This is a genomic window from Hydrogenophaga sp. RAC07 (assembly GCF_001713375.1).
Classification (GTDB): Bacteria; Pseudomonadota; Gammaproteobacteria; order Burkholderiales; family Burkholderiaceae_C; genus Hydrogenophaga.
Genome location: NZ_CP016449.1, coordinates 1,011,496 through 1,123,313, shown reverse-complemented (window position 1 = coordinate 1,123,313; position 111,818 = coordinate 1,011,496). Strand labels below are relative to the sequence as shown.

The window sequence follows — 111,818 nt, the reverse complement described above, 5'->3', positions numbered from 1 at the left end:
CTGCACGCCCAGCTGTGGTTCGGGCGGGGCAGTGTGCCCAAGGTGGCGAGCATGAAGCAGCAGCTGGCCGCGCAGGAACTGGCGAACCGCGATGCGCAGCAGCGCAACGCCCAGCTGGTGAGCGAGGTGCGCGACCTGCAGGAGGGCCTGGACATGGTCGAGGAACTCGCCCGCGCGGAGCTGGGCATGGTCAAGCCCAACGAAATCTTCGTGCAGATCGCGCAGAACAAGCGCTGACACCATGGCGGCCATCACCGTCGCCTTGCTCGGCGGCGAGTCCAGCGGCAACACCACCCTGGGCCTGGCCCTCACCCGACAACTCAACGCCCTGGGCGTGAGCGCCGTGCTGGTGCCGGAGCACCTGCGCGCGTGGTGCGAAAGCGCAGGCCGGGCACCGCTGGTGCACGAGCAGGCGGCCATTGCCGCCGAACAAACCCGACTGATCGACGTGGGAGCGCAGAGTGGCGCGCAGGTGGTCATGGCCGACACCACCGCGCTGGTGGTGGCGGCGTACAGCGAGCGGGTGTTCAACGACCGCTCGCTGTTGCCCGTCTCACTGAAGGCGCAGCGGCGGTTCAACCTCACCCTGCTGATGGGCCTGGATCTGCCGTGGAAAGCCGACGGCCTGTTCCGCGACGGGTCCGGTATGCGGGCCGACATCGACGCCGTGCTGAGACAAGAACTGCAGTCGGCCGGCATCCCGTTCCAGACCGTCTATGGACCTGCAGAGGCGCGGCTGCAGCACGCGCTGCGTGCCGTGGGTGTGTTGCTGGGCCGCCCGCTGGTGGCACCTGACCCGCTGCTGGAAGCCGGCACCGGCCGATGGACCTGCGAGAACTGCAGCGACCCCGACTGCGAACGCCGCCTGTTCAGCGGGCTCGTGTCCCGGCACGCAGCCTGAACTGCCGCCTCAGTGCTTCTGGTCGCTGGCCGGCGGCTGGATGTCAGGCTGCAGGAAGACCTGGGCCGCGTCCACCGGATCAAACCGGTACTGCGCGCCGCAGAACTCACACCCGACCTCCACCTGCCCCTGCTCGCTCAAGATCGATTCGATCTCGTCTCGGCCCAGGCTGCGCAGCATGCTGCTCACACGGTCCCGCGAACAGGTGCAGGCAAAACGCGGCCCGGTTTCACCCACCATGGGCTCGAAGCGGCGCACGTCCTCTTCCCAGAACAGGCGGCGCAGAATCGTGTCGGCGTCCAGTGTCAGCAGCTCCTCGCGCTTGAGGCTGGAGGCGAGGATGGCGATGCGGTTGTAGTCCTCGTTCAGGCCGATCTGGTCTTCGTCGCGCGCGCCCGACTGCCCGGCGAGGTTGCCACTGCCCTGCAGCGGCAGGCGCTGGATCAGCAGACCGGCGGCCACGTGTTCGTTGGCGGCCAGCACCAGGCGCGTGTCGAGCTGCTCGCTCTGCAGCATGTAGTGCTCGATCACCTCGCTGAGCTTCTCCAGCTTCTCGCGCTGGTCACCAAACAGCGGCACCACGCCCTGGTAGGGCGCCTGGCCGGGCAGGCGGTCCTTGGGGTCGAGCGTGATGGCGCAGCGGCCCTGGTTGGTCACGTTGACCATGTGCGAGAGCGGCGCGCCTTCCCCCACGTCACCGATCACGGTGGCGGTGGCGCGCAGGCTCAGGTCGGGCTGCACCTCGGCCACGGCCAGCTTCACCGGCCCGTCGCCCATGATCTGCATGATCAGCGCGCCGTTGAACTTGATGTTGGCCTGCATCAGCGTGGCCGCGGCCGTCATCTCGCCCAGCAGCTCGGTCACGGCCGCGGGATAACCGCCACCGTCCTTGTGGCGCTGCAAAATTTCTTGCCAGGCATCGGTGAGGCGCACGAGCATGCCGCGCACCGGCAGGCCTTCAAAGACGAATTTGTGGAGTTCGGACAAGCGGGGCTTTCGGGGATCGTTCGAAAAAACGCAATCGTGGCAGATCGGGTTCAGCCGACCTTTTTCAAGGTCTTGCGAAAGCGATCGGCGTTGTCGGTGTAGTGCTTCGCGCTCATGCGCAGTCCTTCGATCTGCTCGGGCGTGAGCGACCTGGCCACCCGCGCCGGGCTGCCCAGGATCATGCTGCCGTCGGGAAACTCCTTGCCTTCGGTCACCAGCGAACCCGCACCCACCAGACAGTGTTTGCCGATCTTCGCGCCGTTGAGCACCACCGCGCCAATGCCGATGAGCGAGCCGTCGCCGATGTGGCAGCCGTGCAGCATCACCTGGTGGCCCACCGTCACGTTCTCGCCAATGGTCAGCGGCTGGCCCACGTCGGCGTGCAGCACGCTGCCGTCCTGGATGTTGCTGCCGCGTCCGACCGTGATGGTCTCGGTGTCGCCGCGCACCGTGACGCCGAACCACACGCTGCTGTCTTCTCCCAACACCACGTTGCCGATGACCTGCGCGTTCTCGGCCACCCAGGCCGAAGTGGCCACGCGTGGGGCCATGCCGTCGAGTTCGTAAAGGGCCATGTCTGTTGTCTCCGTTGGCGAAACCTAGAATTGTAGGGATGCAAGCCCCCGCCGACCTGTCGCCCCCGCCTTCCGTCTCCCTGCGCGCAGGCGCCCTGCAGGCGCTGTGCACCGGCGAGCCGGACCAGAAAGTGACGGCCACCCACGCTCTGTTCGAGGCACTGCAAGCAGGCCGCACGCATCTGGACCCCGCCGAGCGCCTGGCACCCGATCCCAACGCACAGCTACCCGGCCGCCCCGCGCGGCCTGTGCTCATTGCACCGGTCGACGTGCCCCAGCGCTCGCCCTTCACGCCTGAAGGCTTCGCCATGCTGCTGCACGCGGTGGCGCACATCGAATTCAACGCGATCGATCTGGCGCTGGACGCCATCTGGCGTTTTCCCGACATGCCCACGGACTACTACACCGATTGGCTGGGCGTGGCGCATGAGGAAGCCATCCACTTCGGCCTGCTGCGCGCGCACCTGCAAAGCCTGGGCCACGACTACGGCGACTTCGCGGCGCACAACAGCCTGTGGGAGATGTGCCTGCGCACCCAACACGACGTGACCGCGCGCATGGCCCTGGTGCCGCGCACCATGGAAGCGCGCGGACTGGACGCCACACCGCCCATGCAGGCGCGCCTGCGCAAGGTGGGCACACCGGCTGCACTGCGCGCGGTCGAGATCCTCGACGTGATCCTGCGCGACGAAATCGGCCACGTGGCGGTGGGCAACCGCTGGTACGGCTGGCTCTGCGCGCAGCAGGGGATCGAGCCGCTGGGCCACTACCGACGGCTGGCGCGCGAGCATTCGGCGCCACGGCTCAAGCCACCGTTCAACGAGCGGGCGCGGCTGGCGGCCGGGTTCAGCGAAGCCGAGCTCGCCGCGATGCACCAGGCCTGAGCCCCGATAATCGGGGATGACTTCCGCACCCCCGACCGCTTTCAGCACCCTACCCCTCTCGCCCGCCACGCTGGCCAACCTGGAGCAACTCGGTTATCTCGAGATGACCCCGATCCAGGCAGCCGCGCTGCCGCCGGCCCTGCTGGGCAAGGACATCATTGCCCAGGCCAAGACCGGTAGCGGCAAGACCGCCGCCTTTGCCCTGACCCTGCTGGCCAATCTGAACGCTCGCCGCTTTGCGGTGCAGACCCTGGTGCTGTGTCCCACGCGCGAGCTGGCCGACCAGGTGACCACCGAGATCCGGCGCCTGGCGCGCGCTGAGGACAACATCAAGGTCGTCACGCTGTGTGGCGGTGTGCCGTTGCGCGGTCAGCTGGCCACGCTGGAGCACGGCGCGCACATCGTGGTGGGCACACCGGGCCGCATCATGGACCATCTGGAGCGGGGCAGCCTGCCGCTGGACGCGCTCAACACCCTGGTGCTGGATGAGGCCGACCGCATGCTCGACATGGGCTTCTTCGACGACATCGTGACCGTGGCCAAGCAGTGCCCCAAGACACGCCAGACGCTGCTGTTCTCCGCCACCTACCCCGAAGGCATTGCCAAGCTGAGTGCGCAGTTCATGCGCGAACCGGTCACGGTGAAGGTAGAGGCGCAGCACGCGGGTGCGCAGATCGAACAGCGCTGGTACGAGGTGAAGGACACCGAACGCCTGGATGCGGTGAGCAAGCTGCTGGCGCACTTCCGCCCGGCCAGCACGCTCGCTTTCTGCAACACCAAGGCGCAGTGCCGCGATCTGGTGGCCGTGCTGCAGGCGCAGGGCATCAGCGCGCTGGCGCTGTTTGGTGAACTGGAGCAGCGCGAGCGCGACCAGGTGCTGGTGCGCTTTGCCAACCGCAGCTGCTCGGTGCTGGTGGCCACCGACGTGGCCGCCCGCGGTCTGGACATCACCAGCCTGGCCGCGGTGATCAACGTGGACGTGACGCCCGACGCCGAGGTGCACATCCACCGCATCGGCCGCACCGGCCGCGCCGGCGAAAGCGGCCTGGCGCTCAACCTGGTCAGCATGGACGAGATGGGCAGCGTGGGCAAGATCGAACAGCTGCAGGGCCGCGAATCGAAGTGGCATCCCCTGAGCGAACTCGTGCCCACCGGCAAAGGCCCATTGGTGCCGCCCATGGTCACGCTGCACATCCAGGGTGGGCGCAAGGAAAAGATCCGCCCCGGCGACGTGCTGGGCGCGCTCACCGCCGACCTGGGTTACACACGCGAGCAGGTGGGCAAGATCAACGTGAACGAGTGGTCGACCTATGTGGCCGTGGACCGCAACATCGCCGAACAGGTGGCCAGCCGCCTGAACGACGGGCGCATCAAGGGCAAGAGCGTCAAGGTGCGGGTGCTGGAGGACTGAACTGCAGGGTTCACGTTCCGGCGGGTGGCCGGGCGGCTTGGCGCACGACCCGATCGAGCACCGCATCCAGCTCACTGGCCTCCACCGGCTTGCTCAGCACCGCGGCAAACAAGGTCTCCACCACATCGCCATCGGCCTCGTCCAGATTGCCGCTCAACAGAACCACCGGTGGCGGTTGCCCCATGGAGCGGATGCGCTGACCCAGACCCAATCCATCAAGCCGGGGCATGGACAAATCGGTCAGCACGACGTCCCAGCGTTGGGTGGACTGCACCAGATAGCTCCAGGCTTCTTCGCCGTCCCGCGCGCGCGTCACGTTCCAGCCTTTGCGTTCCAGCAGGGTGCTCCACGATTGCCGAACCAGCTGGTCATCGTCGACAAACAGCAGTTCGCGCCTGCGTTTGTCCGGCGACGGGTCTTTTGCGGGGGCCGGCGCTGATTCGGCGTCTTCGCAGGCGGGCAAGTAAAGACTGAAGGTGGTCCCCTCGCCGACGACGCTGTTCAGACCGATGTGTCCCCCGTGGTGGGCGGTGATGCCCTGCGCCACCGACAAGCCCAAACCGGTGCCACGCCCCACACCTTTGGTGGTGAAAAAGGGTTCGAAGACACGGTCGGCCACCTCGGGCGGCATGCCGGGTCCGAAGTCCCGAACCTCGATCGTCAGAAAGCGTCCCCGGACCAGTTTCGCCATGTCGGCGGGCAACGACCGGGCGCTTGCGGCGGGAAGGATGACCTCGTCGATGGTGATCTCGATCCGCCCTTTGCCCTCCAGGGCGTCCGCCGCATTGATCAACAGGTTCACCAGCACCTGCTGCAGTTGCGTGGGATCGCCTTCAACCAGGTCTTGTTCCACACGTTGGATGGTCGCGATGTCGCACTCGCGCGTGAGCCCTGCGCTGACCAGCCGGCGGGTGTCTTCTACCAGGGTTCTCAGGTGCAGGCGCTGCAGCTTGGGTGCTGTCTTGCGGCCAAACGCCAGCAGCTGGCGGATCAGCCCGTCGGCGTACTTGGTGGCCTTCAGCGCCTGTCCCAGCGACTCATGGCCCGGGTGCTTCTCCTCCAGGTCCTCCATCGTGAGCCGCACCCAGCCCGTCACGGCAGCCAGCGAGTTGTTGATGTCGTGGGCGATGCCTCCCGCCAGCCTGCCCAGGGCTTCCGATTTCTGGCTCTGCATCAATTGCGCCTGAATGGACTCCTGCCGCTCGAAAGACAGCCTCTGCTGTTGCGCATCCGATTGCACCCGCTGCAGCAGCCCGTTGACGCCACGGGCCAGCGAGCTGATCTCGTCATTGCCTTGCACGAGCACCGGGGGCGCTGCCGTCGGCCCGTCCCGGGTGATGACGCCGATGTCGCTGTAGAGGCGCTGGAGCCGTTTGAGCAAAAAGTGGTCGAGGATCAGCACCAGCAGCAGGCTGGCCATCAGAGATGTGATGGCAACCATCATCATGCCCTGCCAGTTCAACGCTTCGCCTTGCTCCTGCAGACGCCGGTCCAGACCGAGGATCAGCTCCGCCACCGGGCGACCTTCGTGGTCTTGCAGCACCGCGTGCAGGTCGTCCAGATCGGCATTGGCCCGCTGAACATGAAACTGCTCCCCCGAATGTGCGGGCAACTCGAACGAGAGGCGCGCTGGCATCATCAACACATCGGCCAGGCTGTCCACCTCGGCCTGGTCAAAGCGGCGCACCATCACCATGACACCCTGTGCCGCCCCCTCCTCCACATCCGGCTGACGGACCGCCGCCGCGATGACGATCTCCAGTTCACCCTCCACCACACGAAGGGTCTGCAGCACCGCCTTGGGATCCTTGCCTGACAACACCTGCAGGGCCAGTTCTCGCAAGGGCGCAATGCGCTCGTCGGTCATCCTGGAGAGCCGCTCTGCGCTCTCGCGCTTCACAGTGGACAGCACGCGGCCCTGGCGGTCGATCACCAGCACATCCGAGATGCGCAGGTAGCCCATGTTGTCGGTGTCGAAGTTCTCAGTCAGGAAGCTGGGCCGTTGGCCGCGGACGAACTCCACGGCGTCGTCCCAGTAGGCGTAGTCCTGGGTCGTGGCGCTCAAGCCCTGCACTTGCTGGTTGAGCACGCGTTTTGCCCGCTCCCCCTCCCGCTCTGCGTGTTCCGTCTCCAGTCGGGAGAACGAATCCTGCACGATGGTGCGCACGCCCACCAAGGCTCCGCCCGCGCACACCGCGACCGCCAGGAGGATCAGCCCCCAGGCCTTGTGTTGTAGTTTCATGGTTCGAGTATCGGCATTTTGAGTCACCAGCGGAGCGGTGCGTGGCCAGCAGATGGACAATCCGTGAACTGGTCGACAATCTCGCCATGAACGACCAGACCTCCACCCCCAACACCCGCCCCACCCTCCCCGACCGCCTCTCCATCGACGCCCGCAGCCCGCACCACGTGGCCGCCGTGTTCGAGCACGACATCGGCATCCGCTTCAACGACAAGGAACGTTTCGACGTGTCCGAGTACTGCATCAGCGAAGGCTGGGTGAAGGTGCCTTCGGGCAAGACGCTGGACCGCAAGGGCCAGCCGCTGCTGATCCAGCTCAAGGGCCGGGTCGAGGTGTTCTACAAATAGAGACCAAATGCGCTGAACGCATGGCTGCTGGCCGACTCGAACCCGACCTATGCGCCGCAGAACCCTTTTGTCAGCCGCCTTGTGCGGCACCTCCACGACCCTGGCCTGGGCCCGGGCACCCGAGGCCGACGACCCTCCGTCAAAACCCCCGGGCGTCACCGTGCCCACCGCTGTGCTGCAAAGCTCGGTGGCGCAGCGCTTCCCCATCCGTTACCCGGTGCAGGGCCTGCTCAACCTGGACTTGCAACCCCCCACGCTGAGCCTGTTGCCCGCGCAGAACCGCCTGCGCGCCGCGATGGAGGTGGACGCCGCTGGCCCGGCGCTCAACCGAAGCCACCGGGGCACGTTCGATCTGGACTTTGCGCTGCGCTACGAGGCCAGCGACCGCACCTTGCGCGCGCACCAGTTGCGCATCGACCGGCTGCGTTTTCCCAGCCTGCAACCCGGCGTGGTGGAACTCCTCAACACCTACGCCCCCGCGCTGGCCGAACAGTCATTGCGCGAAGTGGTGTTGCACCGCCTGCAACCGCAAGACCTGCGCATGGCCGACGCCATGGGCATGCAGCCGGGCACGATCACGGTGACCGACGCGGGCCTCGTGATCGGCTTCGTGCTCAAGCCCTTGTGACCCCCGGGCGCACAATCGCCCGATGAAAGTTCCTCCCCGACTCCAGTCCCTCGTTGAAGAGGGTCTCATCGACACCGTGGTGCGCCAGCTCATGAGCGGCAAGGAAGCCATGGTCTATGTGGTGCGCTGTGGGGACGACACCCGCTGCGCCAAGATCTACAAGGAAGCGAACAACCGCAGCTTTCGCCAGGCGGTGGACTACACCGAGAACCGCAAGGTGAAAAACTCGCGCCAGGCGCGCGCCATGGCCAAGGGCACGAAGTTCGGGCGTGAATCGCAAGAGGCCGCGTGGCAAAGCGCCGAGGTGGACGCGCTTTACCGCCTGGCCGCGGCCGGCGTGCGGGTGCCCCAGCCGTTCAACTTCGCCGACGGCGTGCTGCTCATGGAGCTGGTGACCGATGCCGACGGCGACGCGGCACCGCGTCTCAACGACGTGGCGTTCACGCCCGGGCAGGCCCGCCAACACCACGCCACGCTCGTCGGCGAGGTGGTGCGCATGCTGTGCGCGGGCGTGGTGCACGGTGACTTGTCGGAGTTCAACATCCTGCTGGCGCATTCGGGCGAGGATGGCAGCGACGATTTCCCCGTGATCATCGACCTGCCCCAGGCGGTGGACGCCGCCGGCAACAACCACGCCCAGCGCATGCTGCTGCGCGACGTGGCCAACCTGCGCGACTTCTTCGGCCAGTTCGCGCCCGAGCTGCTCAAGACGCAATTCGGCGCCGAGATCTGGAGCTTGTACCAGAGCGGTCTGCTGAGCAACGACACGCCACTCACCGGCGGCTACGAGCGCGCACCGGGCGCGGTGGACCTGGGCAGCGTGATGCGCGAGATCGACGACGCGCGCGACGAAGACACGGCGCGCCGCCTGCGCATGGCGCAGACGTAAAGCAGGTCTTTACACCGAGTACCCGTGGGGCCGTGTAAGGAATGCCGGCTGTGGTCGACTCACAACCATGAACATGCCGTCCCACCCCACCCGTCGCCAGACCATGAAACTGCTCGCACTGCTTGGCCTGGGCTCTCAGGTTGCCGCCCCCGTGGCCCAGGCCCTGGCCGCCACCGACCCCTGGAAACTCAGCGAGGCCGAGTGGAAGAAGCGTCTGACGCCGGCCCAGTTCGACGTGCTGCGCGAAGAAGGCACGGAGCGACCGGGCAGCAGCCCGTTCAACGCCGAAAAGCGCAAGGGCGTCTACCACTGCGCGGGCTGTGACCTGCCGCTGTTCTCGTCCGACACGAAGTACGAAAGCGGCACCGGCTGGCCGAGCTTTCACACGCCGCTGGCGGGCGCGCTGGGCACCAAGACCGACTACAAAGCGATCTTTCCCCGCACCGAATACCACTGCGTGCGCTGCGACGGCCACCAGGGCCATGTGTTCAACGACGGCCCCAAGCCCAGCGGCAAGCGCTACTGCAACAACGGCGTGGCGCTCACCTTCAAGGCGGCGGCATGAGCGCGCGCTGGCTGGGCAGCCTGTTGCCCCTCATGACCTCGGTGCTGTTCTTTGCCGGCGCGGCGCACGCTCAGACCGCTCCCGTCACCGCCAAAGCCACGTTCGCCGGTGGCTGTTTCTGGTGCGTGGAGGCCGACTTCGACAAGATCCCCGGCGTGATCTCCACCACCTCGGGCTACATCGGCGGCACGACGGCCAACCCCACCTATCAGCAGGTGTCTCGCAACGGCACGGGCCACGCCGAAGCGGTGGAGATCGTGTTCGACCCGACCAAGGTGAGCTACGCCACGCTGGTTGAAAAGTTCTGGCGCACCATCGACCCGACGACGAAAGACCGCCAGTTCTGCGACACCGGCAACCCTTACCGCACCGCCATCTTCACGCACGACGCCGCACAGGCCGAGGTGGTGAAACGTTCGCTGGCAGCGCTTGAAAAATCCAAGCCGTTCAAGGAGCCGATCGTCACGCAGGTGGTGCCCGCCAGCACGTTTTATGCGGCCGAGGACTACCACCAGGACTACTACCTGAAGAACCCGATTCGCTACAAGTACTACCGCACGAGCTGCGGGCGCGATGCGCGCCTTGAACAACTCTGGGGTCCGGTCAAAAACTAACCCCGCGGATGGTGCTGCGCCACGATGGTCTTGAGGCGTTCGCGCGCCACGTGGGTGTAGATGGTGGTGGTGGAAATGTCGGCGTGGCCAAGCAGCATCTGCACTGCGCGCAGATCCGCGCCGTGGTTGAGCAGGTGGGTGGCGAACGCGTGGCGCAAGGTGTGGGGCGAAATGGTTGCAGTGATGCCGGCGGCCAGCGCGTACTTCTTCACCAGCTGCCAGAACATCGCGCGCGTCATGGCCTCACCCACGCGTGATCCTCGTGAGGTGACGAACAGGTCTTCGCTCTGCAAGCCGTTCAGGATGTCGCCGCGCCCCTGCCCCAGGTAACGCTGCAGCCACTGCCCGGCCACCTGGCCAAAGGGCACCAGCCGTTCCTTGTTGCCCTTGCCGGTGATGCGCAGCACCTGCTCGTTCATGGCCACGTGCCAGGTCTTGAGGGTCACGAGTTCGCTCACGCGCAGGCCGCTGGCGTAGATCAGCTCCAGCATGCATCGGTCGCGCAGGCCCAGCGGTGTGCCCACATCGGGCGCGTTGATCAAAGCCTCCACCTGCGCTTCCGACAGGGTCTTGGGCACACGCATGGGTTGGCGCGCGGGTGAAAGACGCAACGTCGGATCGGCGGTGATGAATCGTTCGCGCAGCGCCCATCGGAAGTAGCGCTTGAACACCGTCAGCCGGCGGTTGGCCGTGGTGGCGCGCGACTGGCTGTGGCGCTCGCTGAAATAGCCGTTGAGATCGGCTTCGGTGGTCTGCGGCAGTGTCTTGCCCTGCCCGGCGAGCCACTGGCCCAGCAAAACGAGATCACGCCGGTACGCGTCCAGCGTGTTGCGCGAGAGGCCCTCTTCGAGCCAGAGCGCGTCGACAAAAGCCCCGGCAAGGTCCTCGCTGGTCGATGCCAGGGCCTGGGTCATCACTCCAGCTTGAGCTTCTGCTTGGCGACCACTTCCTTGTAGACCTCGAACTCCGCCTTGATCTGGGCGGTGAACTCGGCCGGCGTGTTGGCCACGATCAGCGAACCGGTTTCCTCCACGCGCTTTTTCACGGCGGGATCGTTCAGCGCCTGGCGGGTGGCGTTGGACACCTTGTCCACCACCTCCTGCGGCAATCCCTTGGGACCGATCAGCCCGTAGTAGGCCATGCGGTTCACCGCCTCCAGCCCCACTTCCTTGAACGTGGGCACATCGGGCAGCACCGACACCCGCTGGGGCGCGGCCACCACGATGGCCACCAGGCGGCCCGCCTTGATGTGCGGCAAGGCGGAGGGCAGGTTGTCAAAAATGATGGGCACCTGCCCACCAATGGTGTCGTTGAGGGCCGGGCCGGCACCGCGGTAGGGAATGTGCGTGATGAAGGTGCCGGTCAGGCTTTTGTAAAGCTCGGTCTGCAGGTGGCCGATGCCGCCCGTGCCCGAACTCGCGTAGCTGTACTTGCCCGGGTTTTTCTTGAGTTCGGCCACGAACCCCTTGTAGTCCTTGGCCGGAAAGCTCGGGTGCACCGCGATCACGTTGGGCGTGGCCGCGATGTTGATGATGGGCGTGAAATCGGTGAGCGTGTTGTACGGGATCTTGGTGTTGATGGCCGGGTTCGCTGCGGTGGTGGACACCGTGGCCATGCCCAGGATGTAGCCGTCGGGCGCGGCGCGCGAAAGCTCCAGCGCGCCAACCACACCGCCGCCACCGGCCTTGTTCTCCACGACCATGCTCTGGCCAAGCGCCTTGCCAAGCGACTCCGACATGACGCGCGCAATGATGTCGGTGGTGCCACCGGGTGCAAACGGGACTTGCAGGCGAATGACCTTGTTGGGATAGGCCTGGGCCCAGGCGGAACCACCCACCACCACCGTGGCGGAGGCCAGACCGATTGCAACCAGTTGACGACGAGAAACCATGAGACTTGCTCCTTGCTTGAGACATCGATGAAGGTGGACCGGGGTCGGCCCTGTCCGCGCGACCGGGGTACGGCTGCGCGATGCGAGCCTGCAATGTAGCTGCTGGGCAAGCGCATGACCATGGGACAACTACATAAGTGGAAACCCCCGAACACCGTAGGGAGCACGCTATGCTCCCCCGGTGAATTTCGCCCAACTCCTCTTCCCCGACTTCTCGCTCATCCTCTGCGGCTACCTGATCTGCCGCTTCACCGCCCTCAACCGCAAGGTGTGGGAGCAGGTGGAGAGCCTGGTTTACTACTTCCTGTTCCCGGTGCTGCTGTTCCACAGCATCGTCAAAAGCCCGCTCGACCTGAGCCAGGCCTCCAGCCTCATGGGTGCGGGCTTCACGCTGGGCCTGTGCGGCATCGCGCTGTCGTACTCGCTCCCGCACTGGCCGTGGATCGGCAAACACCTGGACGTGCGCCTGCACGCGGCCAGCGCCCAGGTGGGCTTTCGCTTCAACTCGTTCATCGCACTCGCGCTGGCCGAGAAGGTGGCCGGGCCGCCGGGCCTGCTCATGATCGCGGTGCTCATCGGCGTGTGCGTGCCGTTGTTCAACGTGGGCGCGGTGTGGCCCATGGCGCGCCACGCCAACAAGGGATTCATGCGCGAGCTGGTGCGCAACCCGCTGATCGTGGGCACGGTCTCGGGCCTGGTGGCCAACCTGCTGGGGTTCTCGATGCCGTTCTGGCTGGAGCCCACGGTGAACCGCATCGGCCAGGCCTCGCTGGCCTTGGGCCTCATGGCCGCGGGTGCCGGCATGCAGTTCGGCATGCTGGCCAGCGCCAAGACGCTGGGTGGGCTGGTGCTCGCCGTGAAACACCTGAGCATGCCGGTGATGGCGCTCGGGCTGGCCCTGCTGTTCCGCCTCGACCCGACCCAGACCACCATCCTGCTGATGTTCTCGGCCGTGCCCACCGCGTCCAGCTGCTATGTGCTGGCCGCGCGCATGGGCTACAACGGACCTTACGTGGCCGGGCTGGTCACGCTGTCCACCTTGCTGGGCATCGCGAGCCTGCCGCTGGCGCTCGGCGTGCTGCGGCCTCTGGCTGGCGCATGATCCACCTCCTCTTCTGAAAGCCACCATGAACCCCATTCGCTGTTTCACCCCCCTGTCCTGCCTGGTGCTGGGACTGCTGTCCGCCACCTCGGCGGTGCACGCACAAGCCATCGGCGAAGTCGACACGGTGTTCAAGCTGTTCGGACCCGACCACAAGATCGTGGTGGAGGCGTTCGACGATCCCAAGGTCCAGGGCGTCACCTGCTACGTGTCGCGCGCCAAGACCGGTGGCATCAAGGGTGGGCTGGGCCTGGCCGAGGACAAGTCGGACGCCAGCATCGAGTGCAAACAGGTGGGTGCCGTGTCGTTTGTGGGCGACCCCATGAAACAACAGGAAGTGGTGTTCACCGAGCGCACGTCGTTCCTGTTCAAGAAGCTGCAGGTGGTGCGCATGGTCGACAAAGCCCGCAACACGCTGGTCTACCTGAGCTACTCCGACCGCGTGATCGAGGGCTCACCCGACAACAGCATCACCGCCGTGCCCCTGCCCGCGGGCACCACCATCCCCATGCGCTGATTCAGCGCGGCGGCGCCACCAGGTCGATGCGGCGCTGCAGGGCTGCAGCCGCGGCGGCATCGCCTGCGGCTTGAGCGCGTTGTTGTTGCACCTTCAGCCAGGCCAGCAGGGGCCGACGCCAGCCGCGCGCCGAGGCGGTGTCCAACGCGGTGGCAACCACGCCGGGAGTGGCACGGCCGCTGCGAAACAGCACGCCGGCGGCCACGAGTTGCGAGAGCGGGTCCTGGATCGCGACCAGCGCCGCGTCTGGCGCCGCGTTGCCGACCAGACCGCGGTGCACCTCGGGCAGCAGCGCTGCATCGCCCGCCTGCGCCGTGCCCGCCAGGTAACGCGCGTAGGCCTGCTCGGCCGGTGCTGCGTCCTGCGCAAGCGCATCAAAACCGGCACAAGGCTCCACCACCAGACTGGCCACCCGCGTGGCACAGCGCAGCAGCTCCAGCCGCGCCACCAGCGCCACCTGGCCCGTGCGCGCCACCTCGGCACGCGCCCGGCCGAACTCCGCCGCCTCGATGCGGTTGTCACCGCTGAGCCAGGCCTCGGTGGCACGTTCGCTGCTGCCTTTGGCCTCGGCCGGCCAGTCGGGTGGGGGTGGGTTGCTGGAGCAGGCGGCGAGCGCCATCAAGCCACACGCAACGACGGAGATTCGTGTGTTCATGGAAGCTTGATCTCGGTGTCGCGAGCGAAAGGCCACTTGCGGTTGATGTCGTTGATGAGCCCGTCGACCTTGCGCAGGCTGGACTCGACCTCGCCTCGCAGCACGCCCAGATCGGTCGTGGCTTCGCGCGTGTTGCTGGCAATGCCCTGGGCCTCCACCAGCACCGCATCCACCTTCTGCAGGCTGACCCTGGCCTCGGCGAGCAACCCATTGAGTTGCTGCACGGTCGCGCGGGCGTCCGTCACCAGGCCGCCATCGGCAGAGCCCTGGCCGAACACCTGTTTGTTCGCATTGCTCACCAGGCTGTCCATGCGCTGGGTCAGCGTTTCCGCGCGCGCCAGCAAGGCATTGGCGCGCTCCACCGTGACCACCAGTTTCCTGGCGTCCTCGTCGTTGCCCATCAACACACCCATGGCGCCCTGCGGACCCTTGAGCCGCTCGGTGGCGCTCTGCACGTTGTTCAACGCGGTGTCCAGCGCAGCGTCCTTCCTGGTCAGAGCGGCCACGTTCTCCAGCACCTCGCGCATGCTCGCCGCGAGCTTCGGGATCTCGGCCGCGGTGTCGCCGCGCAGCACGGTGCGTTCCGCCCCGTCGGGCAGCGCCGGGTCGTCCAGCACGCCGCTGTAAGCGCGGATGCGCGTACCGCCCACCAGGCCGCGCTCCATGGTGAAGATGCTGGAGGTCCGCAGCCACTTGGCGTCCTTGCTCGGCACGTCGATCAGGATGCGCGCCGTGCCGTCCGCGCCCAGCTCGATGCGCCCCACGCGACCGATGGGAAAACCGGCGAAGGTCATGTCCATGCCCACCACCACGCCCTCGGAGTCGTCGGAGATCAGCACCAGCCGCTGCGTGTCTTCGAACATGCCGCGGGCGTACATCACATAGAGCGCCGAGCCGACCACCAGCACCAGCAAGGCCACGAGCAGGAGCGCGGCCTTGAACTCGAGGTTCTTGACCTCCGGGGTCTCGGCGGACCTGGAATCGTCGGGTGTGAGGTTCATGGGAGATCAGTAGTAGTTGCCGACCAGCGACATGATTTCGATGAGCAGCACAACAGAGAACAGGCGCGCGAACTCCGAGATGTCGCTGCGTTGCGCGTACAGGCCCTGCGCATCCTGCTGCGCACTGCCGGCCAGCGGCACCACCGCCACGGCCAGACTGAAGAAGAGCGTCTTGAGCGTGAAGATCAGCGTCACCGCCGGCGTGAACACCTGGCCCACGCTGCGCGTGTAGCCCGGCAGGCCCCAGTGCGAAAAGCCGTAGACCGTGAGGTAGGTGAGCACCAGTGCGATCACACAGCTCAGCGCCGCCAGCATCAACACCGAGAACACGGACGCCAGCGCGCGGGGCAGCAGCTCGGTGATCAACAACACACCCTGGCCCAGCTCCTGGCCCGTGCGCTGGTGGGCGGACAGCCGCTCGCGCACCTGCTGTGCCCCCGGCATGGCGTAACGCGCCGCGACAAACATGGCGGCGTACAAAGGAATGAGTTCGAGCACCAGTGTGCGCACCAGCACACCCAGGGCGTACTGCGACAAACCGTAGCTGTAAGCCGTTGCCACCACGATGCGGATCAGCACCAGGCTGATGAGCGCCGAGAGCACGAGGAAGCCGGTGAGCAGCGGCGCGGTGGCCTGGACAATGTGCAACAACACCGTCTCGCGACGCGGCCCCGTGGCGTAGCTCGACGGTGTGAGTGCCACCACCAGAATCTGCGCACCCAGCATGACCACCTGCCACCAGGTGAACCACCACAGACGCGCCCGATGACCCCAGCGGGTCATGAGCGTGTGGCTGGCAGAGACGGGGTTCATCGGCCGATGATAGTCCGCGGTTGTGAAGGATTTGCCATGTCCGCGGTGTGCAAAGGTGACAGCAGGCTGGTGAAAACGCGCATGGTCAAACCGGTTGGTTGGGCTTCAATCAGGCCACCGGCCCCAGCCGCCGACCATCCTTTCAGGAGCCCATGCATGTCCTCGACCCTTCCGCCGGTGGTGCGGCGCCAGACCATCGCCGACGCCCTGCACCGCACGGCCTTGCGCCTGCCGAACAAAACGGCCATCGTCTGCGGTGAAACCGCCTGGAGCTACGCCGACTTCGACGCCCTGGTCAGCCGCCTGGCCGCGGGGCTGGCCCACCTGGGCGTGGCCGAGGGCGACAAGGTGGCCGTGCTGGCGCGCAATTCCCACGGTTTTGCGGCCCTGCGTTTTGCCCTGGCGCGCCGTGGCGCGGTGCTGGTGCCGATCAACTTCATGCTCAAGGCCGACGAGGTGGCTTACATCCTGCGCCACGCAGGCGCCAGAACCCTGGCCACCGACAGCGGCCTGACAGCGCTGGCGCGTGAAGCCGCCGCGCTGGACACGGTGGTGGAGCGCTTCATCTGGCTGCCCAGCGAAGACCCCACCGAACCCGACCCGGCCATGCACCGCTTCGACCACCTGGCCGCCAGCCCCGACCCGATGCCCGAGGTGGACCTGGGCAGCTTCGACCTGGCCCAGATCGTCTACACCAGCGGCACCGAGTCCACGCCCAAGGGCGCCATGCTCACGCACGATGCGGTGCTGTGGCAGTACGTGAGCTGTGTGATCAACGCCGAGATCGCCGAGGTGGACCGGGCACTGCATGCGCTGCCGCTCTACCACTGCGCCCAGCTCGACGTGTTCTTTGGTCCGGCCATCTACATCGGCAGCAGCAACGTGATCACGTCCAGGCCGGTGCCTGAGAACCTGCTGGCGCTGATCGAAAAACACCGGATCACCAGCTTCTTTGCGCCGCCCACGGTGTGGATCGCGCTGCTGCGCTCACCCCTCTTTGATGCCGAAAAACTCAAGAGCCTGGTCAAGGGCTACTACGGCGCTTCCATCATGCCGGTGGAGGTGCTCAAGGAGCTCGCGGCGCGTCTGCCCGGCGTGCGGCTGTGGAACCTGTACGGCCAGACCGAGATTGCGCCGCTGGCCACCATGCTCGGCCCGCAGGACCAGCTGCGCAAACCCGGCTCGTGTGGCAAGGCCGTGCTCAATGTGGAAACACGTGTGGTCAACGACGCGATGGACGATGTGGTGGTGGGCGAGGTCGGCGAAATCGTGCACCGCTCACCGCACCTGATGCTGGGCTACTTCAACGACCCCGAGCGCACCGCGGCATCGTTCGAAGGCGGCTGGTTCCACAGCGGCGACCTGGCCCTGATCGACGACGAGGGCTACATCACCGTGGTCGACCGCAAGAAGGACATGATCAAGACCGGCGGCGAAAACGTGGCCAGCCGCGAGGTGGAGGAAATGATCTACCGCCTGGGCGGCGTGAGCGAGGTGGCGGTGATCGGCCTGCCCGATGCCAAGTGGGTGGAAGCGGTCACGGCGGTGATCGTCGTGAAGGCTGGCCAGCAACTCACCGAGGCCGAGGTGATCGCGCACTGCAACCAGCACATGGCCAGTTTCAAGGCGCCGAAGCGTGTGGTGTTCACCGACAGCCTGCCCAAGAACCCGAGCGGCAAGCTGCTCAAGCGGGAACTGAGGTTGCGTTACGCGGGTTGAGACTGCGCCAGGGCCCAGGCCACATGCTCGCGAACGATCGGGCTCGGGTGGTCGGCACGCCCTTGCAAGGCAACTTCCAAGACGGGATCGGACCGCACCCGCAGCGCATTGCCCATGGCCACGGCGATGTTGCGCAACCAGCGCTCATGGCCTATGCGCCGGATCGCACTGCCTTCGGTGCGCCGCAAGAACTCCGCTTCGCTCCAGGCGAACAGTTCGATCAGCGTTGATCCCGACAGCCCCGCGCGTTCGTCGAAGTCGGGCAAGACCGAGCGCTGCGCGAACTTGTTCCACGGACACACGAGCTGGCAGTCGTCGCAGCCGTAGATGCGGTTGCCCATGAGCGGGCGCAGTTCCAGCGGAATCGGCCCGGCGTGTTCGATGGTGAGGTAGCTGATGCATCGCCGCGCGTCCACGTGCTGTGGGCCCGTGATGGCCTGCGTGGGACACACGTCGATGCATGCGCTGCAACTGCCGCAGTGTTCGCTGACGGCCTCGGTGTGCGGCAACGCCAGGTCCACGAATATCTCGCCCAGAAAAAACATCGAGCCCGCCTCGCGGTGCAGCGCCAGTGTGTGTTTGCCACGCCAACCGATGCCGCTGCGCGACGCGAGCTCCACCTCGAGCACCGGGGCCGAGTCGGTGAACACGCGGTACCCGAAGGGACCGATGTGTGCCGCGATGCGATCGGCCAAGGCCTGCAGCCGGTTGCGCAGCACCTTGTGGTAGTCCCTGCCGCGCGCATACACCGAGACCACGGCCTCTTGCGGCCGGTCCAGCCGTTCCAGTTCGATGGCTTGCCAGCCCTCGGTCGTGGCCCGCGGCAAATAGTCCATGCGCGCGGTGATCACGCTCAAGGTACCGGGCACCAGCTCGGCCGGGCGGGCGCGTTTGAGGCCGTGCGCGGCCATGTAGCCCATGTCACCGTGACATCCAGCCGACAACCAGGCCATCAAACCGGGCTCGGCAGCCGACAAATCCACACCGGCCACGCCGATTTGGGAAAATGCAAGCTCCTGGCCCCAGGCCTGAATCTGCGAGACGAGTTGAGCGGCATCCAAAGCGACATTCATGTGAAGGGCATTGTAGGAACCCCCTCGGCTCCTGCGGCGCCGGCGTCCGCGCTGCAACCCTGGCAAGGCCGGTGGGCCACCGAAGAAGACACCCAGGCCTTTGCACAACGCCTGGCCCTGTCGCCCGCCATCGCCCACGCCACGATCACGCTGCAGGGCGATCTGGGCGCCGGCAAGACCACGCTGGTGCGCCACCTGCTGCGCGCACTCGGTGTGCGCGGTCGCATCAAGAGCCCCACCTACGCGGTGGTGGAGCCGCACAGCGCGATGGACTGCCCGGTGATGCCCGCGGGCGAGCCGCTGTCGGTGTGGCACTTCGACTTCTACCGTTTCAACGACCCACGCGAATGGGAAGACGCGGGCTTTCGCGAACTTTTTGCCAGCCCGGGTCTCAAGCTGGTGGAGTGGCCCGAGCGCGCTGGCGCGTTTCTGCCGGCGGTCGATCTGCAGATCGACATCCAACCCGACGACATGAACCCCCACACCGACCCGGAACACGACAGCGCGCGCACCGTGCGCGCCACCGCCCTCACCCCCACCGGCCTGCGGCTGCTGGAGGCACTCGCGTGACGGGACCTGTGAGCCGCCGCACGCTGCTGCGCACCGGCACGCTGGTGCTGCTGCTGGGCGTGCAACACATCGCGCGCGGTGCCAGCGTGCTGGCGGTGCGCATCTGGCCGGCCGAGGACTACACCCGCGTGACCATCGAGTCCGACGGTGAACTCAAGGCACAGAAATTCTTTGTGACCGAGCCGCCGCGCATGGTGGTGGACATCGAAGGCATCGACCTGCTGCCCGGCTTGCGTGAACTGGTGGGCAAGCTGAAGTCGGACGATCCGAACATCGGCAGCATCCGCGTGGCGCAGAACGCCCCCAACGTGGTGCGGCTGGTGATCGACCTCAAGCAGGCCATCAAACCGCAGGTGTTCAATCTGGAGCCGGTGGCCGCGTACCAGCACCGCTTGGTGCTCGACCTGTACCCGGTGAACGCGCCCGATCCGCTGGAACAGTTGATCGCCCAACGCATGAAAGACCTGGACGCGGCCAGCGAGCGCGCCGCGCGCCTGCTGGGGCTGGAGATGGGTCAGGTTGCTGGTGGACCGGGTGCGAACGACCGTGTGACGGCGGCCAACCCGGCGGACGATCCCCTGGGCGCCTTGATCGCGCAGCGCGCCAGGCCCGGTGCCAAACCAAGCGCCCCGATGGGCGACACGGGCACGGCGGTGGCTGGCGGCGCCACCTCCGGCAGCCCGGCCAAGCAGCCCCCCGGGAAACCCGGCAAGACCGAGCGCCTGATCGTGGTGGCGCTGGACCCGGGCCACGGTGGCGAAGACCCCGGCGCCATCGGCCCCAATGGAACGCATGAGAAAAAAGTGGTGCTGCAGATCGCGCAGAAGCTGCGCGACCGCATCAACGACACCCGCGTCAACGGCAACCCCATGCGCGCCTACATGACGCGCGACAAAGACTTCTTCGTGCCGCTGCAGGTGCGGGTGCAAAAGGCACAACGCGTGCAGGCCGACCTGTTCATCAGCCTGCACGCCGACGCGTTCTACACGCCGCGTCCCCAGGGCGCGAGCGTCTACGCACTCAGCACCAAGGGCGCCAGCAGCGCAGCAGCGCGCTGGATGGCCAACAAGGAGAACGCCGCCGACCAGGTGGGCGGCCTCAACGTGAAGGCCAAGGACGCCACGGTGCAGCGCGCCCTGCTCGACATGAGCACCACCGCGCAGATCAACGACAGCCTCAAGCTCGGCAGCGCCATGCTCGGCCATGTGAAGCGGGTCGGCAAGCTGCACAAACCGCGCGTGGAACAAGCCAACTTCGCGGTGCTGCGTGCGCCCGACATCCCCAGCGTGCTGGTGGAAACCGCCTTCATCAGCAATCCCGACGAAGAAGCCCGCCTCAACGATCCGAAGTACCAGGACGACCTGGCCGACGCCCTGCTGCGCGGCATCGTGGCCTACTTCAGCAAGAACCCGCCGCTGGCGCGCAACCGCCAGATCTAGACCGGATAGATCAGCGAGTTCAGCACCATCTCGCTGTCGTACACACAGGTGCGGCTCTGCAGCTTGAGGCCGTTGTCGGTGTTCACGAACGCGTCGATGTAGCGGCCCACCTGGTAAACCTCGCTCACGCTGCCCGGCTTGGTGCGAAACACCGCGTAGTTCGCTTCGGCCCGGATCGGGTCGTCGGCCGTGCCCTCCCCTGCGTGCGTGATGCGTGCCGGACTCACCACGTGGCGGGTGTAGTACGGCCCGTGGTAAATGGTCTGGCTGGTGCCGTAGATGCGGTCGCGCAGCATGCCCTGGCTTTCCAACGCGAGCAACGCCAGCGGCAGGCCGCGGTCGAAGTTTTCACGGGCCTGCACCTTGTAGCGGGCGTCTTCCACGAAGCACTCGGGCCATTCGTTGAAGCGGCGGTCGTCCAGCGTGGCCGCGTAGGCGGCGTTGAAGCGGTCCACTGCGTGGTGCAGCAGCAGGCTGTGCAGGTCCTGGTCGATCATTTGCATGTCATTCCCCCATGGCCTTGCGCCAGTAGGCGTACATCGACCGGATCAGCGTTTCGGTGACCATGTGTTCGGTGGGTGGCTGGCCCACGTCGTCGCCCCGGCCGCCCAGCTCCACCAGCGTGGTGCCGCCCTCGCCCCACTGTTTGAATCCGTCCTGGCTGAACTCGATCACTTCGCCGTCGTCGGCGCTCACAAAGCCGGCCGGGCCGAACAGGTTGGCCTGGCGCAGGCGGCGCTGCGTCATGTCCTCGGTGTCGTCGGCAAAGCCGAAGTGCGTCCACACAAAGTCGAACTCGCCCGCCCCGCGCGGCACGATGTGGCGCGTGCTCAGTGAATTGACCTGCTGCTGGACGATGAGGCTGGGGAACAGCGTGATCATGGTCACCGTGGGCGTGATGGTGGTCCCGGGGTTCGAGGGGTCGTCCACCGTCCACCAGACTTCGGGCACCACGTCGAGCAGGCGCGTGTCGTGCAAGGCCATGTCGGCCTTGAAGCTGGTCACGCCTTCGGTCACGCTTTTGTTGGCGCCGCCGTCGTTGCGTCTGGAGATCATCACCGCATGCCGGCCGTGTTCGTCCATCACCATGCGGCTTTTCTGGTCGGCGCGCCACAGGCCGAAGGTGACAAACCAGGTGTGCAGCAGGCCCGGGTGGTACGGGTCCTTGATGTTCTCCATCATCAGTTTCCAGTTGCCTGGAATGCGCTGGCGGTTGTAGCCCAGCAGCTTGAGTTCGCGGCCCTTGAAGATGCGGTCCAGCCAGGGCATCACATGGGGGCCGATGTACTGCTCGAAGGGTTCGGCATCCATGCTGAAGGTGGCGAACACCAGACCGTGCAGCACAGCCACGCGCAGTTTGGTCAGGCCGTTCTGGCTCAGGTCGAAGTCTTCGGGCATGCCGCCGTTGACACATTCGCCGTCCTTCACGCCGTCCTTGAACGGCAGGCCGGCGAGGTCGCCGTTGAGCTTGTAGGTCCACTGGTGGTAAGGGCACACAAAGCTGCGCGCGTTGCCGGTCTGGCCGTCCATGGGCGGCTGGCAAAAACGCACGCCGCGGTGCGCGCAGCGGTTCTCCACCACGCGGATGCCGGGGTCGGTGGCGCGCTCTTTGGGTGCCACGCGGTCGCGCACCATGATGACCTGGCGCTCACCGAGCCAGCTGAGCTTGTAGTCGCCGGTGTTGGGGATTTCGATGGCCAGACCCACGTAGGACCAATGTGGCCCGTAGAACAGGCGCTCGAGCTCACGCTGGTAGAGGTCGGGGTCGGTGTAGGCCCAGAAGGGGATGCGGCTGGTGCCGCGGTCGTGCCAGCGCACGAGGGCTTGCGGTGCGTTCATGTCTCCTCACGCGTCGTCTGTGTGTGGAGATAAATGATAAGCCTACTGATCAATTGCTGTTGCGCCGGTGGTCGGGGGCTTTTTCTCCGGCTGGTCCGGTCATCGGCAGCCATGAGCAAGGCTCCACGTTCACCTCAGGCTCGTGAGCGCACGGCGCTCTGCGCAGCGAAGTAAAGGAGGAGGGGCCGAAGGCCCCGGGGGACATTCGCGGAGCAGGGCGCCGTGCGCTCACGAGCCCGCGAGGTCCAGGCACACAACAAAACAAAAGCTCAGCCTGCGTCCCGCAAAGACTGCTGCCGGGCCCGCCAGGCCCCGAAGATCGCAATGAGCCCGGGAATGAAAATCATGGCCCAGATGATCTTGCTCAGGTTGGTCTGCACCCACGGCAGGTTGCCGAAGAGATAACCCGCGCCCACCAGCCCCACCACCCAGATCAACGCGCCCACCACGTTGTAGGCCGTGAACTTCGTGCGCGTCATCTCGGCCACACCCGCCACAAACGGCGCAAAAGTGCGGACAAAGGGCATGAAGCGCGCCAGGATGATGGTGATGCCGCCGTATTTTTCGTAGAACGCGTGCGCCTGGTTGAAGGCGTTGCGGTTGAAAAGTCTGGAGTTCTCCCACTGAAATACCTTCGGCCCGAAATAGCGGCCAATCGAGTAGTTGGTCTGGTCACCCAGGATCGCCGCGGCCACCAGCAGCCCCATGGCCAGCGGCAGGCTCATCAGCCCTGCGCCACACAAGGTGCCCACCACGAACAACAAGGAGTCGCCCGGCAGAAACGGCATGACCACCACGCCGGTCTCGGTGAAGATGATCAGGAACAGCAGGGCGTAGACCCAGGCGCCGTAGTTCTGCACGAAGGCCTGCAGGTGCTGGTCGACGTTGAGGATGAAGTCGATGAGAAAGGCGAGGATTTCCATAGCGGCCGATTATCCCTGCGCCCTACAATTTGCCCGTGACAACCCCACCCAGCACCTTCCAGCCGCCCCGCCGGCCCATCCGCGAACTCCCCGATGAACTGATCAGCCAGATCGCCGCTGGCGAGGTGGTCGAACGGCCGGCTTCGGTGGTGCGGGAGCTGGTGGACAACGCGCTGGATGCGGGTGCCACGCAGATCACGCTGCGCCTGCAGGCCGGCGGCGTGCGGCTCATCAGCGTGGAAGACAACGGCTGCGGCATCCTGCGCAGCGAACTGCCCAATGCGCTCAAGCGCCACGCCACCAGCAAGATCGCCAGCCTGGCCGATCTGGAGGAGGTGGGCACCATGGGTTTCCGGGGCGAGGCGCTGGCCGCCATCTGCTCGATCGCCGAGGTCTCGCTGCTCACGCGCGTGGACACGGCCGACGAACCCCACGGCTGGCTGCTCGACGGCCGCAGCGGCGAGCTGCAACCCACGGCACGCGCGCCCGGCACCACGGTCGAGGTGCGTGAACTCTTCTTCGCCACACCGGCGCGGCGCAAATTCCTGAAGACCGATGCCACCGAACTGGCGCACTGCATCGAGGCGGTGCGCCGCCACGCGCTCGCACGGCCCGAGGTGGGCTTTGCGATCTGGCACGAAGGCAAGCTGGTGGCGCAGTGGCGCGCCGTGGCCGGTGGCGGCATGGACGCGCTGCGCCAGCGCCTGGCCGATGTGCTGGGTGAAGACTTCGTGCAGCAGGCGGTGGCGCTGAACTGGCCGCTGGAGGCGCCCGATGACGAGGGGGCTGGGCGCCTGCGCGTGTGGGGCTTTGCGGGCGTGCCCGACGCGGCGCGCTCGCGCGCCGACTGGCAATTCGCCTATGTGAACGGCCGCTACGTGCGCGACAAGACCATCACCCATGCCGCGCGCAGCGCGTACGAAGACGTGCTGCACGGCCACCGGCAGCCGGTGTATGCGATCTTTGTTTCCATCGACCCGGCGCGGGTGGACGTGAACGTGCACCCGACCAAGATCGAGGTTCGTTTTCGCGATGGCCGTGAGGTGCACCAGGGTGTGCGGCACGCCGTGGAAGCGGCGCTGGCGGTGCCGCGCTCGGCTGCGACGCCCGAGGCAGCGAACGTGGAACCTGCACCGGCCTGGACACCGCCGGCACGGCAGACGCCGTTTTCGTTCGCGCCGCGGGAGCCCGAGGTGGGGCACCGGGTGAGTGATGTGGGGGCCTTGTGGGCGTACGGGTCTGGAGGGGCAACGACCAGCTCGGCCCGAACGGAGACGGGCTCCTCCGAACCGCAGACCGTCGCCACAGGCGACACACTCCCCGTTCGGCCTGAGCCTGTCCAATCCCTCACCCCTCCTCCACCCATGCCCTCCGGCGACTGGCCGCTGGGCCGCGCCATCGCGCAGCTGCAAGGCGTCTACATCCTGGCCGAGAACACACAAGGCCTGGTGGTGGTCGACATGCACGCCGCCCACGAGCGCATCGTTTACGAGCGCCTCAAGCAGCAGCTCGACGACCAGCAGGTGGCCAGCCAGCCGCTGTTGATCCCGGCCACGTTTTCTGCCACACCCGACGAGGTGGCCACGGTCGAGGATTGCACGGAAGTCCTCGGGACCCTGGGACTGGAGATCACGGCACTGTCGCCCAAGACGCTGGCCGTGCGCGCGGTGCCCACCACACTGGCCCAAGGCGATCCGGTGGAACTCGCACGCAGCGTGCTCGCCGAGCTGGGTCAACACGATGCGAGCACCGTGGTGCAGCGCGCCCGCAACGAGCTGCTGGCCACCATGGCCTGCCACGGCGCGGTGCGTGCCAACCGGCGCCTCACGCTCGACGAGATGAACGCACTGCTGCGGCAGATGGAAGTGACCGAGCGCTCCGACCAGTGCAACCACGGCCGCCCCACCTGGCGCCAGGTCGGCATGAAAGAGCTGGACGCGCTCTTCCTGCGCGGTCGCTGAACAGCGGGATGCCGGACCGCCGGTCGGGAATCTGGCGGGAATTCCGGCCTCCGGCCATGATCGCCCGGCACGCTGGCATGAAACCTGCGCGCAGCGAAGACTGAACTTTTTTCCCGGCAAGCCCCTCCATCACCGTCATGAAACGCCTGATCGCCCTTCTGCTGGCCACACTGGCCCTGCTTGCCGGTTGCGCCACGCTCGACGAGAAACAGCGCGCCTGGATCTTCCAACCCTCCGACCGCAGCTGGGCCGGCGGCACCTACGCGGCCGAGAGCATGCAGGACGTGTGGATCGATTTCACCTCCAGCGTCACCGGCAAACCCGTCAAGCTGCACGGTCTCTGGGCGCAAAACGACAACTTCACCGAGCGCGCGGATGCACCCGTGCTGCTGTATCTGCACGGCGCCCGTTTCAACGTCACCGGCTCGGCCTTCCGCGCCCAGCGCATGCAGGAGCTCGGCTTCTCCGTGCTGGCCATCGACTACCGCGGCTTCGGCAAAAGCACCAATGAACTGCCTTCCGAGGAGTTGGCCTACGAAGACGCGCGCACGGCATGGAAATGGCTCGGTGAGAAGTACCCCGGCCGCCCGCGCTACATCTTTGGCCATTCGCTCGGTGGCGCCATCGCCATCGAACTGGCGGCCCAGGTGCCCGACGAAGCCGGCACGGTGGTCGAAGGCACCTTCACCTCCATCCCCGATGTGGTGAGCACCTTCAAGTGGGGCTGGCTGCCGGTGTCGCTCTTGATCACCCAGCGCTTCGAAGCGGTCAAGCGTGTGGCCGAGATCGGCTCGCCGCTGCTGGTGGTGCACGGTGGTGCGGACCGCCTGATCCAGCCGGAGCTCGGACGCAAGCTGTTCGAGGCCGCCACGGGCCGCAAGGCCTTCGTGCTGGTGGAAGGTGGTTCTCACCACAACACCAACTCGGTGGGTCAAGCGCAATACCGGGTGGCGCTGGCCAGCCTGTTCGGTCTGCGGCCCGATGTGCGGGTGGTGAAGAACTGAACGCTGCGCCCGGGCTTTCGCGCAGGGTGTTCTGCTACCCTCGACCGGATGCCCGCCACGCTGACTTCTTCTCCCACATCACCGGCCATGTCGCCCGGCCTGGTGGTGCTCACACTCTCCTTGCTGCTGGGCCTGCAGCCCATCGCCACCGACCTCTATCTGCCCGCCCTGCCCGCGCTCACCGAGGGCTTTGGCGCGGCCATGTCGCAAGCGCAACTCACGCTCACCGCGCTGCTGCTGGCGTTCGGCGTGTCCCAGATGTTCTGGGGGCCGCTGTCGGACCGGTTCGGTCGCCGTCCCATCCTGTTGATCGGCATGAGTGCCTTCGTGGTGGCCTCGGTGGGCAGCACCTTCTCGCCGTCGATTGAACAGCTCATCGTCTGGCGCGCGGTGCAGGGCGCGGCCATGGGCGCGGGCGTGATGTGTGCACGTGCCGTGGTGCGCGACCTCTACGCACCCACGGAAGGCGCGCGGATGATGTCCAAGGGCCTCACCGGCCTGGGCGTGATCGCCTGCGCCAGCGCGCCGCTGGGGGGCTTCTTGTCCGACCTGCTGGGCTGGCGCCTGTCGCTGATGGCCGTGGCCGTGTTCGGCGCCATCACGCTGGCCGTGATCGCCTGGCGGTTCAAGGAAACGCTGGCCGCGAAGAACCCGCGGGCGCTGCAGCCCGGCATGCTGCTGGGCACCTGGGTGCAGATCGCGCGCCATCCCACGTTCTGGGCGTTTGCGCTGCTGTCCGCCGCTTCGTACTGCGGCCTGTTCACGTTTCTGGCCGCCTCTCCTTTCGTGTTCATCCAGGTGCTGGGTCTGTCGAAAACCGCCTACGGCCTGACGATGATGACGATGTCGCTGAGTTACATCGTCGGCACCTTCATCTGCCGGCGCCTGCTGCTGGCGTTCGGCGTGCGCCGCACGGTGGCACTGGCCGCTGTGCTCACCTTGGCGGGCGGCACCAGCATGGGCGTGCTGGCGCTGCTGGAGGTGCGAAGCGCCTGGGCCATCATGCTGCCGTTCTACTTGTTCATGATGGGCCACGGCGTGCACCAGCCCTGCGGCCAGAGCGGAGCCGTCGGGCCGTTCCCGCAAGCGGCGGGCGCGGCCTCCGCACTCGCGGGTTTCATCATGATGATCGCGGCCTTTGTGGTGGGTGGATGGCTGGGCCAGAGCCTCGCTGCCATCCAGGCCGGCACCGGCACCGTGCTGCCGCTCACCAACGGCATCTGGTTCTGGAGCGTGCTCATTGCGCTCGCCGCCTGGACGCTGGTGCAGCGCTTCGGCGAAAGCCGGCCCGGGCCCGAGCGCCTGGCACCCGCCGACGTGACGCAAGGCTGACCCAGACCATGGCCCTCGTGTCCTGCATCGGCCTGGCTGGCCCCACCGCCAGCGGCAAGAGTGCGGCCTCGCTGGCCATCGCACAGCGCTGGCCGGTGGAAATCATCAGCGTCGACTCGGCCCTGGTCTACCGCGGCATGAACATCGGCACAGCCAAGCCCACGGCCGCCGAGCTGGCCCAGGTGCCGCACCACCTGATCGACATCCTCGACCCGTTGCAGAGCTACAGCGCCGCCGACTTCGTGCGCGACACCACGCGCCTGGTGGGCGAGATCAACGGCCGTGGCCGCACCGCCTTGCTGGTGGGCGGCACCATGCTGTATTTCAAGGCGCTGCTCGTGGGTCTGGACGACATGCCGCAGGCCGACGCTGCGGTGAGAGGAGCGATCGATGCGCGTGCTGCAACGCTCGGCTGGCCCGCGCTGCACGCCGAGCTGGCGCGGGTGGACCCGGTGACCGCCTCGCGCCTGCCGCCTTTCGATTCGCAGCGCATCCAGCGCGCGCTTGAGGTGTTCGAGGTTTCGGGCAAGCCGCTCTCCAGTTTTCAGACCGGGCGCACGCACAACCCCGACAGCCCGCTCGCACCCGAGCACCTGATCTCGCTGGAACCCCATGACCGCGCCTGGCTGCACGCGCGCATCGCGCAGCGCTTCGACGCCATGCTGGCCGAGGGCTTCATCATCGAAGTGAAGCGCCTGCGCGCGCGCGGCGACCTCTCCACCGACCTGCCCTCCATGCGCTGCGTGGGCTACCGCCAGGCCTGGGATCTGCTCGATGCCTATGGCAACACACTCAAGCCGGCGCAGGTCGCCGAGCTGCGCGAACTCGGCGTGGCGGCCACGCGCCAGCTCGCCAAACGCCAGCTCACCTGGCTGCGCTCCATGTCACAGCGCAAGGTCATTGCGTGCGACGCGCCCGACGCACGGGCGCGCGTGCTCGAATCGGTGCAAGCCCTGCTGGGCGCACCCATGTGATCTGCATGTCCCTCATCGTTGAACAGCTCGGCAAACGCTACGGCACCACCACCGTCTTCAGCGGCGTGAACCTCACCGTGGCACCGGGCGAGTTCATCGCCATCGTGGGCGAATCGGGCGTGGGCAAATCGAGCCTGCTCAACTGCCTGGCCGCGTTGGACGACTGGAGCGAAGGCCGCATCAGCCACGCCGGCGTGGACCTCGGTGGACTCAGCGACACGCAGCGCGCGCACTGGCGCCGGGAGCATCTGGGTTTTGTGTTCCAGGCCTTTCACGTGCTGCCGCACCTGGACGTGGCGCAGAACGTGGGCCTGCCCCTGCTGCTCCTGGGCCGGCCCGACACCGCGCGTGTGCAGCAGATGCTGGACGCCGTGGGCCTGGGCGATCTGGGCGCGCGATTGCCGGCCGAGCTCTCGGGCGGTCAGTTGCAGCGCGTGGCGATTGCCCGCGCGCTGGTGCACCGCCCCGGCCTGCTGCTGGCCGACGAACCCACCGGCAACCTCGACCCGGGCACCGCCGCGCAGGTGATGGGCGTGCTGGAGCAGCAGGCCCGCGAGAGCGGCGCGGCGCTGGTGCTGGTCACACATTCAACAGCCGCCGCCGCGCGCGCGCAGCGCGTGCTGCACCTCACCGCCAACGGGTTGCAGCCCGCCTGAGGTTCTCAGACCTTGAGGATCACGTCGTGGTCGGGCGCGAAGCAGGTGTGCAGCGGCAGCAACGCACCGCCCAGTGCACGCGCGTCCGAGCCGATGCTGCCCAGCTCCAGGCGCGGGCGGTGCAGGCCCTCCCAGTTGTAGGCCGCCAGCGCCGCGCGCGTGGCCTCGCACAGGGCGCGCAACAGGTCGGGCGCCACCGCGCCGTCCATCACCACCGCCTCGACATCGAGAAACGCCGTGCCCGAGACCACGCACTGCGCCAGCGCCGGCGCGGCGCGTGTCATCCACTCCTGGCTGTACGGCAGCCAGGGCGATTGCAGGGCCCGCGCGTCGTAGGCCGCCATCGGGTCCAGGCCGTGCTGGCGAAAGCGCTGCTCCAGGTCCCACAGCGAGGCTTCGCCAATGAGTTGCGGCGCCAGCTCTCCGCCCTGCGCCACGCGCAGCGGGAGTGATGCCACCGCGCCCGCGTTGCCGTGGATGCCGCGGTGCAGGTGCGAGTCGAGCACCAGACCACCCCCCACAAAGGTGTCCATGAACAAGTAGAGAAAACTGCGGATGTCGCGCCCGCGGCCCTGCAGCAGTTCGGCCACACAGGCGGCCGAGGTGTCCTTGGCAAAATTCACCGGCAGCTCGGTGAGCTTCTGCACCTCGGCGCCCAGGTCGATCTGGTTCCAGGCTTGCGATTGTTCGGCCGTGAGGCCCAGCATGCGGTGCCAGCCCCCCAGTTGGAACGGTGCCGCCACGCCCACACCCACCACGCGGTCGCTCAGCGGGCCGAGTTTCTTGAGCAGTCGGTTGAGGTTGGTCTTGATCGCGGGCAGCAGCACCGGGATGTCGGGGAAGGCGTAGTCCAGCACGAGGCGTTCGCGCACCTGTCCGGTGAAGTCCACCAGCAGCCAGTCGGCGCTTCGCCGGCCGATCTTGATGCCGATGGCGAACGCGCCGTCCGGGTGCAGGCCCAGTGGCACCGAGGGCTGGCCCACGCGCCCGCGCACGGGTGCCTCACGACGCAGCAACTGGTCTTCGTCGAGCCGCGCGGTGATCAGGCCGATGGTCTGGGCCGTGAGCCCGGTCAGGCGCGCGATGTCGGCCTTGGCCAGGCTGCCGTGCACGCGCAGCGCCTGCAGCACCACCCGCTCGTTGAACTGGCGCATGCCCACCTGGTTGGAGCCGCGCGGGCGCAGGCGCGGCTGGTCACCCGGTTCGGTGTCGGGCAAGGCTTCGGCGGCGGCGTCTTCGTTGTTCACTGCGTCGGGTTCGGTGTCGGATTCAGGTGCGCAAAGTGTCGCCGATGACACCCTTGCGCAGGATGAAGTTGCCCCAGGGCTGCAGCTCGCCGGTGACGACGATGGCGTAGGCCCTTTTCACGCGCTCGTAAAACGCGAACCGCTCCACCGCTTCGGCCTGGTCATCACGCAGGCCTTCAGCGGCCAGCACGGAGAGCGTCTCGCGCTGCAGGGCCGACCTGTAAGGCGCCTCGGTGCCGCCCACCTGCATGTAGGCCACGGGCTGCGGCACGTCGGCCGCCAACGGCAGCACGCTGGCCACGGCCTGCACCGTGCGCGCCATGCCCACGCCCGGCAGGCGCAGCACGGTCTTGCCCGCGCCCAGGCTCATGGCGGTGAAATTCGCGTCGGCCAGCACCAGCGCGTCGTCGTGGCCCATCTCGGCCAGCAACTTGAGCAGCTCGGGGCTGAGCAGGGGATCGATGCCTTTGAGCATGGTCAGGCCAGTGCCTCGGCAGGCAGTTCTTCGGCCAGCTTGGCGCCGGTCATCACGGCCACGGTGTCGCTCATGCTGATCACCTTGGGGTTGACCACCGCCGCGCGTTTGCCCAGGCGCGCGATGTGGATGCGGTCGGCGATCTCGAACACGTGCGGCATGTTGTGGCTGATCAGGATCACCGGCAGGCCCTTGTCGCGCACGCGGCGGATCAGCTCCAGCACCATGTTGCCCTCCTTCACGCCCAGCGCGGCGGTGGGCTCGTCCATGATCACCACGTGCTGCGCGAAGGCCGCCGCGCGCGCCACCGCCACACACTGGCGCTGGCCGCCCGAGAGCGTTTCCACCGCCTGCGTCATGTAGCGGATGCCGACCTTCAGATCGTTCATGCGCGAGATGCTCTCGCTCAGCATTTTCTTTTTGTCCATCATGCGCAGGAAGCTGCCCAGGAAGCCTGGGCGCAGGATCTCGCGGCCAAGAAACAGGTTCTCGGCAATCGTCATGGCCGGGGCCACGGCGAGGTCCTGGTAGACCGTTTCAATCCCGGCGCGGCGCGCGTCGATCGGGCTCTTGAAGTGGATGGGCTGGCCGTCCAGAAAGATCTGGCCTTCGTCGGGAATGGTCGCGCCCGACAAGGCCTTGATCAGGCTCGATTTGCCGGCGCCGTTGTCGCCGATCACGGCCAGGATCTCACCGGCGCGCAATTCGAAGTCGGCGCCGTCGAGTGCGGTGACCTGGCCGTAGCGTTTCACCAGGCCCCTGGCCTGGATCACCAAAGGTGCATTCGGGTTCATCAGCGCACTCCTTTGCGGGACATCTGATCCGTTGCGACCGCGAGGATCACCAGGATGCCGGTGACCAGGATCTGGTAGACCGAACTCACGCCCATGAGCGTGAGGCCGTTGCGGAACACACCCACGATGAGCGCGCCCACCAGCGTGCCCAGCAGGATGCCGCGCCCGCCAAACAGGCTGGTGCCGCCCAGCACCACGGCGGTGATGGCGTCGAGGTTCTCGGTCTGCCCGGCATTGGGGTCACCCGCGCCGATGCGCGCCACGCTGAGCATGGACGCGATGCCGTAGAACACGCCGGCCGCCACGTACACGCCCAGCAGCACCTTGTCGGTGGAAATGCCGGTCAGCCGTGTGGCCTCGGGGCTGTTGCCCACCGCATAGATGTGGCGTCCGGGCGCGGTCTCGCGCAAAGCGAGCCAGGTCACGAGGTAGAGCACCAGCATCAGGATCACGCCGTAGAGCACGTTGGTGCCGCCGATGCGAAACGACTGGCCCAGCCAGTTCATGCCCTCGGGGATGTCGGTGATGGTCTGCGAGCCGCTGTAGAGCTGGGTGATGGCAAACGCGATGTTGAGCGTGCCCAGCGTAACGATGAAGGGCGGCAGCTTGGCCTTGGTCACCAGCAGGCCATTGACCAGGCCGAACAGCGCGGTGGCGGCTATGCCCAGGGCAATGGCCACCGGTGCCGAGAGCCCGAAGTCGGCCGCCATCTTGGTCATGACGATGCTGCCCAGGGCCATGATCATCCCGCACGAGAGGTCGATGCCCGCGGTCAGGATGATCAGCGTCTGGCCAATGGCGATCGTGCCCACCACCATCACCTGCTGCAGGATCAGCGAGAAGTTCTGCAGCGTGAGGAAGCGGTCGCTTTGCGTGGCAAAGAACGCGCAGGCCAGCAGCAGGGCAATGAACGGCCCGAGCGTGCCCATGGGGGGTAGTTTGGAAGCCAGGGTTTTCACGACAGTTCTCCCAGATGGAACTCGGTCACCGCGCCGAAGCAAGGTCCGCAGGAGTGAAGTGCCCCCGACCAGGGGCAGCAAGGGTCCGGCTCCGCCGGCCCAAGGTGCCGTCCCCCCTCCAAGCCGAAGGCGCCAGAGAGGGGGGAAGCCGCGCAGCGGCGCAGGGGGGAGCACCTCACTTCACACCCCAGCAGAGGTCCATGCCGGTTTTCACGTCCTTGCTGTCCACACCGGCCACCGGCTTGGCCGCGATCAGGGTCACGCCGGTGTCGGTGTAGCCGCTGACCTTCTTGCCGGTCTTGGCGTATTCCACGCCGGCGGCGACACCCATGGCGGCCATGCGCAGCGGGTACTGCTGCGAGGTGGCGGCGATCACGCCGGCGCCCACGTCCTTGATGCCGGCGCAGCCGCCGTCCACCGACACGATGACCACGTCCTTTTCCTTGCCGGCGGCCTTGAGTGCCTTGTAGGCGCCAGCCGCAGCGGGTTCGTTGATGGTGTAGACCACGTTGATGCCCGGGTTCTTCTGCAGGCAGTTTTCCATGCCGGTCTGGCCCTTGGCCGCGTCACCGAAGCTGTCGGCCATGCACACCACCTCGGCCGGCTTGGCCAGGTCGTTGCTCTTGACGTCCAGCGACTTCAGGCCGTAGCCCTGGAGAAAACCGTTGTGGCGCTGGGCGCCCACCGGGTGGCCGGGGAACAGGTCGAGCGTGGCGATCACCGGGGCCTTGCCGCCGAGCGCGGCCTTGGCGTACTGGCCGATCAGCACACCGGCCTTGAAGTTGTCGGTGGCGAAGAGGCCGTCCACCGCGCTGACGGGGTCGGTCGGGCTGTCGAGCGCGATCACCATCACGCCCTGCGCCTGCGCGCGCTTGATGGCCGGGATGATGGCCTTGGCGTCGCTGGGGGTGAGCAGGATGGTCTTGGCGCCGGCGGCGATCATGTTTTCCATGGCGGTCACCTGGCCGGCGTTGTCGCCGTCGGTCTTGCCCGCCGCCGTCAGCAGCTTGGCGCCGAGCTTTTTGGCCTCGGCGTCGGCGCCCTCTTTCATCTTCACGAAGAAGGGGTTGGAATCGGTCTTGGTGATCAGGCCGATGACGGGCTGGGCCTGTGCGTGGGCCGTTGAAGCGGCCAGGGCGAGCACGGACAAGGCACAGGCTGTTGAAGCGAATGTGAATGCGCGGAAGGTCATGTTTGTCTCCTCAGGTGGAAGGAATCGGTCAAGGATCACGCCGCCAGACACTTGGGGTTTTCACGAGGCCCGTTGCGGTGTGGTTGGACTATATTTCGACTCAGGTTAATAAATCAACTGGATTTAGTTATGGTTTTCCCTAGCATCCCCGGAGCCGTTCAAGTCGCCACCGCTGGCGAAGCCCTCATCGATCTGATCGAAGACGCCGACGGGCGTCTGCGCCCCTGCGCGGGCGGCGCGGTCTACAACCTCACGCGCGCCCTTGGCCTGCAAGGGGTGGGCACGCTCTACCTCAACCCGCTCGCGGCCGATCGCTTCGGCCGACTCCTGGCCAACGGCATCGCGCAGGCCGGCGTGACGCTCGCCCAGCCGCAACCGGCGCACGAGCCCACGTCGCTCGCGGTGGTGGGTCTGGACGACCAGGGCAAGGCCAGCTACAGCTTCTACCGTGAGGGCGTGGCCGACCGGCAGGTGACGGCGCAGGGTTTGATCGCCGCCTGCGAAGCCCATCCGGGCCTTCGCATCACCGTCACCGGCTGCCTGGCGCTGGCGGCCGAGGACAGCGCCCACTACCTGCCCTGGCTGCGGGCCCAGCGCGCCGCAGGGCGCCTGGTGGTGGTGGACGCCAACCTGCGCCCGGCCGTGGTGCCCGACATGGATGCCTACCGTGCCAGCGTGATGGCCGCCCTGCAGCAGGCCCACCTGATCAAGGTGAGCGACGACGACCTCGACACGCTGGGCATCGATGGCGCAGACGCCATGCACCAGGCCGGCGCGCTGCTGGCCAGCACGTCCGCGCAGTGGCTGGCGCTCACCCTGGGCGCGGGCGGTGCGGTGCTGCTGACGCGCGATGGCCGGGCCTGGCACAGCGCCGAGTCGGCGCCGGTCACGGTGGTCGACACGGTGGGCGCGGGCGACTGTTTTCTGGCCGGTCTGCTGGTGGCTTTGCTGCAGCGCCCGGCCATGCACCACGCCACCCGAGCCGACGAACTGCGGCTGGACGCCACCGACGCGAAACACTTGCTGGCGCACGCCGTGGCCAGCGCCAGCCTGTGCGTGATGCAAACCGGCTGCACCCCGCCCAGCCTGGCCGAGGTGGTGGCCCGCACCACGGCCCAGCCACCGGTTTTTCGCACCCTCTGACTGGGCGCGCGCCGCTTCGGCGGTTAAGGTGGAGGCAACGCCCCATGCCCTGCCGGGCAGGCGTTGGCATCCTGTACCCGTTATGTAACTTAATTACATTACGATCCCGTTTTATCAAGTAACTTGATTAGATCCATGGTCACCTCAAGCCCCACCGCCGCCACCTCCGCCCCCCAGGTTCCGCTCGACCTGGTGATCTTCGGTGGCGCGGGCGACCTCTCGGTGCGCAAACTGCTGCCCGCGCTCTACATGGCGCACCTGCACCACAACCTGCCCGAGGCCACGCGCATCCTCGCACTCGGTCGCCAGCCCTGGGACCGCAACACCTTCACCGCCTTCGTCGACGACAAGGTGCGCGGCTTCATCGACGCCGAAGCGCTGGACGACGCGGCCTGGACCGCCTTCAAGGACCGGCTGGGCTATGTGTGCCTGGACGCGACACAACCCGCCGACTTCGCGGCCCTGGGCGCGGCGCTGCAGAACGGCTCCGACCGCGTCTACTACCTGGCCACCGCCCCCACGCTGTTCACCGGCATCTGTGCCCACCTCGCCAGCGCCGACCTGATCGATGCGCGCTCGCGCGTGGTGCTTGAAAAACCCCTCGGCCACGACCTGGCTTCGGCGCGCCAGATCAACGAGGAAGTTGGCCGCTTTTTCAGCGAGGCGCAGACCTTCCGCATCGACCACTACCTCGGCAAGGAGACGGTGCAGAACCTCATGGTGCTGCGCTTCGGCAACACCATCTTCGAACCGCTCTGGCGCAGCCCCTACATCAAGAGCGTGCAGATCACGGTGGCCGAATCGGTGGGCGTGGGCAGCCGCGCCGGCTTCTACGACGGCACCGGCGCGCTGCGCGACATGCTGCAGAACCACCTGTTGCAGCTGCTGTGCATCGTGGCCATGGAGCCGCCGGTCTCGCTCGACCCCGACGCTGTGCGGGACGAAAAGCTCAAGGTGCTGCGCTCGCTGCGCCCCATGACCGTGGCCGACGTGGCGCGCGACACGGTGCGCGGGCAGTACACCGCGGGCGCCTCCAACGGCGACAAGGCGGTGGGCTACCACCAGGAAGACAACGTGCCGCCCGACAGCGCGACCGAAACTTTCGTGGCCCTGCGCGCCCACATCAACAACTGGCGCTGGGCCAACGTGCCGATCTTTCTGCGCACCGGCAAACGCATGGCCGAGCGTCGCTCGGAAATCGTGATCGAGTTCGCCGACCTGCCCTACACCATCTTTCCGGACGCACCACGCCAGCCGGTCAACCGGCTCATGATCCGCCTGCAGCCCGAAGAACACGTGCAGCTGCAGATGATGGCCAAGGAACCCGGCAGCGGCATGCGTCTGCGCCCGGTGAGCCTGAACCTGGACCTCGAATCCGCCTTCAGCGCGCGCCGCGCCGAAGCCTATGAGCGCCTGCTCATGGACGTGATCAAGGGCCGCCTCACGCACTTCATGCGCCGCGACGAACTCGAAGCCGCATGGACCTGGGTCGAGCCCATCCTGGACGGCTGGAAGAACCTGAACGAGAAGCCCAAGGCCTACACCGCAGGCAGTTGGGGCCCGGCGGCCTCGTCGGCCCTGATGGCGCGCGAAGGCTCGGCCTGGGTGGAAGAATCATGAAAGAGCACGCCTGCAACTCGGCCGCCGAGCTGGCCTGGCAACTCGCCGACACCATCGCGCAAAGCCTGCACCTGGCCATCAACCTGCGCGGACACGCCGTGCTGGCGGTCTCGGGTGGCAAGTCGCCCATCGCGCTGTTTGAAGCGCTGCGCGTGCTGCCGCTGGAGTGGAAACGCGTGACCGTGCTGCTGGTGGACGAACGCTGCGTGCCGCACGACCACGCCGACAGCAACACCGCGCTGGTGCGCCAGCACCTGCTGAAAGACGACGCTGCAGCGGCCACCTTCGTTCCCTTCTTTGACACGCTGCCCGACACGCTGGATGAACCAGCGCTCATCCGCCTGGTGGACGCCGCCAACCGCCGCCTGGCCACCCAGCCCTGGCCGATGGACATGGCGGTGCTCGGCATGGGCGACGACGGCCACACCGCGTCGCTGTTCCCCGGCGCGCCCGGTCTGAACCAGGCGCTGTACAGCAGCGGCCCGGTGGCCTGGGTTCGCCCGGCCACGGCGCCCCACGCGCGCCTCACCCTCACCCTGCCCGCCCTGCTGGCCACGCGCGAACTCGCGCTGGCGATCAGCGGCGCCAGCAAGCTGGCCGTGTTCCAGCAAGCCCGCCTCGGCGCCGACGAAGCCCTGCCGGTGTCGCTCATCCTCAACCAGCACCAGACGCCCGTGAGTGTCTGGCTTTCTTGATGACCACCCCCGTCGCTTTGTCACTGCGTGTAGCCGCATCCCCCCTCCAGGGGGCAACACCTGCGGCCGGGCAAAGCCCGTTCCGCGGTGTTCACTTGAATTGAATCGGAGACATCATGACCACACTGCACCCGACGCTGCAACGCGTCACCGAACGCATCATTGAACGCAGCGCCTCCACCCGAGCCGCCTACCTGGCCTCCATGGCCGCACAGCGCAAGACCGGCACCCAGCGCGCCGGCATGGGCTGCGCCAACATGGCCCACACCACGGCCGCGCTGCCGGCGTCCGACAAGCTCAAGATCCACGCCGAACGTGCGCCGCACCTCGGCATCGTCACCGCCTACAACGACATGCTCTCGGCCCACCAGCCCTACGAGACCTACCCGCAGCAGATCCGCGGCATCGCCCACGGCCTGGGCGTGACGGTGCAGGTGGCCGGCGGCGTACCCGCCATGTGCGACGGCGTCACCCAGGGTGCGTCCGGCATGGAGCTCTCGCTGTTCTCGCGCGACGTGATCGCCCTGTCCACCGCGGTGGCGCTCTCGCACAACGTGTTCGACGCCGCACTGTTCCTCGGCATCTGCGACAAGATCGTGCCCGGCCTCTTCATGGGTGCGCTGCAGTTCGGCCACCTGAGCAACGTGTTCGTGCCCGCCGGCCCCATGACCTCGGGCCTGTCCAATGACGCCAAGGCCAAGGTGCGCCAGCAGTACGCCCAGGGCCTGGTGGGGCGCGAGGCCCTGCTCGAATCGGAAGCGCAGGCCTACCACAGCCCCGGCACCTGCACGTTCTACGGCACCGCCAACAGCAACCAGATGCTGATGGAAATCATGGGCCTGCACCTGCCCGGCGCGTCGTTTGTGAATCCCGGCACACCGCTGCGCGATGCGCTCACCGCCGAGGCCGTGAAGCGCTCCGTGGCCAACACCGGGCGCACAGGTGAACCGGCCATCTGCATGGCCGACATCGTGACCGAAAAAACCCTGGTCAACGGCATCATCGGCCTGCTCGCCACGGGCGGTTCGACCAACCACACGCTGCACCTCGTGGCCATGTCGCGCGCCGCCGGTGTGCTGGTGGACTGGGACGATTTCGCCGAGCTCTCGCACGTGATTCCGCTGCTGGCGCGTGTGTACCCCAACGGCAGCGCCGACGTGAACCACTTCCACGCCGCCGGCGGCATGGGCTACCTCATGCGGCAGTTGCTTGACGCCGGACTCTTGCACGCCGACGTGGCCACGGTCATGGGCTACGGCCTGCAGGCCTACACACAAGAGCCTTGGCTGGACGATGGCCAACTGGCATGGCGCCCGGTGCCCACGCAGAGCGGCGACACCTCGGTGGTGCGCCCGGTGGCCGAGCCCTTCAGCGCCGACGGCGGCCTGCGCCTGCTGCAGGGCAACCTGGGCCGCAGCGTGGTGAAGGTGTCCGCCGTGAAACCCGAGCACCGCGTGGTGCGTGCTCAGGCCGTGGTCGTGAGCGACCAGCAAGACCTGCTGGCGCTGTTCAATGCCGGCGAACTCGAGCGCGACTTCATCGCCGTGGTGCGCTACCAGGGCCCACGCGCCAACGGCATGCCCGAGCTGCACAAGCTCACGCCGCCGCTGGCCGTGCTGCAGGACAAGGGCTTCAAGGTGGCGCTGGTCACCGACGGCCGCATGTCCGGCGCCTCGGGCAAGGTGCCCGCGGCCATCCACCTCAGCCCCGAGGCCCTGGCCAACGGCCCGATCGCACGCGTGAAAGACGGCGACTGGATCACGCTGGACTGCGAGCGCGGCGTGCTCGAACTGGAGGTGGACGTTGACACCTTCAACGCGCGCGAGCTGCACCACCCCGACCTCAGCGCCAACCAGCACGGCACCGGCCGAGAGCTGTTCGCCATGTTCCGCCAGCACGCCAGCGTGGCCGAGCTCGGCGCATCGCCGCTGTTTGGCTGAACCCCAAGGAACACCATGACCACCTGCTTCACCCGCCCCGCTTTCACCTCGCGCGTCGTCCCCGTGATCGTGCTCAACGACGCGGCCCACGCCGTGCCGCTGGCCCACGCCCTGTTGGAAGGCGGCATCGATGTGATGGAGATCACCCTGCGCTCCAACGTGGCCCTGCACGCCATGGAAGCCGTCGCGCGCGCCGTGCCGCAGATGCACCTGGGTGCCGGCACCGTCACGCGTGTCGCCGAAGTCAGGCAGGTGGTCGCGGCCGGCGCCAGCTTCGCCCTGTCGCCGGGCTGCACCGACGAACTCGTGCACGCCGTGCGCGAAGCGAACCTGCCCTTCATCCCCGGTGTGATGACACCCGGCGAAGTCATGCGCGCACGCGACCACGGCTTCACGCTCATGAAACTCTTCCCCGCCTCGCAGGCCGGTGGCATCGGCATGCTCAAGGCGCTCGGCGCGCCGCTGCCCGACGTGCGCTTCTGCCCCACCGGCGGCGTGAGCGTGGACAACCTGCGCGACTTTCTGAAACTGCCCAATGTGGCCATGGCCGGTGGCTCGTGGCTCACCCCGGCCGATCTGCTGCGCAACGGAGACTGGGCCGGCATCACGAAACTGGCGCGCGAGGCCACCGCGATGGCCGCGCCCAACTGAGAGAGACGCCATCCATGAAACTGCCCACCACCCTGCCCGCCTGGCAGCAACTGCAGACACTGGCCGCCAGCCCCACGCCGCACCTGCGCGAACTGCTCACCGACAGCCACCGCGAGCACCGCATGGGCTTGACTGCCGCGGGCATTGCCCTGGACGCCAGCCGCCAGCGCCTCACACCAGCCATCCAGCAGGCACTGCTCGCGCTGGCCGAACAATCCGACGTGGCGGCGCAGCGCGACGCCATGTTCCGCGGCGACACCATCAACACCACCGAGGACCGCCCGGTGTTGCACGTGGCACTGCGGGGCGACCCGCTGCACGCCGGCCCCTGGGGCAATGCGGTGCAGGCCGATGTGCAACGCGAGCTGGCGCGTGTGTGCGACTTTGCCCAGGCGCTGAACGCGGGCGCCGTGCTCGGCTTCTCGGGCGAGGCCATCACCGACGTGGTGAACATCGGCATCGGCGGCTCCGACCTCGGCCCGCGCATGGCCATCGAGGCCCTGGCCCACCTGGCGGCCCCGGCCGTGCCCGGTGTGCGCGTGCACTGCGTTTCCAACCCCGACGCGTGGGCGCTGTGGAGCGTGCTGCGTGGTCTCGACGCGAAGCGCACCCTGCTCGTGGTCTCCAGCAAGACCTTCACCACGCAGGAAACGCTGACCAACGCCGCCAGCGCGCAACGCTGGCTGACCGACCACGGCTGCCCACCCGAGGCTTTGTCCAAACACCTCGTGGCCATCACCGCGAGCCCGGCACAGGCCGCCAGGCTGGGCTACCCGAGCGAGCGCACCTTCTTGTTCTGGGACTGGGTGGGCGGGCGCTACTCGGTGTGGTCGGCGCTGGGCCTGCCGCTGGCCATCGCCGTCGGCGCTGAAAACTTCCGCGCCTTCCTGGCCGGTGCGCGCGCCATGGACGAGCATTTCTGCACCGCACTGCCCGCGCAAAACCTGCCCATGCAGCTGGCGCTGACCGGCATCTGGAACCGCAACTTCCTGGAGATGCCCACCCAGCTCATCGTGCCCTACGCCTCGCGGCTGGCGCGCTTCACCCCCTTCGTGCAGCAGATGGACATGGAGTCCAACGGCAAGCGCACCCACACCGACGGCACGCCGACCACGGTGGACACCGGCCCCATCGTCTGGGGAGGCCTGGGCATCGACGGGCAACACGCCTACTTCCAGCTCATCCACCAAGGCCGACACACCGTGCCGGTGGATTTCATCGGTGTGCTGAACGAAGACACGCCGCTGCCCATGGCCGCCACGCACCACGGCGTCGTCAACCTCAACCTGCGCGCCCAGGCCCAGGCCATGGCCTGCGGACGCTCGCTGCAGGACACACAAGCCGCGCTGATGAAGGACGGCATGAGCGAAGCCGACGCGGCCGCCATGGCGCCGCACCGCACGTTCGAGGGCAACATTCCGAGCAACCTGCTGTGGCTCGACCGGCTGGACCCGATGCGCCTGGGCGCCCTGATCGCGCTGTACGAACACAAGGTCTTCACCCAGGCCGCGATCTGGCGCATCAACGCGTTCGACCAGTGGGGCGTGGAACTGGGCAAGACGATGGCCAAGGCGATGGAACAGCGCAAGGTTTGACACAGATCAAACCCGCCGCGATGGCACGCGGCGGGTGATTGAGTTTGCTCAGTGGGCGCGGCGAAGGCCTGCCTAGAGTGGATTTCGCAAGGGCAATGGCCCGTCTGCAAACCAACCGCTCTGGAGCCAACATGCACCCACGTCCCACCCCCCTGTCCGCCGCCCTGCTGGCCCTCGCCGGCTTCACCCTGTTGAACGTCTCCGGCTGCGCCACGCCACCGCCAACGGCCGAGCGCATGGTGATCTCACCCATGGGCACTGTGCTCACCTACCACCGCAAGAGTTCGGGCAGCCTGGGCACCTACGACGGCAAGGTGGTGTGGACACACACACCGTCCACCTGGCAGGGCAAGCCGGTGATTTCGTTCGGCGCACCGCAGGCCGGCACGGCGCTGCACGATCCCGTGAGCTTTGCGATGCTGGCCAACCTGACGCCCGACGGCAAACCCTTCATGGCGTTCGATCCACCGATCGACTACGCATGGCCGCTGACGGTGGGCCAGACCTGGAGCACACAGTACATGGTGACGGTCTTCGCCAGCGGCGCCCGGGTTCCGATGAGGCGCGATTTCAAGGTCGAGGCCTTCGAAGACGTGACCGTGCCGGCCGGGACCTTCAAGACCTGGAAGATTTCCTGGAAAGACAGCACGGGCGAGACCGAGACCCGCTGGATCAGCCCGGCGCAAGGCATTGCCACGGTCAAGCGCCACGTCGAACGCCCCACCACCCACGCGCAGGGGCCCGGTGTGCTCGACGCCGAGCTGCTGTCGCGCGACCTGCCCGCAAGATGATCCGCCCGACACCATGAAAAAAGCCGACCCCAAACGGGGTCGGCTTTCTCAGACCAGCGCTCGGGCGTTTACTTCGCGCCGCGCGCCTTGGCCACCGCCGCCTGCGTTTCCTTCCACAGGTCCATGCCCACGTTGGTGGCGATGGTGGCGTTGATGCGGGTGAGCTGGTCGCGCATGCGGCCGGCTTCAGCGGGGCTGAGTTGGTTCACCTGCATGCCCTTGCCCTTGAGCTCGGCCAGCGCCTTTTCGGCTTCGGCGCGCGTGTCCTTGCGTTCGAAGTCGCGACTCTTCTTCGCGGCGTCCATCAGCACCTTTTGCTCGTCCTTGCTGAGCTGGTCCCAGTACTTCTTGCTCACGGTCACGATCCAGGGACTGTAGACGTGGTTGGTCACCGTCAGGTACTTCTGCACCTCGTAGAACTTGCTGGAGAGGATGGTGTTGTACGGGTTCTCCTGGCCATCCACCGTCTTGGTCTCCAGCGCGGTGAAGAGCTCGGAGAACGGCAGCGGCACGGCGTTGGCGCCCAGGGTCTTGAAGCTGTCGATGAAGACGTTGTTCTGCATCACGCGCAGCTTGATGCCGTCCATGTCTTCCAGCTTGGTCACCGCGCGCTTGTTGTTGGTGAGGTTTCGGAAACCGTTTTCCCAGTACACCAGGCCCACGAGCCCCTTCTCCTGCAGCTTGTCCATGACCTTCTGGCCCACCGGGCCGTCCAGCACCACGTCGGCCTCTTGCGCGTTGTTGAACAGGAAAGGCGTGTCCCACAGCGCCATTTCCTTGGTGATGCCCACCAGCGTGGCGGTGGAGCCCACCATCATCTCTTGCGCGCCGCCGATCAGGGCCTGCTGCATCTGCACGTCGGAGCCCAGCGCGGCCGCACCGATGGCGCGGATCTTCATCTTGCCGCCCGAAGCTTTTTCAACTTCTTCGGCGAACATCTTGGTGGCGCGGCCCTGGTTGGAGATTTCGTTCAGGCCGTAACCGAAACGGATGATGCGAGGTTTGATGTCTTGCGCGAGCGCTGCGAAGGGCGCAGCGAAGGCGGCCGCGGCGGTGGCGGCGATGAGGGTGCGACGGAACAGGGTCATGACAGTCTCCTTGGAGTGGTGAGGGGTGAAAGGGTGAGGGATCAACGCATCCACGCCACGGGCGCGGTGACGATCTGCGGAAACACGATGAACAGGGCGAGCACGAGGATGTAGGTGAAGAGAAACGGGTTCACGCCCTTGATGACCTGGTGCATGGGCAGGCGCCCGACGCCGGCCACCACGTTGAGCACCGTGCCCACCGGCGGCGTGACGAGGCCGATGGCGCCGTTGAGCACGAACATGAGGCCGAAGTACACCGGGTCGATGCCCGCCTTGACGGCGATGGGCAGCATGACCGGCGCGAAGATCAGGATGGTGGGCGTGAGGTCGAGCGCGGTGCCGATGAGCACCAGCACGATCATCATGGTGACCATGAGCAGGCGCGGGTGTTCCACCAGCGGGCCGAGCCAGCCGGTGAGTGTGGACGGCAGGTCGGCCAGCGTGATCATGTAGCTGGCCACGGCCGCGCCGGCACACAGGAACATGACCACCGAGGTGGTGCTCGCCGCGCGCACCAGCACGCCGTACACCTCGGGCAGGCGCATTTCGCGGTGCACGAAAAGCGCAATGGTCAGCGCGTAGGCGGCGGCCACCACGGCGGCTTCGGTGGGCGTGAACACACCGCTCTTCATGCCGCCAATGATGATCACCGGCATGAGCAGGGCCCAGAACGCGCGGGCGGTGAGGCGCAGGCGCTCGGCCATGGGCACCGGGGGCGAACTGGTCAGCGTCATCTTGCGCAGCACCACGCGCCACGCCAGCACCAGCGCCACACCCATGATCAAGCCGGGCACGATGCCCGAGATGAACAGCGCGGAGATCGAGGTGTTGGTGGTCACGCCGTAGATCACGAAGGCCATCGACGGCGGGATGATCGGGCCGATGACACTGCCCGCGGCAATGAGGCCGGCGGACGAGGCCACCGGGTAACCGTGCTTGCGCATCATGGGCAGCAAGATGGCCGACATGGCCGCCGCGTCGGCCAGCGCCGAGCCGGACATGGCCGAGAGCAACACCGCCGCGCCGATGGCCACATAACCCAGCCCGCCGCGCACATGGCCGACCCAGGCCTGCGCCATGTCGATGATGCGTTTGCTGATGCCGCCCGTGTTCATGAGCTCACCCGCGAGGATGAAGAAGGGCACGGCCAGCAGCGGAAAGCTGTCGACACCGGCCACCATGTTCTGGGCCAGCAACTGCGTGTCCCAGAAATCCATCACCCAGGCCATGGCGGCCCCGGTGAGCAACAAGGCAAACGCCATGTTCATGCCGATGCCCATGAGCACCACCATGCCGGCGATGAAGACCACGAAGGCCATTGCTTCAACGGTCATGGTCCTACTCCATCTCGGCCTGGTGGCCCAGGTCGAGCGGCGTGCGCCGCACGATCTCGATCAGCACCATGAGGCCGATGGCCAACGAACACAGCAGCGCGGGCAGCGGCAACAGCGCCACCGGGTAACCGAGCACCACCGAATTGCTCTCCATGCCCACCACCACCTGCTGCCAGGCGCCCCGGCCCAGCAACACACAAGCCAGCAGCACCAGCAGGCGGATGGCCAGCGTCGCGGTGGCGAACAGCGCGGGCTTGTCGCGCAGCGCCCCCACCAGGCTGGTGAAGGCCATGTGCTGGCCCAGCGGGTAAGCGGCGGTTGCGCCCAAGAACACCATCCACACGAACAGCAGGCGCGAGAGTTCTTCGGTGGCGTTGATGCCGCTGTTGAAACCGTAGCGCAGCACCACGTTGCCCAACACACACACCACCATGCCGGCCAGGCACAGCGCGAGCAGGGCTTCGGCCCCGTGTTTCAAAACATGGCCCGATTTCATGAGCGGCTCTCCAGGGTGGCGGGGGCGGGTGCGCTGCGCACCCAGCGCACCACGGCCGAGCCCAGGTCTTTCAACGGTTGCGTGGCGTCCAGGCGCAACACACCGGGTTCAAAGCGCGGGTCTTCCAGCGCGGCGAACTGGCTGGCCACCAGGCTCACCGGGAACAGGTGCGCGGGTCGCGCAGCCACGCGGGCACGGGCCTGGTCTTGCGTGAGGTCGAGAAACACGAAGCGCAGGCCGGGGGCGGCGGCGCGCAGGCGCTCGCGGTAGCGCTGCTTGAGCGCCGAGCAGGTCAGCACCACGCCTTGTGGATGCGCCTGCAACTGCGTGGCCAACGCCTCCAGCCAGGCCGCGCGGTCGTCGTCGCTCAGCGGCGTGCCGCTGCGCATCTTGGTCACATTGCTCTCGGAATGAAAGTCATCGCCTTCGAGCAGCGGCAGGCCCAGCGCCTCGGCACACCGCTGACCCAGGCTGGATTTGCCACAACCCGCCACGCCCATGACGACGAGGGAGCTGTTTTCGGGCAGGTTCTTCATTTGGTAGCGCTATCCCATTGGGCTAAAAAAGGAGCGAATCGCGAGGGTGGCTTCGCCGTGGTCCGTCGGTTGCCTCCCCGAGAAACACCGACCATTCAGGGTAAATTCGGGTGGCGCAGGGCCTTGGACAGCGCTATCCTAACGCCACACGATCCGCACCAAATACCGGGAAAACCCTTGGAACCGACCGAACGCAAGCGCCGCCACAGCGGGCGCACCACCCTCAGCGACGTGGCGCTGGCCGCCGAAGTCAGCCCCATCACCGCCTCTCGCGCCTTGCGTGGAGAGCGCGGCGTGGCGGCCGATCTGGTGGAGCGCGTCAAGCGCGCGGCCGACCAACTCGGCTACGTGCCCGACCCCGCCGCGCGGGCGCTGGCCTCGCAGCGCAGCACGCAGGTGCCGGTGCTGGTGCCGCTGTTGTCCAACGCGCTGTTTGTCGATGTGCTTGAAGCTGTGCACCGCACCCTGCTGCCCCACGGCTACCAGCCCATGATCGGCGTGACGCACTACGAGCCGCAAGAAGAAGAACAGCTGCTGCGCAGCTACCTCGCGCACCGCCCGGCCGGCCTGCTGCTCACCGGCTTCGATCGCACCGAAGCCGCGCGCCAGATGATCGCGGGCAGCGGCGTGCCCTGCGTGTATTTGATGGAACTCACGCAAGCGCCCAACGTGTACTGCGTGGGCTTCTCCCAAACCGAAGCCGGCCACGCCATCACCGAACACCTGGTGCAACGCGGCCGCCAGCGCATCGCCTTTGTGGCGGCCCAGCTCGACCCGCGCACCCTGCAGCGAGCCGAAGGCTACCGCCGCTGCCTGCGCGAGCACGGCCTGTACGACGCCAGGCTCGAATTGTTGAGCCCGCAACCGTCGTCGATGCGGCTCGGTGGTGAGCTGCTTGAGGACCTGCTGCGCACCCGCCCCGAAGTGGACGCCGTGTTCTTCTGCAACGACGACCTCGCGCAAGGTGGACTGCTCACCGCGCTGCGCCTGGGTGTGGACGTGCCCGGCCGCATCGCGGTGGCCGGCTTCAACGACCTCTCGGGCAGCGACCAGATGGTGCCGCCGCTGACCACCGTGCGCACCCCTCGCAAAGCAATGGGCGAGGCGAGTGCGCAGATGCTGCTGGGCTTGATGCGCGGGGAGGTGCCCGCCGCGAACTCGGTGGATCTGGGCTTCGAACTGCTGGTGCGGGGAAGCAGCTGACGCCTCGTCAGCCTCCGCGGGCGCAAACTCTGCGCCGATTCCTAGGGTAAATACCGACTTTCAGATGCAAGAGAGTACGCAAGACACCCTCTTGCGTACAAACCGCGCGTGCAGCCTTGGCCAGAATCCGTCCACGGTCTGCTGAAGGCCGTCGCATCCGCTTCCCACCAAAACGCAGGAGACACACCGTGAAATTCCGCCTCGCTTCTGTTCTGGCCGCCGCCCTCCTGGGCGCCGGCTTCGCACACGCCAACACCGAGCTCGTCATTGCCACCGTGAACAACGGCCACATGATCGAGATGCAGAAACTCGGCAAGGTCTTCGAGACCGCCAACCCCGACATCAAGCTCAAGTGGGTCACGCTCGAAGAAGGTGTGCTGCGCCAGCGCGTCACCACCGACATCGCCACCAAGGGCGGCCAGTTCGACGTGATGACCATCGGCATGTACGAAGCGCCGATCTGGGGCAAGAAGGGTTGGCTGCAGGAATTGAAGACCGGTGGCAGCTACGACGTGGACGATCTTCTGCCCGCGATCCGCAGCGGCCTGTCGATCGACGGCAAACTGTTTGCCGCGCCGTTTTATGGCGAAAGCTCGATGCTGATGTACCGCAAGGACCTGGCCGACAAGGCCGGCGTGCAGGTGCCCGAGCGCCCGACCTGGGTGCAGATCAAGGACCTCGCGGCCAAGATGCACGACCCGAAGAACGGCGTGTACGGCATCTGCCTGCGCGGCAAGCCGGGCTGGGGCGACAACATGGCGTTTCTGACCACGCTGGTCAACACGCACGGCGGCCAGTGGTTCGACATGCAGTGGAAGCCGCAGATCGACACCAAGCCCTGGAAGGACGCGATCACCTTCTACGTGGACCTGCTGAAGAACTACGGCCCGCCCGGCTCGTCGGCCAACAGCTTCAACGAGATCCTGGCACTGACCAACTCCGGCAAGTGCGGCATGTGGATCGACGCGACCATCGCAGCCTCGTTCGTGAGCGATCCCAAGCAGTCCAAGGTGGCCGACCAGATGGCGTTTGCACAGGCCCCCACCGCCGTCACACCCAAGGGCGCGAACTGGTTGTGGTCGTGGAACCTGGCCATTCCCGCCGGTTCGAAGAAGGTCGACGCGGCGCAGAAGTTCATCACCTGGGCAACGAGCAAGGACTATGTGCAGCTGGTGGCCAAGACCAATGGCTGGGCCAATGTGCCCACGGGCACGCGCAAGAGCACCTACGCCTCGCCCGAGTTCCAGAAAGCGGCCCGCTTCGCAGCCGCCGAGAAGGTGGCGATCGACTCGGCCAACCCGACCGACTCGACCCTGCCCAAGAGCCCGTACGTGGGCGTGCAGTTCGCCGCCATTCCCGAGTTCCAGGCGATCGGTATCGCGGTGGGACAGCAGATGAGCGCGGCACTGGCCGGCAAGACCACGGTGGACGCGGCGCTGAAGGCCTCGCAGGTGGCGGCCGAGCGTGAGATGAAGAAGGCCGGGTACTACAAGTAAGCCCGGGGGGCTGTCGGCTCCCTCCCCCGCTGGGGGAGGGTTGGGGTGGGGGCACGCTGGCAGAAGCTTTGTCGGCGAAGTCCTTTGCCCGGAGACGGCCCCGCACCCCTGCCCTCCCCCAGCGGGGGAGGGAGTCTTCGCAAAAGCGTCTGTCGTCTTCAGGGTCTCACCATGAACCGCCTGCTTCCCCGCCTGCTGCTCACGCCCGCCGTGGCCACGCTCTTCCTCTGGATGATCGTGCCGCTGGTGATGACGATCTATTTCAGCCTGATCCGCTACAACCTGATGCAGCCGGATGTGACCGGCTTTGCCGGGCTGGAGAACTTCGAGTACTTCGTCACCGACGCCTCGTTCGGCACCGCGGTGCTCAACACGCTGCTGTTGCTGGGCAGCGTGATCCTGATCACCGTGGGTTTCGGCACGGCCATCGCCCTGCTGATCAACGAACCCTTTGCCGGCCGCGGTCTCGTGCGCGTGCTGCTGATCTCGCCCTTCTTCGTCATGCCCACGGTGAACGCGCTGCTGTGGAAGAACATGATGATGAACCCCATCTACGGCGTGCTCGCACAGGTGTGGACCTTCTTCGGCGCCACCCCGGTGGACTGGCTCACCGATCACCCGCTGTTCTCCATCATCGTCATGGTGTCGTGGCAATGGCTGCCGTTTGCCACGCTGATCTTCATGACCTCGCTGCAGAGCATGAACCGCGAGCAGCTCGAAGCCGCGCGCATGGACGGCGCCACCTGGCTGCAGCAACTGCGCTACCTCTACATCCCGCACCTGGGCCGCTCGGTGGCGGTGGTGGTGATGATCGAAATGATCTTCCTGCTCAGCGTGTTCGCCGAGATCTACACCACCACCGGCGGAGGCCCGGGCGACGCGAGCACCAACGTGGCCTTCCTGATCTTCAAGCAGGCGCTGCTCAATTTCGACGCCGGCGTGGCCTCGGCCGGAGCGCTGTTCGCGGTGGTGCTGGCCAACATCGCGGCCATCTTCCTGATCCGCATGGTCGGAAAAAATCTGGACAAGTGAGATCAACCCATGGCACGCGAATCCACCTTCACACCCGCCTACGCGGTGCGCACCGTAGCCGCCTGGGCTGTGGCCCTGCTGCTGTTCTTTCCACTGGGCTGGCTGCTGCTGACCGCATTCAAGACCGAGCTGCAGGCCATTGCGATCCCGCCCGAGCTGTTCTTCAAACCCACGCTGGAGAACTTCCACGAGGTGCAGGAGCGCAGCGACTACTTGCACTACGCCTGGAACTCGGTGGTCACGAGCGTGGTGTCCACCCTGCTCGGTCTGGCCATTGCGGCGCCGGCGGCCTACGCCATGGCCTTCTTCAAGGGCAAGTACGACAAGGACATCCTGATGTGGATGCTCTCCACCAAGATGATGCCGGCCGTGGGTGCGCTGGTGCCCATCTATGTGCTGGCACAGAAGAGCCACCTGCTCGACACGCAGCTCGGTCTCATCATCGTGTTCACGCTGTCCAACCTGCCCATCATGGTGTGGATGCTGTATTCGGGCTTCAAGGAGATCCCCAACGAAATCCTGGAGGCCGCGCGCATGGACGGCGCCACGCTCTGGCAGGAAGCCACCAAGGTGCTGCTGCCGCTGTCGCTGGGCACGTTCGCCTCCACCGGCCTGCTGTGCCTGGTGCTGAGCTGGAACGAAGCCTTCTGGAGCCTGAACCTGAGTTCGGCCCAGGCCGGCACGCTGGCCACGCTGATCGCCAGCTACTCCAGCCCCGAAGGCCTGTTCTGGGCCAAGCTGTCCGCCGCTTCGCTCATGGCCATTGCGCCCATCGTGGTGTTCGGCTGGTTCAGCCAGAAACAACTGGTCCAAGGCCTCACCTTCGGCGCCGTCAAGTAAACCTCTTCAGGACACGAACCATGGCTTACCTGGAACTCAAGGGCATCGAAAAATTCTTCGGTGAACACCGCGCCATCAAGGGCATCGATCTGGACATCCAGCCGGGCGAGTTCATCGTCTTCGTCGGGCCCTCGGGCTGCGGCAAGTCCACGCTGCTGCGGCTCATTGCAGGGCTGGAGCACATCGACGGCGGCACCCTGCGCCTGGAAGGCCGCGACATCACGCACCAGCCATCGAGCAAGCGCGACCTGGCCATGGTGTTCCAGAGCTACGCGCTCTACCCACACATGAGCGTGTTTGAAAACATGAGCTTTGCGCTCAAGCTCGCCAAGGTCGACCCCAAGGTCATCCAGGACAAGGTGCAGCGCGCGGCCGACATCCTCAACCTCACGCCCTACCTGCAGCGCACCCCCAAGGAGCTCTCGGGCGGGCAGCGCCAGAGGGTCGCCATCGGCCGCGCCATCGTGCGTGCGCCCAAGGTGTTTCTGTTCGACGAGCCGCTGTCCAACCTGGACGCCGCGCTGCGCGGCCAGACCCGCGTGGAGATCGCCAAGCTGCACCGCGACCTGGGCGCCACCACCATCTACGTGACACACGACCAGGTGGAGGCGATGACACTGGCCGACCGTGTGGTGGTGCTGCGCGACGGTGTCATCGAGCAGGTGGGCACACCGCTGGAGCTCTACGACCACCCGGCCAACCAGTTCGTGGCGCAGTTCATCGGCACGCCACAGATGAACGTGTCGCCGCTGCAGCAGATGCCTGCGCTGATCCAGCAGCAGGCGCCTGCAGGCGCGGTGGGCGGCTCCATCGGCCTGCGGCCCGAGAACGTGGTGGTGAACCCGGCCGGCCGGGGTGCCATCAAAGGCAAGGTGGACCTGATCGAAGCGCTCGGCGCCGAAACGCTCATCTACCTGAGAACCGCCGAAGGGGCGCCGCTGGTGGCGCGCCAGAGCGAGCGCACCACGCTCACCCCGGGCGAGGCCGTCACGCTGGACATCGCCACCGACCACGCACACTGGTTCGACAACGCCGGCCGTGTGGTGGGCCGCACCGCCGCTCAAGCCACGTCATGAGCCCTGCACAAGCCTTGAAGGGCCAGGTGGCCGCCGTCACGGGCGCCGCATCGGGCATCGGCTTCGCCAGCGCCCAGGCCCTGCTGGCGGCGGGCGCCCGGGTGGTGCTTGTCGACCGGGACGCGCAAGCCCTCACCAAAGCCTGCGAAACCTTGGGCGCCGACGCGCTGCCGCTGGTGCTGGACCTGCTGGACCCCGTGCAATGTGCGTCCATGCCCGAGCGCATCCTCGCACTTGCCGGCCGGCTCGATGTCTTTCACGCCAACGCGGGCCTCTACGTGGGCGGCGACCTGATCGATGCCAGCGACGATGCCATCGACCGCATGCTCAACCTGAACGTCAATGTGGTCATGAAGAACGTGCGCGGCGTGCTGCCCCACATGATCGCGCGCGGCAGCGGCGACATCATCGTCACCAGCTCGCTGGCGGCGCATTTCCCCACGCCGTGGGAGCCGGTCTACGCCTCCAGCAAGTGGGCCATCGACTGCTTTGTGCAGACCGTGCGACGCCAGGTCTTCAAGCACGGCATCCGCATGGGCGCCATCTCGCCCGGGCCGGTGATCACCTCGCTGCTGGCCGACTGGCCGGCCGGGAAGCTGGCCGAAGCCAAGGCCAGCGGCAGCCTGATCGAGGCCTCGGAAGTGGCCGACGTGGTGCTGTTCATGCTCACCCGCCCGCGCGGCATGACGATTCGCGACGTGGTGATGATGCCCACCAACTTCGATCTCTGACCCTGTCTTTCATCACCCACCATGCACACCATCCTGCACCTGGGCCTGGGCTCGTTCCACCGCGCGCACCAGGCCGTCTACGTCCACCAGCTGCGCCAGCTCGGGGACACCCGCTGGGCCATCGCCGCCGGCAACCTGCGCCCCGACATGCTGGACACCATCGCCGCGCTGCAGGCGCAGGGTGGCGCCTACACGCTGGAGACCGTCACGCCGCAGGGCAAGCGCAGCTACACGCGCGTCACATCCATCGAGCGCGTGCTGCCGTACCAGGACGATCTGGCCCCGCTGGTCGCAGTGGCCACCGATCCGGCCACACGCATCATCTCCTTCACCGTCACCGAAGCCGGCTACTACCTCGACGCGCGGGACCACCTGGACTGGGCCAGCTTCCCCGACCTGAGCGCGGACCTGGTGGCCGTGAAAGCCGGCCAGGCCGGCCACACCCTCTATGGCGGCCTGGTCACCCTGCTGCGCGCGCGCATGAAGGCTCAGGCCGGCCCGGTGACGCTGATGAACTGCGACAACCTGCGCCACAACGGTGAGCGCTCGCGCGGTGGCCTGCTGGAGTTCATCGAGGCACTCGGCGACGCCGCCCTCAAGGTCTGGGTGCTGGCCAACACCAGCAGCCCCAACGCCATGGTGGACCGCATCACGCCCCGCCCCACGCCCGATGTGGTCGAGCGCGTCACGGCCGCCACCGGCCAGCACGACCCCGCTGCCCTCATGGGCGAGAGCTTCATCCAGTGGGTCATCGAAGACAACTTCGTCGCCGGCCGGCCCGAATGGGAACGGGTGGGTGTCGAGATGGTCGCGTCGGTCGATGCGTACGAAGAAGCCAAGATCCGCCTGCTCAACGCCACCCACTCCTGCATTGCCTGGGCCGGCACGCTGATCGGCTGCCGCTACATCCACGAAGGCACACACCATGCGGTGATCCGCCGATTCGCCTACGATTACGTGACCGACGATGTGATCCCCGTGCTGGATACCCCCGAGCATCCCTGCCCCATCAACCTGCCCGACTACCGCGATGTGGTGCTCGATCGCTTCAGCAACCCTGCCATCGCCGACACCAACCAGCGCGTGGCCATGGACGGCTTCAGCAAGATTCCGGGCTTCATCGCGCCCACCATCCGAGAGCGGCTGGCACGCGGTGAAGCCATCGAGAGTGTGGCCATGCTGCCGGCACTGTTTCTGGCCTACCTGCAGCGCTGGCATGCCGGCCAGATTCCTTACACCTACCAGGACCAGGCGATGAAACCCGAAGCCGCCCATGCCATGTGTGACGCATCCGATCCTGTGCAAGCGTTCTGCGCCGACACGACACTGTGGGGTGAACTGGCGGGCGATCCGCGGCTGGTGGACGCCGTGCGTCGCGCCCGTGACCGGGTGGGTCGTTTCGTCACGGCCCACACCGGCGTGAGCGCCACAGCGGCCTGACCAGAACCCCGGCACCCGCAAGCTCCATGACCGTCCGCAGCCGCACCGCTCCGCGCCAGATCAAACCCGAGCTGGAACACGAGCTGGCCCGTTCGCCCAACCTGGGCTACGAGTCCTCGACCGACGTGGGGTTCGTGCGTTGCCTGTCCCACGGTTTTCCCACGCCGCTGGCCCGCTGGCATTACCACGACGAGTACGAGCTGCACCTGATCACCGCCACCTCGGGCAAGGTCTTTGTGGGGGACTGGATCGGCCCCTTTCAGGCCGGCCAGCTTGTGCTCACCGGACCGCGCCTGCCGCACAACTGGGTCAGCATGGACATGCCCGAAGGCGGCGTGGACCTGCGCGATCTGGTGATCCAGTTTTCACACGAACCGCTGGTGCGCGCGAGCGAAACCATCCCCGAACTGGCCGAGGTGTTGCCGCTGCTGGAACGCGCCAAACACGGCATCGAATTCTTCGGCATGTCCGAATCCGCCGAAACCCATTGGTACAAGGTCAAGAACACGCGGGGCCTCAAACGCTTCACCGCCTTCTGCGATTTCCTGAGCGACCTCGCCGCCTGCACCGACTACCGCCTGCTCTCGAGCGTGCAGCTGCAGAGCACCGACGACGACGCCTCGCTCGACCAGATCGACGCCGTGGTCAGCCGCATCACCGACCACCTGGCCGACGAACATTCCGCCGCCGCACTCGCCGCCGAGTTCGGGATGAGCGAGAGCAAGTTCAGCCGCTTCTTCCGCAAGGCCACCGGCAACACCTTCACCGACTTCGTCAACCGCGTGCGCATCAGCCGCGCCTGCCAGCTGCTGATGGACACCGACCAGCAGGTCACCCACATCTGCTACGAGGTGGGCTTCAACAACGTGGCCAACTTCAACCGGCGATTCCTCGAAATCAAGGGCATGACGCCGAGCGAATTCCGCCGCCAGTCGCTCACCCGCTTCCGGGGCGCTGCCTGAAACATGTTTCTCGGTCTCGACCTCGGCACGTCCGAACTCAAAGCCCTGCTGCTCACCGACACCCACGAAGTGGTGGGTACCGCACGCTCACCGCTGACGGTGCAGCGCCCACACCCCCTGTGGGCCGAACAAGCACCCGCCGACTGGTGGCGTGCGCTTGAAGACGTGATGGCCCAACTGCAGCAGACCCATCCCGCGGCGCTCGCCCGCCTGCAAGGCGTGGGCCTCTCGGGCCAGATGCACGGCGCCGTGCTGCTCGACGAACACCAGGCCGTACTGCGCCCGGCCATTTTGTGGAACGACGGCCGCAGCGGCGCGCAGTGCGGGCAACTGAGCGCCGCCGTGCCCGGGCTGGCCCGCATCACAGGCAACCTCGCCATGCCCGGCTTCACCGCGCCCAAGTTGCTGTGGGTGCGCGAACACGAACCCGCCATCTTTGCCCAGGTGCACCGTGTGCTGCTGCCCAAGGACTGGTTGCGCCTGCAACTCACGGGCGATGCCGTGAGCGAGATGTCGGATGCTGCCGGCACGCTCTGGCTGGACTGCGCGCGGCGCGACTGGTCCGACACCTTGCTGGAGGCCTGCGGTCTCACACGCGAGCATGTGCCCCGCCTGGTGGAAGGCAGCGAAGTCTCGGCCTTCCTCAAACCCGATCTCTGCAAGCGCTGGGGCCTGCCCGCGCGCGTGCCGGTGGCCGGTGGCGCGGGCGACAACGCCGCCAGCGCCGTGGGCATGGGCCTGGTGCGACCGGGCGAAGGTTTTGTGTCGCTCGGCACATCGGGCGTGGTCTTCGTCAGCAGCGACCGTTTCCAGCCCAACCCGCAGCGCGCGCTGCACGCCTTCTGCCACGCGCTGCCGAACCGCTGGCACCAGATGTCGGTGATGCTGAGCGCGGCCAGCGCGGTGAGCTGGGCCACCAGGACACTCGCTTTCGAGAACGAAGCCGCGCTCCTCGAGGCGGCCGCGCGACTCACACCCGACGAGCGCGCTGCGGCGCCGCTGTTCCTGCCCTACCTGAGCGGCGAACGCACGCCACACAACCAGCCGCTGGCCTGCGGCGTCTGGTTCGGCATGACGGCCGCACACGGCCGCGAGGCCCTGGCCTACGCGGTGGCCGAGGGCGTGGGTTTCGGCCTGCGCGACGGCCTGCAGACCCTGAGCACCACCGAGCCGCCCCTGCAAGCACTCTCGCTGGTGGGCGGCGGTGCGCGCGACGCGTGGTGGGCGCAGCTGCTGGCCGACACGCTGGGCCTCACGCTGCGCGCGCACGCCGGTGGCGAGACGGGAGCGGCGTTGGGCGCGGCGCGCCTGGCCTGGCTGGCTTGCGGCGGCGCGGTGGACGCCGTGTGCACCACGCCGCCGGTCACACGCAGCTTCGAGCCCGACGCCACGGCGCACACCGCACTCGCACTGCGGCACACACGCTTTCAGGCGCTGTACGCCGCGCTGCTGCCGCAGTTCCTGGCCACGCGCTGACGCGGTGGCGGTAAGCTGCGGTGCATCCCAACCACCCGGAGACACCATGCCTGCTTACCTCTACGGCAACATCGAAGTCACCCGCCCCGACCTGTACGAGGAATACCGCCGCGAGGTGCCGGCACTGATCGCCGCGCACGGCGGGCGCTACTTGGTGCGCGGTGGCGCCGTCAGTGTGCTGGAGGGCAGCGGCGTGCCGCAGCGCCAGGTGATCCTGGAGTTCCCCGACATGGCACACCTGCAGGCCTTTTACACATCGCCCGATTACCAGCGCCTCGTCAAGATCCGCCAGAGTGCGTCCACCGGCACGCTGTTGGCCATCGAAGGCTGTTGAGACGGTTTCTGCCGTGCGGGCGCTTTGCCTGGACACAGCTGGTTACGTCCCTCACCCCTGCGCGGCACATGCAGCGCACACCGATCCGGGACAATCTCCCCCCATGCCCAAGCTTTACCTTCGCCGCGCGGTGCTCACGCTGGCCGTGATGCCCGCCGCCTTCATGGCCCCTGCCCTGCAGGCCTCGCCCTTCGATCTGCCCCCTCTGGACAGCATCGTCAACTACCAGCCCAAGCTGCCATTGCAGGTGTTCACCGCCGACGGCGTGGAGATCGCGCAGTTCGGCACCGAGCGGCGCGAGTACCTTCCACTCTCGCGCACGCCCAAGCTGCTGCAGCAGGCCGTGTTGTCGGTGGAAGACGCACGTTTTCGTGAACACAACGGCGTGGACCCCCGGGGCATGGCGCGCGCGCTGGTGGCGGCGGTCACGGGCGGGCGCAAGCAAGGTGCGTCGACCATCACGCAGCAACTGGTGCGCACCATGCTGCTCACGCGCGAGTTTTCTGCCGAGCGCAAGGCCAAGGAAATCTGGCTCGCGCTCAAACTGGAAGACGAACTCTCCAAAGACCGCATCCTCGAGATCTACCTCAACGAGATCTTTCTGGGCCAGCGGGCCTACGGCTTTGCGGCAGCCTCGCAGATCTACTTCGGCAAGCCGCTGGACAAACTCTCGCTGGCCGAAACCGCGATGCTCGCCGGCCTGCCGCAGAACCCCTACTACGCCAACCCGGTGGCCAACTTCGAACGCGCCACCGCACGCCAGCGCGTGGTGCTGGAGCGCATGCGCGCGACCGATTCGATCACCGACGCACAACTGGCCGCCGCACGCGCCGAAAAGCTGAAGATCCGCACGCCCGGCCTGCGCAGCGTGCACGCGGCCCATGTCGCCGAGATGGCGCGGCGCGCGGTGGTGGAGCGCTTCGGCACCGAGGCGTATTCGAACGGCTTGCGCGTCACCACGTCATTGCGTGCGGCAGACCAGCGCGCCGCCCATGCTGCCGTTCAGCGGGGAGTGCTGGCGTTTGACCGTCGCGGCGCGTGGCGCGGACCGGAGGACATGGAACCGCTTCCGTCGGGCACGGACTCGGAAGTGGAACGTGCCGCGGCCGAAGCGCTGAAGGATCATCGCGATGACGAGACCTTGCGCGTGGGCATCGTGCTGGCTGCCAGCCCCAAGGCCATGCAGGTGCAGTTGTCCAGCGGTGAACGGATCACCCTGCAAGGCGAAGGCCTGCGCTGGGCGCAGAAGGGGCTGGACCCCAAAGCCAAGGCGCCGCTGAAGATCGCGCGCGGCGCCATCGTGCGGGTGGTGAGCGCGGGCAAGGTCAAGGGCAAACCGGCCTGGGCCATTTCGCAGTGGCCCGAGGCCGAGGCCGCGCTGGTCGCCATGGACAGCCAGACCGGTCGCGTGCGCGCACTCGTGGGCGGCTTCGACTTCACCAAGCAGCCTTTCAACCATGTGACCCAGGGCTGGCGTCAGCCGGGCTCGGCGCTCAAGCCTCTGCTGTATTCGGCGGCGCTCGAAGCGCGCGTGATGCCGGGCACGCTGGTCGACGACCTGCCCTTCACCGCAGCGAACGGCTGGACCCCCACCAACAGCAACGGGCAATACGCCGGCCCCATCACGCTGCGCCAGGCATTGGCCCAGTCCAGCAACATCGCCAGCGTGCGCGTGCTGCAGCACACCGGCACGCAGGTCGCGCGCGACTGGACCGCCCGCTTCGGCCTGGACCCCGCACGCCAGCCCAACGACCTCACGCTGGCGCTTGGCACCGGCAGCGTCACGCCGCTGCAGATGGCGCAGGCCTACGCCACGGTGGCCAATGGCGGCTGGAAAGTGGCACCGGTGGTGGTGGAGAAGATCACCGACGCGCAGGGCAAGGTGCTGTTCGAGGCGCCCCCACCCGAGGCCCTGACCGAGTCCAACCGCGCGATTCCCGCGCGCAACGCGTTCGTGATGTCGAGTTTGCTCAACGAGGTGACGCGCAGCGGCACCGCCGCGCGTGCACAGGCCACGCTCAAACGCCCCGACGTGTACGGCAAGACCGGCACCACCAACGACGCGGTCGACGCCTGGTTCACGGGCTACCAGCCCAGCCTGGCCACCGCCGTGTGGGTGGGCTACGACAAGCCGCGCAGCCTGGGCGGCGGTGAGTCTGGCGGGCGTATCGCGCTGCCGATCTGGATCGACTACATGGGCGCTGCGCTCAAGGGCACGCCCGTGGCGCGGGCTCCCGCCGCGCCAGACGGGCTCACGCGCGTGGGTGAGGACTGGATGTACGCCGAGTGGCAGGGCAGCGGCTCGGTGGCGCAGATTTCGGACCAGGGTGGCGTGCAGTACGCCCAGACACCGGGTGAGTCGATTGGCGAAGCTCTCAGCAGCTTTGGCGCCTGGCTGAGAGGAGAACGCTGACCTGCGTGGAGGCTGCTCCGCAGCCACAAAAAAGCCGGCTCTTCAAGCCGGCTTTTTTTGTCTGCGAAGCGGCTTGATCAGCCTGCGCAGATGCGCGCTTTGGCTTCCGCGTACTCGCGCTTGAAACGCGCCACCAGGTCGGCCGCCGGCACCACCTCGCGGATCGCGCCGATGCCCTGACCGCAGCCCCAGATGTCTTTCCAGGCCTTGGCCGCGTTGGCGCCTTCGCCGGTACCGAAGTTCATCTTGCTCGGGTCGCTCTGCGGCAGATTGTCGGGGTCCATGCCGGCGTTCTGGATGCTGCCCTTGAGGTAGTTGCCGTGGATGCCGGTGTAGAAGTTGCTGTAGACGATGTCGTCCGAATTCGACTTCGTGATCATCTCCTTGTATCCGTCCACCGCACGCGCTTCTTCGGTGGCAATGAAGGCCGAGCCGATGTAGGCGAAGTCGGCGCCCATGGCCTGCGCGGCCAGGATGGCACCTCCCGACGAGATGGAGCCGGAGAGCGCCACCGGGCCGCCGAACCACTCGCGGATCTCCTGGATCATCGCGAACGGGCTCTTCACGCTGGCGTGGCCGCCGGCACCTGCCGCCACCGGGATCAGGCCATCAGCGCCCTTCTCGATCGCCTTGTGTGCGAACACGTTGTTGATCACGTCGTGCAGCACCACACCACCCCAGCTCTGCACCGCCTTGTTCACGTCTTCGCGGGCGCCCAGGCTGGTGATGATGATCGGCACCTTGTACTTGGCGCACAGCTGCATGTCGTGCTCCAGCCGGTCGTTGCTCTTGTGCACGATCTGGTTGATGGCGAACGGTGCGGCCTTGTTGTCCGGGTTCGCTGCATCGTGCGCGGCCAGGGCCTCGGTGATCTCGGCCAGCCATTCGTCGAGCTGCGAGGCCGGGCGCGCGTTGAGCGCAGGCATGGAGCCCACCACGCCGGCCTTGCACTGGGCAATGACGAGCTTGGGGTTGCTGATGATGAACAGCGGCGAGCCGATCACCGGGAACTTGATGTTCTTGAGAACCGGGGGCAGGCTGCGGGCGGGTGCGGTCATGAAGTCTCCGTCGGGTGTGTTGTGGGTCAGAACGATTCGATGGCCAGTGCGGTCACGGCCTCGGCCCCTTCGACGATCGCATCGCGCGTGCCCGGGGCGCGGCTGAGGATGTGGTCGGCGTAGAAACGCGCGGTGGTGATCTTGGCCTGCATGAAGGCGGTGTCCTGTCCCTGGGCCGACAGGTCTTCGGCCACCATCAGCGAGCGCGCCAGCTGCCAGCCCGCCATGAGGTTGCCCGCGAGCATGAGGTAGGGCACGCTGCCGGCAAACGCGGCATTCGGGTTGCTGCGGGTGTTGGCGGCGATGAACTCGACCACGTCCACAAACGCTTCGCGCGCGGCCTTCAGGCGCTTGTGCACCGCCTTGGCGTTGGCGCTGTCGCGCTTTGCAAGCTCCGCTTCGGTCTTCTCGATCTGGGCCGCAATGGCCTTGGCACCGGTGCCGCCGTCACGTGCGGTCTTGCGACCCACGAGGTCGTTCGCCTGAATCGCTGTGGTGCCTTCGTAGATGGTGAGGATCTTCGCGTCGCGGTAGTACTGCGCCGCGCCGGTTTCTTCAATGAAGCCCATGCCGCCGTGCACCTGCACGCCCAGGCTGGTGACTTCCAGACTCATTTCGGTGCTGTAGCCCTTGACCAGCGGCACCAGGAATTCGTAGAAGGCCGCGTTCTGCTTGCGCGTGTCGGCGTCGGGGTGATGGTGCGCGGCATCGTAGGCGGCAGCGGCCACAGCAGCCATGGCGCGGCAGCCTTCGGTGAACGCGCGCATGGTCATGAGCATGCGCTTCACATCGGGGTGGTGGATGATGGGCGCGGCCGCCGGGAGCGTGCCGTCGACCGGGCGGCTCTGCACGCGGTCCTTGGCGTACACCACGGCCTTCTGGTAGGCCCGCTCGGCGATCGCAATGCCCTGCACGCCCACGGCGTAGCGCGCTGCATTCATCATGATGAACATGTACTCCAGGCCCCGGTTTTCCTGGCCCACGAGGTAACCGACCGCGCCACCGTGGTCGCCGTACTGCAGCACGGCGGTCGGGCTGGCCTTGATGCCCATCTTGTGTTCGATGCTCACGCAATGCACGTCGTTGCGCGCACCCAGCGAGCCGTCCTGGCCGACCATGAATTTGGGCACCACGAACAGGCTGATGCCCTTCACGCCTTCGGGCGCGCCGGTCACGCGCGCGAGCACGAGGTGCACGATGTTCTCGGCCATGTCGTGTTCACCGTAGGTGATGTAGATCTTGGTGCCGAACACCTTGTAGGTGCCGTCGGGCTGCGGCTCGGCGCGGCTGCGCACAGCGGCCAGATCGGAGCCGGCCTGCGGCTCGGTCAGGTTCATGGTGCCGGTCCACTGGCCGCTCACCAGCTTTTCCAGGTAGACCGCCTTGAGCTCGTCGCTGCCCGCGGTGATCAGCGCTTCGATCGCGCCGTCGGTGAGCAGCGGGCACAACGCAAAGCTCATGTTGGCGCTGTTGAGAATTTCGCCGCAGGCCGCACCGATGGTCTTGGGCAGGCCCTGGCCACCAAAGTCGGTCGGATGCTGCAGGCCCTGCCAGCCGCCTTCGGCGTATTGCTTGAACGCCTCCTTGAAACCCGGCGTGGTGGTGACCTTGCCGTCCTTGAAGCTTGAGGGGTTCTTGTCGCCCTCCCAGTTCAGCGGCGCGATCACGCCTTCGTTGAGCTTGGCGCACTCTTCCAGCACGGCTTGTGCAGTCTCCAGGCCAGCGTCTTCAAAGCCCGGCATCTGCGCCACCTGGTCGATGTGCGCCAGGTGTTCGATGTCGAACAGCATGTCTTTGAGGGGGGCGGTGTAACTCATCGTCTTGTCTCCAGGGAATTCACGGGTGCAGATACGACAAGGGCATCGCGAACGATGCCCTTGTGTTGGTCAGTGGGCTCAGAGTGCCTTGATCAATTCGGGCACGGCCTCGAACAGATCGGCCTCCAGACCGTAGTCGGCCACCGAGAAGATCGGTGCCTCGGGGTCCTTGTTGATCGCCACGATGACCTTGCTGTCCTTCATGCCGGCCAGGTGCTGGATGGCGCCCGAGATGCCGGCGGCGATGTAGAGCTGGGGTGCCACGATCTTGCCGGTCTGGCCCACCTGCCAGTCGTTGGGCGCGTAACCCGCGTCCACCGCGGCGCGGCTGGCACCGAGCGCCGCACCGAGCTTGTCGGCCAGCGGGGTCATCACGTCGTTGAACTTCTCCGCGCTGCCCAGTGCCCGGCCACCCGAGACGATGATCTTGGCGGCGGTGAGCTCGGGGCGATCGCTCTTGGCGATCTCGCTGCCCATGAACTTGCTCTTGCCGTCATCGGCGGCTGCGGCTGCCGTCTCCAGCGTGGCGCTGCCACCGGTGGAAGCTGCGGGGTCAAAACCCGTGGTGCGCACGGTGATGACCTTGGTGGCGTCCAGGGCCTGCACGGTGGCAATGGCGTTGCCGGCGTAGATCGGGCGCTCGAAGGTGTCGGCGCTGAGGACCTTGGTCACGTCGGACAGCTGGGCCACGTCGAGGTGGGCGGCCACGCGGGGGGCGATGTTCTTGCCGCTGGCGGTGGCGGGGAACAGGATGTGGCTGTAGTTCGCGGCGATGGTCAGCACCTGAGCGGCCACGTTCTCGGCCAGGCCGTGTTCGAAACCGGGGGCGTCGGCGTGGATCACCTTGGCAACGCCGGCGATCTGCGCGGCAGCGGCTGCTGCACCACCGGCGTTGTGGCCGGCGATGAGCACGTGCACATCACCACCGCATTGGGCGGCGGCAGCGACGGTGTTGAAGGTCGCGCCCTTGACGGAAGCGTTGTCGTGTTCGGCAATAACGAGTGCGGTCATGTATCGGTTCCTCAGATCACTTTGGCTTCATTCTTGAGCTTGTCCACCAGGGCGGCCACATCGGCCACCTTGATGCCCGCACCGCGCTTGGGCGGCTCGCTGACCTTGAGGGTCTTGATGCGCGGCGTCACGTCCACACCGAGGTCTTCGGGCTTGACGATGTCGAGCTGCTTTTTCTTCGCCTTCATGATGTTCGGCAGCGTCACATAACGCGGCTCGTTCAAACGAAGGTCGGTGGTGATGACGGCCGGCAGCGAGATGGACAGGGTCTCCAGACCACCGTCGACTTCGCGCGTCACCGTGGCTTTGCCATCGGCCACTTCCACTTTGGAAGCGAAGGTGGCTTGAGGCAGACCCGCCAGCGCGGCGAGCATCTGGCCGGTCTGGTTGCAGTCGTCGTCGATCGCCTGTTTGCCCAGGATGATCAGGCCGGGCTGCTCTTTGTCCACCAGGGCCCTGAGCAGCTTGGCCACGGCCAGGGGCTGCAGCTCCGCGGTAGTTTCCACCAGGATGGCGCGGTCGGCGCCGATGGCCATGGCGGTGCGCAGGGTTTCCTGGCACTGTGTGACACCGCAAGAGACGGCGATCACCTCGGTGACCACGCCCTTCTCTCTCAAGCGCACGGCTTCTTCCACCGCGATCTCGTCAAACGGGTTCATGCTCATCTTGACGTTGGCGATGTCCACGCCCGTGCCGTCGCTCTTGACTCGCACCTTGACGTTGTAATCCACCACGCGCTTGACGGGGACGATGACCTTCATGTTGGGTTGCTCCTGCTGTTGTGGAAAGGGACGTGCGAATTGACGTGCACGTCAACTCGGGGATTGTATGCCCCACCCCTTGTCGAGGATGGTCTGGCGAGGGACAAATCGGGGGACTTCGGAAAAAAGAACGGTCGTGCTTTTTAGGGATTATAGAAGAACGACCCGAAGCCACAAAGCCCTTATTTCCTGGCGACCTTGCCTCACCCCTGCGCATTCACCGACCGGCGGGTCGGCGAATTCGGGTAAGCCATGAGATGCCGAACACGGGAACTGGCCTACATTGAATCCGCTGATTTGTTTATGTTGAACAACCATCTTCCGGCCCCTCTTCGCACCCGCACTCAGGAGTTTTCGCATGAAGTCACGTTCCCTCGTTGCACTGGCCCTGTCCTGCGCTCTGCTCGCCAGCGGCGTGGTATCGGCGCAGACGGTGTTCACCGTCTCCAGCTGGCTGCCGCCCAGCCACACGCTGAGCACATCGCAAAAGACCTGGTGCGACATGCTGGAGAAGGAAAGCACCGGCCGCATGAAGTGCAACATCCTGCCCAAGGGCGTGGTGGCCGCACCCGGCACCTTTGACGCCGTGCGCGACGGCCTGGCCGACATCTCCTACACGGTGGACGGCTACACGCCCGGCCGTTTCATCAACACCCAGGTTGCCGAGTTCCCGTTTCTGGGCAACAACGCGGTGGCCACCTCGATCGCTTACCAGCGCATCTACAGCAAGCACTTCGCGCCGCTGGGCGAGCACCGTGGCGTGAAGGTACTGGCCGTGTTCACGCACGGCCCAGGTGTGATCTTCAACAGCAAGAAGCCGGTGACTTCGGCCACTGAGGCCGCGAGCCTGAAGTTCCGCATCGGTGGCGGCAACATCAACGAGCTCTCCAAGGCCATGGGCTGGAACACCACGCTCAAGGCCGCACCCGAGTCGTTCGAGTTGCTCTCCACCGGCGTGATGGACGGCACCTTCTTCCCCGACGAGTCGATCGCCTCCTTCAAGCTCAGCATGATCAAACACGCGACCGATTTCCCCGGTGGCCTGTACAACACCAGCTTCGTCTTCATGATGAATCCCGCCAAGTACAACGCCCTGTCGGCGCAGGACAAGGCCGTGGTCGACAAGCTCTCGGGCGAACCGGCAGCGCGCCTGTTCGGCGAGGGCTGGGACAAGGTGGACGCGGCCAGCCGCGAACTGCAGAAGAGCCAAGGCGTGGCACGCATCACCGCCGACAAGGCCTTCGTGAAAGCCGTGATGGACAAGCAGGACTATCTGGAAACCAAGTGGGCGGCGAGCGCCCAGGTCAAAGGCCTGAACAACCCCAAGGCTGTGCTGGCAGAGTTCCGCTCGGAAATCGCCAAGGTGAAATAAACCCCGGCCACACCCGTGGCCTTGTCAGGCCGGCTGAGCAGTTCGCACAGCCGGCCTTGTCACATCAAGAAGCATCATGCTCAAGACGATCGATCGTGCTTTGCGCTGGTCCACCGGGCTCATGGCGGCCGTGGCCTTGTTCACCATCATGTGGCTCACGTTGGTGGACGTGACCGGGCGGCGCTTCTTCGACCATTCGGTGCCCGGCGGCCTGGAGATCACCGAGATCCTCATGGTGATCGTGATCTTCGGCGCGCTGCCCATGGTGTCGTGGCGCAACGAGCACGTGGTGTTCGACTCGCTTGATGCCTTCATGCCCGACTGGGTGCGCAGCATCCAGGCGCGCCTGGTCAACCTGATCTGCGCGGGCGGCTTTGGTTTCCTCGCCTACCTCATGAGCACACGCGCCGACCGCTTTGCCGAGTACGGCGACACCACCGTGTACCTGCAGGTCTCCATCGCACCGGTGGCCTGGATGATGTCGCTGTTCCTGGCCATCACGGCGGCGGTGCACCTGCTGTTCGTGTTCGTCGTGGTGCCGGTCCCCTCGCCCCACCATCCCCCACCCGCCGAGCTGCCGGCCGATCTGGACGGAGCTGCGCGATGACCGAAGCGGCACTGGGTTTTCTCGCCGTCTTTGCGATGGCCTTTCTGCGCATTCCGCTGGCGCTGGCCATGGCGATTGCCGGCGTGGCGGGCCTGGGCCTCATGCGCGGCTGGCAGCCCGCTTTTGCGAGCACCAGCCAGGTGATCTTCGAGACCGGATTTGCTTATGTGTTGTCGGTGATCCCGCTGTTCATCCTCATGGGCAACCTGGTGGCGCGCGCCGGCATGGCGCGCGAGCTCTACACCGCGGCCAACGCCTTTGTGGGCCACCGCAAAGGCGGCCTGGCCATGGCCAGCATCATCGCCTCGGGCGGCTTCGGCTCCATCTGCGGCTCGTCGATCGCCACCGCCGCCACCATGACGCGCGTGGCCTACCCCGAGATGAAGCGCCACGGCTACAAGGACACGCTGGCCACCGGCGCCATCGCATCGGGTGGCACGCTGGGTATCCTGATTCCGCCTTCGACCATTCTGGTGATCTACGGGATCATCACCGAGACCGACATAGGCAAGCTGTTTATCGCGGGCGTCCTGCCCGGGCTGGTGGCCATCGTCTGCCTGTGCCTGGCGGTGGTCTACATCACCTGGCGCGACCCGCTCGCCGGCCCACCGGCCGAACGTTTCAACTGGACGCAGCGTCTGGCCGCGGTTCGTGGCATCTGGGGCGTGGCTGTGCTGTTCGCCTTGGTCATCGGTGGCATCTACGGCGGGGTGTTCACCGCCACCGAGGGCGCGGGTGTGGGCGCTGCGGGTGCGTTCTTTTTCGCCCTGTTCCGCGGAGCGCTCACGCCGCGCGTGTTGCTCGACATCCTGGTGGAGAGCACCCGCACCACGGCCATGCTGTTCACCATCCTGATCGGGGCGATGGTCTTCACCAGCTTCATCAACTTCACCAGCATGCCGGGTGACCTGCGCGACTTCCTCCTGCAGTTCAGCCCCCACCCCATCATGGTGGTGGTGGTGATCATGACGATCTACATCGCGCTTGGCCTGGTGATGGAAGAGCTCTCCATGGTGCTGCTCACCATCCCGGTGTTCTTCCCGGTCATCACCGGTCTGGGCTTTGATCCAGTGTGGTTCGGCATCCTGATCGTGACCATCGTGGAGATCGGCATGATCTCGCCTCCAGTGGGCATGAACCTCTTTGTCATGAACTCGCTGCTGCCGCTGGTGAAGCTCAAACACATCTTCCAGGGCGTGTGGCCGTTCGTCATGGCCGACATCGTGCGCCTGGGCATCCTGATTGCTTTCCCAGCCATCGCACTCTGGTTACCGGGCTTCATGAACCGCTGATGCCGTTTCTTCCGGTCCGGCGGGTGGACGCTGGATGTGCAGCACCCGCTGCGGGTACGGGATCTGGATCTGGTGTTCGCGCAGCGCCTGCAACACCTTGCGGTTGATCAGCGAGCGGATGTTGAGGGTGCCGTTTTCCGGATCTGCGATCCAGTAGCCCAGTGTGAACTCCAGGCCATCGGGGCCGAAGTTGGACAAGGCCACCGACGGTGCGGGGTCCTTCAGCACGCGGTCCTGGGTCAAGGCCGCATCTTTCAACAGGTCCATGACCTGTTCCACATCGCTTTCGTAGCCCACCGACACCACCGTGGACTGCCACAGCCGGTCGTCGGCGAGTGACAGGTTTTCCACCCGGTTGATGATCAGCAGTTCGTTGGGCACGATGGACTCACGCCCCGTGGTGGAGCGGATCACGGTGTAACGCGCGTTGATGTCGGTGATGATGCCTTCGAAGTTGTCGACCCGCACGTTGTCGCCAATGCGCATGCTGCGCTCGGCCAGGATCACGAAACCGCTCACGTAGTTGGACGCCAGCTTCTGCAGGCCAAAGCCGATGCCCACGCCGATGGCACCGCCCAGCACCGACAGCGCGGTGAGGTCGATGCCCACGGCCGACAGCGCAATGATCAGACCGAAAAACATGAGCAGCGCGCGCGTGGCGTTGCTCACCGCCTTGCGCAGCGACAGGTCGCCACCCACCGCCTTGCGCAAGAGGCGCGTTTCGATGGCGGACGACACCCACAGCGACAGGATCAACACCGCGCCGGCGGTGAGGATGCCTTCGATCATGGTGCGCAGGCTCAGCGTCGAGGCACCGATCTTCCAGGTGATCTGGTCCATCTCGGCCAGCACCACCGGCAGCAAGCCGCTGACCCACAGCACCATGGCCAGCCACGCCACCCACGAAATGGTGCGCTCCAGCACCCGCACCCAAGGCGCCGTGGCAAACGCCACCTGCAGCACCTTCACGCCCACGCGAATCACCACCAACGACACCAGCACCGGAATGGCCACCTTGAACGCCGCCACGGGAAAACGCTCCAGCAACAGCGCGCGCGCCACGTAAGCCAGCGTGAGCAACAACAGCGGAAACATCACACCGTCGATGAGCCTGCGACCAAACAGCACCGAGGTTCTTTCCTCCTGCATGCCCAGCGCCCGGCGCATCAGCCAGGTGGCGCCCAGCGCGAGCAAGATGCACAGCGCCAAGGCGCCCAGCTCGGTCAACACCGTGGGTTGTGTGAAAGCCGACAGCCAGAGACCAAAGTCGTCGATGGGCTTGGGGGCGGCGGTGGGAGTGGTGGCCATGAGTGCGAACGTTGCGTTGAAAGATCAGGCGCGCCAGCTCGGCGCGCGTTTGTCGATGAAGGCCTGCACGCCCTCTTGCGCCACGGGGTGCGCCATGTTGCAGGCCATGGTCTGACCGGCGAGCTGGTAGGCCGCTTCAAGGCCGGTCTCCAGCTGGCGGTAAAACAGCGCCTTGCCCATGGCAATGGCTTCGCGGGGCTTGGCCAGAATCCGGTCCACCAGGGTGGCCACTGCCGCGTCCAGCGCGTCGGGCGCAACCACCCGGTTGACGAGACCACGCGCACACGCTTCGTCGGCCGAGATGAAATCGCCCGTGAGCAGCATCTCCATGGCCTGTTTGGGCAGGATGTTGCGCGACAAGGCCACGCCCGGCGTGGCACAGAACAGCCCCACGTCGATACCGTTGACACCGAAGCTCGCGGCCTCGCTGGCCACGGCCAGATCGCACTGCGCCACCAGCTGGCAACCGGCCGCCGTGGCGAGCCCTTGCACGCGCGCGATGACCGGCACTTCCAGCTTGCGGATGGCCAGCATGAGCCGGGAGCAGCGCGCAAACAGCGCCTGGTAGTACGCCTGCTCGGGGTGCGCCCGCATTTCCTTGAGATCGTGCCCGGCACAAAACGCCTTGCCGCTGGCGGCGATCACCACCACCCGCGCCTGCCCATCTCCCGAGACCGCGTCGAGCGCGGCCTGCAGCGCCGCCAGCATGGCTTCGGAGAGCACATTGAAGCTGCGCGGCGTGTTCAAGGTGAGGGTGTGCACGCCGCGCTCGTCGCGCGTGTGCAGCAGGATGTCGCCAGTGGCGGGCGTGGAAGATGCTGGAGTCATGCGCCGGATTGTCGGAGATTCCCGTGGCGGTTGCCGTCCCGGGGGTGCAGCGCTCAGACGTCGGCCAGCACCCGCAGATGCGCTTCCACGCTGCGGCCCAGCGCGCTCAGTGAGTAGCCGCCCTCCAGGCAACTCACGATGCGGCCCTTGGCGTGACGCTCGGCCACTTCCTTGATGCGCATGGTCATCCACGCGTAGTCCTGTTCCACCAGGCCAAGTTGCGCCATGTCGTCTTCGCGGTGGGCGTCGAAGCCGGCGCTGATGAAGACCATCTGCGGCTTGTGCGCATCGAGCCGGGGGATCCAGCTCATGTCGATCAGCTCGCGGATGTCCATGCCCTTGGTGTAGGCCGGCACCGGCAGGTTCACCAGATTGCTCGCGGTGGAGTGTTCGCACGCCGGGTAGAACGGGTGCTGGTAGAAGCTGCACATGAGGATGCGGTCGTCGCCGGCCACGATGTCCTCGGTACCGTTGCCGTGGTGCACGTCGAAGTCGATGATGGCCACGCGTTTGAGACCATGGCGCTCCAGCGCGTATTTGGCGGCCACGGCCACGTTGTTCACAAAGCAGAAGCCCATGGCCTGGTTGCGGGTGGCGTGGTGGCCGGGCGGGCGCACCGCGCAAAAAGCGTTGGGCATTTCGCCGGCCATCACCGCGTCGGTGGCGTCGATGGCGGCACCGGCTGCCATGAGGATGGCGTCCCAGCTGTGCACATTGATGGAGGTGTCGGGATCGACCTGCGCGTGGCTCGGGCCGCCGGCCTTGATCTCGTCGCGCAGGTTGTCGCTCAGGCCGCGCAATGAAGCGAGGTGCATGCGGCCGTGGGCGAGTTCAAGGTCGGCCATGGAGGCGGCGGTGGCCTCGCGGCGCTCCAGCGCCACGTCGAGTCCGCTCATGAGCAAACGGTCCTCGATCGCGTCCAGACGCTCTGGACATTCCGGGTGACCGGCGCCCATTTCGTGTCTCCAACAATCCTTGTGGGTGAAATACCCGGTGGCCTGGCCCATGGCGGTTTTACGGTAAGGTTCGCGGCATGCAAGCCGACACAAAAATCCAACAGTTGCTGAATCAGCTTAACACGGTGATCGTGGGCAAAAGTCAGCAAGTTTCAGACTGCGTGGCTTGCCTTTTGGCCGGTGGCCACCTCTTGATCGAAGACGTTCCAGGTGTGGGCAAAACCACCCTGGCGCACGCCCTGGCCCGCTCGTTCGGCCTGCAGTTTTCGCGCGTGCAGTTCACCGCCGACCTCATGCCATCCGACCTCGTGGGCGTGTCGATTTACGAGCGCGGGCGCGAAGCCTTCGTGTTCCACCCGGGCCCGGTGTTTGCCCAGGTGCTGCTGGCCGACGAGATCAACCGCGCCAGCCCCAAGACCCAAAGCGCACTGCTCGAAGCCATGGAAGAAAAGCAGGTGACGGTGGAAGGCGAAACCCGCGCCCTGCCCGAACCCTTCTTTGTGATCGCGACGCAGAACCCGCACGACCAGCTGGGCACCTACGCGCTGCCCGAGTCGCAGCTGGACCGTTTCCACATGCGCCTGTCCATCGGCTACCCCGACCGCGCGGCCGAGCGCGAGCTGTTGCGCGGCCAGGACCGCCGCGACATGCTGGACAAACTCTCCGCCGCCTTGACGCCTGCCGACCTCGCCGCCCTGCAACACACCGTGAGCCAGGTGCACACCGCCGAGCCGGTGCTGGAGTACCTGCAGGACCTGGTGGCCGCCACGCGCAACGGGCAATGGTTTGCGCAAGGCCTCTCGCCGCGCGCTGCCCTGGCCGTGGTGCGCTCGGCCAAGGCCCAGGCTTACCTGAGCGGGCGCGACTACGTGGCGCCCGACGACATCGCCGCCATCCTGCCGCAGACCGTGGCCCACCGGCTGATCCCGGTGCGCGACGCCGGGCGTGGTCCTGTTGAACAGGTGCGCGCCATGCTGGAAGCCATCCCGTTGCCCTGACATGGTGGCCACCGCTGCGCGCTCGCCCGCTGGCGCCCTCAGCTTGCAGCCCTGGCGCCACCCCTGGCGCACGCTGCGCGCCCACCTGCAGACCTGGTGGCACAACCGCCTGCCCAAGTCCGACACACTCACGCTGACCCAGCGCAACGTTTACATCCTGCCCACCCGCCCGGGCTGGATGCTGGGCATCACCTTGCTGTTGCTGCTGGTGGCCAGCATCAACTACCAGCTCAACCTGGGCTACCTGCTCACCTTCTTGCTGGCCGGCAGCGCGGTGGTGGGCATGCACGTGTGCCACGGCAACCTGCGCGGCATCACCCTGCTGCTCACGCCGCCGGAGCCGGTGCACGCGGGCCAGGCGGTGGTGCTCACCGTGCGGCTGTCAAGCGAACGCAAGCGCACGCGCTACGGCATCGGCATGGGGGTGATCGGCGCCGACCCAACCCACGCGCCCCTGGCCTGGACCGACGTGCCCGCGCAAGGCAGCGCGCACCTGCAGGTGAGTTTTCCATCGCCCGAGCGCGGCCTTCACCCGCTGCCGCCGCTGACCGCGCAGACGCTGTTTCCACTCGGCACCTTTCGCGTGTGGACCGTGTGGCGCCCGGCCTCGGGCGTGCTGGTGTACCCCGAGCCCGAGAGCCACCCACCGCCGCTGCCACCCGGCGAGCCGCAGGCCGGCAGCTCGGGCGCGGCGCGCGTGCAGAGCACCGGTGAATTCGACGGCGTGCGCGCCTACCGCCGAGGCGATCCGCTCAAGGCCGTGGTGTGGCGCAAGGCCGCGCAGGCGTTCTCCAGCGGCCGCGACGATCTGGTGAGCCGCGACGCCTTGTCGCACCAGCGCCACCAGCTCTGGCTGGACCACGCGCAGTGCGGCGGCGCGGGCCTGGAAGCGCGGCTCTCGCGACTGACCGCCTGGGTGCTCATGGCCGACCGGCAGGGTCTCGACTACGGCCTGCGTGTGCCCGGCCGCGAGATCGCACCCGACCAAGGGCCGGCCCACCGCGCGCGCTGCCTGGAGGCGCTGGCCATATGCTGAACAACGAAGCGACCGGTTTTGCCGCCGGGCCGCCCCAAGGCAAAACGCGCCCCCTCGGGGGGCAGCGACCCGCGCAGCGGCGGAGCGTGGGGGCCACACTGCCCAGAGATACGCGAGACACGCTGTTCCTGCTCGCCGTCATCGGCTGGGTGGCCTTCATGCAGGTGGGCCACACGCCGTGGTGGTGCACTGCCCTCACCGCCGGTGTGCTGGTGTGGCGCACCACGCTCGCGCTGCGCGGCCTGCCCCTGCCCGGCTGGCCGGTGCGCGTGGGTCTGCTCGGCATCACGCTGGCCGCCACCTTCTTCACCCACAGCACCTTGCTCGGGCGCGACGCGGGCGTGACCCTCATCGTGGTGCTGCTCGCACTCAAGACGCTGGAGATGCGTGCCCGGCGCGACGCCTTCGTGGTGTTCTTCCTCGCCTTCTTCACGCTGCTCACACACTTCTTTTATTCGCAGTCGCTGTTGACGGCGGCCGGCATCCTCATCGCCTTGCTGGGCCTGCTCACCGCGCTGGTGAACGCCCACATGCCGGTGGGCCGCCCGCCGCTCTCGCAGGCGGCGCGCATTGCCGGCGGCATGGCGCTCATGGGTGCGCCCATCATGCTGGTGCTGTTCCTGCTGTTCCCGCGCCTGTCGCCGCTGTGGGGCGTGCCGGGGCAGGACGAAACCGGGCGCAGCGGCCTCTCGGGCTCCATGAAGGTGGGGCAGATTGCTCAGCTGGTGCTCGACGACAGCATCGCGTTTCGCATCCGCTTTGAAGACCGCCCACCTCCGCAGGCCCAGCTGTACTTTCGCGGCCCGGTGCTCAGCAGCTTCGACGGCAGCGAATGGCGTGTGCTGCGCTCGGGCTTCCCCCAGTCGATGGCGCTGCCGGCCGACCTGCAGGTGTCGGGCCCGCCGGTGCGCTACGACGTGACCATGGAGCCCAACCGCCGGCCCTGGCTGTTCGTGATGGAGTCGACCCCGCAGGCGCCCGAGGTGCCCGACAACGCGGTGCGCATGAGCAACGAGCTGCAGTGGTTCACCCAGCGCCCGCTCAACACGCTGGTGCGCTACAGCGCCGAGAGTTACCCCACGTTCCGCCACGGCCCGCAGACGCAGGTGGTGGGCCTGCAAGACCAGATCGAGTTGCCCGCCGGCTTCAACCCGCGCACGCTGACCCTGGCGCAGGAGCTGCGCCGCGAACACGGCGCCGGCCCCGAGTCCAACCCCAAGTTGATCGAGGCGGCCATGAACCGCCTGCGCACCGGCGGCTACACCTACACGCTGGAGCCCGGCGTGTTCGGCCCCAACACCGCGGACGAATTCTGGTTCGACAAACGCCAGGGCTTCTGTGAACACATCGCCAGCAGCTTTGTCATCCTCATGCGCGCGCTCGACATCCCCGCGCGCATCGTCACCGGCTACCAGGGCGGTGAGCTCAACGGCGTGGACGGCTACTGGACCGTGCGCCAGCGCGACGCCCACGCCTGGACCGAAGTCTGGCTGCAAGGCCAGGGCTGGGTGCGCGTGGACCCCACGTCCGCCGTGGCGCCCGGGCGCGTGGGTTCCATCCAGCGCCTGCGCGCACCACAAGGCGCGCTGGCCGGCGCCATCGGCAACTTCAACCCCAACATCGCCGCCCAGCTGCGCGCAGCCTGGGAAGCCATGAACAACAGCTGGAACCAGTGGGTGCTGAACTACACCCAGGGCCGCCAGCTCGACCTGCTGAAAAACCTGGGCTTCAACTCCCCCAGCTGGACCGACCTGGCCTATGTGCTCATCGGCGTGGTGGTGTTCGTGAGCCTGATCGGCGCCGGGTGGACGCTGTGGGAGCGCCAGCAGCACGACCCCTGGCTGCGCCTGCTGCAGCGCGCCCGCGCCCGTCTGCACAAGCTGGGCGTGGACAGCGCCGACCACACGCCCCCGCGCGAACTGGCCCGGCGCGTGCAGCAGCGATGGGGACACGCCGGCGCCGCTGCGCCGCTTGCACAATGGCTGCTGCAGCTCGAAGCCCAGCGTTATGCACGCCCCGGCGCCGGCAACGCCACCCTGGCCAGCCTGCAGCGCGAGTTTCAGCGCCTGGCCTGGCCCAAAAGCCCCGACACCTGACAACGACACCCGACTCCAAGGCACCCATTGCAATCCGTGAACCGTTTCCTCTGCGCACTCGCCGCCGCCCTCCTGGTGGCCACGCCCGCCCTCGCCCGGTCACCCGCCAAAACACGCCCCGGCAACACCCAGACCGCGCCCGTTTTCACGTACGACCAGAGCGAAGCCGCCATGGCCTTCGCCACCGATCTGGCCACTCGCCGCAACCTCGACCCCGCCTGGGTGCGCCAGCAGATCGGCCAGGCCCAGCGCCTGCCCGTCGTCGTGCGCCTCATGCAGCCCGCGCCCACCGGGACCCCCAAGAACTGGGCCGCCTACCGCGCCCGCTTCATCGAGCCCATCCGCCTGCGCGCAGGGCAACGGTTCTGGGAAGACAACCGCGACACCCTGGCCCGCGCCGAACTCGAGTACGGCGTGCCCGCCAGCCTCATCGTGGGCGTGATCGGCGTGGAAACGCTCTACGGCCAGCACACCGGCAACTACCGCGTGATCGACGCGTTGACCACGCTCGCCTTTGACTTCCCCGCCAACCACCCGCGCGCTGGCGCGCGCACCGAGTTCTTCAAAAGTGAACTCGAACAATTCCTGAGCCTCACCGAACGCACGGGCACCGACCCGCTCACCCCACGCGGGAGCTACGCCGGCGCCATGGGCTGGCCCCAGTTCATGCCCAGCAGCTGGGTGAAATACGCCATCGACTTCGACGGCGACGGCAAGGTCGACCTCAACAACAGTCAGGCCGACGTGATCGGCTCCGTGGCCAACTACTTCAAGGCCTTCGGCTGGCAAACCGGCATGCCCACGCACTACCCGGTGAGCTTCGACAACAGCAAGCTCGACCTGGACACCCTGCTCGCCCCCGACATCCTGCCCAGCTTCAGCGTGGAAAGCTTCACCGCCAAAGGCGCCGTGATTGAAGGCCCCGCCCTGCAACACCCCGGCAAGCTCGCCCTGGTGCTGCTGGAAAACGCCGGCGCCCCACCCACCTACGTGGCCGGCACGGAGAACTTCTATGTGGTGACCCGCTACAACTGGAGCAGCTACTACGCGCTGGCGGTGATCGAGTTGGGGGAAGCGGTTCGGGCTTTGATGCCCAGCCGTTGACCTTGGGATGAAGCAAACGCCATGAATCCCCTGAACCCCAAGAAACTGCTGTTGACCAAATGGACGGCGGTGACGCCTGTGGCCAAACAAAAGCACTTCTTGGTCAGCCGAGTGGTTCAACCCGACTTGCCCACCGACCCGATCGAGTTGGTGGAGCTTGAAGCCGTGTTCTCCAAAGCCACGCAAATCATGCCGTGGCGTGATCTGCAGGACGAGGGCGTCTGGAAACAAGGCTGGGTTTGAAGGCCAGTGGGGAGAGGCGGTGCAGGCGTTGCTGCCGGTGAGGTGCGAGAAGCGTGACCTCTGAGAGGGTCGTCCGTTCAGAGCTTGGCGAGGAAGGCCGCTGCATCACCCGCTTCACACTTCCAGTCTGCGAAAACCCCGACCAGGTTGCATTCCACGCAGCGGCAAGCGATGTAGTACCAACGCACGTCATGGGTGCCCTCGTACACGGAGACGCCGGACATCAGCTCAAACACCTCGTTTTCACACACGCACTCGTGCGCCTCGGGCGCGGCTTCTTCAACGTGTTCCGCACTGTCGCCCATCAGGTGCTGCTGCCCGCAGTCGGTGCAGGTGCGGATGGCCACGCCGGATTCTTCATCGGTCTGCAGCGCGAAGCTCCGGCACCCGCAGTCGCATTTGGACGCGGCAAACCGGACGGCTTCATGGCCATTCGCAACGCTGTAACTGCGCAGCTCGGCTTGGGTGTCGCCCGACGTCGTCCCGTACCAGAACTCGCCCTTCTTCGTCAGTGCCATTGGTGGTGCTCCATTCTTCAAGGTGGGATTCCCGGCAGGCCCGACCTCAAGCTCGCCACGATCATCTGGATTTTGCCCGGAGGCCCGGCGAATCCTCGTCAAGGGCCCTGGTCGGGGTGGTCACCAGGAGCCGGGACGCATTGGCGACCGGCAGATTTGCAGCGTTCTCGGACACTGGCCCTCAATACCAGAACGGCTGATTACGGCCAGTAGCGGGTGCTGGCGACCGACCGCTGCAGACCCACCAATGCAGGTCGCAGAGTCTTCTACTGGTAGGACAGATCGAGCGCGAGCCGATCGAAACTTTCTTCCGTACCGCGCAGACGCAGTGCACGATCCTCATGCCCATCTAGGTAGGCAAGCTGCTCGGTGTAAACCATGCGCGTGCCTCTCGGACTGGCGAAAAATTCGACCGTTACGAGCGAGACCGACAGCCGACGAGCATCGAGTTGGATGTCGTAAGCGAAGATGATGCGCCGCGCATCCACGATTTCGAGGAAGACCTTCTCAACGTCCTGAATACGCCCGTCCGGGTAGAGGACGCGGTGCTTCTCACGCCCGAACGGGCGGAAGTCCAAGTGGTACTCGGTGGTGTGCTCGACATGGCAGTCGGACCAACGGCTCTTGGCTTGCGGGTCCGCCCAGGCATGGAAGACCGCTGCCGGCGTAGCGGCGAACTCGCGCTCAATGACGAAGTCGGTGTGCGTGCATGGCGTGTGTTTCATCGTTTGGCCTTACCTTGTTGCTCGGCCAAATAGGCGTCGAGTCTGTCAAACTGTGCAATGAGCAGCCCCTTGCGTCTGGCGACCCAGGCCTCCATTGCGTCCAGCGCCTTGGGCTCAGCGATGTAGGTGCGAACTCGACCCTCCTTCCGGGAGGCAACGAAGCCACCTTGCTCCAGCACGGCCAGATGCTTCACCGCCGAGGGCAGTGCGATACCCAGCGGCTGGGCCAGTTCGGACACCGATGCAGGTCCGCGGCTCAGGCGATCTAGCATGCCGCGGCGGTGCACATCGGCCAACGCGAAGAACATGCGGTCAAGGAGCGCAGCGTCGGTGATCGCGTGCATCTCAGGCACCTACCGGGTCGAAGAATCGTCGGTCCAGACCTGCTCGCCCGGGATAGAACTTGAACCATGGGCGCGCCTGGTCTACAACACTTGCCACCGAGGGGTGCGCCATCAAGCGCTCGAAGTAGGCCGCCAGGTTCAGGTGCTGCGGCGGTATCGGCACATGGGTCACGGCATAGAACAATGCCGGCGCTGCTGCGCAGTCGGCCATGCTGAAGTCGCCGTCGCTCACCCAGGTTCGACCTTCGAGGTGGCGGTCGATGAACGCGTAGGCCGCCAGCAGCTTGTCGCGCGCCTGGGTGGCTCCCTTGGCATCGCGTTCATTCTCAGGACGCAGCAGGTCGGCGGTGAGCGCCTGCATGGGGGTCATCACATACAGGTCGAACACCCGATCCCACAAGCGCACGTTCAGCGCCGCGTCCTGTTCCGCAGGGATGAGCATGCGGCCGGGCTCTGCATGATGCAACTGCAGGTACTCGATGATGACGCTTGTCTCCGGGATGGGCCGGCCCTGGTCAACCAGCAGCGGTATCTTGCCGGTAGGCCATAGGGCCAAATGCGCTGCGAGTTCCGCGGGGTCTCCCAGATTCAGCAGCCGCTGCTCATATTCGATCCCAAATACGTCCAGTGCGATCTGTACCTTGTGGCAATAGGACGAGAGTGGGTGGTAATGCAGTGTCAGAGCATTCATGAAGACCTCAATACTTTCCAAATGCGGAAAGTATAAGGCGGGGACCCAAAGTGTCAAGCGACTGCGTCCGGCGGCAGAAACGCATCAATTGAATGGCAACAACGGGTCGGGAGCCGCCGGTCACGCACAGAGGACGAAGGTCTCAGTCCAGTCTTCAGTTGCCTCTCAACCGGGTCGGCGTCTTTGCAGCGCCAGGACCAGGGCGCCCCGGACGAGCGTACGCACGGTATGCGCCATCAAGCCGACCTCCGCGGTTCCCGGGGCAGTTCAACATGACCCCTCATGAGTTCAAGCAGCAGGAGCGGCACCACCAAAGATTGCCGCCCTGTCCAGTCTCACTGGAATGAATAGTCCGAAAAGTCCAGCATGTCACCACCATGGACGCGACTTTCTGGCTCTTCTCCAAATCAATGATTGCCGGACTGATCGACTTGATCTCGAATTCAATGGACAAATATGTTTGATCCAATATACTTTGATCAAATATTTGTGCAAGCTTTTTCCCATGACCATGACCAAGACCAAGACCAAGACCAAGTCAGTTGCCCCAGAAGATTCCGCTCTTTTCCTCGGCAACCAGCTGTGCTTTGCGCTGTATGCCGCGTCCTTGGCCATGAGCAAGACCTACCGGCCGCTGTTGGCGCCCCTGGGTCTCACCTTCCCTCAGTACGTCGTCATGATGGCGCTCTGGGAGCACAAACAACTCACGGCCGGCGCACTGGCACAAACAGTGGCACTGGACGCCGGCACGTTGGTCCCACTGGTGCGCAAGCTGGTCGCCCAGGGTCTTCTGCAGCGGGAACGCAGCATGGAAGACGAACGCTCGGTGATCATTTCCCTCACACCCGCAGGCAAAGCTCTCCAGAAGCGTGCCCATGCCGTCTATGCCCAGGCCGCATGCGCAACGCAGTGCTCGCTCCAGCAACGCAAAGCGTTGACCGCTCAGCTCCAGGTATTGCGTGCGGCGCTGACCCAATCCCCCTGAAGAGCAAGGCGCGCAGCGCGTTCCGAGCTCAAAGCTGTTTCCACCCCCGCAACCCCCACCAACCCAGGAGCTTTCATGAAACTGATGGACTATGGCCTCAAGCCAATCGACTTCCAGAACCCCCCTCAAGCCGCATCCGCCCACCCCTCGCGCCGTGGTTTCGTCATGACCTCCCTCGCATCGGGTTTCGCCCTGGCATCCAATCCGGTGCTGGCCCAGGCCATCGTCACCGATAGCAAGGGCCTGGTGGCTGGCGAGGTCAGCGTACCTGTGGCCGACGGCAAGATGCCCGCCTACCGGGCCATGCCCGCAGGACCTGGCAAGTTCCCGGTGATCCTCGTGGTGCAGGAAATCTTTGGCGTGCACGAGCACATCAAAGACATGTGCCGGCGTTATGCCAAGCAGGGCTACTACGCCATTGCACCGGAAATGTTCGCACGCCAAGGCGACGTGTCGAAGATGACCGACATTCCGACGATCCTCTCGCAGGTGGTCTCCAAAGTGCCCGACGCCCAGGTGTGCGCCGACCTCGATGCCACCCTGGCCTTCGCGCGCGCCAGCGGCAAAGCCGACGCCCAGCGCACGGGGCTGGTGGGTTACTGCTGGGGTGGCCGCACGGCGTGGGTCTACGCGCGGCACAACAGCAAGCTGAACGCTGCGGTGGCGTACTACGGTTTGCTTGAGGGCCTGAAGACGCCCGACCTGCGTCCTGAAGATCCGATCGACTTTGCCGACCAGATCAAGGTGCCGGTGCTGGGCCTGTATTCCGGCATCGACGCCTTCGTCAAGCAGGAGACCATCGCCAAGATGCGCGGCCTGATCAACAAGGGCGGAAGCGGCTCGGAAATTGTCGTGTTTCCCAACGTCGACCACGGCTTCAACGCCGACTACCGCCCCAGCTACGACAAGTCGGCTGCCACGTACGCCCAGAAGCTGGCCAACGACTGGCTGAAAAAGCACAAGGTCTGAGGTCTCGGCCGATGCGGCTGCCACTGCAACCGGGCCGCAGCCCGTTGCAGTGGCAGACCACCGCGACAACCCAGGTTCAGGTGCAGTCGCAGGTTGTGCCACGGCGCAGACGTCCATAGCGACTGCGTGCAGCTGAACCATGGGTTCGCTGCGCCGTGCTCCCGAGGTGCCAGCCGTGCCCGCACACCTGACACGCAAAGATGAGGGTGCGGCTGTTTTCGGTGGCACTGCGGCCGTTCGAGAGCAGGCTCCCGCATCGAATGCTGGTCCTCAGCGGGACGCATGCTGCTCTTGCTACGAACGTCCGCGTTCAGTCTTGAGTGGTATTCCCAGCAGAGGCTCGCAGCTTCATAGCGATCCCAGACCATGGCGACCAGGTGGGCAAGGTGTTGTCCGGGAAATTGATGGGCACCCATGCCTCCAGCAAAGACTGAGGCAGACTCTGGCCGGTCAATCGCCAGTCAACTGGCCCTCTCAACATCCTGGACGGTTCAATCTGTATTCCCTTGGCGGACCTCGACTTCATTCCCACCGATCCTTTTGCTGTTGAACATGAACTGCGACGCGTGCACGCCCTCATGCAGCTTGAGCAAAAGGAAGACCAGGCGCAATTTGCACTCAAAAATGCCAAGGCCGGCATCCCGGAGCGCCAGCGGCGCGGCTTGACCTGGTATCCCGTCACCATCACCGCGGAAGACATCGGCTTTGGTGGCAAGGTGGTGCTGGAACTGGAACGACCCGCCAACCAGCAAGGCCTGCACCTGTTTCAGGTGGGCAAAAACGCTTCGCTATTTGGCAAGGTGCACGGGCATTCGGCGGTTGACCAGCCCACGCTCAATGGCGTCATCACCAGCGTGCGGCGCAACAAGCTGCTGCTGACCACCAACAAGGATGAGCTGCCCGACTGGGTGCTCGACGGCGGCAAGCTGGGCATTGACCTCACCTTCGACGAGGTGAGCTACCGCGAGATGAACCAGGCCATGCTCGAGGTGGTGCGCGCCCGGGGTGACCGGCTGGCCGAGCTGCGCGACGTGCTGCTGGGCGCACGGCAGGCCCGCTTTTGCGCGCCCCAGGCCGACGACCTGTTCTACCCCAACTCCCTCAACGACTCGCAGCTGGCGGCGGTGCGCCACGTGGTCACGGCCCAGGACGTGGCTATCATCCACGGCCCACCCGGCACCGGCAAAACCACGACGCTGGTGCAGGCCATTCGCGAGACCTTCCGGCGCGAACGGCGTGTGCTGGTGTGCGCGCCTTCCAACACGGCGGTGGACCTGCTCACCGAAAAGCTGGCCGAGCGGGGCGTGAACGTCATTCGCATGGGCAACCCCAGCCGCGTGTCAGACCTGCTGCTGGATCACACGCTCGACGCTCGGGTGATGGCCCATCCGAGCCACAGCAAGATGCGGGCGATGCGCCAGACGGCTGACCAGTACCGCCAGACCGCCAGCGAGTACGTCCGCCATTTTGGTCATGAGGAACGGCAGCAGCGGCAGATGCTGAAGGACGAAGCGCGGCAGCTGTTCCTGCAGGCGGACGATCTGGAGCGATTCATCACCGACGATGTGCTCGACTCGGTGCAGGTCATCACCTGCACGCTGGTGGGCGCCAGCAACCGCAACCTGCGCCACCTGAGCTTTGACACCGTTTTCATCGACGAAGCCGCCCAGGCCCTGGAGCCGGGCTGCTGGATTCCGATTGCCAAAGGCCAGCGTGTGGTTCTCGCTGGCGATCACCACCAGCTCCCGCCCACCGTGAAAAGCGACAAGGCTGCCCGCGAAGGCCTGCGCGAAACCTTGTTTGAAAAGTGCATCCAGCGCCAGCCGGCCACGGCCCGGATGCTCACCTTGCAGTACCGCATGCACGAGCAGATTATGGCGTTCAGCTCCCAGCGGTTCTATGGCGGCCAGCTGCAGGCGCACCAGAGCGTGCGCCACGCTGGCCTGGAGGCCTACGACCCGGGCTTCGCACCCGACCTGCCTGTGGAATTCCTCGACACGGCCGGCTTTGGGTTCGTTGAGGTCACCATTCCCGAAAGCCGCTCCACGGCCAACCCGGAAGAAGCGGACCTGCTGCTCAGGCGCCTCACCCAACTCCTGGAGTGCTGCGACCCAGGCCAGCACGAGCATGACCCACTCACCATTGGCGTCATAGCGCCCTACCGCGCCCAGATCAACTGTTTGAAGGACGCCATTGAGGAGAACGAAGTGCTCAACGGCTTGTTGCAGCACCGCCTGCTCAGCGTGGGCACGGTCGATGCGTTCCAGGGCCAGGAGCGAGACATCATTGCCATCTCACTCACGCGCAGCAACCACCTGGGTGACATCGGCTTCCTCTCGGACATCCGCCGCATGAACGTGGGCATGACCCGCGCCCGCCGCAAGCTGCTGCTCGTCGGCGACTCGTCCACCCTCGGCGCCCATGCGTTTTTCAAGGACTTGCTGGCCCATGTGGAGCGCATCGGTGGCTACCGCACCGCTTGGGAAATGTCTGATTTGAAGGACGCATGAAAACATTTCGCATGCGGGTTGACGGCCAGGCGACAGACGTGGAGGCCGACAGCGAGACCAGCTTGTTCGCTGCGATGACACGCGCAGGCATCGCCTGGCCGGTGTCCTGCCGCAACGGGACCTGTCGCACGTGCATGGCTCGCTTGCTGCAGGGGCAGGTGCGATACGACATTCCCTGGCCCGGCCTCAGCCCCGAGGAAAAGACGGAAGGCTATTGCCTGCCCTGCGTTGCCCGGCCCACGGCAGACGTTGTGATCGCCCGGGCCTGACAGCTGGAATAGCCCTGAGCGTTGATGAGCTTTCTCGCGGGTTTGAATCCAGCGCGGGGTTGCCCTGCGTATCAGTCACAGCCGCAATTCAGGCTTCAACCCAAGGAGATTTCATGATCAAGCAGACCCTCAGCAAAACCGTTCTGGCCCTGGCCATCGGCACGGCATCCATCGGTGCTTTCGCGCAGGTCATGGTGGGCGGCGCTCCCATGCTGGCCAGCAAGGACATCATCGACAACGCGGTCAATTCGAAGGACCACACCACGCTGGTGGCCGCCGTCAAGGCTGCGGGCTTGGTGGACACCCTCAAGTCGGCGGGTCCCTTCACCGTGTTCGCGCCCACCAACGCGGCGTTTGCGGCACTGCCCGCCGGCACCGTGGACACCCTGCTCAAGCCGGAAAACAAGGGCATGCTCAGCGGCATCCTCACCTACCACGTGGTCTCGGGCAAGTTCGATGCTGCGGCAATCAGCAAGATGATCGCCGACGGCAAGGGCATGGCATCGATCAAGACGGTGGCCGGTGGCACGCTCGTTGCCAAGTCGACGGGCGGCAAGGTCACCGTGACAGATGAAAAAGGCGGTGTGGCCACCGTGACCATCGCCGACGTGTACCAGTCCAACGGCGTGATCCACGTCATCGACAAGGTGATGCTGCCCAAGTAAGCGGCTTCAACCCAAACAGCGGGCGGACTCCCTTGGGAGCCCGCCCGTTTTTTTTGCAGCAGCTCGAGGCTCGCCCACTTGCGTCTAGATTGGCACCGAAGTTGCTAACCCACCCCACAGAGAGGCGCTGTGCCCAAACACACGCCAGCCTTGAAGACCGCTAGGGTTCCGGGCTCAGATCCGCCACAGATCTGAGCCGTCTGGTCCGAGAGCAGTCGGCCACCATCGCGTGGTTCCACGGAGGGACAAAAGCCCGGGAGACGCTTGCGCTGCAAAGCACATGCCTCTCCGCCTTTTGTCCCCCGCTCAGGAGCCCCGCATGTCCTTGCCCCTTGCCCCCACCGCCACGGCGCCGCGCGCTGCTGGTGCACCCACACGGCCCAAGCGGCGTTCCAACCTGTTCACCGTGCGCGCCGGCATCTCGCGGCGCACCTATTGGGTGCTTGCGCTCACCGGGCTGTTCACCCCTTTGGTGCTTTGGGCGGCGGTGGGTCTGTGGGGTGGCATCGATCCGGTGTTCATGCCGGCGCCGCTGCAGGTGCTGGCCAAGACCTGGACCTGGGCCACCGAGCTCGGTCTGCTCGAAGACATGGGCATCAGCATCTACCGCGTGGTGGCGGGGTTTCTGTTGTCGGCGGTGATCGCCCTGCCCCTGGGGCTGCTGATCGGTTCGTTCCGCTCGGTGCAGGCGCTGCTGGAGCCGCTCACCGATTTCATCCGCTACATGCCGGCGGTGGCTTTCATTCCGCTGGTGATGTTGTGGGTGGGCATTGGCGAGGGTTCCAAGATCGCCATCATCTTCATCGGCACCTTTTTCCAGATGGTGCTGATGGTGGCCGAAGACGTGCGCCGCGTGCCGGCCGCGCAGGTGGAGGCGGCGCAGACCATGGGCGCCAACCGGCTGGAGCTGATTGAAAAGGTGATCTTTCAAAGCGCGAAGCCCGCGCTGCTCGACACGCTGCGCATCACCATGGGCTGGGCCTGGACCTACCTGGTGGTGGCCGAGCTGGTGGCCGCCAACTCGGGCCTGGGTTACGCGATCCTGCGCGCCCAGCGCTTCCTGCAGACCGACACCATCTTCGCCGGGATCATCGTCATCGGCCTCATCGGCCTGGTCACCGACCAGCTCTTCCGCTGGGGGCACCGCCGCGCCTTCCCTTGGTTGTATCTGAAAGGCTGAGCATGAGCACCGCCCACATTCCCCTGCCCAAGATCGTCGTCCGCAACCTCACCAAGCGGTTTGACGGTGCCGCCATCAACGCGCTGGAAGGCATCAACCTCGACATCGGCGAGAACGAATTCGTCACCTTCGTCGGTGCGTCGGGCTGCGGCAAGTCCACGCTGCTGCGCACCATCGGCGGGCTGGAAACCCAAACCAGTGGCGACCTGCTGGTGGACGGCCGCGCGGTGGACGGCCCGGGCATCGACCGCGCCATGGTGTTCCAGCACTACAGCCTCTACCCGTGGATGACGGTGATGGAGAACATCAAGTTCTGCCGCCAGCTCAAGGCCCACACCGACGGCCGCACCTCGGCCGACGTGGAAGCGGCCTCGGGCCGGGCCGACGCTCTCCTGCGCCTCATGGGCCTGCAGCCAGTGGCCAACGCCTGGCCCAACCAGCTTTCGGGCGGCATGCAACAGCGCGTGGCGATTGCGCGCGCGCTCATGGGCAAGCCCGACGTGGTGCTGATGGACGAACCTTTCGGTGCGCTCGATGCGCAGACGCGCGAGGTGATGCACGACCTGATCCGCTACGTGCACAAGCTGGAGAAAGCCACCATCGTGTTCGTGACGCACGACGTGGAGGAGGCGCTGTACCTCGGTGGGCGCGTGGTGCTGATGGCGCCGCGCCCCGGGCGCATCGACACCATTTACGACGTGCCCTTTGGCGACCAGCGCGTGCAGGACTTGAAGCACGAGCCCGGGTTCGTGCGCCTCAAGCGCGACATCCTGGAGCGCATCCGCGAGACCTCCGGGATGAAGACCGATCTGGAGCAGCTGCAACGCCTCTCGGGCGTGGGCGTTTGAATTTTTCAGGAGACACACACATGAACCCACAAGACATTGCTGACCCCCTGACCGTGGTGCCGCCCAACCCGCCACAGGCCGCGCCGGTGGACGCGCCCGCGCTGTGGCAGCGCTTCCCCGCTGCCGCACTCGACGGCGTGGACACTGCCCGCGCCATGTGGAGCGAGGTGGTGCCCGGCGGCAGCCACTGGAGCTGGCGCATGCCGCGAGGCAGCGCCATGCGCTTTGTGGCGCTGGAGGCCGGTGCCAACGTGAGCCTGGTGCTCTACAGCGCGCTGGAAAAGCTGGAGCGCTACAACATGCCCGACAGCCTGAAGGCCCAGCACACGGCGCACTACACCCAGGGCCATGTGCTCATGAGCGACATGGGCCGCAGCATGGCCAGCTTCACCGCCGACAGCCTGGGCTGGCACGACCCGCTGGGCGCGCTGCTCGACGCCGAACTGATGCAGCAGAAATACGGCGAGAAGCGCTACGAGCATGCACGCAACGCCATGCACCGATCGGGCAAGGACGGCCTCTTGATCGAGATCGGCAAATACGGCCTGACCAAGCGCGACCTGATCGCGCCGGTGAACCTGTTCAGCAAGGTGGGTGTGGACGCGCAGGGCCGGTTTGCCTTTGTGCCCGAGCACGCCAAGGCCGGCGACTTTGTGGAACTGCGTTTCGACATGGACGTGATCCTGGCCATGAGCACCGCGCCGCACGGCCTGGACACCGCGCCCGCGTACAGCCCGAAAAAAGTGGGTCTGCTGGCCTGGCGCTGCGGCGCCGCGCCCGCCAATGACGTGTGCCGCGCCTTCCGCCCCGAGAACGCGCGCGCCCTGCACAACACCGACATGCTGTACCTGTGAGGAGCCCACGATGAACACCGAAGCGACCGACATCCGCATCCTCGAAAGCAGCCTCGACCCGGCCCACGCCGTGATGGACCAGCGCCACCCGGCGGGCGAGCCCATCCTGTTTGAAGTCAAGCGCGGGCAGACGCTGCGCATCGTCGACCTGGAAGGCAACCAGGCCGCCGACGTGCTGTTCTACAACCGCCACGACCCGGCCGAGCACTACAGCGCCACCAACACCATGCAGCGCCAGGGCGGCATCTACCTCACCACGGGCTCGGTGATCCGCAGCAACGACGGCAACGCCATGCTCACCATCGTGGCCGACACCTGCGGCCGGCACGACACGCTGGGCGGCGCCTGCGCGGCCGAGAGCAACACCGTGCGCTATGCGCTGCAGAAGAAGTACATGCACAGCTGCCGGGACAACTACCTGATCGCCCTGCAGCACGCCGACGTGGGCCTGGGCAAACGCGACCTCGTGCCCAACATCAACTTCTTCATGAACGTGCCCGTCACAGCCGATGGCGCGCTGAGTTTTGAAGACGGCGTGTCGGGTCCGGGCAAGTACGTGGAGATGCGCGCCGACATGGATGTGTGGGTGCTGATCAGCAACTGCCCGCAGCTCAACAACCCTTGCAATGCGTACAACCCCACGCCGATTCAACTGATCGTCTGGGACCCGGTTTGAACCTTCGCCGATGCGCGCAGCGGGACGACCCGTTGCCGCGAGACCCCTTCGCAGGACGGCCTGCCCTCTTCGATCCAAGGTTCCACCCATGTTCAGCAAGGTCCTGATTGCCAACCGCGGCGCCATCGCCTGCCGCATCATCCGCACGCTCAAAACCCTGGGCGTGCAGAGCGTGGCCGTGTACTCCGAAGCCGACGCGCAGGCCCGCCATGTGCGCGAGGCCGACGAGGCCTACCTGCTCGGCCCGGCCCCGGCGGCCGAGAGCTATCTGCGTGCCGACCGCATCCTGCAGATTGCCAAAGACTGCGGCGCGCAGGCCATCCACCCTGGCTACGGCTTTCTCTCCGAGAACCCGGCGTTTGCCGAAGCATGTGGAGCGGCGGGCATCGCCTTCATCGGCCCCGCGCCCGCGCAGATGCGCGCCTTTGGTCTCAAGCACACCGCGCGCGATCTGGCGGAGCAGCGCGGTGTGCCGCTGCTGCCGGGCTCGGGCCTGTTGACCGACCTGGCGCAGGCGCAGAGCGAGGCCGTGCGCGTGGGGTTCCCGGTGATGCTCAAGAGCACGGCGGGTGGCGGCGGCATCGGCATGCGGCTGGTATGGAACGCGACGGAGCTCGCCGATGCGTTCGATTCGGTGGGCCGCATGGCGCAGGCCAACTTCAAGGACGCGGGCCTGTTCATCGAAAAATACGTGGAGCAGGCGCGGCACATCGAGGTGCAGGTGTTCGGCGACGGCGCGGGCGGTGTGATCGCGCTGGGCGAGCGCGATTGTTCGGTGCAGCGGCGCAACCAGAAGGTGATTGAAGAGACTCCGGCACCGGGCTTGAGCGACGCGCAGCGAAGCGAACTGCACGCCACCGCCGTGCGCCTCGCCCAGGCGGTGAACTACCGCTCCGCCGGTACCGTGGAATTCGTCTACGACGCATCCACCGGTGCGTTCTATTTCCTCGAAGTGAACACGCGCCTGCAGGTGGAGCACGGCGTGACCGAGCAGGTGTGTGGCGTGGACCTGGTGGCGTGGATGCTGCAGCTCGCGGCTGGCGACCTGCCGCCGCTGCACACGCTGCAACCCTCGCCCCAAGGCGCGTCGATCCAGGTGCGGCTGTACGCCGAAGACCCGGCGAAAAACTTCCAACCGAGCGCGGGCCTGCTCACCGAGGTGGTGTTCCCTGCCGACGCACGCGTGGACAGCTGGGTGGAGCGCGGCACCGAGGTGCCCGCCTGGTACGACCCGATGCTGGCCAAGCTGATCGTCACGGCCGACACGCGCGACGAGGCGCTGACCAGGATGGAAGACGCGCTGGACGCCACACGCCTGGCCGGCATCGAAACCAACCTGGGCTACCTGCGCCAGGTGGTGCGCGATCCGGTGTTTCGCGCCGGCAAACAGGTCACCCGTTTCCTCTCCACCTTCGCCTACCAGCCGGCCACCATCGACGTGATCGAACCCGGCGTGCAGACCAGCGTGCAGGACTGGCCGGGCCGGCAAGGCTACTGGGACGTGGGCGTGCCGCCCAGCGGTCCCATGGACATGCACGCTCACCGCGCGGCCAACGCGCTGGTGGGCAACGCCCCTGACGCGGCCGCGCTGGAGATCACGCTGGCCGGGCCCACCCTGCGCTTCAACACCGCCACCGTGGTGGCCGTGACCGGTGCGCCGGCCAAGGTCACGCTGAATGGCGAGACCGTGCCGATGTGGCAGGCCATTGCCGTGCCTGCGGGCGGCCTGCTGGCCGTGGGTCGTTGCGAACACGGCGTGCGCCTGGCCTTGGCCGTGGCGGGCGGGCTCGACGTGCCGCTGTATCTGGGCAGCCGCAGCACCTTCACGCTGGGACAGTTTGGTGGGCACGCCGGGCGGCATTTGCGCACAGGGGATGTGCTGCACCTCGGCACCGTTCGGACCGAGTCCCCCGCCGTTCGGGCTGCGTCTGTCGAAGCCCCCGCCTACACCCACCACTGGGACATCAACGTCCTCTACGGCCCGCACGGCGCGCCCGACTTCTTCACGCCGGACGACATCACCATGTTCTTCGGCACCGACTGGAAGATCCACCACAACAGCAGCCGCACCGGCGTGCGCCTCATCGGCCCCAAGCCGCAGTGGGCGCGCACCGACGGCGGCGAAGCAGGCCTGCACCCGTCGAACATCCACGACAACGCCTACGCCATCGGCGCGATTGACTTCACCGGCGACATGCCGGTGATCCTCGGCCCCGACGGCCCCAGCCTGGGCGGCTTCGTGTGCCCGGCGGTGGTGCTGCACGACGAGCTGTGGAAGTTGGGGCAACTGCGACCCGGTGACACGGTGCGCTTTCATCGGCAGGCCGGCTCACCAGCGAGCCCCGTGCTCGACGACCGCGCGGCGCAAGGCGACCGCCCGCGCCGCGTGATCCGCCAGGCGGGTGACCGCTACGTGCTCATCGAGTTCGGCCCGCTCACGCTCGACCTGGAGCTGCGCATGCGCGTGCAGGCCCTGCTGCACGGGCTGAAGGCCCAACAACTCAAGGGCGTGATCGACCTCACCCCGGGCATCCGTTCGCTGCAGGTGCACTTTGACCCGGCCCTGCTGCCCCGCGATAAATTGCTGCAGATCATCAGCGGGGCAGACGACGCGCTGCCGCCGGTGGACGAGATGGTGGTGCCCTCGCGCACCGTGGTGCTGCCGCTCTCCTGGGACGATCCGCAGACGAAGCTGGCCATCGAGAAATACATGCAGTCGGTGCGACCGGACGCGCCCTGGTGCCCGAGCAACATCGAGTTCATCCGCCGCATCAACGGGCTGGACAGCATCGAGGACGTGTTCAACATCGTGTTCGACGCGCGTTACCTCGTGCTCGGCCTGGGCGACGTGTACCTGGGCGCGCCGGTGGCCACGCCGCTGGACCCGCGCCACCGCCTCGTGACCACCAAGTACAACCCGGCGCGCACCTGGACGCCGGAGAACGCCGTGGGCATCGGCGGCGCCTACCTCTGTGTCTACGGCATGGAAGGCCCGGGCGGTTACCAGTTTGTGGGCCGCACGCTGCAGATGTGGAACCGCTGGCGCCACGGCACGCCGGGCTCCGACTTCGAACAGCCCTGGCTGCTGCGCTTCTTTGACCAGATCCGCTTCGAGCCGGTGAGCGAAGACGCGCTCAAAACCATCCGCGCGAATTTTCCGCACGGCGGCTACGCGCTGCGCACCGAAGAAGGCACGTTCAGCCTCAAGCAGTACCGACGTTTCCTGACCGACAACGCGCAGAGCATCTCGGCGTTCAAGGCCACGCAGCAGGCCGCGTTTGAAGCCGAACGCGAACGTTGGGTGGCCGCCGGGCAAAACGACTTCACCAGCGACGACGCCGCAGCCAGCGCCGGCGTGGCCGACGAGGTGGACCTGCCCGAGGGCGGACGCGTGCTGGCCACCAGCGTGCCAGGCAATGTGTGGAAGGTCGCGGTGAGCGTGGGCCAGCAGGTGCAGGCTGGTGACGTGCTGCTGGTGATCGAGTCCATGAAGATGGAATTCAACTTGCTTGCACCGGCCAACGCCACGGTGCACAGCCTCATGTGTGCCCAAGGCGGTGCGGTGTCGGCCGGGCAGAACGTGCTGGTGCTGATCGACGAAGCCATCTGAGTCCAGAACAACAACGGAGTGTTTCCATGTCACTGAGCCATCTGTCTTTTGACCTCGCGAGCCTGCAGGCCGCCTACCGCAGCGGCACCACCGTGCGCGAGGTGATCGCCGAGGCGCTGGCGCGCTGCCGGGCCGACACGCACCACGCCTTCATCCATGTGCTGACGGATGCCGAGGCAGCGCCCCTGGTGGCCCGGCTTGACGGCGTGGACCCGGCCAGCCTGCCGCTGTTCGGTGTGCCCTTCGTGATCAAGGACAACATCGACCTCGCCGGCATTCCCACCACCGCCGGCTGCCCCGAGTTTGCGTACACGCCCTCGGAGAACGCCTTCCTGATCCAGCATCTCCTGGCCGCCGGTGCGGTGCCGGTGGGCAAGGCCAACCTCGACCAGTTCGCCACCGGCCTCAACGGAACGCGTTCGCCCTATGGCGCGTGCAAGAACGCGTTCGACCCCGAGTTCATCTCGGGCGGCTCCAGCTCGGGCTCGGCCGTGGCGGTGGCCAAGGGGTATGCCACGTTTTCGCTGGGCACCGACACCGCCGGCTCGGGCCGCGTGCCGGCTTCGTTCAACAATCTGGTGGGCCTCAAGCCCACGCTGGGTCTGCTCTCGGGCACCGGCATGGTGCCGGCCTGCCGCTCGCTGGACACGGTGAGCATCTTTGCGCTGACGGCGGGCGACGTGCAGGCCGTGCTGGGCGCTGCCGCGGCCTTCGACGCAGCCGATGCCTACAGCCGGCCAGCCCAACCCTTTGGGGTGGATTTTTCTTCCGGTCCGTTCCGCTTTGGGGTGCCGCGTGCAGAAGACCTGGAGTTCTTCGGCAACGACGCTGCCGCGACGCTGTTCAACACCTCGGTGGAGCGGCTCAAGGCGCTGGGTGGCACACCGGTCGAAGTGGACCTCACTCCCTTTCTCGAAGCAGCGCGCCTGCTCTACGACGGCCCGTGGGTGGCCGAGCGTTATGTCGCCATCCAGGACTTCATCAACGCGCAACCCGAGGCGGTGTTTCCGCCGGTGCGCACCATCATCGAAGGTGGCCGCAACGTGACCGGCGCCCAGGCCTTTGCCGCGAGCTACCGCCTCAAGGCGCTCAAGCGCGTGTGCGACGCGGTATGGAGCGACATCGACTGCCTGCTCACACCCACCGCCGGCACCATCTACCGCATCGACGCCATGCAGGCCGACCCGATCCAGCTCAACTCCAACCTGGGCCGCTACACCAACTTCATGAACCTGCTGGACTACAGCGCGGTGGCCGTGCCCTCGGGCTTTCTGGCGGGCGGCGCGGCGCAGTGCCTGCCCTGGGGCGTGACCCTGGCCGCGCCCGCGTTCAAGGACATCGCCTTGCTGCGCCTGGCCGACCGTTTCCACCGCGCCGAGACCGCCACGCTCGGCGCCACGCCCACGCCGCTGGCCGGCACAGCGCCCTGCACCGGCCTGCCCTCGGGCGAGGTGGGCGCGGCGGGCAGCGGCACCGTGCGCGTGGCCGTGTGCGGCGCCCACCTCTCGGGTCTGCCCCTGAACCACCAGCTCACCTCGCGCGGCGCACGCCTCATCGGCAGTCCCCACTCGGCGCCCGAATACCGGTTGCACGCCCTCGCCGGTGGTCCGGTTCAGCGGCCCAGCATGGTGCGCGTGGCCGAGGGCGGCTCGGCCATTGCGCTGGAGGTGTGGGAAGTCCCCGCCGCCCACTTCGGCAGCTTCGTGGCCGGCATCCCGGCGCCGCTGGGCATCGGCAAGGTGAAACTGGCCGACGGCAGCGAGGTACCCGGATTCATCTGCGAAGGCATCGGCATCACGGGCGCGACCGACATCACGCACTTCGGTGGCTGGCGCGCCTGGCTCGCGGCGGGCGCGCCGCGCTGAGCCAAAGGCTGCGCGCTCAAACGTAAGGCACAACACGGCCAGGTCGCTCCGCGTGGCGGCACGCCCACACCCACACGCGCAGCAGGGCGCGAACGATGCCCGATGTGTCCGGGCGGATGGCAACAGCGGTGTGCGTTGACTGCTTGACGGGGTAGGACAGTTGAGCCATGTTGACCTCCAGAACGGATGCATTCCGTGAGGTCCATTGCACCGGAGCATGGCGCGGCTGGCGCGAGTCAGTTGTCCCGGTCAGGCGCCCAACCGGGGCGCAAACCACCCCGGGAGTCGGGACGGGTGTCCCGTGTCAGCGTGGCAAGGGCGCCTGGCCAAAGCCGGCGTCGCGCGCACGCACGATGGCCTGGGCACGCGTGGCCGCATCGAGCTTGGCAAACACCGACGACACCTTGTTGCGCACGGTTTTCTCGGACAGGCCCAGGTGGGCCGAGATCTGGAGGTTGTCGAGCCCGTGCGCCAGCAGTTCGAGCAGCTCGCGCTCGCCCGGCGTCAGGCTGGGAAAGGCAGTGCTTGGAGCCGCTTCGTGGTGGGTTTGCAGAAAGGCCTGGATCTCGGTGAAGCAGCGGGCGAAGGCAGGCTCACCGTGGAGCAACACGTGGTTGCGGCTCTCCAGCGGCACGAAGCGGGCACCGGGAATGACGCCCGCCATGTGGCGCCCTTCCTCGAAGGGCACGCGGGCGTCGCCCCGCGCATGCAGCACGAGCGTGGGGCAGTGGATCCGGGCGGCCAGATCGCAAACATCGATGGTGCCGAAGGCCGCCACCGTCTGCGCTGCGTGCGCCGGCGTGCAGGACAGGCGCTCCAGCTCGTTGAACCAGCTCACCTGCTCGGCGCTGCCGCCGGGAATGAAGAGCGAGGTGAACACCTGGCGAAACGCCGGGTTGTCCTGCCCCCAGCCGAGCTCGATCAGGTCGAGCATCAGCTGGGCCTGTTTGCGTTGCTCGGACGTGGGGTTCCTCTTGAGCGGCCCTCGGGCATAGCCACCGAGCAGCACGATGCAACTCACGCGCTCGGGGTGGCGCGCCGCATAGGCCAGGGAAATGGCCGCTCCTTGTGAGCAACCGAACAAGGCAAAGCGCTCCAGCCCGGCCGCGTTCACCACAGCTTCCAGGTCGGACACCCAGGCATCGAGCGACAGGGCGGCGGGTGCCGCATCAGACAAGCCACAGCCGCGGCCGTCGTAGCGCAGCAGCGTGTGGCCCTGGCTCAACTCCGTGATCCACGGGGCCCAGACGGGACTGTTCAGGTCGAAATCTAGGTGGGTGAGGAAATGGGCCGCGCGCACGACTGCGGGGCCTTGCCCGGTGGTGGCGAATGCAATCCGCGTCTGGTCTGCCGAGGTGCAGAAGCGGATGGATTGGGACAGCCTGGACATGCTCGCATGGTAACGAGCCGGGGCCTCAGATGTGTCAGCGGGTGGGACGGCGGACCAGGTGTTTCACCACCCAGCCCTCGCAAGCGTCCTGGATGCAGGCCAGCGTGCGCGCGTAGCCGGTGGCGGCCGGGTCGGGGATGGTGGTGACCTTCTCGCGCCGGGCAAAGTGGGCCAGATGGCCGATCTTGTGGCGATGCTCGGCGGGTGCCATGGCTTCGGCCAGGGCGTGGCTGTCCCAGTCCATGGCGAGCACCTGGGAGTGGCTGTCGAAGTCGGCCTCGGTGAGCTCGCGCGAGCGCAGGTGTTCGATGGGGATGCCCGCGCGCGCCGCCTCGAAGATGGCCTCGCGCTCGGGCGGCTCACCGCCCGGCCAGACGTTGGTGCCCGCCGAATCGACCCGCACATGGGTCAGCCCGGCGGAGTCGAGCTCCGCGCGCAGGAAACCCTGGGCCAGCGGGCTGCGCACGCGGTTGCCGATGCACACGAGCAGGATGCTGGGAGGGGTGGTCATGGGCCCGGTCATCAGAAGTCCAGCGAGGCTTGCGACGGTGCTTCCGCCGGGCGTGGCCTGGTGATGTTTTCCGCACTGCGGTTGCGCGAGCCGTGGCGCTTGACGATGCTGGCCTGCACCGCCGCCACGGCCGGGTCGGTGCGCAAGGCGTACACGCGCTCCTTGGCCGCGCGCGTGGCGACCTCCAGGTCCACCAAAGGCGCGGCAATGTCCACGCCCACCAACACGCCGCAGCGGGCCTGCAGCTCGGGCGGCATGAGCCAGGGCTGGAACAGCCAGGTGTCGGGCACGCGCTGCATCGCGGGCAACCAGCGGCGCACAAAGTGGCCGTGCGGGTCGTGGTCCTGCGCCTGCTTGACGGGGTTGTAAACGCGCGTGGTGTTGATGCCGGTGGTGCCGCTCTGCATCTGCAGCTGGCTCCAGTGGATGCCGGGCTCGTAGTCGATGAACTGGCGCGCGAGCCACTCGCCCACCGGGCGCCAATGCAGCCACAGCGGATACGCCGCCACGGACACCAGCATGGCCCGCATGCGGAAGTTGATCCAGCCGGTCTCGCGCAACATGGCCACGCAGGCGTCCACCAGCGGCCAGCCGGTGCGCCCATCCATGAGGGCTTGCAGGTGCGCCGGGTTGTGGTCGCGCTCGCGCAGGCCCTCATAGCCGGGGTGCATGTTGTGGTGCTCGATGGCGGGTTCGGTCTCCAGCTTCTGGATGAAGTGGCAGTGCCAGTGCAGCCGGCTCATGAAACCTTCCAGCCCCTGGCGCTGGCGGCCGGGCAAAGCGGGATCGTCGAGGCGGGCGCGCGTGGCCTGCACCACCTCGCGCAGGCTGAGGTTTCCCCAGGTGAGGTAGGGCGAGAGGCGCGAGCAGGCGGTGGGCGCCGAGAGCGGTGAGGAGATGCCGCCGCGGTAGCTGACGCTGCGCTCGTTCAGGAAACTCTGCAACACGGCCATGCCATTCGTGCGGCCGCCACGTTGGCGCTCGGGTGGTTCGTGGGCGTCGAGACCCAGATCGTCCGCGCTCGGCCAGGGGTCGGTGAAGCGCGGTACTTCGGCCGCTTGCAGCGATGGTGTGGGCGCCTGCCCGGCGTGCGTGAGTTGTTCCCACTGCCGCACCCAGTGCTTGCGTTCACGCAGGCCACGCACCACGCCGAACTGGCGGAACTCGCGCCACGGCACGGCGCGTTCAGCGCACCACTGTTTCACGCGGCGGTCGCGCTCGTAGCTCGCGGCGTTGCCGGTTTCTTCGTGCGACAGCAATTCGATGAAAGGGGCTTGCTGGTGCAGTCGTTCCAGCACGGTCACCGCATCACCCACCGCGAGCTGCAACCGGCCACCGACGCGTTTGATGTCGGCCTGCAGGTCTTTCAGGCTCTCCTGCACAAAGCCGAGATGCTGCCGCGCGGCATCGGGCTGGCGCCACAGCGCGGGCTCCAGCACATACAGGCACAGCACCGGCCCCAGGCGCGCGGCCTCGGCCAGCGGCGCGTGATCCCACACCCGCAGGTCGCGCTTGAACCAGACCACCCGATACGTCATCGGGCGATTCTGATTCGTGCGGCGCCGTGTTGCGTGGCTGGGGGCTTTGCTGCCCGGGCCGTGAACAGACGAAAAAAAACCAGACCCGGGGGTCTGGTTTTTCTTGATCAGGCTGTTGAGGCCTGAATGGACTCAGCGCGGGCTGCGGCGGGCCATGGGGCGCGACGGGGCGCCTTCAGGGCGGCGCGGTGCGAATTCACCGCGCATGGCGCCGCGCTCGGCGTTGCCACGGTCGCTGAAGCCACCACGCTCTGCACCACGATCGCCACCACGGTCACCCATGGGCTTGTCGCTGCGGCCGAAGCTGTTGAAGCCACCAGGCTTGGGACCGAAGCCGGGGCGTGCGGGTGCACGGTCGGCGAAGTTGCGGCCGGCAGCGGGGCGCGTGTCGGGGCGGTAGCCACCGGCTTCACCACGGTTCTCGCCACGGTCACCAAAGCGGTTCTCACCGCGGTTGTCAAAACGGCCTTCCGGGCGCTGTGGCTCGGCGCGGCCTTCGAAACGCGGGTCAAAACGCGTGCCGGGACGGCTGTGGTCCACGCGGGGTGCTTCGTTGCGGGCTTCGAAGCGGGGCGCCGGGCCACGGCGGTCGTTGTTGCCGGCAAAGCGGTCGTTGCCACCGAAGCGGTCGTTCGAACGGCCAGCCGGGCGGCCGCCACGGCCGAAGGCTTCGTTTTGCGGAGCGCGCTGGCGCGGCTCGAGGCCGGTCACGGTTTCCACATTGATGCGCTGGCGCGTGTAAGCCTCGATGTCGAAGATCTTGCGGCGGTCGCGCAGCTCGGCGAACGTGATGGCCAGGCCATCGCGGCCGGCACGGCCGGTGCGGCCGATGCGGTGCGTGTAGTCCTCGGCCTTCATCGGCAGGCCGAAGTTGAAGACGTGGGTGATGGTGGGCACGTCGATGCCGCGGGCGGCCACGTCGGTGGCGACCAGGATCTGCACCTGGCCGGCGCGCAGCGCCATCAGGCGGCGGTTGCGGATGCCCTGGCTCAGGGCACCGTGCAACGCGACGGCCGAGAAGCCTTCTTGCTGCAGGTCGTTGGCCAAACCATCGCACTCGATCTGGGTGCTGGCGAACACGATGGCCTGGTTGATGCCGGCGTCGCGCAACCAATGGTCGAGCAGCTTGCGCTTGTGGTCGGCGTTGTCGGCCCAGAACAGCACCTGCTTGATGTTGGCGTGTTGCTCTTGCGGGTTGTCGATCTGCACCTTTTGAACGTGCTTGCCGTTCTCGTGCATCACGCGCATGGCGAGCTGCTGGATGCGCGGCGCAAACGTGGCGCTGAACATCATGGTCTGGCGGCGCTGGCTGGTCAGGGTGTTGATTTCAGCCAGGTCGTCGGAGAAGCCCAGGTCGAGCATGCGGTCGGCTTCGTCAACCACCAGGAACTGCACCTGGTCGAGCTTGAGCTGCTGCGAGCGCTGCAGGTCCAGCAGGCGGCCGGGGGTGGCGACCACGAGGTCGGCGTTCTGCAGCTTGGCGATCTGCAACTGGTAAGGCATGCCGCCCACCACGTTGGCGATGCGCAGGCCACGGCAGTGGCGCACCAGATCAATCGCGTCGTTGGCCACCTGCTGCGCGAGTTCGCGCGTGGGGCAAACAATCAGCGCGCCGGGGGTGGCGGCCTTGAAATTGCGCGAGCTGGTCGGGTCTTTGCGCTTGGGGGCCTTGGGCGGTGCTTCGCCACGGGCCAGGGCTTCGGCGGTCAGGCGTTCGCGCTCGGCGCGTTCCTTGGCGTCGGCATCGGCACGCTGCTGAAGCAGGGTGTGCAGCACGGGCAGCAGGAAGGCGGCGGTCTTGCCGCTGCCGGTCTGGCTGGACACCATCAGGTCGGCAAAACGCGCTTCGCCCTGGGCCAGCATGGCCTTGGGAATCACGTTGTTCTGCACCTGGGTGGGCTGCAGGTAGCCCAGGTCGGCACAGGCTTGCACCAGCTCGGGCGCCAGGCCCAGCAGCTCGAAGCCGTTGGGGCCGGCGGGCACTTCGGGCGCTGCGGCCTCGACGGTGTCGTTGGAAGAAATCTCTGCGTCGATGTCGGCAGAGAGGATTTCGGGCGTGAATTCGCCCATCGTTTCAAAAGAGTCGCTCATGTTCGTCCATGCGCCAAAAAATGCGCAATTGATCGAATGAAGACGCTGGGAAGGACAGCCGACCCGCAGTGGGGTGGCCGCTCCATGGCGCTAGATCCGTTCGTGGTTACAAAACATCAACCATCAAACGGTCTACGCGCCTTCGGTCAGCCTGGAAAGATTCCGGTGACGCTGGGAGCGAATGGTCCCCATCCGTTGGGCCGGACTCTGAAGAATCTGGCGGGTGGAGCGGTCCTTTGAGGGACTGCGCCACCGTTGCAATCGGGGGGCCTGTGTGTGAGGCAGATGCACAAATCATCGCAGTTGCCTGCGAAGCCGCTGATTATAGCCCGATCTTCAGGGAAAACCCTGAAGATTCTTTTTCATCAGCTGAGCACGGCCCGAACGACGTAGAAAAGAATGGCCGCGAGCACCGCCGTGGCGGGCACGGTGACGATCCACGCGGCCACGATGCGCATGACGGCCGAGCGCTTGACGATCTCTTTCTTGATCGCCTTCTTCATGGCGCGCTGTTCCTTCTTCGCCAGCAGGGCACCCTCGGCGGTTTGTGTCGCTTCGCGCTGTTTGGTGCGGCGCTTCATCTCGGCCAGCATGCGTTTTTTCTCCTGCACCTCGGCCGCTTCGAAGCGGTGCAGGTAGGCCTCGACCTCGGCACGGTCGGCACCTTGGTGGCCGGCAAACACCACCGCTTCCATCTTGGCGTAGTTCACCTTGAGCAGCTCGCGCAAGAACCCCACGCCAAACACCGCGCCGATGGAGATGTGAGTGGTGGACACGGGCATGCCGAGCTGCGAGGCGACGATCACGGTGAGCGTGGCCGACATGGCGATCGAGTAGGCGCGCATGTTGTCGAGCTCGGTGATCTCCTTGCCCACCGTGCGAATCAGCCGCGCGCCATACAGCGCCAGACCGACCGCCAGGCCCAGCGCACCGAGCACCATGATCCACATCGGCGTGCCCGCCTTGGTGGCGATGGCGCCCTCTTTCACCGCTTCGTAGATCGCCGCCAGCGGTCCGATGGCGTTGGCCACGTCGTTGGCGCCGTGCGCAAAACTCAGCAGTGCGGCCGAGCAGATCAGCGGCCAGGTGAACAGGCGGTTCACGCCGTCCTTGCTGTTGTCCTGCCGAACGGCCATGCGCGCAATCGGCCTGCGGATCAGCCACCACACGACCACGGACACCACGAGGCCGATGGCCAGGGCGGTCAGGAAGCCGACCTTGACCAACTGGCTCACGCCCTTGAGCAGCATGTAGGTGGTGTAGGCCCAGACCATGAGCGAAATGAGCACCGGCACCACGCGGCTGGCGGCATCCGTCTTGTCGCTGCGGTAGGTCACGCTGCGCTTGATGAGGTAGAGGAAACCCGCGGCGAGTGCCCCGCCCATGAGCGGCGAGATCACCCAGCTGATGACGATGGCGCCGATAGTGTCCCAGTTGACCAGGCCCCAACCGCCCGCTGCGATGCCCGCGCCCATGACGGCGCCGATGATGGAGTGGGTGGTGGACACCGGCGCACCCAACGCAGTGGCCAGGTTGAGCCAGAGTGCACCGGCCAGCAGCGCCGAGAACATGACCCAGGCGAACAGCGCGGGGTCGTTGATGGCGGCCGGGTCGATGATGCCGCCCTTGATGGTGCCGACCACGTCGCCCCCCGCGACGATGGCGCCGAGTGCTTCGAACACGGCCGCCACCACGATGGCCCAGCCCATGGTCATGGCACCCGAGCCCACCGCCGGGCCCATGTTGTTGGCCACGTCGTTGGCACCGATGTTCATGGCCATGTAGGCGCCCACACTGGCGGCCACGATCAGCAACCACACCGCCGAGGAGGTGAGTCCGATGGTGGAGGCACCGGTGAGCGAGGCGTACACCCCCACCAGGATCAGGAACAACACCGCAGCACCCAGTTGCAGGGCCTCCTGGTGCTTGGAAATGAAGCTGCTACGGGCTTTTTTGGGCATGTGAATCTCGCGTGAAGGTCACGATTCTGTCATGTGGGTCCGGGATGCCCATCGGCTGGGCAGCCGATGAGACAGGGCCTGCACGCTCAGCGCAGGAAGTGCGTGCGGTAGTGTTCCAGCTCGTCGATGGACTCATGCACATCGGCCAGCGCGGTGTGTTTCTGGTGCTTCTTGAAGGCGTCGTACACCTCGGGCCGCCAGCGTTTGGCCAGCTCCTTGAGCGTGCTCACGTCCAGGCAGCGGTAGTGGAAGTAGGCCTCCAGCTTGGGCATGTACTTCACGAGGAAGCGGCGGTCCTGGCTGATGGTGTTGCCGCACATGGGCGAGCCGCTGCGGGGCACGTACTTGCCGATGAACGCCAGCAACTCGGCCTGAGCCTGCTCTTCGGTCACCGTGCTGGCCTTGACCTTGTCGATCAGACCGCTTTTGCCGTGTGTGCCCTTGTTCCAGTTGTCCATGGCGCCCAGCACCGCGTCGCTCTGGTGAATCACGAGCACCGGGCCTTCAATGCGCGGGGTGAGGTTTGGACCGGTGATGATCACCGCGATCTCCAGCAGGCGTTCCTTCTCGGGGTCCAGGCCGCTCATCTCGCAGTCGATCCAGACCAGGTTCTGGTCGCTTTTGGCGAGGGTGGGGGTGTCGGTGGCGGCGGTCGCCAGGGCCGTGTCGGCCGGGGTGGGGGCTGAAGTCATCCTGCGATTTTCACCGATCGGCAGAATGGCCCGCCCAGGCAGGGGCTGGGCATGGCCCTTGAAGCGTCTGGCGCAGGCGCTCTTCGATAGACTCCCCACCCATGGACACCGCCTCGTTTGCCTTCACAGCCCTCTTCTGCGCCCTGCTGGTGCTCGGCCTGGTCATTCGCACCGTGCTCGCGAGCCGGCAGATCCGCCACGTGGCCCGCCACCGCGGCACGGTGCCGGCGGCCTTCAGCGGCACCATCTCGGTGGCCGCCCACCAGAAGGCCGCCGACTACACGATCACCAAGACGCGCTTCGGCATGCTCGAGATCGCCATTGACGCCGCGCTGCTGCTGGCCTGGACGCTGTTGGGGGGCCTCGACTGGCTCAACCAGACACTGCTGTCACTCCTGGGCGGCGGCATGGTTCAACAGCTGGCTCTGCTGGGTTCGTTTGCCGTCATCGGCGGCCTGATCACACTGCCGCTGGGCTGGTACGCCACTTTCCGCATTGAAGAACGCTTCGGCTTCAACAAGATGACCGCCGGGCTCTGGCTGGGTGACTTGCTCAAGGGCGCGCTGGTCGGCGCACTGATCGGCCTGCCGATCGCCGCGCTGGTGCTTTGGCTCATGGGTGCTGCCGGCCCGGTGTGGTGGCTGTGGGCCTGGGGTGCCTGGATGGTGTTCAATCTGCTCGCCCTGGTGCTCTATCCCACCGTGATCGCGCCGCTGTTCAACAAATTCGAGCCGCTGGCCGACGAAACGCTCAAGGCCCGCGTGAACGCACTCATGCAGCGCTGCGGGTTCGCCGCCAAGGGCCTGTTCGTCATGGACGGCAGCAAGCGCAGCGCACACGCCAACGCCTACTTCACCGGCTTCGGCGCGGCCAAGCGCGTGGTGTTTTTCGACACCCTGCTCAAACAGCTCAACCCCGAAGAGATCGACGCCGTGCTCGCGCACGAGCTCGGCCACTACAAGCGCCGTCACATCATCAAACGCATCGTGCTCATGTTTTCGCTGAGTCTGGCGGGCTTTGCCTTGCTGGGCTGGGTGTCGAGTCAGGCCTGGTTCTACAGCGGCCTGGGTGTCATGCCGTCGCTGGACACGCCCAACAACGCGTTGGCGCTCATCCTGTTCATGATGGTGGTGCCACTGCTCACCTTTTTCCTGTCGCCGCTGATGGCGCAGCTGTCTCGCAAACACGAGTTCGAGGCCGACGCCTACGCCGTGGAACACACCAACGGACCCGATCTCGCCAGCGCACTGCTCAAGCTCTACAAAGACAACGCCAGCACGCTCACGCCCGACCCGGTGTACGCGCGCTTCTACTACTCCCACCCACCGGCGAGCGAGCGTTTGTCGCGCCTGCAAGCCGCTGCCTGAAGACCTCCATGAACCCCATCCACCAGAACCGCCGCGCCCTGTCGGCCACCGAAATCGTGAGCCAGCTCACCCAGCTCAACGGCGAGTCTGCCCAAGGCTGGAAGCTGATTGACGGAGCGCTGGAGAAGGCCTTCACCTTCACCAATTTCCACGAGACCATGGCGTTCGTGAACGCCGTGGCCTGGATCGCCCACCGCGAAGACCACCACCCCGACCTGGCCCTGGGCTACAGCCGCTGCACGGTGCGCTTCAACACGCACGATGTGGGTGGCATCTCGGTGAGCGACTTCCACTGTGCAGGTGCGGTGGACGCACTGCAGAAGGCCTGATGGCCGATCTGCAGACCGGTCTGGTGGTGGCTGCGCACGGTCGCCACTGCATGGTGGAAAGCGCCAACGGCGAACGCCGCATCTGCCATCCCCGGGGCAAGAAGAACCCGGTGGTGGTCGGTGATCAGGTGCAGTGGCAGATCACTGGCGACGAAGGCAGCATCGAGCGCGTGAACGAACGGCGCAACCTGTTCTACCGGCAGGACGAGATGCGCACCAAGTCGTTCGCGGCCAACCTCGACCAGGTGCTGGTGCTGGTGGCGGCAGACCCCGAGTTTTCCGAGAGCCAGCTGGCGCGCGCCCTGATCGCCGCGCAGGCCGAGCGCATCGAGGTGCTGATCGTGCTCAACAAGAGCGACCTGCAGCCCGCGTTTGACCGCGCCTGGGCGCGGCTCGATCCCTACCGACGCATGGGTTGCAAGGTGATGCCGCTGCGCCTGAAGGCCGAAGGCCAGGACGCCGGGGGTGACGATGGCCTGGACGCACTGCAGCAGCGCCTGGCCGGCCAGCGCACGCTGGTGCTGGGCCCGTCGGGCGTGGGCAAGAGCACGTTGGTGAACCGCCTGGTGCCCACGGCCAAGGCGCTCACCGGCGAGATTTCGCGCGCGCTGAACTCGGGCAAACACACGACCACCAGCACCAGTTGGTACTGGGTGGACGAAGCCCGCACCACCGCGCTGATCGACTCACCCGGTTTTCAGGAATTTGGACTGAACCACATCGAACCCATGCAGCTCGCGCACTTGATGCCCGACCTGAACGCCACGCTGGGCAGTTGCCGCTTCTACAACTGCACCCACCTGCACGAGCCAGGCTGTGCGGTGGTGGCGCATGTGCAGACGGGTGACGCAGAAGTGACCGGGGGCGATCCGCTGGCAATCAGCGAGAACCGCTACCGGCTGTACCGCGAGTTGTTCGCCGAGCTGTCCGACAAACGCAAGTACTGAACCGGGTCGGGCGCGGTTTCAGAAGCGCGCGAGCGTGACCAGCGCGAGCAGCAGCATCCACAACACCACCGCGCGCCACACCAGCCCCACGACGCTGCCGAGATGCGCCAGCTGCGGCTCGGGCCGGCTGCCGGGATCGCCCTCTTCGGGCACCACGGAAGGATCCGGCTGTGGCGTGAGGCGCACGTTGAGTGCGCCCGAGGTGGCGGCCAGCACCACACCGTTGCTGCCCGGTGCGAAGCGCACAGCGTCGCCGCGCCAGCTGGCCACGGCTTCCTCGAAGTTGCCCACCACCGCAAAGCCCAGCGCCGTCACGCGCGCGGGCACATGGTCGACAAAGGCCCAGGCCTTGGCGGCGGCGTGCTGCAGGGCCACGCTCGGCGTGCCATCGGGGCGCGCGCGCCAGTTGCGCGACAGGTACTCGGCCGAGCGGTAAAACACCGCGCCTGCGGGCCCGAGCCCCAGGGCCCAGAACACCACAAAACACACCAGCACACCGAACACATGGCGGTGCGCCGACAGCACCGAGTGTTCGATCACCTGGCGCAACAGCTCACTGCGCGGCAGGCTGGAGGCATCGACCCGCAGCCATTCGGCCAGCTTCTCGCGCGCCAGCGCATCGTTGCCCTCTTCGAGCGCGTTGCGGATTTCGCTGAAGTGGTGACTGAACTGGCGAAAGCCCAAGGTCACGTAGAGCACCGCCACCATCCACACAAAGGCCAGCACCGAACTGAACCACCAGAGGCCCCAGTGCACCAGTGCCGCGGTGACGGCGGGCACACCCACGGCCAGCGACCAGGCGACCCAGCCGTGCGAAGACTCGCCCGCGTCCAGGTTGCGGCGAACCGTGCGAGACCAGCCGCGCAGCGCGGCATGCACCACGTTGTCGTAGGCCAGTGGACGCGCCTGCTCCAGCAGCAAGGCAATGAGGATGGCGAAAAAACCCATGGGTCGATCATAGTGGCCTGCACAGCGCACGCCAGCGTGGCCACTCAGGCGCTGAGCATGCGGTAGAAGTTGCGCAGCATGCCGGCCGTGGCGCCCCAGATGAAGCGTTCCTGGTCCCCGTCCTGGTAGGGCATGGAATACCACTCGCGCACCACGCCTTCGAAGTCGAACGCGTGCCGGCGGTGGTGCAGCGGGTTCATGAGGAACGACAGGGGCACCTCGAACACGTCGTCCACCTCGTGCGGGTTGGGCACCAGCTCGAACCCCGGCTCCACCAGCCCCACCACCGGGGTGACGATGAACGAGGTGCCCGTGACGTACACCGGCAGCGTGCCGAGCACCTCGATGCGCTCGGGCGGAATGCCGATCTCTTCAAACGTCTCGCGCAACGCCGCAGCGGTGGGGTCGGCGTCGGTGGGATCGATCTTGCCGCCGGGCAAGGCGATCTGGCCCGAATGGGTGGAGAGGTGGGCCGTGCGCTGGGTGAGCAGCAAGGTGAGCTCGTCGCGCATCACCAGCGGCAACATCACGGCCGCATGCGCAGGTGCCCGGTTGGCGAACTTGATCTCGCGCACCAACTCTGGCGTCCAGACCGGTGGGTTGGCGAACAGCTCGCGCAAGCCGTGGGCGGTGAGGCGTTCCGGGTGGGCGGGATGCGTGATCTCTTCTGCGTTGACGATGGGCACCAGGCGGGGATCGAACGCGGGCAACAGTTGGGTCATGGATTGCCGAGCATAGGCCAGACGCAAAAAAGCCGCTCCGGAGAGCGGCTTTCTGATGTCAGAGCACCCAGGGCTTATGCAGCCTTGGCGCCCAGCTTTTCCTTGATACGTGCCGACTTGCCGCTGCGGTCGCGCAGGTAGTACAGCTTGGCACGGCGCACATCACCGCGGCGCTTGACTTCGATCTTGGCGATCAGCGGGCTGTACAGCGGGAAGGTGCGCTCGACACCCTCGCCGTTGGAGATCTTGCGCACGATGAAGCTGGAGTTCAGGCCACGGTTGCGGCGGGCGACCACCACACCTTCGTAGGCCTGCAAACGCTTGCGGGTGCCTTCGATCACGTTCACGCTGACGATCACCGTGTCGCCTGGGGCGAACGGCGGAATGACTTTGCCGAGGCGAGCAATTTCTTCTTGCTCTAGGGTCTGGATGAGGTTCATGGTTTCCTGTTCGTCGATCATTCCCGCGCTGCACTAAAGGCCACGAATCCGGCAGGGGCCCTGTCCAACGCTTTGCAGAAGATCTGCTGACGTTGCGGGCTGACCCGGTCGCGGCGGCCGGTAGAGGATCGAAAAGCCTTGGATTATAGCAAGCCCTGCGCGCGCAGGAAACTTTGGTCGGCGGCGTCCAGCAAGCCCTGCTCGCGGGCGCGGGTCAGCAGGTCAGGCCGCTGACGTGCGGTGACCAGCAAACTCTGCTCGCGTCGGTGGCGGGCAATGCGCTCGTGGTGACCACCCAGCAGCACCTCGGGCACCGGCATCGGACCTTGCGGCCCCTGCCAGACCTCGGGGCGCGTGTGGTGAGGGCTGTCGAGCAGACCGTCGAGCGCGGGGTTGAAGCTGTCCTGCTGGTGGCTGCCTTCGTCACTCAGCACACCGGGCTGCAGGCGCGCCACGGCATCGAGCAGCGCCATGGCAGCGATTTCGCCACCCGAGAGCACGAAATCACCCAGGCTGATCTGCTGGTCGACACAGGCGTCGATGAAACGCTGGTCGATGCCTTCGTAACGGCCACACAGCAGAACGGCACCCTGGCTGGCAGACCAGCGTTCAACGCCGGCGTGGTTGAGGGCTTCGCCAATGGGGGAAAACAACACGACTGGCGCGCGTGCGTCGTCGGGCTCGGCGCGTTCGGCGCGCACCGCCTGCAGGCACTGCCACAGGGGCTCGGCCATCATGACCATGCCCGGACCGCCACCAAACGGACGGTCGTCCACGCGGCGGTAGTTGCCTTCGGCAAAGTCGCGTGGATTCCAGAGGTGAACGTCGACCAGACCCGATTCAAAAGCGCGGCGGTTGATGCCGTGTTGCAGAAACGGTGCAAACAGTTCAGGAAACAGCGTGATGACGTCGAAGCGCATGGACTTGATTGTGCCCCCCTGCGCCGCTGACGCGGCTTCCCCCCAGGGGGACGGCGCCTGCGGTCTGGCAAAGCCAGTCCCGCGGCACCTCTGTGCGGGGAGCCCTCTCCGGCGTGCGTGTCTGATGCGAGGGATGCCGTGGAACCGGCTTTGCCGGGCCACAGGCATCGTGCCCCTGGGGGGAAGCCGCGCCAGCGGCGCAGGGGGGCTTCCTAATAATCTGTTTGCCAGTCGGCGGTGATGCGGCGCTTCGCCTTGTCCACATCGTCGATGTAGGCGGCCACGAACGGAATCATGCGTTCAGCCACCTGCTCGACACCGTCGACAGTGTCGGTGTATTCGAGCACCAGCACGGAATTGGGCCCGGTGGCCATCAAGTCGCGCACCACGCCCAGGTGCACACCTTCGCGGTTGACCACGTCCAGGCCGATCAGGTCGACCCAGTAGTACTCACCTTCGGGCGTGGCCGGGAAGGCGCTGCGCGGCAGGTAGATGCGCACGCCCTTGAGCGCTTCGGCCGAGTTGCGGTCGTTCACGCCCTCGATCTGGGCGACCAGACCGTCGGTGTGCGGCTTGACCTCGGCAAGAGCGATGCTCACGCAACCCGAAAACGCCGAGAAGCCGCGCGCGAAGCGGGCTTCGGGCGGCTCAAGGAACCATTGGGGGGAAGCGATCAGCGCCGAGGTGTCGGCGCTGTAGGGCAGGATGCGGACCCAGCCCTTGATGCCCCACGCGTCCTGTATGCGCCCCAACTCGACCGCATCGGCCGGGAGGGACGACGCCGTGAAGGCGCCGGACGCGGGGTTGCTCACCGTGCGGTCAGCAGGATCAGGCCGCGACCGCAGCTTTGGCGGCGTTCTGCTTGACCAGACGCTCGACCGTGTCGGACGGGGTGGCACCCACGCCGGTCCAGTAGGTCAGGCGGTCCAGGGCGATGCGCAGCGGCTCTTCGCCACCACGTGCCAGGGGGTTGTAGAAACCGATGCGCTCGATGAAACGACCGTCGCGGCGGTTGCGCTTGTCGGCCACAACGATGTTGTAGAAAGGACGGGACTTTGAGCCGCCGCGGGAGAGTCGAATGACGACCATGATTTATCCTTCGGGTGGAGAGGTGCCGAAATTGGCACATCACTGGATCTTTCGATCCGCTTGTCCGCAGCGCTTGAGACACACGACTGACCACCCGGCCAGCGAAACGCCACGAAACCCGCGATTATAGCCCGTCTGATGACCTCCCAGGTCACAGACTCCACCCTGTTCGTTCTGAAACGCCCCATGCCCACGATCCGCCCCAGCCGAGACGACGATCTCGACGCCATCACCCGCATCTATCGCCACCACGTGCTGCACGGCACCGGCACCTTCGAAACCACCCCGCCAAGCCTGGCCGACATGACCACGCGGCGCGCCGACGTGTTGTCCAAAGGCCTGCCGTGGCTGGTGGTCGAAGACGGTGGTCAGGTGCTGGGCTTTGCCTACGGCAACTGGTTCAAGCCCCGGCCCGCCTACCGGTTCTCGGTGGAAGACTCGATCTACATGGACCCGGCCGCGCACGGCAAGGGCCTGGGCCGCGCGCTGCTGACCGAGCTGATGGCGGCGCTGGAGCGCGGTGGCGTGCGCAAGGTCATGGCCGTGATCGGCGATTCCGCCAACGCGGGTTCGATCGGCGTGCACAAGGCGCTGGGCTTCGAGACGGTGGGGGTGGTGCAGTCGTGCGGCTGGAAGTTCGACCGCTGGCTGGACATCGTGCTGATGCAGAGAACGCTGGGCGCCGGCGACACCACGCCGCCTGAAAGCGCTGCGTGATCGGCCGCGGCAAGAACAAGACGCTGGCTGCCGTGCTGGCGGTGCTCGGGGGCACGCTCGGGTTGCACCGTTTCTATTTGCGCGGTCTGGGCGACTGGATCGGCTGGCTGCACCCGATTCCGGCGGCCCTCGGTTGGTGGGGTGTGGACCGTGTGCTCACCTACGGGCAGGACGACAAACTGTCGTGGGTGCTGATTCCGCTGCTGGGCATGACGATCGCCGCGAGCTGCCTCACCGGGATCGTCTACGCACTCACCGACCGCGAAAAATGGAACCGCTGGTTCAACCCGACGCTGCCGGTGGACGCCAATGCCGGCGCCACGCACTGGCTCACCATAGCCACGCTGGTGCTGGCGCTGCTCATGGGCACCGTGGCCTTCATGGGCAGCCTGGCCTTCGGCATCCAGCGTTACTTCGAATACCAGATCGAAGAGGCGCGCAAGATCAGCCAGTGACGGTCGTCAGTTGATCCACGACATGGCGAGCATGAACAAACTCAACGTGAAGAGCGACACCAGCGTGGTCATGCCCATGCTGGCGGTCGTGAGTACCTGGGCGGCGTCGTAGCGCTGGGCGAACAGAAACACGTTGGCGCCGATGGGCAGCGCGCCGGCCACGACGATCACCGTCAGCGGCAGGCCGGTGATGCCCAGCGCCCAGGCGCTCAGGCCCACCATGACGGGCAGCACAAGGTTCTTGGAAGCGGTGATCCACAGCGCGTCGCGCAGGTGCCCACGCAGCGGGGTGCTGGCCAGCGTCACACCCATCAGCACCAACGACAGCGGGCCGAAGGCATTGCCCAGCAGCAACAGCGGTTTGTCGATCACCGCGGGCAAGCTCAGGCCGGTCTGCGAGAACAACAAGCCGCTGAGGATGGGCAGGGGAATCGGGTGGATCAAAGCGCCCTTGATGGCCGAGAAGGCGGTCTGCCAGAGATGGGGCGCACGGTCCCCGCCGGCACGGGCTTCGCGCGCCACCGCCAGTTCCAGCACGATGGAGCCGGTGGTCAGCAGGATCAGCGCATGCACCGACACCAGCGTCAGCAGCGTGACCAGCCCGGCCTTGCCGTAGGCCAGCTCCACCAGCGTGATGCCGATCATGACCATGTTGGAGAACACCCCGGCCATGGCCATCACCACGCTGGTGCGGTTGAAGCCACGCCAGGCGATCGACACGGCCAGCAGCAGCAGCGCCGCGGGGAAATAGGCCAGCACCGGGCGCAGGTCGAGCTCTTCGAAACGCACCGCGCTCATGGTGCGAAACAGCAGCGCCGGGATCAGCACCAGAAACACGAGGTTGGAGAGGTCCTTCACCGAGGCGTCGCGGATCCACTGCAGCCGCCCGGCAAGGAAGCCGATGGCCATCAAGAGAAAGACGGGGGTGAGGGACGCGACGGCGGGGTGGGCGGCAAAGTTCACCCGCCGATGGTATCCGCGCTAGGGCACGCCCACGGCGTTGGTGATGCGGTAGTACAGGCCGTACGGATCGTTGTGCAAGACGTGAAAGGTCCCCTCGACCACCACCGCTTCAAGCTTGTACTTCACCGGTGTCTTGGTGCGCACCTCGACCATGCTCTCGGGCCCGCCGGGTGTGCAGAAACCACAGGTGAGCGGCACCGATGCCAGCAAGAAGTGGCGCTGGTTCTCACCAGGCTCCAGCGGCATCATGAAGCCCTGCAGGCGCAGCGTTTTCTGATGGAGCGCGGCCACAGGCGACGGGTACACCGGCACGATGCGTTTTTGTTCGACCTTGGTCGTGATGTCGGTCAGCGTGGACCAGGCCACCACATCGGTACGTTTGGGCAGCGGTGCGAACGGGCTCAATGGGCTGTGCACACCGGCGCCCTGCCCGTGGGGCAAGGCCGCGCCATCCGCGCGGGCTGGCGGCGGAGTGCCCGGCGGCAGCGGTGAGCTCAGGGTCTGCGCCGACACGCCCGCCACCAGAAGACTGCTCAGCCACAGGCCAGTGAAGAGGGTTTGCATCGGCTCGGGCTCCTGAAGGGTTGGACGGGACTCAGTGGGCGTGGCGCATGCCACAGTACTTGCCCAGGGCCAGACCCTTGCAGGCCGCCTGGAGTTCCGCCATGCAGACTTTCTCGCCCTTGCCGGCCTCCAGGCATTTGGCCGCGCCCTCGTGTGCAGCGGCCATGCCGCGGTGGCGCTGGATATCTTCCTTCACCTCCTGGTCGGAATGTTGGGCCAGGGCGGAGGCGGACAGGAGGACGGCAGACAGGAACAGAACGGTTTTTTTCATCGGATCACCTGGAGTTGAGAAGTTGAGAAACATCGACACGGTAGGCGCTGATGACGGGCACCAGTGCCGCCACCACCGCCACAACGAAAGCCAGCACCGGCACCCAGACTTCGCCCGGTACCCATGACCAGCCGTTGAGGGTCAGCGAATGGCTGTCCATCAACAGGGAACCCAGCAGCGCTGCCACACCGTGCGCCGCCAGCAGGCCGAGCACACAGGCCAGCGCCGCCAGCCACAGGGCTTCGCACAACAGCAGCAAGGCAACACGCCTCGCGGGTGCACCCAGCATGCGCAGCATGGCGAGATCGCCCCGGCGTTCGCGCACCGCGCTCCACAGCGCGATGAACACCGACAGCGCGGCCACCCCCAGCAGCACGGCACCCAGACCCTGGAGGAGCTGCGTGCCCACACCCACCATGGACAGCAGCCGTGTGATTTCCAGCGCTGGCGCGGCGGCCTGCATGGGCGTGGTGCTGTTGATGAAGCGCGGGAAGCTGACCGCGGCCATGGGCGTGTTGTAGGTGACGAGTGCCAGCGTCACCTCGCGCTCGTCGGCCAGCGCCTCGGCGAGCTCCAGGCGTTCGGCTTCGTCCATCTGGTCGCCCGCGTGCATGTCGTCGTGCACCCGCCAGACCGATTCGGTGGCGGTGAGCACGAGTCGGTCGAGCACGCAGCCGCAAGGGGCGAGCACACCGCTCACGCTGTAGGGTGTGCTGCCGTGCGTGGCGCCGCCTGCGCCCAGACCGTGAGCGCCTTCGAACGCCTGGCCCGGTTGCAGCCCGGTGCGGCTGGCCACCAGCGCGCCGAGCACCGCCTGCATCGGGGTTGACCACAGTGCTCCCTGTGCGAGTTGTGCGCCGTAGTGCGCGACGTAGTCCGGCGTGGTGCCCACGATGCGGAAGCCCTGCAGGTTGTCGCCCAGGCTCAACGGAATGAGCTTGGTCACCTGCGGGTGCTGCGCCAGCCGCTGCACCTCGGCCAGCGGGATGTTGCCCGGCGGCACGTCGATGTGGAACACGCCTGCCAGGATCAACTGCATGGGACTGCCCTTGGCGCCCACCACCGCGTCGATACCGGCGAGATCCCGCTCGAAGGCGCGGTGAACCTGGTCGCGCGCGATCAGCACAAAGGCCATGGAAGCCAGACCGAGCGCGAGCAAGAGCAGGTTGAGCGTGGTGGCCAGCGGTCGCGACCACAGGTAACGCCACGAGAGACCGAACACGTTCATGCGGCCACCGGAACAGCGGCGTCGAACGCGAGCACGCTGGCTTTTGGCAGCGCCTGCATGACGCGTGCGTCGTGGGTGGCGATCACCAGCGTGGCGTTGAGTGCGTTCGCGCAGTTGCGCAGCAATTCCAGCGAAGCCGCACACGCCGCGTCGTCCAGACTGGCGGTGGGCTCGTCGGCCAGGACCACGCTCGGGCGCAACAGCAGTGCGCGGGCCAGTGCCACGCGCTGGGCCTGTCCGCCCGAGAGTTGCGACGGTTTGCGCGCGGCGAAAGCAGCCATGTCCAGCGCCTGCAATGCCCGGTCCACAGTGGCCCTGTCCACCGGCAGACCGGCGGCAAAAAAGACCAGCCCCAGGTTGTCCGCCACCGACAAGGCCTCACTCAGGTGCAGCTTCTGCGGCAGAAAA

General features: G+C 66.5%; 111 protein-coding genes and 1 riboswitch (2 of these 112 only partly in view). Of the genes, 61 read left to right on the top strand and 50 right to left on the bottom strand.

What is annotated here, in order from left to right; genetic code table 11:
• Together BSY239_RS05190 and BSY239_RS05185 are read left to right on the top strand one after the other, a co-directional pair.
• Nucleotides 1–237, top strand: the 3' portion of a protein-coding gene (locus tag BSY239_RS05190) for a septum formation initiator family protein (RefSeq protein ID WP_069045910.1). Its footprint begins 48 nt before the window's first position; 237 of the gene's 285 nt are visible here — the last part of the coding sequence; its start codon lies beyond the left edge, outside the window; its stop codon occupies nt 235–237.
• Nucleotides 238–241: 4 nt separating this feature from the next.
• Complete coding sequence (locus tag BSY239_RS05185; RefSeq protein WP_069045909.1) at nt 242–901, top strand: AAA family ATPase; 660 nt, start codon at nt 242–244, stop codon at nt 899–901.
• 9 nt (nt 902–910) lie between these two features.
• Here BSY239_RS05185 and hslO read toward each other — a convergent pair whose 3' ends face one another.
• Together hslO and BSY239_RS05175 are read right to left on the bottom strand one after the other, a co-directional pair.
• Nucleotides 911–1,888 (bottom strand): Hsp33 family molecular chaperone HslO, encoded by a 978-nt coding sequence (hslO, locus tag BSY239_RS05180; RefSeq protein WP_069045908.1) that lies wholly within the window; start codon nt 1,886–1,888, stop codon nt 911–913.
• A gap of 50 nt (nt 1,889–1,938) precedes the next feature.
• Nucleotides 1,939–2,463: a gamma carbonic anhydrase family protein gene (locus BSY239_RS05175; RefSeq protein ID WP_069045907.1), complete on the bottom strand. Its 525-nt coding sequence runs from the start codon at nt 2,461–2,463 to the stop codon at nt 1,939–1,941.
• A 38-nt stretch (nt 2,464–2,501) separates the two neighbouring features.
• On the opposite strand from BSY239_RS05175, the gene BSY239_RS05170 reads away from it, so the two are divergent.
• A complete protein-coding gene (locus tag BSY239_RS05170) occupies nt 2,502–3,347 on the top strand; it encodes a ferritin-like domain-containing protein (protein ID WP_069045906.1) in 846 nt (281 codons plus the stop codon).
• A 16-nt stretch (nt 3,348–3,363) separates the two neighbouring features.
• Entirely contained in the window at nt 3,364–4,758 is a 1,395-nt protein-coding gene (dbpA, locus tag BSY239_RS05165) for an ATP-dependent RNA helicase DbpA (protein WP_069045905.1), read from the top strand.
• Between the two features lie 10 nt (nt 4,759–4,768).
• Here the strand turns inward: dbpA and BSY239_RS05160 are convergent, their stop codons facing one another.
• A complete protein-coding gene (locus BSY239_RS05160; protein WP_069045904.1) occupies nt 4,769–7,000 on the bottom strand; it encodes an ATP-binding protein in 2,232 nt (743 codons plus the stop codon).
• An 86-nt stretch (nt 7,001–7,086) separates the two neighbouring features.
• Between BSY239_RS05160 and BSY239_RS05155 the strand changes: the two genes are divergently transcribed.
• From BSY239_RS05155 to msrA, 5 genes are all read left to right on the top strand, one after another.
• A complete protein-coding gene (locus BSY239_RS05155) occupies nt 7,087–7,347 on the top strand; it encodes a DUF3297 family protein (protein ID WP_069045903.1) in 261 nt (86 codons plus the stop codon).
• Between the two features lie 49 nt (nt 7,348–7,396).
• Nucleotides 7,397–7,975 carry a DUF1439 domain-containing protein gene (locus tag BSY239_RS05150; protein WP_069045902.1) on the top strand — a complete coding sequence of 193 codons (579 nt, stop codon included), beginning with the start codon at nt 7,397–7,399 and terminating at the stop codon, nt 7,973–7,975.
• Nucleotides 7,976–7,997: 22 nt separating this feature from the next.
• A complete protein-coding gene (locus tag BSY239_RS05145; protein ID WP_069045901.1) occupies nt 7,998–8,864 on the top strand; it encodes a PA4780 family RIO1-like protein kinase in 867 nt (288 codons plus the stop codon).
• 67 nt (nt 8,865–8,931) lie between these two features.
• Entirely contained in the window at nt 8,932–9,429 is a 498-nt protein-coding gene (msrB, locus tag BSY239_RS05140; RefSeq protein WP_216637498.1) for a peptide-methionine (R)-S-oxide reductase MsrB, read from the top strand.
• Entirely contained in the window at nt 9,426–10,043 is a 618-nt protein-coding gene (gene msrA, locus BSY239_RS05135; RefSeq protein ID WP_069045900.1) for a peptide-methionine (S)-S-oxide reductase MsrA, read from the top strand. Before msrB ends, msrA begins: the two co-directional genes overlap by 4 nt.
• Here the strand turns inward: msrA and xerD are convergent.
• Together xerD and BSY239_RS05125 are read right to left on the bottom strand one after the other, a co-directional pair.
• A complete protein-coding gene (xerD, locus tag BSY239_RS05130; protein WP_069045899.1) occupies nt 10,040–10,957 on the bottom strand; it encodes a site-specific tyrosine recombinase XerD in 918 nt (305 codons plus the stop codon). The two genes, msrA and xerD, sit on opposite strands and share 4 nt — an antisense overlap.
• Nucleotides 10,957–11,934, bottom strand: a complete 978-nt coding sequence (locus BSY239_RS05125) for a tripartite tricarboxylate transporter substrate binding protein BugE (RefSeq protein WP_069045898.1) — start codon at nt 11,932–11,934, stop codon at nt 10,957–10,959. Before BSY239_RS05125 ends, xerD begins: the two co-directional genes overlap by 1 nt.
• Before the next feature lie 181 nt (nt 11,935–12,115).
• On the opposite strand from BSY239_RS05125, the gene BSY239_RS05120 reads away from it, so the two are divergent.
• Together BSY239_RS05120 and BSY239_RS05115 are read left to right on the top strand one after the other, a co-directional pair.
• Nucleotides 12,116–13,036 (top strand): AEC family transporter, encoded by a 921-nt coding sequence (locus BSY239_RS05120; protein ID WP_069045897.1) that lies wholly within the window; start codon nt 12,116–12,118, stop codon nt 13,034–13,036.
• A 25-nt stretch (nt 13,037–13,061) separates the two neighbouring features.
• Nucleotides 13,062–13,553 carry a CreA family protein gene (locus BSY239_RS05115; RefSeq protein ID WP_083239822.1) on the top strand — a complete coding sequence of 164 codons (492 nt, stop codon included), beginning with the start codon at nt 13,062–13,064 and terminating at the stop codon, nt 13,551–13,553.
• Nucleotide 13,554: 1 nt separating this feature from the next.
• Here BSY239_RS05115 and BSY239_RS05110 read toward each other — a convergent pair whose 3' ends face one another.
• From BSY239_RS05110 to BSY239_RS05100, 3 genes are read right to left on the bottom strand one after another with little or no spacing between them, the layout of a single operon-like run.
• A complete protein-coding gene (locus tag BSY239_RS05110) occupies nt 13,555–14,208 on the bottom strand; it encodes a hypothetical protein (RefSeq protein WP_069045896.1) in 654 nt (217 codons plus the stop codon).
• Nucleotides 14,205–15,209: an MlaD family protein gene (locus BSY239_RS05105; protein WP_069045895.1), complete on the bottom strand. Its 1,005-nt coding sequence runs from the start codon at nt 15,207–15,209 to the stop codon at nt 14,205–14,207. The genes BSY239_RS05110 and BSY239_RS05105 overlap by 4 nt, the downstream gene beginning before the upstream one ends.
• Nucleotides 15,210–15,215: 6 nt before the next feature.
• Entirely contained in the window at nt 15,216–16,022 is an 807-nt protein-coding gene (locus BSY239_RS05100) for an MlaE family ABC transporter permease (protein WP_069045894.1), read from the bottom strand.
• A gap of 156 nt (nt 16,023–16,178) precedes the next feature.
• On the opposite strand from BSY239_RS05100, the gene BSY239_RS05095 reads away from it, so the two are divergent.
• Nucleotides 16,179–17,741: an acyl-CoA synthetase gene (locus BSY239_RS05095; RefSeq protein ID WP_069045893.1), complete on the top strand. Its 1,563-nt coding sequence runs from the start codon at nt 16,179–16,181 to the stop codon at nt 17,739–17,741.
• On the opposite strand, the gene queG is transcribed toward BSY239_RS05095, so the two are convergent.
• The gene (queG, locus tag BSY239_RS05090) at nt 17,729–18,814 is read right to left on the bottom strand and encodes a tRNA epoxyqueuosine(34) reductase QueG (protein WP_172823077.1); all 1,086 of its coding nucleotides are present in this window, start codon (nt 18,812–18,814) and stop codon (nt 17,729–17,731) included. The two genes, BSY239_RS05095 and queG, sit on opposite strands and share 13 nt — an antisense overlap.
• A 51-nt stretch (nt 18,815–18,865) precedes the next feature.
• Between queG and tsaE the strand changes: the two genes are divergently transcribed.
• Together tsaE and BSY239_RS05080 are read left to right on the top strand one after the other, a co-directional pair.
• Nucleotides 18,866–19,384, top strand: a complete 519-nt coding sequence (gene tsaE, locus BSY239_RS05085; RefSeq protein WP_069048785.1) for a tRNA (adenosine(37)-N6)-threonylcarbamoyltransferase complex ATPase subunit type 1 TsaE — start codon at nt 18,866–18,868, stop codon at nt 19,382–19,384.
• Nucleotides 19,381–20,823, top strand: coding sequence for an N-acetylmuramoyl-L-alanine amidase (locus BSY239_RS05080; protein WP_069045892.1), 1,443 nt, complete (start codon nt 19,381–19,383; stop codon nt 20,821–20,823). The genes tsaE and BSY239_RS05080 overlap by 4 nt, the downstream gene beginning before the upstream one ends.
• On the opposite strand, the gene BSY239_RS05075 is transcribed toward BSY239_RS05080, so the two are convergent.
• The 3 genes from BSY239_RS05075 to BSY239_RS05065 form a co-directional block, all read right to left on the bottom strand.
• On the bottom strand, nt 20,820–21,326 hold the full coding sequence (locus tag BSY239_RS05075) for an aromatic-ring-hydroxylating dioxygenase subunit beta (RefSeq protein WP_172823076.1): 507 nt from the start codon (nt 21,324–21,326) through the stop codon (nt 20,820–20,822). The genes BSY239_RS05080 and BSY239_RS05075 overlap by 4 nt on opposite strands.
• Before the next feature lies 1 nt (nt 21,327).
• Entirely contained in the window at nt 21,328–22,662 is a 1,335-nt protein-coding gene (locus BSY239_RS05070) for an aromatic ring-hydroxylating dioxygenase subunit alpha (protein ID WP_069045890.1), read from the bottom strand.
• Between the two features lie 269 nt (nt 22,663–22,931).
• Complete coding sequence (locus BSY239_RS05065) at nt 22,932–23,585, bottom strand: DedA family protein (RefSeq protein ID WP_069045889.1); 654 nt, start codon at nt 23,583–23,585, stop codon at nt 22,932–22,934.
• A gap of 29 nt (nt 23,586–23,614) precedes the next feature.
• Between BSY239_RS05065 and mutL the strand changes: the two genes are divergently transcribed.
• From mutL to BSY239_RS05040, 5 genes are all read left to right on the top strand, one after another.
• A complete protein-coding gene (gene mutL / locus BSY239_RS05060) occupies nt 23,615–25,546 on the top strand; it encodes a DNA mismatch repair endonuclease MutL (RefSeq protein WP_442905764.1) in 1,932 nt (643 codons plus the stop codon).
• Nucleotides 25,547–25,683: 137 nt separating this feature from the next.
• Nucleotides 25,684–26,550: an alpha/beta hydrolase gene (locus BSY239_RS05055; protein ID WP_069045888.1), complete on the top strand. Its 867-nt coding sequence runs from the start codon at nt 25,684–25,686 to the stop codon at nt 26,548–26,550.
• 48 nt (nt 26,551–26,598) lie between these two features.
• A complete protein-coding gene (locus tag BSY239_RS05050) occupies nt 26,599–27,882 on the top strand; it encodes a Bcr/CflA family efflux MFS transporter (protein WP_069045887.1) in 1,284 nt (427 codons plus the stop codon).
• A gap of 8 nt (nt 27,883–27,890) precedes the next feature.
• Complete coding sequence (miaA, locus tag BSY239_RS05045; protein WP_069045886.1) at nt 27,891–28,856, top strand: tRNA (adenosine(37)-N6)-dimethylallyltransferase MiaA; 966 nt, start codon at nt 27,891–27,893, stop codon at nt 28,854–28,856.
• A 5-nt stretch (nt 28,857–28,861) separates the two neighbouring features.
• Nucleotides 28,862–29,512: an ABC transporter ATP-binding protein gene (locus BSY239_RS05040; RefSeq protein ID WP_069048783.1), complete on the top strand. Its 651-nt coding sequence runs from the start codon at nt 28,862–28,864 to the stop codon at nt 29,510–29,512.
• Between the two features lie 5 nt (nt 29,513–29,517).
• Here the strand turns inward: BSY239_RS05040 and BSY239_RS05035 are convergent, their stop codons facing one another.
• The 5 genes from BSY239_RS05035 to BSY239_RS05015 form a co-directional block, all read right to left on the bottom strand.
• On the bottom strand, nt 29,518–30,729 hold the full coding sequence (locus BSY239_RS05035; RefSeq protein ID WP_069048782.1) for an ROK family transcriptional regulator: 1,212 nt from the start codon (nt 30,727–30,729) through the stop codon (nt 29,518–29,520).
• A 52-nt stretch (nt 30,730–30,781) separates the two neighbouring features.
• Nucleotides 30,782–31,234 carry an RbsD/FucU family protein gene (locus BSY239_RS05030; RefSeq protein ID WP_069045885.1) on the bottom strand — a complete coding sequence of 151 codons (453 nt, stop codon included), beginning with the start codon at nt 31,232–31,234 and terminating at the stop codon, nt 30,782–30,784.
• Nucleotides 31,235–31,236: 2 nt separating this feature from the next.
• Entirely contained in the window at nt 31,237–32,028 is a 792-nt protein-coding gene (locus BSY239_RS05025; protein ID WP_069045884.1) for an ATP-binding cassette domain-containing protein, read from the bottom strand.
• Nucleotides 32,028–32,957: an ABC transporter permease gene (locus BSY239_RS05020; protein WP_069045883.1), complete on the bottom strand. Its 930-nt coding sequence runs from the start codon at nt 32,955–32,957 to the stop codon at nt 32,028–32,030. The genes BSY239_RS05025 and BSY239_RS05020 overlap by 1 nt, the downstream gene beginning before the upstream one ends.
• Nucleotides 32,958–33,162: 205 nt before the next feature.
• Complete coding sequence (locus tag BSY239_RS05015; protein ID WP_069045882.1) at nt 33,163–34,179, bottom strand: sugar ABC transporter substrate-binding protein; 1,017 nt, start codon at nt 34,177–34,179, stop codon at nt 33,163–33,165.
• Between the two features lie 129 nt (nt 34,180–34,308).
• On the opposite strand from BSY239_RS05015, the gene BSY239_RS05010 reads away from it, so the two are divergent.
• The 7 genes from BSY239_RS05010 to BSY239_RS04980 all read left to right on the top strand — a co-directional run bounded on the left by BSY239_RS05010 (nt 34,309) and on the right by BSY239_RS04980 (nt 42,614).
• On the top strand, nt 34,309–35,322 hold the full coding sequence (locus BSY239_RS05010; protein WP_069045881.1) for a PfkB family carbohydrate kinase: 1,014 nt from the start codon (nt 34,309–34,311) through the stop codon (nt 35,320–35,322).
• Between the two features lie 135 nt (nt 35,323–35,457).
• Nucleotides 35,458–36,942: a glucose-6-phosphate dehydrogenase gene (zwf, locus tag BSY239_RS05005; protein WP_069045880.1), complete on the top strand. Its 1,485-nt coding sequence runs from the start codon at nt 35,458–35,460 to the stop codon at nt 36,940–36,942.
• A complete protein-coding gene (pgl, locus tag BSY239_RS05000) occupies nt 36,939–37,637 on the top strand; it encodes a 6-phosphogluconolactonase (RefSeq protein WP_069045879.1) in 699 nt (232 codons plus the stop codon). The genes zwf and pgl overlap by 4 nt, the downstream gene beginning before the upstream one ends.
• Nucleotides 37,638–37,753: 116 nt before the next feature.
• Nucleotides 37,754–39,577, top strand: coding sequence for a phosphogluconate dehydratase (gene edd / locus BSY239_RS04995; protein WP_069045878.1), 1,824 nt, complete (start codon nt 37,754–37,756; stop codon nt 39,575–39,577).
• A gap of 15 nt (nt 39,578–39,592) precedes the next feature.
• Nucleotides 39,593–40,228 (top strand): bifunctional 4-hydroxy-2-oxoglutarate aldolase/2-dehydro-3-deoxy-phosphogluconate aldolase, encoded by a 636-nt coding sequence (gene eda, locus BSY239_RS04990; RefSeq protein WP_069045877.1) that lies wholly within the window; start codon nt 39,593–39,595, stop codon nt 40,226–40,228.
• A 14-nt stretch (nt 40,229–40,242) separates the two neighbouring features.
• The gene (gene pgi, locus BSY239_RS04985) at nt 40,243–41,823 is read left to right on the top strand and encodes a glucose-6-phosphate isomerase (protein ID WP_069045876.1); all 1,581 of its coding nucleotides are present in this window, start codon (nt 40,243–40,245) and stop codon (nt 41,821–41,823) included.
• A gap of 131 nt (nt 41,824–41,954) precedes the next feature.
• Nucleotides 41,955–42,614, top strand: coding sequence for a hypothetical protein (locus BSY239_RS04980; RefSeq protein WP_069045875.1), 660 nt, complete (start codon nt 41,955–41,957; stop codon nt 42,612–42,614).
• A gap of 68 nt (nt 42,615–42,682) precedes the next feature.
• Here the strand turns inward: BSY239_RS04980 and BSY239_RS04975 are convergent, their stop codons facing one another.
• Genes BSY239_RS04975 through BSY239_RS04960 form a run of 4 tightly spaced genes read right to left on the bottom strand, consistent with a single transcriptional unit; the run spans nt 42,683 to nt 46,068 of the window.
• Entirely contained in the window at nt 42,683–43,702 is a 1,020-nt protein-coding gene (locus BSY239_RS04975; protein ID WP_069045874.1) for a TRAP transporter substrate-binding protein, read from the bottom strand.
• A 41-nt stretch (nt 43,703–43,743) separates the two neighbouring features.
• The gene (locus BSY239_RS04970) at nt 43,744–45,036 is read right to left on the bottom strand and encodes a TRAP transporter large permease (RefSeq protein WP_069045873.1); all 1,293 of its coding nucleotides are present in this window, start codon (nt 45,034–45,036) and stop codon (nt 43,744–43,746) included.
• 4 nt (nt 45,037–45,040) lie between these two features.
• Complete coding sequence (locus BSY239_RS04965; protein WP_069045872.1) at nt 45,041–45,532, bottom strand: TRAP transporter small permease; 492 nt, start codon at nt 45,530–45,532, stop codon at nt 45,041–45,043.
• Nucleotides 45,529–46,068: a gluconokinase gene (locus BSY239_RS04960; protein ID WP_069045871.1), complete on the bottom strand. Its 540-nt coding sequence runs from the start codon at nt 46,066–46,068 to the stop codon at nt 45,529–45,531. The genes BSY239_RS04965 and BSY239_RS04960 overlap by 4 nt, the downstream gene beginning before the upstream one ends.
• A gap of 177 nt (nt 46,069–46,245) precedes the next feature.
• Between BSY239_RS04960 and BSY239_RS04955 the strand changes: the two genes are divergently transcribed.
• From BSY239_RS04955 to BSY239_RS04905, 11 genes are all read left to right on the top strand, one after another.
• Nucleotides 46,246–47,271 carry a LacI family DNA-binding transcriptional regulator gene (locus BSY239_RS04955; RefSeq protein ID WP_069045870.1) on the top strand — a complete coding sequence of 342 codons (1,026 nt, stop codon included), beginning with the start codon at nt 46,246–46,248 and terminating at the stop codon, nt 47,269–47,271.
• A 188-nt stretch (nt 47,272–47,459) separates the two neighbouring features.
• Nucleotides 47,460–48,767 (top strand): ABC transporter substrate-binding protein, encoded by a 1,308-nt coding sequence (locus tag BSY239_RS04950; RefSeq protein ID WP_069045869.1) that lies wholly within the window; start codon nt 47,460–47,462, stop codon nt 48,765–48,767.
• Nucleotides 48,768–48,938: 171 nt separating this feature from the next.
• Nucleotides 48,939–49,799: a carbohydrate ABC transporter permease gene (locus BSY239_RS04945; RefSeq protein WP_069045868.1), complete on the top strand. Its 861-nt coding sequence runs from the start codon at nt 48,939–48,941 to the stop codon at nt 49,797–49,799.
• Nucleotides 49,800–49,808: 9 nt separating this feature from the next.
• Nucleotides 49,809–50,639 (top strand): carbohydrate ABC transporter permease, encoded by an 831-nt coding sequence (locus BSY239_RS04940; protein ID WP_069045867.1) that lies wholly within the window; start codon nt 49,809–49,811, stop codon nt 50,637–50,639.
• 20 nt (nt 50,640–50,659) lie between these two features.
• A complete protein-coding gene (locus BSY239_RS04935) occupies nt 50,660–51,715 on the top strand; it encodes an ABC transporter ATP-binding protein (RefSeq protein WP_069045866.1) in 1,056 nt (351 codons plus the stop codon).
• Nucleotides 51,712–52,446 carry an SDR family oxidoreductase gene (locus tag BSY239_RS04930; protein ID WP_069045865.1) on the top strand — a complete coding sequence of 245 codons (735 nt, stop codon included), beginning with the start codon at nt 51,712–51,714 and terminating at the stop codon, nt 52,444–52,446. The genes BSY239_RS04935 and BSY239_RS04930 overlap by 4 nt, the downstream gene beginning before the upstream one ends.
• 21 nt (nt 52,447–52,467) lie before the next feature.
• On the top strand, nt 52,468–53,886 hold the full coding sequence (gene dalD, locus BSY239_RS04925; protein ID WP_069045864.1) for a D-arabinitol 4-dehydrogenase: 1,419 nt from the start codon (nt 52,468–52,470) through the stop codon (nt 53,884–53,886).
• A 26-nt stretch (nt 53,887–53,912) separates the two neighbouring features.
• A complete protein-coding gene (locus BSY239_RS04920) occupies nt 53,913–54,848 on the top strand; it encodes an AraC family transcriptional regulator (RefSeq protein ID WP_069045863.1) in 936 nt (311 codons plus the stop codon).
• Nucleotides 54,849–54,851: 3 nt separating this feature from the next.
• Nucleotides 54,852–56,324, top strand: coding sequence for a xylulokinase (gene xylB, locus BSY239_RS04915; RefSeq protein ID WP_069045862.1), 1,473 nt, complete (start codon nt 54,852–54,854; stop codon nt 56,322–56,324).
• 46 nt (nt 56,325–56,370) lie between these two features.
• On the top strand, nt 56,371–56,658 hold the full coding sequence (locus BSY239_RS04910; RefSeq protein ID WP_069045861.1) for a DUF1330 domain-containing protein: 288 nt from the start codon (nt 56,371–56,373) through the stop codon (nt 56,656–56,658).
• 103 nt (nt 56,659–56,761) lie between these two features.
• Nucleotides 56,762–59,071, top strand: coding sequence for a penicillin-binding protein 1A (locus tag BSY239_RS04905; protein WP_069045860.1), 2,310 nt, complete (start codon nt 56,762–56,764; stop codon nt 59,069–59,071).
• 77 nt (nt 59,072–59,148) lie between these two features.
• Here the strand turns inward: BSY239_RS04905 and BSY239_RS04900 are convergent, their stop codons facing one another.
• From BSY239_RS04900 to BSY239_RS04885, 4 genes are all read right to left on the bottom strand, one after another.
• Entirely contained in the window at nt 59,149–60,129 is a 981-nt protein-coding gene (locus tag BSY239_RS04900; protein WP_069045859.1) for an NAD(P)H-dependent flavin oxidoreductase, read from the bottom strand.
• Nucleotides 60,130–60,155: 26 nt separating this feature from the next.
• Nucleotides 60,156–61,946, bottom strand: a complete 1,791-nt coding sequence (locus BSY239_RS04895) for an acyl-CoA dehydrogenase (protein ID WP_069045858.1) — start codon at nt 61,944–61,946, stop codon at nt 60,156–60,158.
• 78 nt (nt 61,947–62,024) lie between these two features.
• On the bottom strand, nt 62,025–62,957 hold the full coding sequence (locus BSY239_RS04890) for an electron transfer flavoprotein subunit alpha/FixB family protein (RefSeq protein ID WP_069045857.1): 933 nt from the start codon (nt 62,955–62,957) through the stop codon (nt 62,025–62,027).
• 11 nt (nt 62,958–62,968) lie between these two features.
• Entirely contained in the window at nt 62,969–63,718 is a 750-nt protein-coding gene (locus BSY239_RS04885) for an electron transfer flavoprotein subunit beta/FixA family protein (RefSeq protein ID WP_069045856.1), read from the bottom strand.
• A 358-nt stretch (nt 63,719–64,076) separates the two neighbouring features.
• Here BSY239_RS04885 and BSY239_RS04880 point away from each other — a divergent pair, with 358 nt between their 5' ends.
• The 3 genes from BSY239_RS04880 (at nt 64,077) to BSY239_RS04870 (ending at nt 66,989) form a co-directional block, all read left to right on the top strand.
• Nucleotides 64,077–65,090, top strand: coding sequence for a TRAP transporter substrate-binding protein (locus BSY239_RS04880; protein WP_069045855.1), 1,014 nt, complete (start codon nt 64,077–64,079; stop codon nt 65,088–65,090).
• A 76-nt stretch (nt 65,091–65,166) separates the two neighbouring features.
• Nucleotides 65,167–65,697: a TRAP transporter small permease gene (locus tag BSY239_RS04875; RefSeq protein WP_069045854.1), complete on the top strand. Its 531-nt coding sequence runs from the start codon at nt 65,167–65,169 to the stop codon at nt 65,695–65,697.
• Nucleotides 65,694–66,989 (top strand): TRAP transporter large permease, encoded by a 1,296-nt coding sequence (locus tag BSY239_RS04870; RefSeq protein WP_069045853.1) that lies wholly within the window; start codon nt 65,694–65,696, stop codon nt 66,987–66,989. The genes BSY239_RS04875 and BSY239_RS04870 overlap by 4 nt, the downstream gene beginning before the upstream one ends.
• Here BSY239_RS04870 and BSY239_RS04865 read toward each other — a convergent pair.
• The 3 genes from BSY239_RS04865 to BSY239_RS04855 are packed head-to-tail and all read right to left on the bottom strand — an operon-like array spanning nt 66,966 to nt 70,132.
• Nucleotides 66,966–68,297, bottom strand: coding sequence for a mechanosensitive ion channel family protein (locus tag BSY239_RS04865; RefSeq protein ID WP_069045852.1), 1,332 nt, complete (start codon nt 68,295–68,297; stop codon nt 66,966–66,968). The genes BSY239_RS04870 and BSY239_RS04865 overlap by 24 nt on opposite strands.
• Nucleotides 68,298–68,321: 24 nt before the next feature.
• A complete protein-coding gene (locus BSY239_RS04860) occupies nt 68,322–69,125 on the bottom strand; it encodes an enoyl-CoA hydratase (protein WP_069045851.1) in 804 nt (267 codons plus the stop codon).
• 53 nt (nt 69,126–69,178) lie between these two features.
• Entirely contained in the window at nt 69,179–70,132 is a 954-nt protein-coding gene (locus tag BSY239_RS04855) for a histone deacetylase family protein (protein ID WP_069045850.1), read from the bottom strand.
• A gap of 26 nt (nt 70,133–70,158) precedes the next feature.
• On the opposite strand from BSY239_RS04855, the gene BSY239_RS04850 reads away from it, so the two are divergent.
• The 5 genes from BSY239_RS04850 to BSY239_RS04830 are packed head-to-tail and all read left to right on the top strand — an operon-like array spanning nt 70,159 to nt 75,558.
• Entirely contained in the window at nt 70,159–71,079 is a 921-nt protein-coding gene (locus BSY239_RS04850) for an AAA family ATPase (RefSeq protein ID WP_056276132.1), read from the top strand.
• A gap of 1 nt (nt 71,080) precedes the next feature.
• On the top strand, nt 71,081–72,115 hold the full coding sequence (locus BSY239_RS04845; RefSeq protein WP_069045849.1) for a DUF58 domain-containing protein: 1,035 nt from the start codon (nt 71,081–71,083) through the stop codon (nt 72,113–72,115).
• A complete protein-coding gene (locus BSY239_RS04840; protein WP_083239821.1) occupies nt 72,109–74,211 on the top strand; it encodes a transglutaminase family protein in 2,103 nt (700 codons plus the stop codon). The genes BSY239_RS04845 and BSY239_RS04840 overlap by 7 nt, the downstream gene beginning before the upstream one ends.
• Before the next feature lie 27 nt (nt 74,212–74,238).
• The gene (gene mltB / locus BSY239_RS04835; protein ID WP_069045848.1) at nt 74,239–75,315 is read left to right on the top strand and encodes a lytic murein transglycosylase B; all 1,077 of its coding nucleotides are present in this window, start codon (nt 74,239–74,241) and stop codon (nt 75,313–75,315) included.
• A 21-nt stretch (nt 75,316–75,336) separates the two neighbouring features.
• Nucleotides 75,337–75,558 carry a TIGR02450 family Trp-rich protein gene (locus tag BSY239_RS04830; protein ID WP_069045847.1) on the top strand — a complete coding sequence of 74 codons (222 nt, stop codon included), beginning with the start codon at nt 75,337–75,339 and terminating at the stop codon, nt 75,556–75,558.
• Nucleotides 75,559–75,635: 77 nt separating this feature from the next.
• Here the strand turns inward: BSY239_RS04830 and BSY239_RS04825 are convergent, their stop codons facing one another.
• The 4 genes from BSY239_RS04825 to BSY239_RS04810 all read right to left on the bottom strand — a co-directional run bounded on the left by BSY239_RS04825 (nt 75,636) and on the right by BSY239_RS04810 (nt 77,836).
• On the bottom strand, nt 75,636–76,076 hold the full coding sequence (locus tag BSY239_RS04825) for a hypothetical protein (protein ID WP_069045846.1): 441 nt from the start codon (nt 76,074–76,076) through the stop codon (nt 75,636–75,638).
• A 266-nt stretch (nt 76,077–76,342) separates the two neighbouring features.
• A complete protein-coding gene (locus BSY239_RS04820; RefSeq protein ID WP_069045845.1) occupies nt 76,343–76,801 on the bottom strand; it encodes an SRPBCC family protein in 459 nt (152 codons plus the stop codon).
• Nucleotides 76,798–77,145, bottom strand: a complete 348-nt coding sequence (locus BSY239_RS04815) for an ArsR/SmtB family transcription factor (RefSeq protein WP_069045844.1) — start codon at nt 77,143–77,145, stop codon at nt 76,798–76,800. The genes BSY239_RS04820 and BSY239_RS04815 overlap by 4 nt, the downstream gene beginning before the upstream one ends.
• A gap of 1 nt (nt 77,146) precedes the next feature.
• Nucleotides 77,147–77,836, bottom strand: coding sequence for a glutathione S-transferase family protein (locus BSY239_RS04810; RefSeq protein WP_069045843.1), 690 nt, complete (start codon nt 77,834–77,836; stop codon nt 77,147–77,149).
• A gap of 505 nt (nt 77,837–78,341) precedes the next feature.
• Between BSY239_RS04810 and BSY239_RS04805 the strand changes: the two genes are divergently transcribed.
• The 11 genes from BSY239_RS04805 (at nt 78,342) to atzF (ending at nt 92,267) form a co-directional block, all read left to right on the top strand.
• Nucleotides 78,342–78,821, top strand: coding sequence for a MarR family winged helix-turn-helix transcriptional regulator (locus BSY239_RS04805; RefSeq protein WP_069045842.1), 480 nt, complete (start codon nt 78,342–78,344; stop codon nt 78,819–78,821).
• A 75-nt stretch (nt 78,822–78,896) separates the two neighbouring features.
• Entirely contained in the window at nt 78,897–79,790 is an 894-nt protein-coding gene (locus tag BSY239_RS04800; protein ID WP_083239820.1) for a dienelactone hydrolase family protein, read from the top strand.
• 566 nt (nt 79,791–80,356) lie between these two features.
• Nucleotides 80,357–82,300, top strand: a complete 1,944-nt coding sequence (locus BSY239_RS04795) for an AAA domain-containing protein (RefSeq protein ID WP_236944136.1) — start codon at nt 80,357–80,359, stop codon at nt 82,298–82,300.
• Entirely contained in the window at nt 82,297–82,569 is a 273-nt protein-coding gene (locus BSY239_RS04790; protein ID WP_069045841.1) for a 2Fe-2S iron-sulfur cluster-binding protein, read from the top strand. The genes BSY239_RS04795 and BSY239_RS04790 overlap by 4 nt, the downstream gene beginning before the upstream one ends.
• 113 nt (nt 82,570–82,682) lie before the next feature.
• Nucleotides 82,683–83,234, top strand: a complete 552-nt coding sequence (locus BSY239_RS04785) for a fasciclin domain-containing protein (RefSeq protein WP_069045840.1) — start codon at nt 82,683–82,685, stop codon at nt 83,232–83,234.
• A gap of 149 nt (nt 83,235–83,383) precedes the next feature.
• A riboswitch (guanidine-I (ykkC/yxkD leader) is annotated at nt 83,384–83,496 on the top strand.
• Between the two features lie 57 nt (nt 83,497–83,553).
• Nucleotides 83,554–84,414 carry an ABC transporter permease gene (locus BSY239_RS04780; protein WP_083239819.1) on the top strand — a complete coding sequence of 287 codons (861 nt, stop codon included), beginning with the start codon at nt 83,554–83,556 and terminating at the stop codon, nt 84,412–84,414.
• 2 nt (nt 84,415–84,416) lie between these two features.
• A complete protein-coding gene (locus BSY239_RS04775; RefSeq protein WP_069045838.1) occupies nt 84,417–85,262 on the top strand; it encodes an ABC transporter ATP-binding protein in 846 nt (281 codons plus the stop codon).
• Nucleotides 85,263–85,417: 155 nt separating this feature from the next.
• A complete protein-coding gene (locus tag BSY239_RS04770; RefSeq protein ID WP_069048778.1) occupies nt 85,418–86,116 on the top strand; it encodes an urea amidolyase associated protein UAAP1 in 699 nt (232 codons plus the stop codon).
• A 10-nt stretch (nt 86,117–86,126) separates the two neighbouring features.
• Nucleotides 86,127–86,792 carry an urea amidolyase associated protein UAAP2 gene (locus tag BSY239_RS04765; RefSeq protein WP_069045837.1) on the top strand — a complete coding sequence of 222 codons (666 nt, stop codon included), beginning with the start codon at nt 86,127–86,129 and terminating at the stop codon, nt 86,790–86,792.
• An 88-nt stretch (nt 86,793–86,880) separates the two neighbouring features.
• Nucleotides 86,881–90,402: a 5-oxoprolinase/urea amidolyase family protein gene (locus BSY239_RS04760; protein ID WP_069045836.1), complete on the top strand. Its 3,522-nt coding sequence runs from the start codon at nt 86,881–86,883 to the stop codon at nt 90,400–90,402.
• Nucleotides 90,403–90,428: 26 nt separating this feature from the next.
• On the top strand, nt 90,429–92,267 hold the full coding sequence (gene atzF, locus BSY239_RS04755; RefSeq protein ID WP_069045835.1) for an allophanate hydrolase: 1,839 nt from the start codon (nt 90,429–90,431) through the stop codon (nt 92,265–92,267).
• Between the two features lie 16 nt (nt 92,268–92,283).
• Here atzF and BSY239_RS22375 read toward each other — a convergent pair whose 3' ends face one another.
• From BSY239_RS22375 to orn, 7 genes are all read right to left on the bottom strand, one after another.
• Entirely contained in the window at nt 92,284–92,436 is a 153-nt protein-coding gene (locus BSY239_RS22375) for a hypothetical protein (RefSeq protein WP_156775416.1), read from the bottom strand.
• A 135-nt stretch (nt 92,437–92,571) separates the two neighbouring features.
• Nucleotides 92,572–93,657, bottom strand: a complete 1,086-nt coding sequence (locus BSY239_RS04750; RefSeq protein ID WP_069045834.1) for an alpha/beta fold hydrolase — start codon at nt 93,655–93,657, stop codon at nt 92,572–92,574.
• Nucleotides 93,658–93,691: 34 nt separating this feature from the next.
• On the bottom strand, nt 93,692–94,168 hold the full coding sequence (locus BSY239_RS04745) for a low molecular weight protein-tyrosine-phosphatase (protein ID WP_069045833.1): 477 nt from the start codon (nt 94,166–94,168) through the stop codon (nt 93,692–93,694).
• An 11-nt stretch (nt 94,169–94,179) separates the two neighbouring features.
• Nucleotides 94,180–95,706, bottom strand: a complete 1,527-nt coding sequence (locus BSY239_RS04740; RefSeq protein WP_069045832.1) for a cryptochrome/deoxyribodipyrimidine photo-lyase family protein — start codon at nt 95,704–95,706, stop codon at nt 94,180–94,182.
• 132 nt (nt 95,707–95,838) lie between these two features.
• Nucleotides 95,839–97,797, bottom strand: a complete 1,959-nt coding sequence (locus tag BSY239_RS04735) for a DEAD/DEAH box helicase (protein WP_083239816.1) — start codon at nt 97,795–97,797, stop codon at nt 95,839–95,841.
• 365 nt (nt 97,798–98,162) lie between these two features.
• Nucleotides 98,163–99,758: an inorganic phosphate transporter gene (locus BSY239_RS04730; protein WP_069045831.1), complete on the bottom strand. Its 1,596-nt coding sequence runs from the start codon at nt 99,756–99,758 to the stop codon at nt 98,163–98,165.
• 86 nt (nt 99,759–99,844) lie between these two features.
• Nucleotides 99,845–100,450, bottom strand: coding sequence for an oligoribonuclease (gene orn / locus BSY239_RS04725; protein WP_069045830.1), 606 nt, complete (start codon nt 100,448–100,450; stop codon nt 99,845–99,847).
• 101 nt (nt 100,451–100,551) lie between these two features.
• On the opposite strand from orn, the gene BSY239_RS04720 reads away from it, so the two are divergent.
• The 3 genes from BSY239_RS04720 to rsgA are packed head-to-tail and all read left to right on the top strand — an operon-like array spanning nt 100,552 to nt 103,093.
• Complete coding sequence (locus BSY239_RS04720; protein ID WP_069045829.1) at nt 100,552–101,817, top strand: M48 family metallopeptidase; 1,266 nt, start codon at nt 100,552–100,554, stop codon at nt 101,815–101,817.
• 8 nt (nt 101,818–101,825) lie between these two features.
• A complete protein-coding gene (locus tag BSY239_RS04715) occupies nt 101,826–102,146 on the top strand; it encodes a 4a-hydroxytetrahydrobiopterin dehydratase (protein WP_069045828.1) in 321 nt (106 codons plus the stop codon).
• A complete protein-coding gene (rsgA, locus tag BSY239_RS04710) occupies nt 102,146–103,093 on the top strand; it encodes a ribosome small subunit-dependent GTPase A (RefSeq protein ID WP_069045827.1) in 948 nt (315 codons plus the stop codon). The genes BSY239_RS04715 and rsgA overlap by 1 nt, the downstream gene beginning before the upstream one ends.
• An 18-nt stretch (nt 103,094–103,111) precedes the next feature.
• Here rsgA and BSY239_RS04705 read toward each other — a convergent pair whose 3' ends face one another.
• From BSY239_RS04705 to rpsP, 6 genes are all read right to left on the bottom strand, one after another.
• A complete protein-coding gene (locus tag BSY239_RS04705; RefSeq protein WP_069045826.1) occupies nt 103,112–104,041 on the bottom strand; it encodes a CobD/CbiB family protein in 930 nt (309 codons plus the stop codon).
• Between the two features lie 44 nt (nt 104,042–104,085).
• Nucleotides 104,086–104,763 carry a CoA pyrophosphatase gene (locus BSY239_RS04700; protein ID WP_069045825.1) on the bottom strand — a complete coding sequence of 226 codons (678 nt, stop codon included), beginning with the start codon at nt 104,761–104,763 and terminating at the stop codon, nt 104,086–104,088.
• Between the two features lie 74 nt (nt 104,764–104,837).
• Nucleotides 104,838–105,203 (bottom strand): 50S ribosomal protein L19, encoded by a 366-nt coding sequence (gene rplS / locus BSY239_RS04695; RefSeq protein WP_069048777.1) that lies wholly within the window; start codon nt 105,201–105,203, stop codon nt 104,838–104,840.
• Nucleotides 105,204–105,346: 143 nt separating this feature from the next.
• Entirely contained in the window at nt 105,347–106,123 is a 777-nt protein-coding gene (gene trmD / locus BSY239_RS04690) for a tRNA (guanosine(37)-N1)-methyltransferase TrmD (protein ID WP_069045824.1), read from the bottom strand.
• A gap of 212 nt (nt 106,124–106,335) precedes the next feature.
• Nucleotides 106,336–106,935, bottom strand: a complete 600-nt coding sequence (gene rimM, locus BSY239_RS04685; protein ID WP_069045823.1) for a ribosome maturation factor RimM — start codon at nt 106,933–106,935, stop codon at nt 106,336–106,338.
• A 16-nt stretch (nt 106,936–106,951) separates the two neighbouring features.
• Nucleotides 106,952–107,212 (bottom strand): 30S ribosomal protein S16, encoded by a 261-nt coding sequence (gene rpsP / locus BSY239_RS04680; protein ID WP_069045822.1) that lies wholly within the window; start codon nt 107,210–107,212, stop codon nt 106,952–106,954.
• A 186-nt stretch (nt 107,213–107,398) separates the two neighbouring features.
• Between rpsP and BSY239_RS04675 the strand changes: the two genes are divergently transcribed.
• Nucleotides 107,399–107,929, top strand: a complete 531-nt coding sequence (locus BSY239_RS04675) for a GNAT family N-acetyltransferase (RefSeq protein ID WP_069045821.1) — start codon at nt 107,399–107,401, stop codon at nt 107,927–107,929.
• Complete coding sequence (locus BSY239_RS04670) at nt 107,929–108,384, top strand: NINE protein (protein ID WP_069048776.1); 456 nt, start codon at nt 107,929–107,931, stop codon at nt 108,382–108,384. Before BSY239_RS04675 ends, BSY239_RS04670 begins: the two co-directional genes overlap by 1 nt.
• A gap of 6 nt (nt 108,385–108,390) precedes the next feature.
• On the opposite strand, the gene BSY239_RS04665 is transcribed toward BSY239_RS04670, so the two are convergent.
• The 5 genes in view from BSY239_RS04665 to BSY239_RS04645 are tightly spaced (at most 31 nt apart) and all read right to left on the bottom strand, a layout consistent with a single transcriptional unit that may run on beyond the window.
• A complete protein-coding gene (locus BSY239_RS04665) occupies nt 108,391–109,347 on the bottom strand; it encodes an AEC family transporter (RefSeq protein WP_083239815.1) in 957 nt (318 codons plus the stop codon).
• An 18-nt stretch (nt 109,348–109,365) separates the two neighbouring features.
• Nucleotides 109,366–109,911: a DUF3299 domain-containing protein gene (locus tag BSY239_RS04660; RefSeq protein WP_069045819.1), complete on the bottom strand. Its 546-nt coding sequence runs from the start codon at nt 109,909–109,911 to the stop codon at nt 109,366–109,368.
• Nucleotides 109,912–109,942: 31 nt separating this feature from the next.
• Nucleotides 109,943–110,182 carry a hypothetical protein gene (locus BSY239_RS04655; protein WP_069045818.1) on the bottom strand — a complete coding sequence of 80 codons (240 nt, stop codon included), beginning with the start codon at nt 110,180–110,182 and terminating at the stop codon, nt 109,943–109,945.
• A 4-nt stretch (nt 110,183–110,186) separates the two neighbouring features.
• Complete coding sequence (locus tag BSY239_RS04650) at nt 110,187–111,410, bottom strand: FtsX-like permease family protein (RefSeq protein WP_069045817.1); 1,224 nt, start codon at nt 111,408–111,410, stop codon at nt 110,187–110,189.
• A protein-coding gene (locus tag BSY239_RS04645) for an ABC transporter ATP-binding protein (RefSeq protein WP_069045816.1) crosses the window boundary here: on the bottom strand, nt 111,407–111,818 show its 3' portion. The gene runs 245 nt beyond the window's last position; the window shows 412 of its 657 coding nt (coding positions 246–657); the start codon falls outside the window, past its right edge; the stop codon is at nt 111,407–111,409. The genes BSY239_RS04650 and BSY239_RS04645 overlap by 4 nt, the downstream gene beginning before the upstream one ends.

What these genes read in the sequence shown, in the direction of transcription:
- BSY239_RS05185 (WP_069045909.1), top strand. Translation starts at nt 242, where the DNA reads ATGGCGGCCATCACCGTCGCCTTGCTCGGCGGCGAGTCCAGCGGCAAC.
- BSY239_RS05175 (WP_069045907.1), bottom strand. Translation starts at nt 2,463, where the DNA reads ATGGCCCTTTACGAACTCGACGGCATGGCCCCACGCGTGGCCACTTCG.
- BSY239_RS05170 (WP_069045906.1), top strand. Translation starts at nt 2,502, where the DNA reads ATGCAAGCCCCCGCCGACCTGTCGCCCCCGCCTTCCGTCTCCCTGCGC.
- dbpA (WP_069045905.1), top strand. Translation starts at nt 3,364, where the DNA reads ATGACTTCCGCACCCCCGACCGCTTTCAGCACCCTACCCCTCTCGCCC.
- BSY239_RS05160 (WP_069045904.1), bottom strand. Translation starts at nt 7,000, where the DNA reads ATGAAACTACAACACAAGGCCTGGGGGCTGATCCTCCTGGCGGTCGCG.
- BSY239_RS05155 (WP_069045903.1), top strand. Translation starts at nt 7,087, where the DNA reads ATGAACGACCAGACCTCCACCCCCAACACCCGCCCCACCCTCCCCGAC.
- BSY239_RS05150 (WP_069045902.1), top strand. Translation starts at nt 7,397, where the DNA reads ATGCGCCGCAGAACCCTTTTGTCAGCCGCCTTGTGCGGCACCTCCACG.
- BSY239_RS05145 (WP_069045901.1), top strand. Translation starts at nt 7,998, where the DNA reads ATGAAAGTTCCTCCCCGACTCCAGTCCCTCGTTGAAGAGGGTCTCATC.
- msrB (WP_216637498.1), top strand. Translation starts at nt 8,932, where the DNA reads ATGAACATGCCGTCCCACCCCACCCGTCGCCAGACCATGAAACTGCTC.
- msrA (WP_069045900.1), top strand. Translation starts at nt 9,426, where the DNA reads ATGAGCGCGCGCTGGCTGGGCAGCCTGTTGCCCCTCATGACCTCGGTG.
- xerD (WP_069045899.1), bottom strand. Translation starts at nt 10,957, where the DNA reads ATGACCCAGGCCCTGGCATCGACCAGCGAGGACCTTGCCGGGGCTTTT.
- BSY239_RS05125 (WP_069045898.1), bottom strand. Translation starts at nt 11,934, where the DNA reads ATGGTTTCTCGTCGTCAACTGGTTGCAATCGGTCTGGCCTCCGCCACG.
- BSY239_RS05115 (WP_083239822.1), top strand. Translation starts at nt 13,062, where the DNA reads ATGAACCCCATTCGCTGTTTCACCCCCCTGTCCTGCCTGGTGCTGGGA.
- BSY239_RS05110 (WP_069045896.1), bottom strand. Translation starts at nt 14,208, where the DNA reads ATGAACACACGAATCTCCGTCGTTGCGTGTGGCTTGATGGCGCTCGCC.
- BSY239_RS05105 (WP_069045895.1), bottom strand. Translation starts at nt 15,209, where the DNA reads ATGAACCTCACACCCGACGATTCCAGGTCCGCCGAGACCCCGGAGGTC.
- BSY239_RS05100 (WP_069045894.1), bottom strand. Translation starts at nt 16,022, where the DNA reads ATGAACCCCGTCTCTGCCAGCCACACGCTCATGACCCGCTGGGGTCAT.
- BSY239_RS05095 (WP_069045893.1), top strand. Translation starts at nt 16,179, where the DNA reads ATGTCCTCGACCCTTCCGCCGGTGGTGCGGCGCCAGACCATCGCCGAC.
- queG (WP_172823077.1), bottom strand. Translation starts at nt 18,814, where the DNA reads ATGAATGTCGCTTTGGATGCCGCTCAACTCGTCTCGCAGATTCAGGCC.
- BSY239_RS05075 (WP_172823076.1), bottom strand. Translation starts at nt 21,326, where the DNA reads ATGCAAATGATCGACCAGGACCTGCACAGCCTGCTGCTGCACCACGCA.
- BSY239_RS05070 (WP_069045890.1), bottom strand. Translation starts at nt 22,662, where the DNA reads ATGAACGCACCGCAAGCCCTCGTGCGCTGGCACGACCGCGGCACCAGC.
- BSY239_RS05065 (WP_069045889.1), bottom strand. Translation starts at nt 23,585, where the DNA reads ATGGAAATCCTCGCCTTTCTCATCGACTTCATCCTCAACGTCGACCAG.
- BSY239_RS05055 (WP_069045888.1), top strand. Translation starts at nt 25,684, where the DNA reads ATGAAACGCCTGATCGCCCTTCTGCTGGCCACACTGGCCCTGCTTGCC.
- BSY239_RS05050 (WP_069045887.1), top strand. Translation starts at nt 26,599, where the DNA reads ATGCCCGCCACGCTGACTTCTTCTCCCACATCACCGGCCATGTCGCCC.
- miaA (WP_069045886.1), top strand. Translation starts at nt 27,891, where the DNA reads ATGGCCCTCGTGTCCTGCATCGGCCTGGCTGGCCCCACCGCCAGCGGC.
- BSY239_RS05040 (WP_069048783.1), top strand. Translation starts at nt 28,862, where the DNA reads ATGTCCCTCATCGTTGAACAGCTCGGCAAACGCTACGGCACCACCACC.
- BSY239_RS05030 (WP_069045885.1), bottom strand. Translation starts at nt 31,234, where the DNA reads ATGCTCAAAGGCATCGATCCCCTGCTCAGCCCCGAGCTGCTCAAGTTG.
- BSY239_RS05025 (WP_069045884.1), bottom strand. Translation starts at nt 32,028, where the DNA reads ATGAACCCGAATGCACCTTTGGTGATCCAGGCCAGGGGCCTGGTGAAA.
- BSY239_RS05020 (WP_069045883.1), bottom strand. Translation starts at nt 32,957, where the DNA reads ATGGGCACGCTCGGGCCGTTCATTGCCCTGCTGCTGGCCTGCGCGTTC.
- BSY239_RS05015 (WP_069045882.1), bottom strand. Translation starts at nt 34,179, where the DNA reads ATGACCTTCCGCGCATTCACATTCGCTTCAACAGCCTGTGCCTTGTCC.
- BSY239_RS05010 (WP_069045881.1), top strand. Translation starts at nt 34,309, where the DNA reads ATGGTTTTCCCTAGCATCCCCGGAGCCGTTCAAGTCGCCACCGCTGGC.
- zwf (WP_069045880.1), top strand. Translation starts at nt 35,458, where the DNA reads ATGGTCACCTCAAGCCCCACCGCCGCCACCTCCGCCCCCCAGGTTCCG.
- pgl (WP_069045879.1), top strand. Translation starts at nt 36,939, where the DNA reads ATGAAAGAGCACGCCTGCAACTCGGCCGCCGAGCTGGCCTGGCAACTC.
- edd (WP_069045878.1), top strand. Translation starts at nt 37,754, where the DNA reads ATGACCACACTGCACCCGACGCTGCAACGCGTCACCGAACGCATCATT.
- eda (WP_069045877.1), top strand. Translation starts at nt 39,593, where the DNA reads ATGACCACCTGCTTCACCCGCCCCGCTTTCACCTCGCGCGTCGTCCCC.
- pgi (WP_069045876.1), top strand. Translation starts at nt 40,243, where the DNA reads ATGAAACTGCCCACCACCCTGCCCGCCTGGCAGCAACTGCAGACACTG.
- BSY239_RS04980 (WP_069045875.1), top strand. Translation starts at nt 41,955, where the DNA reads ATGCACCCACGTCCCACCCCCCTGTCCGCCGCCCTGCTGGCCCTCGCC.
- BSY239_RS04975 (WP_069045874.1), bottom strand. Translation starts at nt 43,702, where the DNA reads ATGACCCTGTTCCGTCGCACCCTCATCGCCGCCACCGCCGCGGCCGCC.
- BSY239_RS04970 (WP_069045873.1), bottom strand. Translation starts at nt 45,036, where the DNA reads ATGACCGTTGAAGCAATGGCCTTCGTGGTCTTCATCGCCGGCATGGTG.
- BSY239_RS04965 (WP_069045872.1), bottom strand. Translation starts at nt 45,532, where the DNA reads ATGAAATCGGGCCATGTTTTGAAACACGGGGCCGAAGCCCTGCTCGCG.
- BSY239_RS04960 (WP_069045871.1), bottom strand. Translation starts at nt 46,068, where the DNA reads ATGAAGAACCTGCCCGAAAACAGCTCCCTCGTCGTCATGGGCGTGGCG.
- BSY239_RS04945 (WP_069045868.1), top strand. Translation starts at nt 48,939, where the DNA reads ATGAACCGCCTGCTTCCCCGCCTGCTGCTCACGCCCGCCGTGGCCACG.
- BSY239_RS04940 (WP_069045867.1), top strand. Translation starts at nt 49,809, where the DNA reads ATGGCACGCGAATCCACCTTCACACCCGCCTACGCGGTGCGCACCGTA.
- BSY239_RS04935 (WP_069045866.1), top strand. Translation starts at nt 50,660, where the DNA reads ATGGCTTACCTGGAACTCAAGGGCATCGAAAAATTCTTCGGTGAACAC.
- BSY239_RS04930 (WP_069045865.1), top strand. Translation starts at nt 51,712, where the DNA reads ATGAGCCCTGCACAAGCCTTGAAGGGCCAGGTGGCCGCCGTCACGGGC.
- dalD (WP_069045864.1), top strand. Translation starts at nt 52,468, where the DNA reads ATGCACACCATCCTGCACCTGGGCCTGGGCTCGTTCCACCGCGCGCAC.
- BSY239_RS04920 (WP_069045863.1), top strand. Translation starts at nt 53,913, where the DNA reads ATGACCGTCCGCAGCCGCACCGCTCCGCGCCAGATCAAACCCGAGCTG.
- xylB (WP_069045862.1), top strand. Translation starts at nt 54,852, where the DNA reads ATGTTTCTCGGTCTCGACCTCGGCACGTCCGAACTCAAAGCCCTGCTG.
- BSY239_RS04910 (WP_069045861.1), top strand. Translation starts at nt 56,371, where the DNA reads ATGCCTGCTTACCTCTACGGCAACATCGAAGTCACCCGCCCCGACCTG.
- BSY239_RS04905 (WP_069045860.1), top strand. Translation starts at nt 56,762, where the DNA reads ATGCCCAAGCTTTACCTTCGCCGCGCGGTGCTCACGCTGGCCGTGATG.
- BSY239_RS04900 (WP_069045859.1), bottom strand. Translation starts at nt 60,129, where the DNA reads ATGACCGCACCCGCCCGCAGCCTGCCCCCGGTTCTCAAGAACATCAAG.
- BSY239_RS04895 (WP_069045858.1), bottom strand. Translation starts at nt 61,946, where the DNA reads ATGAGTTACACCGCCCCCCTCAAAGACATGCTGTTCGACATCGAACAC.
- BSY239_RS04890 (WP_069045857.1), bottom strand. Translation starts at nt 62,957, where the DNA reads ATGACCGCACTCGTTATTGCCGAACACGACAACGCTTCCGTCAAGGGC.
- BSY239_RS04885 (WP_069045856.1), bottom strand. Translation starts at nt 63,718, where the DNA reads ATGAAGGTCATCGTCCCCGTCAAGCGCGTGGTGGATTACAACGTCAAG.
- BSY239_RS04880 (WP_069045855.1), top strand. Translation starts at nt 64,077, where the DNA reads ATGAAGTCACGTTCCCTCGTTGCACTGGCCCTGTCCTGCGCTCTGCTC.
- BSY239_RS04875 (WP_069045854.1), top strand. Translation starts at nt 65,167, where the DNA reads ATGCTCAAGACGATCGATCGTGCTTTGCGCTGGTCCACCGGGCTCATG.
- BSY239_RS04870 (WP_069045853.1), top strand. Translation starts at nt 65,694, where the DNA reads ATGACCGAAGCGGCACTGGGTTTTCTCGCCGTCTTTGCGATGGCCTTT.
- BSY239_RS04865 (WP_069045852.1), bottom strand. Translation starts at nt 68,297, where the DNA reads ATGGCCACCACTCCCACCGCCGCCCCCAAGCCCATCGACGACTTTGGT.
- BSY239_RS04860 (WP_069045851.1), bottom strand. Translation starts at nt 69,125, where the DNA reads ATGACTCCAGCATCTTCCACGCCCGCCACTGGCGACATCCTGCTGCAC.
- BSY239_RS04855 (WP_069045850.1), bottom strand. Translation starts at nt 70,132, where the DNA reads ATGGGCCAGGCCACCGGGTATTTCACCCACAAGGATTGTTGGAGACAC.
- BSY239_RS04850 (WP_056276132.1), top strand. Translation starts at nt 70,159, where the DNA reads ATGCAAGCCGACACAAAAATCCAACAGTTGCTGAATCAGCTTAACACG.
- BSY239_RS04845 (WP_069045849.1), top strand. Translation starts at nt 71,081, where the DNA reads ATGGTGGCCACCGCTGCGCGCTCGCCCGCTGGCGCCCTCAGCTTGCAG.
- BSY239_RS04840 (WP_083239821.1), top strand. Translation starts at nt 72,109, where the DNA reads ATGCTGAACAACGAAGCGACCGGTTTTGCCGCCGGGCCGCCCCAAGGC.
- BSY239_RS04830 (WP_069045847.1), top strand. Translation starts at nt 75,337, where the DNA reads ATGAATCCCCTGAACCCCAAGAAACTGCTGTTGACCAAATGGACGGCG.
- BSY239_RS04825 (WP_069045846.1), bottom strand. Translation starts at nt 76,076, where the DNA reads ATGGCACTGACGAAGAAGGGCGAGTTCTGGTACGGGACGACGTCGGGC.
- BSY239_RS04820 (WP_069045845.1), bottom strand. Translation starts at nt 76,801, where the DNA reads ATGAAACACACGCCATGCACGCACACCGACTTCGTCATTGAGCGCGAG.
- BSY239_RS04815 (WP_069045844.1), bottom strand. Translation starts at nt 77,145, where the DNA reads ATGCACGCGATCACCGACGCTGCGCTCCTTGACCGCATGTTCTTCGCG.
- BSY239_RS04810 (WP_069045843.1), bottom strand. Translation starts at nt 77,836, where the DNA reads ATGAATGCTCTGACACTGCATTACCACCCACTCTCGTCCTATTGCCAC.
- BSY239_RS04805 (WP_069045842.1), top strand. Translation starts at nt 78,342, where the DNA reads ATGACCATGACCAAGACCAAGACCAAGACCAAGTCAGTTGCCCCAGAA.
- BSY239_RS04800 (WP_083239820.1), top strand. Translation starts at nt 78,897, where the DNA reads ATGAAACTGATGGACTATGGCCTCAAGCCAATCGACTTCCAGAACCCC.
- BSY239_RS04790 (WP_069045841.1), top strand. Translation starts at nt 82,297, where the DNA reads ATGAAAACATTTCGCATGCGGGTTGACGGCCAGGCGACAGACGTGGAG.
- BSY239_RS04785 (WP_069045840.1), top strand. Translation starts at nt 82,683, where the DNA reads ATGATCAAGCAGACCCTCAGCAAAACCGTTCTGGCCCTGGCCATCGGC.
- BSY239_RS04780 (WP_083239819.1), top strand. Translation starts at nt 83,554, where the DNA reads ATGTCCTTGCCCCTTGCCCCCACCGCCACGGCGCCGCGCGCTGCTGGT.
- BSY239_RS04775 (WP_069045838.1), top strand. Translation starts at nt 84,417, where the DNA reads ATGAGCACCGCCCACATTCCCCTGCCCAAGATCGTCGTCCGCAACCTC.
- BSY239_RS04770 (WP_069048778.1), top strand. Translation starts at nt 85,418, where the DNA reads ATGTGGAGCGAGGTGGTGCCCGGCGGCAGCCACTGGAGCTGGCGCATG.
- BSY239_RS04765 (WP_069045837.1), top strand. Translation starts at nt 86,127, where the DNA reads ATGAACACCGAAGCGACCGACATCCGCATCCTCGAAAGCAGCCTCGAC.
- BSY239_RS04760 (WP_069045836.1), top strand. Translation starts at nt 86,881, where the DNA reads ATGTTCAGCAAGGTCCTGATTGCCAACCGCGGCGCCATCGCCTGCCGC.
- atzF (WP_069045835.1), top strand. Translation starts at nt 90,429, where the DNA reads ATGTCACTGAGCCATCTGTCTTTTGACCTCGCGAGCCTGCAGGCCGCC.
- BSY239_RS22375 (WP_156775416.1), bottom strand. Translation starts at nt 92,436, where the DNA reads ATGGCTCAACTGTCCTACCCCGTCAAGCAGTCAACGCACACCGCTGTT.
- BSY239_RS04750 (WP_069045834.1), bottom strand. Translation starts at nt 93,657, where the DNA reads ATGTCCAGGCTGTCCCAATCCATCCGCTTCTGCACCTCGGCAGACCAG.
- BSY239_RS04745 (WP_069045833.1), bottom strand. Translation starts at nt 94,168, where the DNA reads ATGACCACCCCTCCCAGCATCCTGCTCGTGTGCATCGGCAACCGCGTG.
- BSY239_RS04740 (WP_069045832.1), bottom strand. Translation starts at nt 95,706, where the DNA reads ATGACGTATCGGGTGGTCTGGTTCAAGCGCGACCTGCGGGTGTGGGAT.
- BSY239_RS04735 (WP_083239816.1), bottom strand. Translation starts at nt 97,797, where the DNA reads ATGAGCGACTCTTTTGAAACGATGGGCGAATTCACGCCCGAAATCCTC.
- BSY239_RS04730 (WP_069045831.1), bottom strand. Translation starts at nt 99,758, where the DNA reads ATGCCCAAAAAAGCCCGTAGCAGCTTCATTTCCAAGCACCAGGAGGCC.
- orn (WP_069045830.1), bottom strand. Translation starts at nt 100,450, where the DNA reads ATGACTTCAGCCCCCACCCCGGCCGACACGGCCCTGGCGACCGCCGCC.
- BSY239_RS04720 (WP_069045829.1), top strand. Translation starts at nt 100,552, where the DNA reads ATGGACACCGCCTCGTTTGCCTTCACAGCCCTCTTCTGCGCCCTGCTG.
- BSY239_RS04715 (WP_069045828.1), top strand. Translation starts at nt 101,826, where the DNA reads ATGAACCCCATCCACCAGAACCGCCGCGCCCTGTCGGCCACCGAAATC.
- rsgA (WP_069045827.1), top strand. Translation starts at nt 102,146, where the DNA reads ATGGCCGATCTGCAGACCGGTCTGGTGGTGGCTGCGCACGGTCGCCAC.
- BSY239_RS04705 (WP_069045826.1), bottom strand. Translation starts at nt 104,041, where the DNA reads ATGGGTTTTTTCGCCATCCTCATTGCCTTGCTGCTGGAGCAGGCGCGT.
- BSY239_RS04700 (WP_069045825.1), bottom strand. Translation starts at nt 104,763, where the DNA reads ATGACCCAACTGTTGCCCGCGTTCGATCCCCGCCTGGTGCCCATCGTC.
- rplS (WP_069048777.1), bottom strand. Translation starts at nt 105,203, where the DNA reads ATGAACCTCATCCAGACCCTAGAGCAAGAAGAAATTGCTCGCCTCGGC.
- trmD (WP_069045824.1), bottom strand. Translation starts at nt 106,123, where the DNA reads ATGCGCTTCGACGTCATCACGCTGTTTCCTGAACTGTTTGCACCGTTT.
- rpsP (WP_069045822.1), bottom strand. Translation starts at nt 107,212, where the DNA reads ATGGTCGTCATTCGACTCTCCCGCGGCGGCTCAAAGTCCCGTCCTTTC.
- BSY239_RS04675 (WP_069045821.1), top strand. Translation starts at nt 107,399, where the DNA reads ATGCCCACGATCCGCCCCAGCCGAGACGACGATCTCGACGCCATCACC.
- BSY239_RS04660 (WP_069045819.1), bottom strand. Translation starts at nt 109,911, where the DNA reads ATGCAAACCCTCTTCACTGGCCTGTGGCTGAGCAGTCTTCTGGTGGCG.
- BSY239_RS04655 (WP_069045818.1), bottom strand. Translation starts at nt 110,182, where the DNA reads ATGAAAAAAACCGTTCTGTTCCTGTCTGCCGTCCTCCTGTCCGCCTCC.
- BSY239_RS04650 (WP_069045817.1), bottom strand. Translation starts at nt 111,410, where the DNA reads ATGAACGTGTTCGGTCTCTCGTGGCGTTACCTGTGGTCGCGACCGCTG.